The sequence below is a fragment of the Marinomonas sp. PE14-40 genome (genome assembly GCF_051623805.1).
Classification (GTDB): domain Bacteria; phylum Pseudomonadota; class Gammaproteobacteria; order Pseudomonadales; family Marinomonadaceae; genus Marinomonas.
The window spans coordinates 3630001-3712500 of the sequence record NZ_CP130700.1 but is presented as its reverse complement, the minus strand read 5'-3'; the positions used below and the strand labels follow the sequence as shown (position 1 = coordinate 3712500).

The following is an 82500-nucleotide window of genomic DNA, read 5'->3' as shown; positions in this document are numbered from 1 at the left end:
GTTCAATCTGAGCCATGATCAAACTCTTCAGTTTAAAATCATTGCTCACTCAAATCTTTACTGCTGACTTTAAAACTCGATCCGAACTAACGAATCAAACATAAAGCGTTCTAGTATCGACTCTCGTAAGACTTCAATTTTTTTGTAGTCATTCGAACATCAATCACCGTAGTAATTAACAACTCGAATAACCTGCTGAAGTCTCTAGCGAGTGCCCACACAAATTATCTGATTAACTATTTTAAAGAGCGTCTGACTTACTAAACATTTTCTAAATAAGAGTGAACGTTTGTAGTTAGCTACTTGGTAGCTTGTCGGTGTAAGCTTTGTTTGCTACCCCGTGTCAGTGGATGCGTATAATATACATCTCAGATTTTATGGCAAGCGCTTTTTGCTATTTTTATGAATTAATTCAAATAAATAGCAATTCGCTCATTTTCTGTTGCTTATTTAGTCAAGTCGACGATTCTTAGCTCTTTTGGGATAGAAAAAGAGACATTTTCTTCTTGGCCAGCCAATTCTTTTGGACTTTCACCACCTTCAGACTCTAAACGAGCAATAACTTCTTGCACCAACACTTCAGGGGCAGACGCACCAGCAGTAATACCAATACTGTCTATACCTTTTAACCACTCGCATTTAATTTCATCAGCATTATCGATTAGATACGCTGTTGCACCCATGCGTTCAGCTAATTCTTTTAAGCGATTAGAGTTAGAACTATTTACCGAACCTACTACCAATACTAATGAGGACTCTTCTGCCAACTTCTTAACCGCATCTTGACGATTTTGAGTCGCGTAACAGATATCGTCTTTTTTAGGCCCGCGTATTAAAGGAAAGTGTTCACGCAAAGAATCAATAACAATAGAAGCATCATCCATAGATAAAGTGGTTTGCGTAACAAAGGCCAACTTCTCTGGATTCTTAACTTTTAACTTGGCAACATCTTCAGGGCTTTCAACTAAGTAAATATGACCCCCTTGACTATAGTCATACTGCCCCATGGTACCTTCAACTTCAGGATGCCCATCATGACCAATAAGCACACACTCCATACCATCGCGAGAATAACGTACTACTTCTAAATGTACTTTAGTTACAAGCGGGCAAGTTGCATCAAATACTTTAAGGCCACGATTTCCTGCTTCAAGTCGTACCGCCTTAGAGACACCATGAGCACTAAAGATAACCAAATTATCGTCAGGCACTTGATCCAGCTCATCAACAAAAACTGCTCCGCGCGCCTTTAAGGACTCAACCACAAATTTGTTATGCACAACTTCATGGCGAACATAGATAGGCGCTTCGAATAAATCCAAGCAACGACTAACAATATCAATCGCGCGATCAACACCTGCGCAAAAACCTCTCGGGTTTGCTAATTGGATAGCAAAACTCATACAGACTCCGATACAGCTACGACTTTGACTCGGTAAGTTAACGTTCGCCCTGCTAGAGGATGATTAAAATCAACCGTCACCTCATCATCACCTATCAAAGCAATGACACCCGGCAATTCATTTTTACCAACATCAGAAAAAGACACTATCATGCCTTCTTCAAGATCCATATCGAACTGACTACGAGGCATAAGTTGAACATTATTCGGGTTATGCTGGCCAAAAGCTTTTTCTGGAGTCATCGCAAACTCACGCTCATCACCTTCTTTCAATCCAAGCAACACATCTTCAAACGCTTCCAGCAAACTACCATCACCAAATTTAAATTCAGCAGGCGCTTTATCAAAATTACTGTCAACTAACTGACCATCTTCTAATGCCAACTCAAAATGCATTGTGATCTGGCTTGTTTTTGAAATCATTATCATTTGCTCTTGTTCGTAAATTTTTTATTCAGATAGCCTTCTAGCAACATCACAATTACACCTAAAGTGATGGCCGAATCGGCAATATTAAAAGCGGGAAAGTACCAGGTTTGTTGCCAATGGAATTGTAGATAATCAACAACATGACCGTAGGCAAGTCGATCATAAAGGTTTCCTATCGCACCACCCAATATAAGAGTTAAGGATAAGGCCTCCCAGTAATTGGAAGAGGCAATTTTAACTAAGCGCCAACTAATTCCAATCACAACCACAACAGCAATAATAGAGAAGAACCATCGTTGCCATCCACCAGCATCTGCCAAGAAACTAAATGCAGCACCAGTATTGTATCTGAGAGTGATATCAAAAAAAGGCAAGACAGATATCTCTTGTCCATACCTTAAACTGGTATCAACCCATTGCTTAACCAGCCAATCTAAGCCAAAAATAATTAACGCCAGCGCCCACCAGCGCTGGAGTTGTTGCCATACAAAAGACTTAGTCATTAAGCGTAAAGGCGTTTTTCACCTTCTCCATCAGGCAAGTTACTGATACAACGATCACAAAGTTCTGGGTGAGCTTCACGTTGACCGACTTCTTCCCTGTGATGCCAACAGCGAACACACTTCGCTTTTTCACTTAGCTGCACACTTACTTTAAGACCTTCCATCTCAGACTCAACTGCATCATCGCCAGCTTGCGCCAAAGGTTTCACAGTAACGTTAGATGCAATAAGCACGAACCTTAGCTCGTCACCCAGCACATTCAAATTAGCCGTGAGGGCATCATCACAATAAAGTGTAATTTCAGCACTCAAGCTCGCCTTGATCTTACCTTCGCTACGAGCAGCTTCTAATACCTTATTAGTTGCTACTTTCGCTTCTGATATCTGTTTCCAGAACTCACGACCTTGCACTTCACTTCCATCTAGCTCTACTAAACCTTCATACCAAGTCTCTAGGAATACAGACTCAGCACGTTCACCAGGCATAGAACGCCAAATTTCATCAGCCGTAAAACTCAAGATTGGAGAGATCCAACGGGTAAAGGCTTCCATAACATGAAATAAAGCCGTTTGAGCTGAACGACGAGCAAGGCTGTCTTCTTGAGTCGTATACTGACGATCTTTAATAATATCCAAGTAGAAACTACCAAGATCTTCTGAACAGAAGTTTTGAATTTTCTGATTTACAGTATGGAACTGATATTCGTTATAAGCTTGATCAATCTCTTTTTGCAATTGCGCAGCGCGATCTACAACCCAACAATCCAAAGACAACATATCAGCAGGAGCAACCATATCAGTCACTGGATCAAAGCCATTCAGGTTCGCCATCATAAAGCGAGCCGTATTACGAATACGGCGATAAGAGTCAGCAACACGCTTAAGGATCTCATCAGACACTGTCATTTCAGTGGTGTAATCGGTTGCAGCAACCCAAAGACGGATAATGTCCGCACCTAGGCTATTCATCACCTTTTGAGGTGATAAAACATTACCTAAAGATTTAGACATCTTACGGCCATCACCATCAACAGTGAAACCATGTGTCAAAACTTGCTTATATGGTGCCACGCCACGAACAGCGATAGATGTCTTCAAAGAAGATTGGAACCAACCACGGTGCTGGTCAGAACCTTCTAAATAAAGATCAGCAGGAAAAGTTAGCTCGTCACGTTGATCAATCACTGAATAGTGAGTGACACCAGAATCAAACCAAACATCTAATGTGTCAGTAACCTTGCTGTATTTATCCGCATCGTCACCTAGCAGTTCCGCCGCATCTAAATCGAACCAAGCATCAATGCCTTCTTTTTCTATACGCTTAGCAACCTCTTCAACTAGTCGAGTTGTTTCAGGGTGAAGCTCTTGTGTATCTTTATTGATAAACAAGGTAATTGGCACACCCCAAGTACGCTGGCGAGAAACACACCAATCTGGACTATTTTTTAGCATACCTTCAATACGATTCTGACCCCAACTAGGCACCCAGCTTACGCCTTCTACCGCATCTAGCGCTTTATCCTGCAAACCTTCTTCGGTCATACTGATAAACCACTGCGGCGTTGCACGATAAATTAGCGGTGTTTTGGTACGCCAGCAATGTGGATAACTGTGGAAGATTTTATCTTGCTTAACTAATGCTTTATTTTCTTCTAGGGCCTCAAGGATAGCGGCATCAACTTTATAAACATGTTGTCCTGCAAAAGCACCCGCTGCATCAGTATATACACCACCATCATTAACTAGGTTAAGTGTACCTAAACCGTTAGCACGACCAACATTAAAGTCATCTACACCATGGTCAGGCGCTGTGTGCACTGCACCAGTACCCGCTTCAGTGGTCACATGATCACCTAAAATCACAGGCACCTGGCGACCAGCAAATGGATGCTGCATTAACGTGCCATTTAGCACATCACCTTTAGCACGACCAACGATACGATATTCTTCAACACCGTAACGACCCATTATGCCTTCAACCATGTCTTCAGCTAGGATAAGACGCTCTTTACCAGTGCCAAGGTCAAGCTCAACCAAAGCATAGTTAAATTCTGCATGTAGAGAAACGGCTTGGTTGGCAGGTAATGTCCAAGGTGTTGTTGTCCAGATAACTACAGATACCTGACCTTCACCTTCAACATCTGTAAATTTAGCCAATACAGCATCTTGATCAGCAACAACAAAACGAACATCAAGAGATAAGGATGTTTTGTCCTGATACTCAACTTCAGCTTCAGCCAATGCAGAGCCACCAACCACACTCCAATAAACTGGCTTAAAGCCTTTTACTAGATGGCCATTATCAGCAATCTTGCCAAGCGCTCTTACTATATTAGCTTCCGTCTCAAAATTCATGGTTAGATAAGGCTTATCCCAATCACCCATAACACCAAGACGAATAAAATCTTTCTTCTGTCCATTCACTTGCGTCAAAGCATATTCGCGACACTTAGCGCGGAACTCTTTATGAGTCACTTTAGTGCCAGCCTTACCTATCATTTGCTCAACTTTGTGCTCGATAGGCAAACCGTGGCAATCCCAGCCTGGGATATAAGGCGCATCAAAACCACTTACTGTTTTAGATTTAACAATAATATCTTTGAGGATTTTATTAACTGCGTGACCAATATGAATATCGCCATTCGCATATGGAGGACCATCATGCAAAATAAAAGATTTACGACCTTTACTGGTATCTCGAATTTTCTGATACAGGTCGATATCCTGCCAATGCTTAAGCATAGCTGGTTCACGTTTTGCCAAGTCTCCACGCATAGGGAAGTCAGTATTTGGCAAATTCAGAGTTGGTTTATAATCACTCATGGTTTTTCGATTTTTCCTCAAAGATCATCAGGGTGCTGATTATCAGGTTACTGATTTGCAAAGAAGTGCTGAGCGGCTTCTTTGTCACATTGAATTTGTTTAACTAGCTCATCTAAGCCAGACATTTTTCGCTCTTCTCGAATATAGTGGCAAAAATGCACCAATACATAATCATCGTATAAAGAGCCTTGATATTCGAATAAGTGCACTTCTAATATTGGTGTCACACCATTTACCGTAGGCCGACAACCTATATTGGCAACACCGTTATAAGCAACACCTTGTTTTACAAGCTGTACTGCATAAACCCCACTCATGGCAGGGCTCGCAATTTTCAAATGTACATTAGCCGTTGGAAAGCCGAGTGTACGACCTAACTTCTGACCATGAACAACACGCCCCGATAAAATGACAGGATGCCCCAATAAAGCTTCGGCTTTCACCATCTGCCCATGAGCCAAACTCTCTCTCACCAAAGAGCTACTAATTCGCTCACCTTCATCAGACAAGACCGAAGGTGTATTTTCAACAGCAAACTGATGTCGCTGACCGAATTCATTTAAATAACTAAAATCACCTTGGCGATCACAACCAAAACGGAAGTCATCACCTACAACCAAATGCTGCACTGCCAAGCCGTTCTGCAAAATAGTCTGACAGAATGCTTCAGCATCTAATTCTTGAATCTTTTTATTGAAAGGCATGCACAGAACGTAATCTATACCTTGCTCTTGCAAAAAACGTAATTTATCCCGTAAACGGCTAATCCTTCCCGGTGCTTTCATACCGGCAAAGTATTCTCTTGGTTGAGGCTCAAAAATCATAATGCAAGATGGCACTTGATACTTTTGTGCCAACTCTTTTACTCGTTTGAGAATCGCTTGATGCCCAAGATGTACCCCATCAAAATTACCAATGGTCAATACACACTGACGATGTTGTTGTCGGATATTATGAATACCCCGAATTAACTCCATATTGCCCCATCAAAGAGAAAGACGTTTCGCTGAAAAAATAACCGAGATTATATAGCAGTTAATTGAGAGACGATAGCCATGCCCCGAAATCCTATTAGTATATAGGGACTGTTAGGCCAAATTACTCAAAAATCATTAGAACTAAGCGATAGCAAAGGATTAGGCTTTTAGCATTCTCGGCCTAAAACCACCTAAAAACAGTCCAGCAAAATAAACCAACACACCAACAATAACCACTAACGCAATTCGCCATACTCGCTCCAAGTCAGGCAATTGAGTCCAATCAACTGCTAGAGCGTTGTGCCACAACAAAAGACCCGCCAAACAAGAAACGCCCAACAAAATAGCGAAACAAGGTTTAATCCAATCTGAGTTAAACTGATGCAGCGACCTTTTTCTCAAGCCGTGCCACAGAAGAAACGCGTTTAAAGCAGCAGACAGCGTTGTGGCCATAGCCAAACCAACATGCCCAAAAGGCCCAACCAAAATAAGGTTAAAAGCCATATTAGCCACCATAGCGATAATACCAATCTTCACCGGAGTTTTTGTATCTTGCCTTGCATAATAAGCTGGCGCCAGCACCTTAATGAGCATCATAAACACCAAGCCCACCGAGTAAGCCTGCAAACTCACTGCTGCCATAGAGACATCATGAACCGTTAGCGCACCACGATAGAAAATTGTCGCAATTAAAGGCTCAGCTAAAAGATAAAGCGCAAGCGAAGATGGCACAGCAATAAGTAGCACAGTCCTTAACCCCCAATCTAGAGTTGAGGTAAAGCGCTCAGATTCCTCACCAGCAAAACTGCGAGATAATGAAGGCAAAATAACTGTACTTATTGCAATCGCAAAAATCCCTAATGGCAACTCATATAAACGATCAGATAAATATAACCAAGTAATACTTCCGGTTTGTAAAAATGATGCCAGAATCGTGTCTAACAACAAGTTTATTTGACTAACAGACACACCAAACAGAGCGGGTAACATGAGCTTAAAAATACGCTTTACGCCCGGATGAGAGAACCCCAAACTAGGCATAGGTAATAAATTAAGTTTAGCCAGAAATGGCAACTGAAAAGCCAATTGCAAAGCACCCGCTGCAAACACACCCCAAGCAATCGCTGTTTCTTTCTGCAGCGCATCATTTGCAAAAAACACAGTCGCAATAATCAAAGACAAATTCAGGAAGATCGGGGTAATCGCCGGTATAGCATACTCATCATGACTGTTTAGTATCCCGCCTGCTAAAGCCGTTAAGGAAATAAACATGAGATATGGGAATGTAATAGTCAAAAGGTCAGACGCCAAGGCAAGCTGTTCCGTATTATCAGCAAAACCTGGAGCAAAGATATAAACAACCCAAGGCGAGAACGCCATAAACAAAGCACTCACCAACAACAAGACCAAGCCTAAAGAACCAGAGACAGCGGAAACTAACTCCCTCACAGCAGTTTGCCCTTGATTCACCTTATAGTCACTTAACACAGGAACAAAAGCCTGAGCGAAGGCACCTTCTGCAAATAAGCGGCGTAAAAAGTTTGGTATCTTAAAGGCGACATAAAAAGCGTCCGCACTTCCACTCGCCCCTAATACAAATGCAAGCGCCGCATCTCGAACCAAACCCAATACACGCGATAGCATAGTACAGATAGAAACAAGCACACCGGATCTGAGTAAAGATGGTCTTTTTTTAGCAACTTTTGATCCCGACTTATCTTCCAACTTTGGTGACTCCATACCCATCCAAAACATGATTTTTTTAAATTTCAGCAAGGATAACACCTCAACACCTAGGTGAATAAGCAAAAAGGGGGATGAAAACCGATAATTTTTACTCAATTAGGGGTTGTGGTAAGTGAAAAAACTGGTAAAATTTGCCGCGAGATTTTCAAGTATTACTTGACATTTATTCATCGAAACCGCAGAGTGCGGCTTCGTTTCATTTTAGAGAATTCAAAGGAGCCATAAAGTGGCAAATTCCGCCGGATCAAAAAAACGTGCACGCCAGGCTATCAAGCGTCGCGCTCACAATGGTGGCCTGCGCTCTATGGTGCGCACATACCTGAAAAAAGTAGATGCTGCTATTGAAGCAGGTAACCAAGCGGACGCTCAAGCAGCATTCGTTGCAGCAACGTCTCAAATGGACAAAGCTGCTGGTAAAGGTCTTTACCACAAAAACAAAGCGTCTCGTCATAAGAGCCGTTTAAGCGCGAAAATCAAAGCACTAGCTGCTTAATTGATTTTCAAGTCGCATTAAAAAAACCGGCATCAGCCGGTTTTTTTATGTCTAAAATATATTACTAAACCATATACTTTGGCACTAATACTAGCAACCAAACCGAACCCGCTAACACCAAGGCCAAAAACACAGCAGCAGAACCCATATCTTTCGCCCTACCAGAGAGTTCGTGATACTCATCCCCGACCCGATCAACAACAGCCTCCATCGCTGAATTGATCGTCTCAACGATAACCACAAGTCCCACAACAAAAATCAATAAAGCACGCTCAAGGCCAGTTTCACCGAAATACAAAGCCAAGGGCAAAGCAAGCAAGAACAAACAAACCTCTTGTCTAAAAGCCGCTTCGTACTGCCACTGAGCTTTCAACCCTTGGAACGAATAACCAGTCGCATCTATCACTCTCGCCAACCCAGTCTTACTCGGCTTCGCCATGCATATTCCCCATTTAATTTAAACAATAACCAAATCATCACGATGAATTAATTCAGGCTCACCTTCATAACCCAATACTTCACCTATTTTAGAAGATGGTTTTCCTAGTAATTTCAAAGACTCAGCAACAGAATAATTAACCAGACCTCGCGCGACTATTTCACCAGCCTCACTCACACAAACCACCATCTCACCACGAGTAAAATCGCCCGATGCGTCTTTCACCCCTACTGGCAACAAACTACTTCCACCCGACTTCAGCGCTTTAATCGCCCCTCTATCAAGTGTTAGTGTGCCACGCGCCTTAAGGTGCCCAGCTAACCACTGCTTGCGAGCAACAAGCCTCTCTTGCTCAGGCTGCAACCAAGTACCTAACAGTTCAGCCTGCATTAAGCGAGCAATCACATTTTGCTCTCGCCCTGAAGCAATCAAGGTATCAGCACCAGATCGTGCAGCTAAGCTTGCCGCTTTCACTTTCGTCAGCATACCGCCACTACCTAAAACACCAGCGCCACCACTGGCCATAGACTCCAGCCTTTCATCAGACGCTAAAGCATGTGAAATTAATGTCGCATCAGCATGGTCTCTTGGGTTTTTATCAAATAGACCCTGCTGGTCAGTCAATATAATTAAAAGATCCGCTTCAACCAGATTAGCCACCAAAGCACCCAAAGTGTCATTATCACCAAAGCGAATTTCATCCGTCACTACGGTATCGTTTTCATTAACAATAGGCACAGCCCCTAAGCTCAACAAAGTACGCAGTGCAGATCGAGCATTTAGGTAACGACGACGGTTAGACAAATCATCATGAGTAAGCAGTATCTGTGCTGTATGCAAGTCATGCTTTACAAAATGAGACTCATACACACCAACCAATTCCATTTGCCCCACCGCTGCAGACGCCTGCAACTCATTTACCTGAGTCGGCCTTTTGGTAAAACCTAAGCGTTTCATGCCAGCTGCGATAGAGCCAGATGAAACCAACACAACCTCTTTACCCATAGCGCGCAACTGAGCAATTTGCTCAACCCACTCACCTATTCGCTCAACATCTAACCCTTGCCCATCATTGGTTAATAAAGCACTACCAATTTTCACTACAATTCGCTGCGCCTGAGCAACTTTTTCTCTTGAAATATTCTGTGACATTCTCTTTTCGCCTTCCCCACCAAAGGACCAAAAAATAAGGCACCTTAACTAAAATCAAGATGCCTTATTTTCAAAACTTAATACCGAGCAAACACACCCTTAACGGACATATTCCACATCAACATCATAATCATCATCGTCGAAGTCATCATCGTCTTCTGCCGCTTCCTTAGCAGCATGCGCCTCGGCACGCTTAACCATACGGTATGAATTGATTCGTTCACGACCTTCTTCATCTATCTGCAAACGCATAGCTTCTTCAGCTTCACGCGCCTCTTCACTGTCTTCCAGTAACTGACGCATCTCATCCAGTTTGGTCATCAAGTCTAAACATAGAACTTGAGTACCTTCACCTGAAATTGCTGAAATACGATAAGTTTTACCTTCCCAGCCTAGCGCATCTATCACAGCTTGGCAGCGCTCTTCTAACTCTTCAGCTGGCACCATGTCGATTTTATTCAATACTAACCAACGCTCTCGCCCAGCCAGAACAGGGCTAAACTGATGCAACTCATTCACAGCAACCTGAGCAGCTTGAGCCGGAGTAACATCATCCCAAGGCGCCATATCAACCAAGTGCAACAAAATACGGTTACGCACTAGGTGCTTTAAGAAGCGAATACCTAAGCCAGCACCATCTGCAGCACCTTCAATAATGCCGGGAATATCTGCAATAACAAAACTTTGGTGCTGCTTTACTTTAACAACACCCAGGTTAGGCACGAGCGTTGTAAAAGGGTAATCCGCAACTTTCGGCTTTGCAGCTGATACAGAACGAATAAAAGTAGACTTACCCGCATTTGGCAAGCCTAGCAAACCCACATCCGCCAAAACTTTCATCTCAAGCTTCAGATTACGCTCTTCACCTTCCGTTCCTTTCGTTGTTTGGCGCGGCGCACGGTTAGTACTGGATTTAAAACGCACATTACCCAGACCTCTATGCCCACCCTGAACAACACAAAGAGTTTCACCATCATGAGTCAGGTCACCTAGGGTTTCACCTGTATCTTCGTCAATAATAGTCGTACCGACAGGCACTTTTAGTGTTAAGTCGGCGCCTTTAGCACCAGTACAGTCTTGACCCTTACCACCTTCACCAGTTTCAGCTTGATAGCGACGAGTATAACGATAGTCAATTAAGGTATTGAGCGCAGCATCTGCCTCTAAGATAACACTACCACCATCACCGCCGTCACCACCGTCAGGGCCACCTTTAGCAATAAATTTCTCACGCCAAAAGCTTAAACAACCGTTTCCACCTTTGCCCGCCCGCACATAAATACTGGCTTCATCAACGAATTTCACAGAATCACCTCTTAGGTGTGTATTACAATATCAGTGATGCAAACAAGCTCGCACCACTCAAAAAATCTATTATATAATTTTTCCAAAAAAAAAGCCCCGCCACAGCGGAGCTCTTTCTTACTCGGTCGAGTATTAAGCTGCTACTACAGAAACTGTACGACGCTTAAACTTACCTTTCACTTCGAACTTCACTTGACCTTCAGTCACAGCGAATAAAGTGTGATCTTTACCGATCTTAACACCTGCACCAGGGTGGAATTGAGTACCACGCTGACGAACAAGAATGTTACCTGGGATCACAACTTGACCACCGAAACGCTTAACACCTAATCGTTTCGACTCCGAGTCGCGACCGTTACGAGTACTACCACCCGCCTTTTTATGAGCCATAATCTACCCCTTAATTTTGAATTTGTGACGTATTAGCCAATCGCTGTGATTTTAACTTCAGTAAACCACTGACGGTGACCTTGACGCTTCATAGAGTGCTTACGACGACGGAATTTAAGAATCTTAACTTTGTCACCGCGGCCATGAGAAACAACTTCCGCTGCAACTTTTACGCCTTCAACAACTGGTGCGCCAACTTTAACGTCGTCGCCATTGCTAACTAGTAGTACTTCGTTGAAATCAACGCTACCACCAGCTTCAACTGCCAGTTTTTCAACCTTAAGGACTTGGCCTTCTTGAACACGGTATTGCTTACCGCCGGTTTTGATCACTGCAAACATGTATTTCTCCAATTAGATTTATCCGGCTACTGGATTTTATTTGACCTACTTCTAGTGGCCTAAATTTCAAAAAAGCTCATGAATTGAGACTCAAGAACTCACCAAAATTTAATCACCATATGATAGGGAGCAAAATGTGGATAAATCGGACGCAGGATTGTACAAAATCACACCAGTAAAAACAAGACATATAGACATTTATCACGCATATTTTGAGTTTTGGGTTGACCCTTTCCCCCTCCTTACCTAGCATGTGGCAATCTTGCGGTTTTCAGATCGAAAACTCGCTAGGAAAATAGCCAGCTTGGAAAAAATTTAATGTCGTCCAACTCTATACATGCGGTCGTTAATAACGAATTTAGTCTTGTTAATGACCACATTTTATCCCAGTTAAAAAGTGAAATTCCGCTCATCGAGCAAATTGGTTATTACATTATCAGCAATGGTGGCAAACGATTACGCCCATTATTAGTACTAATGGCTGCTCGTGCTTGTGGTAAACCTGATGACGCTAGCTATCAAGACAATATGGTCAAGATGGCAACCATCATAGAGTTTATCCACACTGCAACCTTGTTACACGATGATGTTGTCGATGAATCCGATATGCGCCGTGGCAAAAAAACGGCTAATGAAGAATGGGGCAACGCACCTAGCGTACTCGTTGGTGACTTCCTTTATTCTCGTGCATTTCAAATCATGGTTGAAGTTGGCAGTATGCAGTGTATGCAAATCCTTGCCGAGACAACCAACATCATTTCTGAAGGCGAAGTCCAGCAGTTAATAAACTGCGGAGATCCAAGCACATCAGAAGAGAACTACCTTAAAGTTATCCAATATAAGACAGCAAAATTGTTTGAAGGTGCTGCTTTGTGTGGTGCGATAGTGGCAGATGCCAATAAAGAGCAACAACAAGCTTTAGCCAACTATGGCACTTATGTTGGTACCGCTTTTCAGCTTATTGATGACGTGATGGATTACACTAGCACGGCAGAAGAGATGGGCAAGAATGTGGGTGATGACCTTGCAGAAGGCAAACCGACGCTTCCTCTGATCTATACCATGCGAACAGCACCAACTGACGCAGCAGATAGAGTTCGTAATGCAATTGAAACAGGTGGCCTAGAACAATTAGACGCTATCATTGCAGATGTTCAAGCGTGTGGTGCCATTGAATACACTGAGAAAGCAGCACAAGAGCAAGCACAACTTGCTATTGATGCATTAGCCCCTTTACAAGATTCACCTTATAAAGCGGCGCTTATTGACTTAGCCAAGGCATCGGTTAATCGCCGTAACTAGGGAACCTGCGATTAAGTGATTACCCAAAGAGCCAGCATTTAAACTGGCTCTTTTTTATGCTCGCTCAAAAATAAGTGTCAAACCTGCTCAATAAGTGTTTTCACTAGCGCAGCAATTTCATCAGGCCGCTCCAGCATAAAGCAGTGACCGCCATCCACCTCAAGCAAATTAATATTTCCATTCACTTTTGCCGCATGCGCATACGACTGTTTGAAAAAAGGCAGAGTATCTTTACCTGCAACAATGGTTGTCGGCACTTGCAACTCTGTCAGACTCTTCCATAAACGCTTAGGATAACTAGCAAAAATCGCAGACTCCATCCAAGGCGGGCAAATCAAACGGCTGCATCCAGCGGCATCTGTTTTCAAAGAGTTATCTAAGTAACAAGATAAGCTATCATCAGTCCAGCCTTTAAAGGTGCCTCGGCCAGTAAAATATTTACGTGCACTCTCTACACTAGGCCAACTTGCCTTGCGCCTTTTTGCTTGCTTAACCATAGGGACTTGCGTCATCAAACCTGAAAAACGCATCCCTCTAATTAACCAAAGCATTTTCGGCGGAAATAAAGCAGGATCAAGAATAATCAAACGATCAAAATAGCAAGGCGATTGTGCCGCCATCAACATAGTCAAACATCCGCCAAAGCTATGGGCAAAACCTATCTTTGGTTGATCCTTAGGCAAGTTCTGCTGCGCGGCTTGCAAACACCTTTCAGCCGTTTTATTCCAACCCATAAAACGTTTATCTGAATCACTTAGGCCGTGACCAGACGCATCTTGAGTAAATATAGGATATTCATTGGCTAGTGGCATAAGTAATTCGGCATAAGTTAAAGAAGCGAAACCATTACCATGCAAAAAGTGTAATATGGGGTTATTTCCACCACCTAAATGATCGCCTTCATCATTGTGGACTACCGAGGTTTTACCGCGCAGAGACATGTTCGCCTCTAACTTATACTCCCATTGCGCCAACCCAGCTTGCCACTCTCTGATTTTGGCTAATTTTGCACTTTCCATCTTCAACTCCAACATCAAAAATAAGCCTAACCAGTACGATTTAGTGTTTATTCATGAAAAAAACACCACAAAGTGAAATAACAATAACGAATGTAAGATAAAACATTTTTAACAAAAAAGTCATATCAAAATAAAACATACTCACTATAAAGATCACAAAATAGACACTAGTAAACCAAAAGCCACTTTTTAATTAGATGTTTTTTTAAGGAAATTGGTTTTTTTGCACTCAAACATTCATATTTTCGCCCTTAACCGATATAATTTGCCCGATTAAAAATTGATAACTGAACTACTGAAAAGCTTGTAGACACTTAGGTCAACCAGCTCAACGTAGCAATAGGAATATAATGACTACTCATTCATCGTTTGAGAAAGACGAACTTTTAAAGTGCGGCCATGGCGAAATGTTCGGCGCAGGTAATGCACAACTACCTGTTGGCAACATGTTAATGATCGACAGAATCACCAACATATCCGTCGATGGCGGTGAGTTTGGTAAAGGTGAAATCATTGCTGAGCTAGACATCAATCCTGATCTTTGGTTTTTCGATTGCCACTTCCCAGGTGATCCAGTAATGCCTGGTTGTCTAGGTCTTGATGCCATGTGGCAGCTAGTTGGCTTTTTCCTTGGATGGAAAGGCAATAAAGGTCGTGGTCGTGCTCTAGGTTCTGGTGAAGTTAAATTCACAGGTCAAATCCTACCTACAGCAAAAAAAGTCACTTTCCGCATTACTTTAAAACGTGTTATTGAGCGTAAACTAGTAATGGGAATCGCAGATGGAAGTGTTAGTGTTGATGGTCGAGAGATTTACACAGCAACTGATTTGCGTGTCGGTTTATTTACTTCAACTGACAATTTCTAAAGATTAAGAATAGAGAGGCACACCCTATGCGTCGCGTAGTTGTAACTGGTCTTGGTATCGTAAGCTGTCTTGGTAATGACAAAGAGAGCGTTCTAAACTCTTTGCTTGAAGGCAAATCTGGCATTCGTTTTGCGGATGATTACAAAGAAATGGGCTTCCGCAGTCACGTATGTGGCCGTATCGACCTAGATTCTGATGAAATGATCGACCGTAAAACACGTCGTTTCATGGGCCCTGCTGCCACTTATGCTTATGTATCTATGCAGCAAGCAATCACAGACTCAGGTCTAACAGAAGAACAAGTATCTAATGTTCGTACAGGTTTGATTGCTGGTTCTGGTGGTGCGTCCGCTGGCAACCTAGTTGATTCAGCAGACACATTACGCAATAAAGGCGTTAAGCGTGTTGGCCCTTACCGTGTTACTCAAACTATGGGTAGTACCGTATCTGCTTGCCTTGCAACACCATTTAAAATTAAAGGTGTTAACTACTCAATCACTTCTGCTTGTTCTACTAGTGCTCACTGTATTGGTAACGCTATGGAACTTATTCAGCTAGGCAAACAAGATGTTGTTTTTGCTGGCGGCGGTGAAGAAGAAAGCTGGACTCAAACCTGCATGTTTGATGCTATGGGTGCGTTATCTTCTAAATACAATGAAACACCAGAAAAAGCGTCTCGTGCTTACGATGCAAACCGTGACGGTTTCGTTATCGCAGGTGGTGGCGGCATGCTGGTTGTTGAAGAACTAGAACACGCTAAAGCTCGTGGTGCTAAAATCTACGGCGAGCTAGTAGGTTACGGTGCAACATCTGATGGTTACGACATGGTTGCTCCATCTGGTGAAGGCGCTGTACGTTGCATGCAAATGGCAATGAGCACAACTGAGGGTGATATTGATTACATCAACACTCACGGTACAAGTACTCCTGCCGGCGACATGAAAGAGCTTCAAGCTGTGAACGAAACTTTTGGTGGCGACATTCCAAAAATCAGTTCAACTAAGTCACTATCTGGCCACTCTCTAGGTGCAGCTGGTGTACACGAAGCAATTTACAGCTTACTAATGATGGAAAATGATTTCATCGTAGCGTCAGCAAACGTTGACGAGCTTGACGAAGCAGCAGGTGACATTCCAGTTGTTACTAAGCGCATCGACAATGCTAACCTTAAGCAAATCATGTCAAACAGCTTTGGTTTTGGTGGCACAAATGCCAGCCTAGTATTCAAGAAATACGAAGACTAATTCTGTAGTAGGCTTGACCTACGCAATAAAAAAGCCGCTTATGCGGCTTTTTTATTGCCCGAATTTTATCAAACCAAAATTCTAGATCAGCATAATTAGCAGATATAAAAAAAGGAGTGAACCGCTAAGCTCACTCCCTTTTTCTTTTCTTGACGACGATAGCTAAATAAACTTACTTTGTCGTTACCTTAGCCATGTTTTCTCGCATCCAGACTTCCATCTCTTCATGCATATCGCCAGTCTTTTTACCTTCTACTTCAATTGATTCACCTATGATGACATTGATAGTACCTGGCTGTTTTAACCACTTCTTACCCGGCCAAATCTCACCCGCATTATGCACTATAGGCAAGATAGGTTTGCCAGCTGACGTTGCTAGCATGGCAGCGCCCTTATTAAAGCTTTTCTCTTCACCAGCCTTAACTCGGGTCCCCTCAGGGAAGATAAGCACAGAGCGACCTCCTAAGAGACGCTCTTTACCTTGTTTCAAGATTTGTTTTAAGGCATTTGATTTTTGACTACGGTCGATAGCAATAGGCTGAACCATTCGCAGTCCCCAACCAAAAAATGGTACAGACAAAAGCTCTTTTTTGAGCACGGTAGAGAGCGGGGTCACTAACACTTGAAGAAAATAGGTTTCCCATTCACTTTGATGATTTGCAACAATCACATAAGAACGGCCTTTAACCAAGTTCTCACGCCCTTGAACATTCACCTTCACGCCACAAAATATACGAAAGGCGAAAAGCAAAATAGCATTGTGAACATTCAGGACCTTTTGTCTGTGTATACCTGGGAAGCACAGCGCAATGGGCGGAGCCACAACACCAGCAACCACAGTAGAGACAACATAGCTAATACCAAACAGCGTCGAGCCAACCCACGAACGAATGGATACACCTAAACTCATTCTTTGTAATACTCCTTACAGCAATCAGATCCTAACTCAGCAGCACCTATTATTAATGGTGGTTAATCTACCAGCTGATTTTTTTGAATCAATGGGTTTGCATACATTTGTAATAAAGTTTGCTTTAATTCTGGCGGACAATTTGCCATATAGTCTTCAAATTCTTGATCGTCTATCGATTCACCATTTAGCAAAGCAAGCGCGCTCTTGTTACTAGAGTGGATCTCATAGTTTGCTATTATTTGACGATCGATTTCAGCCACTAAATCATCCGGAGTTTCAAAGTCTTCGGTAATTTGATCACCAAAGGTAATCACTACCTTACCCTTCTTTCCAACAATACCATTCTTAATACTGTCTATATCTTCGAATTCAGACTTTTCATAATTACCGGTTTCTGCCTTCTCATGAAGCTCACCCGCTTTATCCAGGCCGCAAGGATCATATTCATAAGAAATAGATACAGGCACAATATTTAAAGATTTCATTGCCTCGGCAAAGCTCATCTTTTTCTTTTTGCACATGTAAAACATTTTAATGATGGCAGGATCTGTTTTATCCAAACCATCTTTAGCACGCCCTTCTTTTTGTGCTATCCATAAGTTACACAAATCACTTTCAACCGAGTGATTGATGTAACCAGAAAGTTGAGTAAAAGCCGCCATCATTTCACGCACACCATTTGCTGAGCGCTTGACGATGAAGCTTTTGTTTAAACGCATCAGGTCAGAAACAAAAGGTCGACGCAACAAGTTATCACCAATCGCAATACGCACTGTGCTTAGACCATTTAGATAAAGGCCATAATTCACAAATGCAGGGTCCATCGCTATGTCCCTGTGATTAGAAACAAACAAATGACCAACGTTTTTATCCAGCTTTTCAATGCCGCGATATTCAACCTCAGTCGTGGTTGTTTTAATCATTCTGTCCATGTATCCCTTCACAATGGATTGGAAGTCATGGACATTATGGATTTTTGCCATTTGCTTTTTAAGAGCAAGTTTGACAAAAAATGACAAAGGCCCTTTAAACATATCAGGCCAGTGCTTAAACCTAAAACCTATAATCGTATCGATAAAATCTTGTGTGTTAACTAAATTTGCCAGTACCTTAGCGACTTCATCGTCGTTATACGGGCGAATATCCTGAAACTGATCCATTAAGTTTTCCGCTAGTTGAAATGTTTATTAAAGAGTTTGAATGTCAAAATTTAACTCTTGTAAAACATCCTTGTTATTGGGTGAGCTAATGACAGCCACACTCTCGTTTTCTTTTATCAAATAAGTTTTCGCGACTTCTTTTAGCTGCGCTATGCTAACTTTCAGAATGTCTGACCTAAAGGCTTCTCTTTGCTCTTTGGTACGCTTATGCAGCGCTAAGAAATAATCACCTTGGGCTTCACCTGCTGGCGAGCCAGGTTTATCCATAGAACCAATCACACCTAGCACAGCTTCTTCTAACGCAAGGTCAGAGTGCTCTTCATTCAGCAACCACTCAATTGAAGCGTCAAAGTCATTCAGGGTCTCAACTAAACGAGGGTCTCTATAGCTATAGAATTTAAATGCACCTGAAGTAGGATCAAAACTTGCACCGCCACCATAAGCACCACCTTGCTCACGAATCACTCTATGTAAGAAGCCATTACGTAAGAAGCCACCCAATACAGTAAGAGGAGCGATGTGCGGATGTATACCTGACACAGTCGCAAAAGATTTGGCGCAGAAATTAACTTGTGAAGCCGTTAACCAAGCAACTTTTTGATTTTCGTCTACTGCAGGTAACGAGAAGTTTTGCTCACATTTTCCCGCATCAATACCTTGCCAATTTGCTTGAAGAGAGGTTAACAAATCAGTTTCATGCTGAGCTTCAGCCACCAGCAGCAACTGCTTTGAAGACGCTAATAATTTTGCATGAATCGCAGTAAATACATCCATCATAGCTTGGACATTTGCTTCATCATTCAATGAGTCATCTAGCGCTTTTAAGGCACGAATGCCAGTCATACCACCCCAAGCTTCTTGCTGCATGTTAAAACCGCTAGCACCACTTGAAGCCGCCATCATGGCAAAAGAATGACCTTGGCCCGTAATAGATTGTTCTCGGCGAGCACGACGCTGAGCAACAAGTTCGCGTAAGCGAGGCAGTTCATCAAAGCGAGGCGCTAAGAAAGTTTGTTTTAAGATATCACTCATATCTGAAAACTTATTAACCAATGCTTTACTTGATAGCACAAAGTAAGCTGCCACTTGCTGCTTATCATCCAATAGAGGACGAATAGAGTTTGAAGCGCCAATGCCGCCACACACTTGTGCTTGTGCTTCTTGTACAGCAAGGTAATTTTGTTCACCAGAACCGAGTTCTGCCAGGGCATAAGAGAAGAGCGGCAACAAGTCTCGTTCTTGCTCAGTCAATTCTGGTAGGTCTATAACCAATTGTTCGTAGACAAGACCATTTGTACCCTGTGGATAAAAAGTAACAGGGATATTGGCTGAGATCTTTTTACTTTCATAACTTGGCAATTCGGCTGGCACATCTTCTAAACCGACTTTTGGCAAGATGCTCATGTCATCTTCTTGAGATTGCCTTGCTTGAAGCGCCAAGCTCAAATCAATCACATCTTGTTTATCCTGCTCACTCAAAGACGCTTTGATTAAAGCAAGACGATCTAATTCAGCTTGATTACGACGCCCTTCTAATTCAGTATCTGGGCTTAACGTCAGGGTGACCCTATGCGCATTGCTTAACAATAGGTCTTTGATTAATTGACCAATATAACCTGGAGTTTGTATACGCTCACGCAATTCACGAATCACAGGCTCTACATCTAGCTGAGCAATAACGTCGCCTTCATGTACCGCGGTCGAAAGACCTGACAAGATGATTTGCAAACCATAAGGGTAGCTGTCTCCGCCAATTTCACGCTGATGCAATTCTAATTGATGTAACATGGCTTCAACCATCTCTTGAGCAACACCTTCTTCGGCTATTTGCTCAAGTGTCTCTAATACTAGTTTTTCAACCTTAGCATTATCTTCTTTACGTACACCTTCAAGGCCACACATAAAGCTCATTTCTTTATTACTATCTTCCAAACCACAAAGCGGAGAAGGCGCATTACCTAGATCCGTATTTTCTAAGGCACGGCGCAAAGGTGAAGCGCTGTTATCTAGCAAGACATTAGATAAAAGCTCAGCCTCATACTGTTGGCTTAAATCGGTACTTTCACCCAGCAACCAACCTACAACCACATGGCTAGCATCTTCCTTCGCTTCATCAGCGGCATAACCTTCTTCAACCCGAATCGGTGAGAAGTAGCGTTTAGCATTCTCCACGCTAACTTTTTGATCTAAACGTTCAAAACGAGATAGCACCTTATCTTCGAATTCAGCTTGTAATTCAGCGGCTGGTAGGTCACCAAACGTCATAAAGACAGCATTGGTAGGATGATAGTGAGTACGGTAAAAACTTAACAGATCATCATAAGACAGATCAGGAATATCAGTTGGCTCACCACCAGAGTTAAAGTGATAAGTATTATTTGGGAAAAGGTATTTTGTCAGAGTTTGCCAAAGCACTGAGTTAGTTGAGCTCATGGCACCCTTCATTTCGTTAAACACCACACCTTTAAACGTTAGGTCAGACTCAGGGTTTTCCATTTCCGCAAACTCAAGACGGTGTCCTTCTTGAGAGAAGTCCAGTTTATCTAGACGTGAGAAGAAGACAGCATCAAGATAAACATCAAGTAGGTTTTTAAAGTCTTTTTTGTTTTTGCTGGCAAAAGGATATGCCGTCCAATCAGATGAAGTAAACGCATTCATAAAGGTATTTAATGAACGACGAATCATCATGAAGAAAGGGTCACGAACAGGGAAACGTTCAGAACCACAAAGCGCGGTATGTTCTAGGATATGAGCCACACCACGAGAATCTGTTGGTACGGTTTTCAGGCCTACTAGAAAAACGTTTTCATCATTATCAGAGGCAATATGGAAATGCTTGGCACCGGTAACCTTGTGCTCAAATTCAATCACTTCAACATTTAATGCATCGATAAACTCTTTACGCACTTGGGTAAACGCTGGGTGATGCGCTGTATGTGTTGTCATTATCTACCTCTGAATTGAAAAAGACTAAATATGGTTGGCATGAATGTAAGTGCCACCATCTATATGAAAATTAAATCCGTTAACTTCTTGTGGTCTAAGCAAATTGCCAAGATTATAGCAAAAATGTCGTATTTACTGCACGAACAAAGACAGGCTTAGAATAAAACAGGTGAAATAACAGGAGAAATTACCAGATAACGACACTGATAAGTTAAGAATTAACGCTTTTGGTGTTGCTCCCAAGCTTCAAGACGAGCTTTTTCGCTTTTTTTAAAGAGTATATAAACCGCACCTAAGCCACCATGGTACTGTTGGGCCGTATGAAACGCCATGACATCATCCATTTCCTTAAGCCACTTATTAATATAACTCTTAATGGTTGCCTGATTATCAGGGGTGCGATCGCCCTTACCGTGAACTAAAATAGCCACTCGAATGTCATTACGCATGCAGTCGCCAACAAATTGATACACCAACTCTCGCGCTTGATTCACCGTTCTTCTATGTAAATCTAAACGGGACTCTATGCCATATTTACCCTGACGCAAACGCTTAAAAACCCCTTCTTGCACGCCATCTTTTTTGTAGGCAAGGACATCATTTATATCCACTTTTTCGACATAATCAGCAGATAAGTGATTGCTGTCTTTTTCAGGCGCTATCATGGCTGCTTTTTTGCGCTCGCTAAAGTCTACACTTGGCCCTTTTTTACCAAGATACACTTCGTCTTTTCGCATTTTTTTTATACCCGCAACTTCTTCCGCGAACAATGAAAAATCATCTTCTTCCACAACAACCTCAACCACTACCAAGATAACAATGAACTTTAATTTCAGTTCATTGCCGCTTTAAACACTGCCTTCTCAAACGCTTATATACAAGTATACAAGCCAGATAGAAGCGGAATTGTAGCGCTTTTTTAAAATTTACACGATGCATAAGCTCACCCAATTATTTTAAAACCTAACGGATTGATTAAGAAAGCAAAATTAAATAAGTCATCAAACAGCGCTTGACACCGGCAAGAGATAAAATATATTTTAAATATATTCTATAAATATAAATAAAATTGGTACTTACTATGAGCTATTGCCTCAACCTTCCGGCAGACTATAAATCCGACTTACCCTGCTTTGGTGACTATGATGTGGTTGTCACTGGAGCAGGCCCCGCAGGTATCGCATCAGCAGTCACTGCTGCTGAGCTAGACCTTAAAGTACTTATCATAGAGCGCTTGGGCTTTTGCGGCGGCGCAGCTGTCGCAGGCTTATCAGGCACTGTCTGTGGTTTATATAAATCCGTTGAGAACCCAAGTCAGGCGAAACCAGAGCAACTTGTATTTGGTTTTGCTGGACGCTTTTGTGATGCCTTATATGCCGCAGGCGGTTTAACTGAACCTCAAATTTACGGAAAAACCTGGGTTGCGACTCATGATTGCGCTAAATATAAAAAAGTCGCAACAGACATGCTACGCCAACCCAATATCACAGTGCTTTACCATACTCAGGTAGTCGATGTGATCGCTGCAGAAAACGCGGTCACTGGCCTAGCCCTCCACACCAAGTCTGGCTTTACCTCTGTTACAGCAAAACGCTTTATCGATGCCAGTGGCGATGCCGACCTAGTATTCAAGCTAGGCCAGAAGACTCGTAAAGGCCAAAACGGCATCATTCAGAATCCGACTATGATGTTTAAAGTCGGTAATGTGGATATGGAAACTTACCTAAACTATTGGGGTGAAAACACCATTTCACCGCCGAAAGTCGTTAGCATGTTAGAAGCTGAAGATGACCTATTACGCAAAAAAGTTTGGCTGTTCCCTACCGTTAATCCAGGCGAGCTACTCGTTAACGCGACCAAAATTACAGGTTTTGATAAACGTGCTTTAGATGTCACGAATCCGGTTGACCATACGGAAGCCGAGCAATTCTCAATTTATCAAGCTGAAGCTTTTTTCAATTTTATGAAGGAAAACGTGCCTGGCTGTGAAAACAGCTATTTTATTGATTACGCCACCGAAGTTGGTGTTCGCCAAACCCGTTCAATCGATGGCGTTAAGACCTTAACTAATAACGATGTTGTCTCAGGAACAAAATTCTCAGATGGCATGGTTAAAAGTGCTTGGCCGATTGAACTGCATTATGGCGACAAGCCAAGAACTGAATGGTTAGTGAATGACTACTATGAAGTTCCCTTTCATACCTTAGTGCCTAAAGAAGGCAAAAACCTCATTGTTGCGGGTCGCTGTTTAAGCAGTGAACACGAAGCACTAGCAAGCTGTCGTGTCACAGCTCAATGCTTTGAATATGGAAAAGCAGCAGCCCTAGCTGCACATATATCGATTAAGGAAACGCTTGATTTTCAAGCGATCGATGGTAACCGAATTGCCCAATTGATGCAGAAAGCTTAAAGCTTTTCATTCAAGTCAGGGTAACCATTAAATAATAACAATATGTTGGATAAAATATGAGCGTGTCTTCACAAAACCTCGGGGCATCAAACACCCGAAACCAAACAGCGAGCGTTGAAACAGATCGTAGAATGCAGGTCATTAGCTTGATGATCATTGCGGCGATGGCATTACCCATCATACTTTTCCCTGAGTCTGCAAAGACGACAATCAATGCGCTTTTTAAATGGATGACAAATAGCTTTGATTTTGCCTTTCTTGGTATCGGTCTTGGCGCGCTTATCTTCTTATTAACGCTAGCTTTCTCTCGTCATGGCAATATCAAACTAAGTGCTGATAAAAATGCAGAGGCGGAGTTTTCTAAAGGCGCATGGGGAGCCATGGTTTTCCTAGCGGGTATTGCATCTGGTTTATTGCTTTGGGGTGGCACCGAGTGGGGTTACCACTATGCTTGGACACCTTTTGGGATCGAAGCTAAAACGACTGAAATGTACACAGTGGCACAGGGTTACGGCATCTTCCATTGGGGTCCGACTGCATGGGCGCTTTATTGTGTGCCAACCATCGCTATTTCTTACATTTATTATGTGCGTCAAAAGCATATATATAAGGTAAGTGAGTCTTGTCGTGGAGCTTTAGGCGGTCTAGTTGACGGGCCACTTGGCACTATCATCAATTATACTTTTATCTTTGGCGTGCTAGGTGCAGCAGCAACATCTTTAGGCCTTGGAACACCTATGATAAGTAATGCACTAGCAGAAGTATTAGGTGTGAATGCAGGCATTTATATGGATATGTCTGTCATCCTTATCTGTACCGCAATTTTCTCTGTTAGTAGCGGTCTTGGGCTTTCTCAAGGTATTAAACGCCTCAGCACCTTCTCAACATTATTAACACTTGCCATTGTTGCTTATGTCTTTGTTGTCGGTCCGACAAAATTCATCCTAGGTTTAGGCATGGACTCTCTAGGATATATGGTTGAAAACTATATTAAGATGAGTACATGGACTGATAGCGTAGAGAAAAGCGGTTTCCCTCAAGCTTGGACTGTTTTCTATTGGGCTTGGTGGGTTGCCTACGCGCCATTTATGGGGATGTTTGTCACCCGCATTTCTCGTGGCCGTACTATCCGTGAAGTTATCTTTGGCATGCTAGTTTACGGTTCGGCTGGTTGTGCTATTTTCTACATAGTACTAGGTGGATATGGTATTAACCTACAAATGGAAGGCATATTACCTATGTCTGAATTGGTCAATACAAAAGGCGTTGCTGTTGCCATTATTGAACTCTTTAAAACCTTACCAGCGAGTGGCTTAGTCCTTATTGCTCTAGCGGCTTCTGGCATAGTACTACTTGCGACAACCTTTGACTCAGCTGCTTACGTGATGGCATGTGCAACAACAAAAGAGTTAGGCGAAGGTCAAGAACCAGAACGCTCTAATCGACTATTTTGGTGTTTCGCCATTGCAATTCTTCCACTTACTTTAATGTTCCTTGGCGGACTAAAAAGTATGCAAACAGCATCTGTTCTTGTCGGCCTACCTGTCATGGTGATCTTAGTACTTATGATGATCACCACCAGCAAATACATCAAAGAGGATAATGCTTAATATGTCTGTGCCTATTGTGAAAAAAGTTGAGCTTTTCGCAGTAGGCCCGAATGGAAAGAAGATCAGCTGGTCTTCTTTCCTTGGGCCTATGAGTGAAGCAATGATACTAACCCGCCTTACGTTTGATAATGGTCTAGAAGGTATTGCTGGTCTTACGACTTACACTGAGCATGAGTTCGACCAAACCGCATTTCATAGTGCGTCCTTGATGTCACCTTTTATTCTGGGTCGTCATCTAGATGAAATTCCTGAAATCCATCAAGATATGCAAGCTAAGTATGTACCACTCAAGCATATTTCCAGCTCCTTATTTGATATTGCATTACATGATGCAAAAGCCAAATCGTTAGGTTTGCCTATCTACAAGATGCTAGGGGCGGAGCAAGAAAAAATTCGCGCTTATGCATCAAGCCCTGTATTTGACACCATTGAAGCTTACTTAAATTATTGCAATGAAATGCTAGAGCAAGGTTTTAACGCAATTAAGATACATCCGCCTTGTGTCTACCAAACAGATAGAGCACTAGTAGAAGCCCTACAAGCTGAGTTTGGCAGTAGGCAAATTGGTTGGAGCCTTGATGTTGATGCCAATTACAGCCTAGAAGAAGCCATTAAAATGGGGCAACTGCTTGATGAATATGAGTGGGAGTTCTTCGAAGAACCCCTGCCTGATTCAGACTTTACAGGTTACCAGATGTTGGTTTCACGCCTTAATTTGGATGTTATCAGCGGCGGTAATAGCCTCCCTCACCCTTCACTGATTGAGTATGGTTTGAAACAAGGTTGCTGGGACAGAAGCCGTTTCGATGTCACCAGTATTGGCGGTTTTACTAGTGCCAATAAAGTGATGCAATTTACCAAAGCGCAAAACCGACTTGCTGAAGTACAGTCATGGGGTTACACCCTTACCCAAGCCGCTAACCTTCATATTATGCTAGCCCATGATAACTGCCATTATTTTGAACAAGCAGCGCCCTATGAGAAATACGAATTTGGGGCTAAGCAGGTATTTAGACCTGATGCAGACGGCTACATTCAAGCCCCAACAGCAGCAGGCTTAGGGGTTGAGTTAGATTGGGAGCAAATTGAGCCTTTTATCTATCAATCCAAAGTATTCGAGCTCTAGGTTAAACCCATGCTAAATCGTATCGAGAAAATTGACGTTTTTTGTCTACAGGACCCTCAAGCGGACTTTGTTCGCTTTGAGGGTAGTTACCAAAATGTTGTGGTTGTTGTTACCGCAGATAATGGCATGTACGGCATAGGTGAGAGTGACTCACCACCACAAATGATTAAAGCACTCATTGAAGCACCGAGTTATAACCATTTATCTCAAGGCCTAGCCTCATTGTTAATTGGTGAAACCTTAGATGACCCTAAACGTCTTTGGCAAAAAATGTATCAAGGGAGTTATTGGCATGGTCGTAACGGCGCGGTCATTCACGCCATCAGTGCACTTGATATTGCTATTTGGGATCTATTTTCCCAGATAAATAAAGCACCTTTACATCATTACTTTGGCGAACTTAAACATACAAAGTTACCTGCTTACGCCACCATTTACCCTTTAGCGGATACCGAAGACGGCATCAAAGCTCAAATCATGCCCTTGTTAGAAAGCGGTATGAAACGCATTAAAATTTGTGTTGAGCCTTGGTGGAGTGACTTTGATAAAACCCTATCCAACCTAAATTATCTAAGGCATCTAGTTGGCCGAAATATAGAGTTAATGCTGGATGTGGCACTAGAATTCGATTCGCTAGCACAATTAAAACCCTTTCTTAGCACCTTAGAGGCTTTGGATTTTAAATGGATAGAAGCACCATTTAATTTAGAAAATCTTGAAGATCATATTGCCTTAAAACAGCTTACTCATATTCCGATAGGCGTAGGCGATTTGGGCATGACAACCTGTAAAGAATTTCTACCCTACTTAAATGAAGAAGCATTTGATATTGCACAACCGGATATCACCCTATTTGGTGGAGTCAGTGAAGTTATCAAGCTAAGAGACTTAATTAGTAAACATAACAAACGCATAGTGCCACATGCCTATAATACTGACATTACAATTGCAGTGAATAGCCACTTTTTGTCGACCCAAATAAAACAGGAAGCACTTGAATATTCCACCAGCCCATCCCTATTACGCCAACGCCTCATCGAAAATCCTTATAGCATTGATCAGGATGGCATGGTTACAATAGAGGCAGAACAAGATGGCCTTGGCATTAAGCTGAACTGGGATATTATTCGATCATGCACAATCCGTTAGAGAAAAAAACGAAAGCAGAAGTTGCCGCTGAAAAGCTAGAAGAAGCAATTGTTGATTGCCTTATTGAACCGGGTTCTGTCATGACAGAAACCGAAATCAGTGAGTTTCTCAACTTAGGTCGCACACCAGTGCGTGAAGCCTTGATGAAACTAGCCAATGAAAACCTAGTGCGCTTATCCCGCGCAGGCGTGGTGATTCCTGAGCTTAATCCTATGACTATGCTCAAACTGCTGGAGCCAAGATCTCTAATTGAAAGTCTATGTATTGATAAAGCCATAGATAGAATGAACGAAGCTGACAAAAGAGAAGTTGAAAAAGTCATCGTGACCCTAAGCCAGCTTGATGCCGAAGACAGAAATAGCTTTATGGATGTCTTACGTCAAATGCATCATATCTTGGCCCAATCCTCTAAAAATGAATTTATTCTAGCCTCGATCAAAACCACCCAAGCACTCTCAAGACGCTTTTGGTGCTACTACGCCACAGCCAAAGACCAAGCCTACTGTACTGACCTTTACATCAGGCAGATGAACGCCTTGCTTATCTCTGATAAAGACACGGCCTTAAATGCATCGGCGGAATTAATTAGCTACCTACAGGACTTTACCAAAGCGCAGTTAGAAGCCTTCAAGTCCACTCATTAATTGATAGAACTTAGCCTACAGACTCAATCTCACCAAGATAATTCACGGAGAAGAATATGACCCAACAGCAAACCGCCGACGAGTTTCTCATCTGGCTAAAAGGGCAAATCCCTCTTATTAATCATATGGGCTTTGGTGATCTTGTTTATGATGGTCAGTCACTTCAAATGCCAGCTGCATTAGCACCTAATGTGAATGATAAAGGCACCGGCTTTGGTGGCTCACTTTCTACCGTGGCCACTCTATGTGGTTGGGGGTTAGTTACTCTCTACTTACGTGAACAAGGTCGAGATTGTGACGTCATGATCCGAGATAGCCAGATCAACTACCTCGCCCCTATCACAGATGATTTTTATGCCGAGACTTGCCTGCCAAACGAAACAGAGTTAACAACCTTTATGTCCTACCTCGATAACAAAGGCCGTGGCCGCCTCAATCTAGAAATCGAGGTCAAACAAGGTGATCAAGTTGCCATGACACTGAAAGGGGCTTACGTGGCTGTAGAGCGAAAACCTGATTAGCTGGACTCTACTTATCCCCTTTAAGCATTCGAAATACGTCAACCTGCTTACTAAATACCCAGGTACAAAAAAGCCCCGCTAATTTAGCGAGGCTTCTTCAAATCTAAATTCAGATAACACATTCCTTAGAATGACTTTCTAGAAAAACTCTCTAGAAAGGGATGTCATCATCAAAATCATCAAAGCTTGGAGCCGCTGGCTTAGGTGCTGGCGCAGCTGGGCGTTGTTGAGCCTGTTGCTGTGGCGCACGCTGTTGAGGCGCAGCTTGCTGTTGATTTTGCTGTGGAGCCGCTTGTTGTGGTTGCTGGCCCCAGCTACCAAAAGATTGCGGCTGAGCTTGTTGTTGCTGCGGCGCTTGCTGTTGGAAACCATTATTTTGAGGCTGTTGGTTTTGCTGCGGTGCTTGTTGTTGCGGTGCACGCTGTTGGAAACCATTATTTTGTTGAGGCGCTTGTTGCTGAGGTGCTTGCTGGAAGCCACCTTGGTTCCCCATATTGTTCATTGCTGGCGCTTGCTGCTGTTGACCACCAAAACCACCGTTTTGTGCATTGTTGTCAAAACCACCTTGGCCAGCTTGATCGCCACGACCATCTAGCAATTGCATTTCGTTAGCAATGATTTCTGTGGTGTAACGTTTAATGCCGTCTTTTTCCCACTCACGTGTACGAAGAGAACCTTCAACATACACTTTAGAACCTTTCTTGATGTAGTCACCGGCAATTTGACCTAGGCGGAAGTTACCACGGTCCATAAAAGAAACACGGTGCCACTCAGTACGCTCTTGCATTTGACCTGTTGTCTTGTCTCTCCAGCTTTCTGTTGTCGCTAGGCTGACATTTGCAACCGCGCCACCAGAAGGCATATAACGTACTTCTGCATCATTGCCCGCATTACCGATCAAGATGACTTTATTTATTCCACGTGCCATGACGTTCTCCAAGTTTTCCTATTCGTTTAGCGTTTTATGCACTTGCTGTTTGAAGCAAATGGACGCCAAATTCGTTTTTTCTAAATTCGTTTTCGGCCAAGGCCAATTATGTGCCCTAGTTTACACTGAAACAGTGGGTGCTAGCTGCAGTAATTTATCTTTATCTAAGAGTTTTTTATCAACCTTGAGATAAGCGGTTTTTTCGTCGCTAAAGATTTGCATATCTTCTACCCCATCCACATCAGATAAGTCATTGGCGAGCTTATCTATTTGAGCAAGGTCTAGATGCTGTAAGCTAAATGCAAGGCTGGTTAGGTGACGTGTTGGTGCTTGTCTCGTCGCAAGGAAGGTCCAAACAAACATAATCGCAGCCACAGTAATAAAGAGTGTTTGGCTAGAATAGTTTTGCAATATCCAGCCGCCACCAATACCGCCAACAAAAGCCCCTAAAAATTGGTGAGTTGAGAAAATGCCCATGGCTGTGCCTCGAAAGCCCACAGGGGAAACTTTACTGACTAAAGAAGGCAAGGTGGCTTCTAAGGTATTAAAACCAACAAAATAGAGCCAAAGGGTAATAGCAAACAAACTAACAGAAGAGCTAAAGCCCATCAATAAGGTACCAAATGCCAACATAAGAATGGCATAACTAACCACCTGCTTCATTTTACCTTTCGCTTCGGCCACTATCACCATAGGCAACATACCAACAAAGGCTAGCCCCATGACGACAAGATACAACCAGCTGTGATCTGCTAGTGCTAAATCAAACTTAGTTAGCAACAAGCTAGGGATACTCACAAAGAGAGCCGTTAGGCTGGCATGTAGTATAAAGATACTCATATTCATAAAGCGTAGAGGCTTATTAGCAAAGACTTGCGTGAGTGCTTGCAATGAGGGTGTCGTATCTCGCTTAAAGGTATGTTGTTTTACATTAGGGACAGCGAACAGGATTAACCCCATGCCAATCACAGAGAAAGCCAAAGACAAATAAAACAAACCAGCCAAACCTATCATGGAGAATAGCCAAGGGCCCATTACCAGTGACAACATAAAAGAAACACCAATACTAATACCGACAGTTGCCATAGCCTTAGTACGGTTTTGTTCACGGGTGACATCACTTAATAACGCCATTAGCGTGCTAGCAATCGCTCCAGCACCTTGAATTGCTCGCCCGACAATGAGACTGGTCATGCTATCGGCATTGGCACAGATTAAACTACCTAAAGCAAAAATCGTGAGACCGATTAAGATAATAGGCTTTCGCCCTATTTTGTCTGACATCATCCCCATAGGAATCTGTAACAAGGCTTGAGTTAATCCATATACCCCAATCGCGGCACCTATTAGTGCGGCATTAGCGCCGCTTAAGTCGTCCGCAGCAATGCTGATAATGGGCATAATAAGAAACAAGCCCAGCATTCTAAACAGGTATACGCTGGCCAGAGCCAGGACAGATCGACGCTCAAGTGCATCCATAAATAGGGAGACCAAACAAAATTAATGACAAAGGTTGGCAATTTTACAAAAAATACCGTTGAAGCTCCATTTGAACTACTGTAAAAATAGACAGTAATTTAAGATGAGTAGTAGATTAGTTGATAATATTCACTCTTTTACGACCTGTGTGATGCGCAAGCTCTGTTTTTAGCCTCACCCATCTCTCTAACATTCGCACTTTTGAGCATAATAGGCACAAGATTAATGGATACCATTACTATACGTGGGGCACGTACTCATAATCTCAAAAATATTGATTTAGATATTCCTCGCGACAAACTCGTTGTGATTACCGGCTTATCTGGTTCAGGTAAATCATCTCTGGCATTTGATACTTTATATGCTGAAGGGCAGCGTCGCTATGTAGAGTCTTTATCAACTTATGCGAGGCAATTCCTCTCTATGATGGAGAAACCCGATATTGATCATATCGAAGGGTTGTCCCCAGCCATTTCTATTGAGCAAAAGTCCACCTCTCATAACCCTCGCTCCACTGTGGGTACCATTACTGAGATCTATGACTATCTTCGCTTATTATTTGCTCGTGCAGGCCAACCGCGCTGTCCTGAACATGGTGAGCCATTAGAAGCTCAAACCATTTCTCAGATGGTTGATAAGGTTATCTCACTTCCAGAAGACAGCAAGATGATGCTGTTAGCACCGATTGTAAAAGATAGAAAAGGTGAGCACTTACACACTATTAGTGATTTACTATCAAAAGGCTTTATTCGTGCCCGTATTGATGGCCTAGTGGTAGATCTAGACGATGCTCCTGCCCTAGAAAAGAACAAGAAACACACGATCGAAGTTGTCATTGATAGATTTAAAGTGCGTCCAGATCTACAGCTGCGTTTAGCGGAATCTTTTGAGACATGCTTAGCTTTATCCGATGGTATCGCTATGGCAGTGAACATGGATGACGAAAAAGATGTGCATATCTTTTCTAGCAAATTCGCCTGCCCAGTTTGTGGATATAGTTTAACTGAGCTTGAACCAAGGCTCTTTTCTTTCAATAACCCTAATGGCGCCTGCGGTACTTGTGATGGTTTAGGAACTCACCAGTTGTTTGACCCTGAGCTCATCATAGTCGATGACTCTCTGACATTAGCTGAAGGGGCTATCCGTGGCTGGGGCCGAAGAAGTATCTTCTACTTCCAGCAACTTAACGCCTTAGCAGATCATTATGGTTTTGATATTGAGCTTGCTTATAAAGACATTCCAGACAAGTTTAAGAAACTGATTTTACAAGGCTCGGGTAAAGAGGAGATGTCATTTACATACATTAATGACAGAGGCGATAAGATCAGCCGCTCACATCCTTTTGAAGGGGTTCTACCAAACCTAAAACGCCGTTATCACGAAACTGAATCAGACAGTGTTCGACAAGATCTAACTCAATATATCAGTGTACAGGCTTGCCCTGATTGTAAGGGTACTCGCCTTAATAAGGCAGCACGTAATGTCTTTATTGAAGAGCAGACCCTCCCAGAAATTACGGTTATGCCTGTGGCAGCTTGCTTAGAGTATTTTGAGAACTTGCAGCTTGCCGGCGCAAAAGGCGAAATCGCGAGTAAGATTTTAAAAGAAATACGTGACAGGCTTACCTTCTTGGTTAACGTCGGTTTGGATTACCTTACTCTAGACCGTAAAGCGGACTCTCTGTCTGGGGGTGAAGCGCAAAGAATACGACTAGCAAGCCAAATCGGTGCGGGACTTGTTGGTGTCATGTACATCTTAGACGAACCCTCCATTGGATTACACCAAAGGGACAATGAACGCCTTATTGCCACCTTAACTCGCTTAAGAGATTTAGGTAATACTGTGATAGTGGTTGAACACGACGAAGATGCGATTAGAGTCGCTGACTTTGTGGTTGATATCGGTCCAGGTGCGGGTGTTCATGGTGGACAAGTCATCGCGCACGGTACACCACAAGATATCATGGACAATGAGAACTCTATTACAGGTAAGTATCTAAATGGTACTTTAGGAATAGATCTTCCTGCTATTCGTCTTCCCGCAAAAAACAATGAGTACCTTGAACTAACAGAAGCCAGCGGTAACAACTTGAGAAATGTTAACCTCAGGATACCAGCAGGCGTCATGACCTGTGTAACAGGTGTTTCTGGATCGGGCAAGTCAACTCTAATCAACAGCACCCTATATCCATTAGCGGCAACAGCGTTAAACGGTGCAACAACACTTAAAGCCTCTCCTTATGGAGAAGTGAAAGGTTTAGACCTATTTGATAAGTGTGTGGATATAGACCAGAGTCCTATTGGTAGAACACCAAGATCAAATCCTGCGACTTACACTGGCATCTTTACGCCAATGCGAGAACTATTCTCAGCCACGCAAGAAGCAAGGTCACGAGGCTATAAGCCAGGTCGCTTTAGTTTCAATGTGAAAGGCGGCCGTTGTGAAGCTTGCCAAGGTGATGGTGTTATTAAAGTAGAGATGCACTTCTTGCCAGATGTTTATGTGCCTTGTGATGTCTGTAAGGGTAAACGCTATAACCGTGAAACCTTAGAGATTAAATACAAGGATAAGAACATTCATGAATGTCTAGAAATGACAGTAGAAGATGCGAGAGGCTTCTTTGACGCTATTCCATCGATTGCTCGTAAACTTCAGACACTGATCGATGTGGGGCTAGGTTATATTCGCCTAGGACAAGCGGCAACCACGCTTTCTGGTGGTGAAGCTCAGAGGGTTAAGCTTTCTAAAGAGCTTTCTAAGCGAGATACAGGTAAGACCTTATACATCTTAGATGAGCCAACAACAGGCTTGCACTTTGAAGATATCAAACAGCTATTGAAGGTTCTGCATAGGCTGCGTGACCACGGCAATACCATAGTGGTTATCGAGCATAACTTAGATGTGATTAAAACGGCAGATTGGATTGTTGATCTCGGCCCAGAAGGCGGTAGCGGTGGTGGTTATATCATTGCAGAAGGAACACCAGAAGCGGTTGCTATGGAGAAAAAATCTCATACCGCTAGATTCTTGAAACCTTTGTTAAAGATGGACTAAAGAATCTAGGCAATTAAAAGGCCTCCTTCGGGAGGTTTTTTTATGCCTTAAGAAAAGAACATACACAAAAAGTGAAAATCTGAATTTAGAGGTTAGACAAAATTTAAAGCAAAAAAAACCGGACTAAAAAGTCCGGTTTTTCATGTTACATACTCGGCTTATTCAGCTGAGTCTGCCGCTTCGTCAGCAACTGGTCTGTCGACCAATTCAACGTAAGCCATTGGTGCATTGTCACCAGCGCGGAAACCACATTTTAGGATGCGGATGTATCCACCTGGACGAGCTTGGTAACGAGGACCAAGTTCGCCAAACAATTTACCTACAGCAGCTTTGTCACGTGTACGTGCAAAGGCTAAACGGCGGTTCGCAACGGAGTCAACTTTAGCCATTGTGATCAATGGTTCAGCAACTCGACGAAGTTCTTTGGCTTTCGGCAACGTAGTTTTAATAACTTCGTGCTCAAATAAAGAAGCAGCCATATTTTTGAACATCGCTTTACGATGCGAGCTAGTACGGTTTAAGTGACGACCACTCTTACGATGACGCATTTTAAATTCCTTACCGAACTACGGTGGTCAGGGAACAATGACCTAGCGAGCTAGTACCTTGCTGTCGTCTTTCAAACTAGCCGGTGGCCAATTTTCCAAACGCATTCCCAAAGACAAACCACGCTGTGCTAAAACATCTTTAATTTCAGTCAACGATTTTTTACCTAGGTTAGGCGTCTTAAGAAGCTCAACCTCGGTACGTTGAATCAAATCACCGATGTAATAAATGTTCTCTGCTTTCAAACAGTTAGCACTGCGAACGGTCAACTCAAGATCATCAACCGGGCGTAGTAATATTGGATCAATCTCATCTTCTTCTTCTTCAACAACTTGCTCGCTTTCGCTCTCAAGAGCAACAAACACAGCAATCTGTTGTTGTAAGATAGTAGCCGCGCGACGGATAGCTTCTTCCGGATCGATAGTACCGTTAGACTCGATGTCAATGACAAGCTTGTCTAGGTCAGTACGTTGCTCTACACGAGCATTATCGACGCTGTAAGAAACACGACGCACAGGGCTGAATGAGGCATCCAGTTGCAAGCGACCGATAGGACGAGTCTCATCATCACTTGCAATACGAGCATCAGCAGGCTCATAACCACAACCACGAGCGACTTTGATCTGCATATTAAGTTCTGCAGTATCATCTAAGTGCGCAATTACGTGATCAGGATTCGAGATCTCAGCATCTGCAACTAGCTGAATATCTCCAGCCGTTACAACACCAGGTCCCTTTTTACTTAAAGTAAGAGTTGCTTCATCTTGCCCGTGTAGAGCGATCGCAACTCCTTTAAGGTTAAGAAGAATTTCAATTACATCTTCTTTAACCCCTTCAATGGCGCTGTATTCATGCAATACACCGTCGATTTCTACTTCAACAATTGCACAACCAGGCATTGAAGATAAAAGAATACGGCGTAACGCATTACCTAAAGTATGTCCAAAACCACGTTCAAGCGGTTGAAGAGTAACTTTAGAGCGAGTTTTGCCTGCTTCTTGTACTTCAATGTTGCGTGGGGTTAACAATTCGCTCACTGAACGCTGCATAGATCCACCTATATCTAATCCTAATAGCCTGAACTTACTTAGAGTAAAGTTCGACGATTAGGTTCTCATTAATTTCAGCTGATAAATCGCTGCGCTCTGGAGCCGCTTTGAATACAGCTTCCAGTTTAGTCGCATCAGTTTCTACCCAATGAGTAGAAGTGCGATTTTTAGATAGCTCAATTGCATTTTGAATACGCAATTGCTTTTTAGCTTTTTCACGAACAGAAACAACATCACCAGCTTTAACTTGGTAAGATGCAATGTTTACTGTTGCGCCGTTAACTTGAATGCCTTTATGGGCAACAAGTTGACGAGATTCCGCACGTGTCGCACCGAAACCAGCGCGATATACTACGTTATCCAAGCGTGACTCAAGAAGTTGCAGAAGGTTTTCACCAGTTGCACCTTTACCACGAGCCGCATCTTTGTAGTAGTTACGGAATTGCTTTTCTAGTACGCCGTAAGTACGACGAACTTTTTGTTTCTCACGTAATTGTAAGCCGTAATCAGAAAGACGACCGCGACGTGCACCGTGCACACCAGGAACTGTCTCTGCTTTACATTTCGACTCAAGAGCGCGTGAACCGCTCTTCAATTGCAAGTCGGTACCTTCACGACGAGACAACTTACAAGTTGGACCTATATAACGAGCCATGTATCTGTCTCCTCAGTTAAACGCGACGTTTTTTCGGTGGACGGCAACCATTGTGTGGAATTGGCGTCACATCCGTAATGTTATTGATACGCAGACCTAATGCATTCAATGCACGAACTGCGGACTCACGACCAGGACCAGGGCCCTTGATCATAACATCAACGTTCTTCAGACCGAACTCTTGAGCAACAGCACCTGCACGTTCTGCAGCAACCTGTGCAGCGAACGGAGTACTCTTACGTGAACCGCGAAAACCAGAACCACCGGCAGTCGCCCAAGACAAAGCATTGCCTTGACGATCGGTGATAGTCACGATTGTATTGTTAAAAGACGCATGTACATGAGCAACACCGTCGACAACCGTCTTTTTGACTTTTTTCTTGGTATTGCGCGTAGCTGGCTTAGCCATATTGCACTTTCCTGTTTAATGCTCAGCTCTAATTACCTGTAACTAGAGCGAAACGCGTTAAGATTACTTACGAATTGGCTTACGAGGGCCTTTTCGTGTACGAGCGTTCGTTTTGGTACGTTGACCACGAACTGGTAAGCTGCGGCGGTGACGAATCCCGCGGTGGCAACCCATATCCATCAAACGTTTGATAGACATGCTTAGCTCACGGCGAAGGTCACCTTCTACAGTATACTTAGCAACTTCGCCACGTAATTGGTCAAGCACTTCATCGCTTAGAGATCCGATTTTAGCAGACTCTGCGACACCTGTTGACGCGCAAATTGCGCGAGAACGTGTGCGACCAATTCCGAAGATGTAAGTCAGAGAAATGACCGCATGTTTATTGTCAGGAATATTGACACCGGCTATACGAGCCATTCAACTTTACTCCGTTGTTAGGATGATAATTCATCACTTGCTTTCATAAGGGCGGCTGATTATGCCTAACTCTAGGCGAAAAATCAACCACCTTCCCATCATCGAGCGAACTCGACTCTAAATTAACCTTGACGCTGTTTGTGACGAGGCTCAGAGCAGATCACTCGAACTGAACCGTTACGACGAACGATTTTACAGTTACGACAGATTTTCTTTACAGATGCACGTACTTTCATGTTCAACTCCAACCTATGCTTAACGCATTAGGCCATTTGGACCATAACCAGTCAGATTAGACTTTTTCATTAATGACTCATATTGATGACTCATCAGATGACTTTGTATTTGTGTCATAAAATCCATAACTACTACTACTACGATCAGTAACGAAGTACCGCCGAAATAGAAAGGTACGTTCCAGAACACTACAAAGAACTGAGGCATCAGGGACACTAGCGTGATGTATAAAGCACCAAACAGTGTTAATCGAGTCATTACCCCATCAATATATCGAGCGGTATGATCGCCTGGACGAATACCCGGCAAAAACGCACCGGATTTCTTTAAATTATCTGCCACATCTTTAGGGTTGAACACCAATGCTGTGTAAAAGAAGCAAAAGAATACAATTGCTATAGCAAACAACAGCACATATAGAGGTTGCCCTGGTGCTAGAGCCAAAGACATACCTTGAAGCCATTCCATGCCTTCACCTTGACCAAACCATTGGCCAATCGAAGCAGGAAACAACAAGATACTTGAAGCAAATATAGGTGGGATAACACCCGCCATATTCACCTTCAATGGTAGATGACTCTTTTGTGCAGCAAATACTTTTTTGCCTTGCTGACGTTTAGCATAATTAACCGTTATGCGACGTTGACCACGTTCGATGAAAACAACGAATGCGATAGTCGCAATAGCCAAAATGCCGATCAACAATAAGGCAAGGATATTTATATCGCCTTGACGAGCCGATTCGAATGACATACCAAGAGCAGACGGTAATCCAGCAACGATACCTGCGAAGATAAGGATGGAAATACCATTACCTATACCTTTTTCAGTAACTTGCTCACCTAGCCACATAAGGAATACAGTACCGGCAACAAGAGTAATAACTGCAACAGCATAAAACTCTAAACCAGAACTAAATGATATCCCTTGGCTGGCTAGACCAACAGCCATACTGGCTGATTGGACTAACGCAAGAAGGACGGTACCGTAACGGGTATACTGAGTAATCTTACGACGCCCAGCTTCACCTTCCTTCTTAAGCTGCTCTAGCTGCGGGCTAACTACCGTTAACAACTGCATAATAATAGAAGCAGAAATATAGGGCAGAATACCAAGAGCAAAGATACTCATTCGTTCCAATGCCCCACCTGAGAATACGTTAAATAGACTCAGGATTGTGCCTTCATTTTGATCAAATAGTGCTGACAAACGATCTGGGTTAATACCCGGAACTGGTATATGAGCACCTATTCTGTATACAATAATTGCTAAGAATACGAAACGGATACGCGACCAAAGTTCGCTTAAACCGTTTTGCATTCCAGCTGGTAGTGAGCCACGCTTAGCCATCTATTCCTCGATTTTTCCGCCAGCTGCTTCGATAGCTGCACGAGCACCCTTAGTCACTTTAAGACCACGAACGGTAACAGCTTTGTCGATAGAGCCAGACAAGATTACACGTGCAGTTTTAATTTGATGACCAATGATGTCAGCGCCTTTCAAAGAAGCTAAATCTACAACTTCAGCATTAACTGCTGCTAGTTCATTCAAACGAATTTCAGCAACAAATTTAGCTTGACGTGAAGTGAAGCCAAATTTCGGTAGACGTTTCTGTAAAGGCATTTGACCACCTTCAAAACCAGGACGTACTGAACCGCCAGAACGAGACTTAAGACCTTTATGGCCACGTCCGCCTGTTTTGCCTAAGCCGCTACCCATACCACGTCCGCGACGTTTGGCAGTAGGCTTGCTACCTTCGGCAGGTCGAATAGTATTCAAGAACATTTTATTCTCCTACCACTTTAACCATGTAATAAACTTTATTGACCATGCCACGTACAGCTGGAGTATCTTCCAGTACACGACGCTGACCAACTTTACGTAAACCCAAGCCATTAACGCTTGCACGATGTTTCGGAAGACGACCGATCGGGCTACGGGTTAATTCTACTGTGATGGTATTTTTAGCCATTTCACATTACCCCAATATTTGATCGACAGTCATGCCGCGTTTCGCTGCAATCTGTTCAGGAGAGTTCATATCTTGCAAACCTTTGATGGTTGCACGAACAACGTTTACTGGATTTGTAGAGCCGTAGCACTTAGCCAATACGTTGTGTACACCAGCGATTTCAAGAACCGCACGCATCGCACCACCGGCAATTACGCCAGTACCTTGAGATGCAGGTTGCATGTAAACTTTAGATGCGCCATGTACAGCTTTAACAGGATACTGAAGAGTATCACCGTTCAACTGAACAGAAACCATGTTACGACGAGCTTGCTCCATCGCTTTCTGGATTGCTTGAGGCACTTCACGCGCTTTACCGCGACCAAAGCCTACTTTACCATTTCCATCACCAACCACTGTTAAAGCTGTGAAAGAGAAGATACGACCACCCTTAACAACTTTTGCAACACGGTTGACTTGTACTAGCTTCTCTTGGAGGTCGCTAGTTTGTTGATCATTAACTGCCATTTGCTACCCCTTAGAACTCTAGACCGGCTTCACGGGCTGCGTCAGCTAAAGCTTGAACGCGACCATGGTATTTGAAACCAGAGCGATCGAAAGCGACCGCAGTGACACCTGCTTCTTTTGCACGTTCAGCAATCAAAGCACCGACTTTAGCAGCCGCATCCTTGTTACCAGTTGCAGAAGAGCGAAGGCTTTCGTCCAAGGTAGATGCGCTAGCTAGCACCTGGCTACCAGAAGCCGAAATAACTTGAGCATACATGTGACGCGGTGTGCGATGAACAGAAAGACGATTCGCACCCAACTCACGAATATGCAAACGTGCGCGTTGTGCGCGACGAATTCGAGATTGTTTTTTAGTGTTCATGATGTCTACCTATTTCTTCTTAGCTTCTTTGCGACGAACATGCTCATCAGCGTAACGAACACCCTTACCTTTATAAGGCTCAGGAGGACGGAAACCGCGGATTTCTGCAGCCACTTGGCCTACAGCTTGCTTGTCGACGCCTGAGATTACAACTTCAGTCTGTCCGTTAACAACAGCACTGATACCTTCTGGTAGGTCATATTCTACAGGGTGAGAGAAACCAAGAGTTAAGTTAAGTACAGTACCTTTAACGGCAGCACGGTAACCAACACCTTGAAGCAATAATTTTTTCTCGAAACCTTGGCTAACACCAACAACCATGTTGTTGACCAAAGAACGAGTAGTACCTGCTAGAGCACGGCTTTGCTTTGCACCATCACGAGGGGCAAAAGTAATAACCTGATCATTAACAGATAGTTCAACGCTTTGATGCGCATTCAACTCTAAAGAACCTTTACCACCTTTAACAACAAGGTTTTGGCCTTTAAGAGTTACATCTACACCAGCAGGAAGCGTCACGGGACTTTTAGCAACACGAGACATACTAACTCCTAGAATACAGTGCAGATTACTTCGCCACCGATGCCTGCAGCACGTGCAGCACGATCGGTCATCACACCTTTAGAGGTAGAGATGATAGCAACGCCAAGACCAGCTTCTACTTTTGGTAGATCAACTGATGACTTGTATTGACGAAGACTTGGGCGAGAAGCGCGTTTAATTTCTTCGATTACCGGCTTACCTTCGAAATACTTAAGTTCGATAGTAAGAGTCGGTTTTGTTTCTTCAGTCACAGCGAAGTCGGTTACATAACCTTCTTCACGTAGAACAGAAGCAACAGATACCTTCATTTTTGATGAAGGCATGCTGACAGATGTCTTAGACGCCATCTGTGCATTACGAATACGTGTAAACATATCCGCAAGTGTATCTTGCATACTCATTGAAGAGCTCCTAATTAAAAACCATTGTGCAGCAAATAGAGCTCGCGCATAGTACACAGCAGCAGACAGAATGTCCAGAACTAATCCGGACACCCCACCCACTGCCGTGTATTATGATCGTGATCTACTTGCTTACCAACTAGCTTTCTTCAAGCCTGGTACATCACCGCGCATAGCTGCTTCACGTAGTTTGATTCTTGACAAACCAAATTTACGATAAACACCATGTGGACGACCCGTTACTTGGCAACGGTTACGCTGGCGAGAAGAAGATGAATCACGTGGAAGTGCTTGCAATTTAAGCGTCGCTTCCCACTTTTCATCATCCGATGCATTCACATCGCTAATTATTGCTTTTAGTGCTGCACGCTTTTCAGCGAACTTAGCTACTAATTTAGTGCGTTTTGCTTCGCGTTGAATCATTGAGATCTTTGCCATGATTCCTACCTCTTATTTCTTGAAAGGGAAACTAAAGGCTGCTAACAAAGCACGACCTTCCGCATCGGTACTAGCAGTCGTTGTGATGGTAATGTCCATACCACGTACACGGTCTACTTTATCGTAATCGATTTCCGGGAAGATAATTTGCTCTTTAACACCCATGCTGTAGTTACCACGACCGTCGAAAGACTTAGGATTAAGTCCACGGAAGTCACGGATACGTGGAATAGCTACGTCAACCAAACGGTCGAAGAAGTCCCACATGCGCTCACCACGTAGCGTAACTTTACAACCGATCGGATAACCGTCACGGATTTTAAAGCCTGCTACTGATTTACGAGCCTTAGTCACTACAACTTTTTGGCCACTAAGTGCTTCAAGGTCATTTACCGCATTTTCAAGAAGTTTCTTGTCTGCGATAGCTTCACCAACACCCATATTTAATGTAATTTTCGTGATTTTAGGCACTTCCATTACATTTTTGTAGCTAAACTCTTCAGTTAGAGCTGCTACAACTTGATCTTTATAAACTTGCTTAAGTCTCGCCATGGCTATAATTCTCGCTCTTAGGCGTCGATCGCTTCACTGTTAGATTTAAAGATACGTACCTTAGTACCATCTTCATTCACTTTAAAGCCGACGCGATCCGCTTTACCAGTAGCACCATTAAAGATAGCTACGTTAGAAACCTGGATAGGTGCTTCTTTCTCGACGATACCACCAGTTGACCCTTTCATAGGGTTTGGCTTCTCGTGCTTCTTCATCATGTTGATGCCAGAAACAAGAACTCGGTTTTCGTCTACAATTTTAACAACTTTACCGCGCTTACCTTTATCTTTACCGGCAATCACAATAACTTCGTCGTTACTTTTGATCTTACGCATTTATGGTCCCCTCTCTCTTACAGCACTTCAGGTGCAAGAGAAATAATTTTCATAAATTGCTCTGAACGCAATTCACGGGTAACAGGGCCAAAGATACGTGTACCGATCGGTTGGCCAGCTGCATTCAGTAGGACCGCTGAGTTTACATCAAAACGGATTACGGAACCATCTGGACGACGAACACCTTTCTTAGTTCTAACAACTACTGCGTTAAGAACTTGCCCTTTTTTAACACGACCACGAGGGATCGCTTCTTTAACAGTGACCTTAATGATGTCACCGATACCAGCGTAACGACGGTGTGAGCCACCCAGCACTTTAATACACTGGACACGCTTCGCGCCGCTATTATCTGCAATATCAAGCATCGATTCTGTTTGAATCATTTTGCTCTCCAATAATAATTAGATAACAAGTCTCACGATGGGGCAGCTTAGATAGCTGCCGCTTTGTTAACAACTTGAACCAGGTTCCAAGTCTTAGACTTAGAATAAGGACGTGTTTCCACAACCTTTACTGTGTCGCCAATGCGACATTCGTTGTTCTCATCATGAGCGTGTAATTTAGTAGAACGACGAATAAACTTGCCGTATAGAGCGTGCTTTTCAGTACGTTCTACTAGTACTGTGATGGTTTTATCCATCTTGTCGCTTACTACTTTACCAGTAGCTGTGCGAGCTTGAGTTTCTGCATTTGCCATTAGTTACCTGCCTTATCATTTAGCACGGTTTTAACACGTGCGATATTGCGGCGAACTTGAGGAAGCAAATGAGTTTGCGTTAGCTGGCCAGTAGCCTTTTGCATACGCAACGTGAATTGCTCTTTTAGCAGTTCAATCAAGCTTTCCTGTAGCTCAGCTACAGACTTTTCTTGTAAATCTTTTGCTTTCATCTACATCACCGTACGCGTCACGAAAGTTGTGGCCAGAGGAAGCTTAGCGGCTGCTAGTGCGAAAGCTTCGCGAGCTAGCTGCTCTGAAACACCCTCAACTTCATAAAGCATTTTACCAGGTTGAATCTGTGCAACCCAGTATTCTACGTTACCCTTACCTTTACCCTGACGAACCTCTAGAGGCTTCTGAGTAATCGGCTTATCAGGGAAAACACGAATCCAGATTTTACCACCACGTTTGATGTGACGAGTCATTGCACGACGCGCCGCTTCAATTTGACGAGCCGTAATACGACCACGTGCTGTGGATTTCAAACCAAATTCACCAAAGCTGACTTGGTTACCGCGTAATGCAAGACCACGGTTACGGCCTTTTTGCATTTTACGGAACTTAGTACGTTTCGGCTGCAACATATGCTACCCCCTACTTAGACTTCTTCTTTTGTGCGCCTTTATTAGCTCGCACTTGCTCAATACCGCCCAAGATTTCGCCTTTGAAGATCCACGTCTTAACGCCAATGATGCCGTAAGTTGTGTTTGCTTCATAAGTAGCGTAGTCAATGTCAGCGCGTAGAGTGTGTAATGGTACACGACCTTCGCGGTACCATTCTGCGCGTGCAATCTCTGCACCACCCAGACGACCACTTACCTGAACCTTGATACCTTTTGCGCCTGCGCGCATTGCGTTTTGTACTGCACGTTTCATAGCACGGCGGAACATTACGCGACGCTCTAGTTGACCAGCAATATTCTGAGCAACAAGTTTAGCGTCTAATTCAGGCTTACGAATTTCTTCGATGTTGATGTGCACTGGCACACCCATCATGTCAGAAACTGCGTTACGTAGCTTCTCTACATCTTCACCTTTCTTACCAATCACGATGCCTGGACGGGCTGTGTGGATAGTGATGCGTGCAGATTGAGCAGGACGTTGAATCTCGATACGAGAAACAGAAGCCTGAACTAATTTACCTTCTAAGTACTTACGTACCTGAAGATCGTTTAATAGCAACTTAGAGTAGTTTTGATTATTCGCATACCAAGTAGAAGTATGGTCTTTAACTATCCCTAGGCGTATTCCAGTTGGATGAACCTTCTGACCCATTGGGTTTCTCCTAATTAGTCAGCGACTTTCACTGTAATATGACAACCGCGCTTCAAGATGCGATCCGCACGGCCTTTGGCACGTGGCATGATACGCTTATACGTTGTAGCTTCGTCAACGTATACAGTTGAAACACGTAGGTCATCTATATCAGCACCTTCGTTATGTTCAGCATTTGCAACAGCTGATTCTAGTACTTTTTTAACTAGTACTGCTGCTTTTTTAGGGCTGAACGCCAAGATGTCAAGCGCCTCGCTAACAGATTTGCCGCGGATTTGATCTGCAACCAAACGGGCCTTCTGCGCTGAGAGGCGAGCACCTTTTAATGAGGCTTTTACTTCACTCATATTTATTACCCCTTATTACCGTTTGGCTTTCTTGTCCACGACGTGACCGCGATATGTGCGGGTCGGAGCGAACTCACCCAATTTATGACCTACCATGTCTTCAGTTACAAGAACTGGGACGTGTTGGCGACCATTATGGACAGCGATAGTCAACCCTACAAATTCAGGGAAGACAGTAGAACGGCGAGACCAAGTTTTGATTGGACGTCGATCATTCTTTTCTACCGCAGCCTCTACCTTTTTCAACAAATGAAGGTCGATGAAAGGACCTTTTTTTAGTGAACGTGGCACAGTCGTTTCCTCTTATTACTTAGTACGACGACGTACAATAAGTTTATCGGTACGCTTATTACTGCGTGTCTTGTAACCTTTGGTTGGCATACCCCAAGGACTAACTGGGTGGCGACCACCTGAGCTACGACCTTCACCACCACCATGTGGGTGATCTACCGGGTTCATCGCCGCACCGCGAACGGTTGGACGAATACCACGCCAGCGACTAGCACCAGCTTTACCTAGCACGCGTAAGCTATGCTCGGAATTGGATACTTCACCAAGAGTTGCACGACACTCAGTCAATACTTTACGCATTTCACCTGAACGTAGGCGAAGAGTAACGTAACGACCTTCACGAGCAACAAGCTGAGCAGAAGCACCAGCAGAACGCGCTACTTGAGCACCTTTACCTGGCTTAAGCTCAATGCAATGCACAACACTACCAACAGGAATATTTTGCAATGGCAAATTATTACCTGGTTTGATAGGTGCATCAGCACCGTTAGAAACAGTGGTTCCTGCTACCATGCCTTTAGAAGCAATGATATAACGACGTTCACCGTCAGCATATAAAACCAATGCTATGTTTGCAGAACGGTTTGGATCATATTCCAAACGTTCAACTACCGCTGGGATACCATCTTTGTTACGACGGAAATCAACCATACGGTAATGCTGCTTATGACCACCACCTACGTGACGCGTAGTGATGCGACCATTGTTGTTACGACCACCAGATTTGCTCTTCTTAGAAAGAAGTGGTGCATATGGTGCGCCTTTGTGTAGGTTTTCACCTACAACTTTAACAACGTGACGACGGCCTGCAGACGTTGGCTTACATTTTACAACAGCCATTGACCTATCTCCCCTTATTCAGCTAAGAAATCAATTTCTTGGCCTTCAGTCAAACGTACGTACGCTTTTTTAACGTCGTTACGCTTACCAAGACCACGAGCAGTACGCTTAGTCTTACCTTTTTGGTTCAAGGTACGAACAGTGTCTACTTTGACTTCAAATAGAGCTTCGATTGCTTGTTTAATTTCAGTTTTTGTCGCATCACCAACTACACGAAAAACATACTGACCATTGCCTTCAGCAACGATAGTAGCTTTTTCAGAGATGTGTGGTCCTAACAAAACCTTATAAATACGTTCGCCGATCATGCTAATGCCTCCTCAACTTGCTTAAGAGCACCAACAGTCACCAACACTTTGTCGTAAGCAATCAAGCTAACTGGATCGATAGACGCCGCATCGCGTACATCAACATTTGGAATGTTACGTGCTGCTAGGAAAAGATTCTCATCTAATTCTGCAGAAACGATTAAAGCATTCTCAATATTCAATTCAGCCATTTTAGCTTTGAAAAGCTTAGTTTTTGGAGCTTCCAAACTAAGTTCTTCAACTACAACAAGACGGTCTTGACGTACTAGCTCAGACCAGATGGTGCGCATTGCTGCACGATACATCTTCTTGTTCACTTTCTGTGAATGGTCTTGTGGACGAGCAGCGAAAGTTACGCCACCGCTACGCCAGATAGGACTACGAATAGTACCAGCACGAGCGCGACCAGAACCCTTCTGTTTCCATGGCTTGCGACCACCACCGGCAACATCAGAGCGAGTTTTTTGAGCACGTGTACCTTGACGAGCACCAGCCAAGTAAGCAGTAACTACTTGGTGAACTAGGGCTTCGTTGTATTCACGAGCAAAGGTAACTTCTGAAACTTCTAAAGTTCCTTCAGTTCCTGTTAGATTCAAGTTCATTGTCTACCCCTTCTAGCGAGCTTTAACAGCTGGTTGAAGAATAACATCACCATTAGTCGCGCCAGGAACTGCTCCTTTCACGATGATTAGGTTACGTTCTAAATCAACGCGAACCACTTCTAGTGATTGAGTAGTTACTTGAGCTGCGCCCATGTGACCCGCCATTTTTTTGCCTTTCCAAACACGACCAGGTGTTTGACATTGACCAATGGAACCAGGTGCACGGTGAGACAATGAGTTACCATGGGTTGCATCTTGCATACTAAAGTTATGACGTTTGATTGCACCCTGGAAGCCTTTACCTTTTGATTGACCAATAACGTCAACAGTGGCAATAGACTCGAAATCAGCAACAGTCAGTTCATCACCAACATTGATTTCTTTTTCGTCACCAGAAAGACGGAACTCCCATAAACCACGACCAGCTTCAACTTTCGCTTTTGCAAAGTGACCTGCAGCTGCTTTATTGACGCGACTCGCACGGCGAGAACCAACAGTTACTTGAACAGCTGTATAGCCATCAGTATCTGCAGTTTTTACCTGAGTTACGCGGTTCGGTTCTACTTCGATGACGGTTACTGGCACGGATACACCATCTTCATTGAAGATACGTGTCATTCCGGCTTTGCGTCCGACTAATTGAATAGCCATTTTATACCTCGTTTGCCAGTTGTGTAAGGGGCTATCACCCGCTACGGCTGATCATTCCAGATCATTCCACTAATGTGCATAAGCCGATTGATACCAATCGGTTCTCGCACCCCAATCTTTAAGAATTAACCTAAAGAAATTTGTACTTCCACGCCTGCCGCAAGATCTAGCTTCATTAGAGCATCAACAGTTTTTTCTGTTGGCTCAACGATGTCTAGAACACGTTTGTGAGTACGGATTTCATATTGATCACGTGCATCTTTGTTTACGTGAGGAGAAATCAGTACTGTATAACGTTCTTTGCGAGTAGGAAGTGGAATAGGTCCACGTACTTGCGCACCTGTACGTTTCGCTGTTTCCACAATCTCTTGTGTTGAAGCATCAATCAGACGATGATCAAACGCTTTCAAACGAATACGAATTTTTTGGCTTTGCATTTCCAACTCCAAATACAGTTTTTTGTGACGCTTTAGCCTTAATAGCTAAACTGCCTTCCTCTTTTGAGGACGGCGAATCTTATCGATTTGCAAACTGGTTGTCAAGTAACCAATTTAACAATTCATTTAACGCATATTTCTATTTCACATAAAAAAGGGCCACCCTTTCGGGCAGCCCTTTGAAACCATTAATATTTTACTATTTAACTAGTAAATTATTTGATGATTTTAGCAACAACACCAGCACCAACTGTACGACCACCTTCACGGATCGCGAAACGTAGACCTTCGTCCATCGCGATTGGGTGAATTAGGGAAACAGTCATCTGAACGTTATCACCAGGCATTACCATTTCAACGCCTTCAGGTAGCTCACAAGCACCAGTTACGTCAGTTGTACGGAAGTAGAACTGTGGACGGTAACCTTTGAAGAATGGAGTATGACGACCACCTTCATCTTTAGAAAGTACGTATACTTCTGCTGTGAAGTCAGTGTGAGGATTGATAGAACCAGGCTTAGCCAATACTTGACCACGCTCAACATCTTCACGCTTAGTACCACGTAGAAGTGCACCAATGTTCTCACCAGCACGACCTTCGTCAAGAAGCTTACGGAACATTTCAACACCAGTACACGTAGTAGTTGTTGTCTCTTTAACACCAACGATCTCTACAGAATCACCAACGTTAACGATACCACGCTCAACACGACCAGTTACAACAGTACCACGACCCTGGATAGAGAATACGTCCTCGATAGGCATGATGAATGCACCATCGATAGCACGCTCTGGCTCAGGAATGTAAGTATCTAGAGTTTCAACTAGTTTTCTTACTGCAGTTGTACCCATTTCGTTGTCGTCTTGACCGTTCAAAGCCATTAGAGCAGAACCAGGGATGATTGGAGTGTCGTCGCCAGGGAATTCGTATTCAGAAAGAAGATCACGAAGTTCCATGTCAACCAACTCTAGCATTTCAGCGTATTCTTCAGAATCCGCACCGCCACAGTCTTCAGCTAGTAGGTCAGCTTTGTTTAGGAAAACAACGATGTAAGGTACACCTACTTGACGAGAAAGTAGGATGTGCTCACGTGTTTGAGGCATAGGGCCGTCAGTTGCACCACATACCAAGATAGCACCGTCCATTTGAGCAGCACCAGTGATCATGTTTTTAACATAATCGGCGTGTCCTGGGCAGTCTACGTGTGCGTAGTGACGGATTGTTGAATCATACTCAACGTGTGAAGTCGCGATTGTGATACCACGCTCACGCTCTTCAGGAGCGTTATCGATACCAGCGAAGTCAACTGCTTCACCACCGAAAACTTCTGCACATACACGAGTAAGTGCAGCAGTTAGAGTTGTTTTACCGTGGTCAACGTGACCGATTGTGCCAACGTTTACGTGTGGCTTATTACGTTCAAACTTAGCTTTTGCCATGATACATACACCTTATAAGATCTGTAGGTAGATGATTAATATTCTTTATTGATGATCGCATCTGCCACACTTGACGGCGCTTCAGCGTACTTCTCAAATTCCATTGCATAACTTGCACGACCTTGCGACAAGCTACGTACATCGGTAGCATAACCGAACATCTCACCCAAGGGCACTTCTGCTCGAATTACTTTACCAGACGGAATGTCATCCATCCCTAACACCACACCACGACGACGATTCAGGTCACCCATCACATCACCCATGCAGTTTTCAGGAGTAACAACTTCCACCTTCATAACAGGCTCTAAAAGACAAGCATCGGCCTCAACCGCGCCCTTCCTTAGCCCCTGAGATGCGGCTATGTGAAAAGACATATCACTTGAGTCAACATCGTGGAATGAACCACCGACCAACACAACCTTTAGCCCCAAAATTGGGAAGCCGCCGATTACGCCGTTCTTCATTTGCTCAGATACACCCTTCTCTACCGCTGGGATGAATTCCTTAGGGATTTCACCACCAACAATCTCGTTGACAAATTCCAACCCTTCTTCAACAGTCGGGATAAGTTTCATTACAACGTGACCGTATTGTCCTTTTCCGTTAAATTCACGGATGAACTTTTGGTCAATTTCAACTTCTTTACGAAGCTTCTCACGATACGAGACTTGAGGGTTACCAATGTTCGCCTCAACCTTGAACTCACGCTTCATACGCTCAACAAGGATATCTAAATGCAACTCACCCATACCGGATATAATGATTTGACCCGTCTCTTCATGCACTTCCACACGAAACGAAGGATCTTCTTGCGCTAACTTAGCCAACGCAACATTCATTTTATCCTGATCAGCTTGTGACCTAGGCTCTACCGCAACTGAAATGACCGGTTCAGGAAAGTCCATACGCTCCAATACAATCGCCTTATCTGGGTCACACAAGGTGTCACCAGTTGTAATATACTTAAGACCAATTATTGCAGCAATGTCACCCGCCCGAACTTCTTTAATCTCTTCTCGATTATTCGAGTGCATTTGAACCATACGACCAATGCGCTCACGCTTCCCTTTAACGGAATTATAAACAGCATCGCCAGATTTCAACACACCAGAGTAAACGCGAACGAAGGTTAACGTACCTACGAATGGGTCAGTCGCAATCTTAAAAGCAAGTGCGGCAAAAGGAGCCTTATCATCTGCTTTTCGATCATCTGACGTTTCACCATCCTCTAGCGCCCCTTCAATAGCCTTCACCTCTAATGGTGATGGCAGATATTCAACTACTGCATCAAGTACAGCTTGAACACCCTTATTTTTGAAGGCTGAGCCACAAGTCACTAAAACGATTTCGCTTGCCAGCGTTCTAGCACGCAAACCCACTTTAATGTCTTCGATAGATAACTCACCTTCTTCAAGGTACTTATCCATCAGCTCTTCATTTGCTTCAGCCGCAGCTTCAACAAGCTTTTCACGCCACTCTTCTGCAGTATCAAGCAAGTCAGCAGGAATCTCTTCATAATTGAAGGTCATACCCTGATCAGCTTCATTCCACATAACAGCTTTCATCAATATTAAATCGATAACGCCTTTAAAGTCGTCCTCAGTTCCAATATTGATATTAATAGGCACAGCATTTGCTCCAAGACGCTCTTCAAGTTGCTCAACTACATTAAAGTAATTGGCACCAACTCGGTCCATCTTATTCACAAACACCAATCGCGGAACTTCATATTTATTGGCTTGACGCCATACAGTTTCAGTTTGAGGCTGAACTCCAGAAGACCCGCAAAGCACGACAACCGCACCATCCAACACTCGCAAAGAACGCTCAACCTCTATTGTGAAGTCTACGTGCCCAGGCGTATCAATAATATTGACTCTGTGCTGATCAAACTGCTTACTCATCCCACCCCAAAAACAGGTAGTGGCAGCAGATGTTATGGTAATACCGCGCTCTTGTTCTTGCTCCATCCAGTCCATAGTGGCAGCGCCATCATGAACCTCACCAATTTTGTGGGATAGACCAGTATAGAAAAGAACACGCTCAGTTGTCGTCGTTTTACCAGCGTCAACGTGTGCACAAATACCAATATTGCGATAGCGATTGATAGGTGTTGTACGTGCCACGATTTACTCTCCGAATTTTTAGAAACGGTAATGCGAGAACGCTTTGTTAGCTTCTGCCATGCGGTGAACGTCTTCACGTTTCTTAACAGCAGAACCTTTGTTTTCAGCAGCATCTAAAATTTCGCCAGCTAGACGAAGTGCCATTGATTTTTCCCCACGCTTACGTGAAGACTCAACCAACCAACGCATAGATAGAGCTGCACGACGTGCAGGACGTACCTCAACAGGTACTTGGTAGGTAGCACCACCAACACGGCGAGACTTAACCTCAACCATAGGCTGGATAGATTCCAGTGCTTTTTCGAAGATAGCCATTGGCTCTTCTGTTTTTGCGCGAGTTGCAACAGTTTCTAGTGCATTGTAAACAATGCTCTCTGCTACAGACTTCTTGCCACTAACCATTACATGGTTAATAAATTTAGCAAGAAGTTGGCTTCCATGTTTAGGATCTGGAAGTACTTCACGCTTTGCGACGACGCGTCTTCTTGGCATGTCTATATCCTTCTTCAGGTTAGTCCGAGACAAAAATTTGTGCTCGGCCTTACTGTATTAAAAATTTTGTCTAATCGTGCTTCTAAATAAGTTATTAACTTACTTAGGACGCTTAGTACCGTACTTAGAACGGCCTTGCTTACGATTTTGTACGCCTGAAGTATCAAGACTACCGCGAACTGTGTGGTAACGAACACCTGGCAAATCTTTTACACGACCGCCACGGATCAACACAACACTGTGCTCTTGTAGGTTATGACCTTCACCACCAATGTAGGAAGTTACTTCAAAGCCGTTAGTCAAGCGAACACGACATACTTTACGCAAAGCCGAGTTAGGCTTTTTAGGTGTAGTAGTATATACGCGTGTGCAGACACCGCGGCGTTGCGGACAAGCTTGTAACGCAGGTACGTCACTCTTTGCCACTTTACGTTTACGTGGTTTACGAACCAACTGGTTAATGGTTGCCATTAAACAAGCTCCACTGAATCCAACATTAAAAGGCGGAAATCGCCAATATTTAGGATGCGCAAGTTTAGTTTGCGCTTATAAAACAGTCAATAGGGAGGCGACTAAAAAATCGCCTCCCTACCCAATTTGCATCGAATTTTAGTCTTTTAGTGCCGCACTTAGTGCTTCTTCTACATCAGAAGCGCTAATTGTTGCTGAACCTTCTTTCTCTGCGCGCGCAAGTTCTTTCTTATTCTTGCGCTCACTGTGGTAAGCCAAACCTGTTCCAGCTGGAATCAGACGACCTACTACAACGTTCTCTTTCAAGCCACGCAAATGGTCTTTCTTACCTGTTACCGCACCTTCAGTTAACACGCGAGTTGTTTCCTGGAAGGATGCTGCAGAGATAAATGACTCAGTTGCCAAAGAGGCTTTAGTGATACCAAGCAATACACGCTCGTATTTAGCAATGAATTTCTGTTCAGCTTCCGCTTCTTCATTTGCTTCAAGTACTTGCGTTAATTCAACCTGATCACCTTGAATCAAGTTAGTATCACCTGATTCAGAAATATCTACCTTACGCAGCATTTGACGAACGATAACCTCAATGTGCTTATCGTTGATCACAACACCCTGTAGACGGTAAACCTCCTGGATCTCACTAGTGATGTACTCAGCTAATGCTGCTACACCTTTCAAGCGCAAGATATCATGAGGATTCAATGGACCATCGGCAATAATCTCACCACGCTCCACTTCTTCACCATCAAAGATGTTGATTTGACGCCACTTAGGAATCAAAGTCTCAATTGGATCAGATCCATCTTGAGCATTGATTACCAAACGAATCTTACCTTTAGTCTCTTTACCAAAGCTAACCACACCAGAAGCTTCAGCCATAACAGCTGGATCTTTAGGACGACGCGCTTCAAACAAGTCAGCAACACGAGGTAGACCACCGGTAATATCCTTGTTACCAATTGTTTCTTGAGGAATACGTGCAAGTACCTCACCAGACTTAATGCTGGCACCATGATCAAGACTCAAAAGAGCTTTCTCTGGAAGCATGTATTGCACTGGAGAATCGGTACCTGGAACAAGTACTGGCTCACCCTTCTCATCGACCACAGCAATCATAGGACGTAAGTCTTTACCCGCTGCAGGACGATCTTTAATCTCAAGAATTTCAATCGTAGTCAAACCAGTCATTTCGTCAGATTGACGACGGATAGTTTGACCTTCTTCCATACCACTGAATTCAAGACGGCCTTCCATCTCAGAGACAATTGGGTGTGTGTGTGGATCCCAGTTAGCAATAACTTGGCCCGCTGACACTTCTTCGCCGTCTTTAACAGTCAACAAAGCACCATATGGAAGTTTATAACGTTCTTTCTCACGACCAGCCTCATCAGCGATTGCCAATTCAGATGAACGCGAAACAATAACTAAGTTACCGTCAAAACGTGTGATCGCTTTCATTTTATGGAAACGAACGGTACCCGCACTCTTAACTTGTACACTATCAACAGCTGACGCACGAGACGCCGCACCACCGATGTGGAAAGTACGCATTGTTAGCTGAGTACCGGGCTCACCGATAGACTGAGCAGCAACAACACCGATTGCTTCACCAATGTTAACCAAATGACCACGACCTAGATCACGACCGTAACAAGTACTACATACACCATGCTTAACATCACAGGTGATAACAGAACGTACTAGCATCTCGTCTACACCAGCAGATTCAATTGTGCGCACGTGGTGCTCATCAATCAAAGTACCGCCAGGTAATACAACATTACCTTTACTATCCATTACATCAGTAGCAGCTACACGACCCAGTACACGTTGACCTAGTGGGATTACTACATCACCACCCTCAATCATTGCACTAGCAATCAAACCGCGCTCAGAACCACAATCTACATCTGTTACTACAAGGTCTTGCGCTACATCTACAAGACGACGAGTTAGATAACCAGAGTTAGCTGTTTTCAAAGCGGTATCGGCCAAACCTTTACGCGCACCGTGAGTCGAGGTGAAGTACTGTAGTACTGACAAACCTTCACGGAAGTTAGCTGTAATAGGTGTTTCGATGATGGAACCATCTGGTTTCGCCATCAGACCACGCATACCACCAAGCTGACGCATCTGAGCAACACTACCACGGGCACCGGAGTCGGCCATCATATAAACAGAGTTAAATGATTGCTGCTCAACAGTTTCACCTGCTTTGTTAGTAGTATGCTCTTTTGCCAAGTTTTTCATCATGGCATCAGTTACTTTCTCGTTGGTACGAGACCACAAGTCGATAACTTTATTGTATTTCTCGCCTTGAGTTACAAGACCATCAGCGTACTGATATTCGATCTCTTTAACTTCAGACTCAGCTTGTTCAATGATTTCTGCTTTTTCTGGCGGGATAACAAAGTCATCTACACCAACAGAAGAACCTGATGCTGTTGCATACTGGAAACCGGTATACATCAATTGGTCAGCAAAGATACAGCTCTCTTTCAAGCCGACTTTACGGTAACACTCATTAATCAGGTTAGAGATCGCCTTCTTCTTCATTGTTTGGTTAACAACAGAGAATGGTAGGCCATCAGGTACAATATCAAACAATAAAGCACGACCAACAGTTGTATCAGCAATAAAGGTTGAAGCAACCTTGTCACCTTCAATTGTTGTATCTACTTGATTGATACGAACCTTAACTTTGGCATGCAAAGCAACTTGCTTAGCACCATATGCACGATGAACCTCTTTAATGTCAGAGAACATCATACCTTCACCTTGCGCGTTAATTTTGTCACGCGTCATATAGTAAAGACCTAATACAACGTCCTGAGAAGGAACGATGATAGGCTCACCATTTGCTGGAGAAAGGATGTTGTTAGTCGACATCATAAGCGCACGCGCTTCCAACTGAGCTTCAATAGTCAGTGGAACGTGTACCGCCATTTGGTCACCATCAAAGTCAGCGTTATATGCCGCACACACAAGTGGGTGCAACTGAATCGCTTTACCTTCGATTAGCATAGGCTCAAATGCCTGGATACCTAAACGGTGAAGAGTAGGCGCACGGTTAAGCATAACCGGGTGCTCGCGGATTACTTCATCTAGGATATCCCAAACTTCTGGTGTTTCACGCTCAACCATTTTCTTCGCCGCTTTGATGGTTGTAGCCATACCGCGAAGCTCTAATTTAGAGAAAATAAATGGTTTGAATAACTCAAGCGCCATCTTCTTAGGAAGACCACACTGATGTAAGCGTAAAGATGGACCTACTGTGATTACAGAACGACCAGAATAATCTACACGTTTACCCAACAAGTTCTGACGGAAACGACCTTGTTTACCCTTGATCATATCAGCAAGAGATTTCAGAGGACGCTTGTTAGAACCAGTAATTGCACGACCACGACGACCATTATCCAATAGCGCATCAACAGATTCTTGCAACATACGTTTTTCGTTACGTACGATGATATCTGGCGCAGCCAATTCCAATAGACGTTTTAGACGGTTATTACGGTTGATAACGCGGCGATACAAGTCATTCAAATCAGACGTCGCAAAACGACCACCTTCAAGTGGCACTAGAGGACGTAGATCCGGCGGAAGTACTGGAAGCACTTCAAGCACCATCCACTCTGGGTTATTACCAGAATGATAGAAAGCTTCTACCAACTTAAGACGCTTAGATAGCTTCTTGATACGTGTTTCAGAGTTAGTTGCATTTAGCTCTTCACGCATTGTCTGTATTTCAACAGGCATATCAAGATCGCGTAATAGCATTTGGATCGCTTCAGCACCCATGCGGGCATCAAATTCATCACCAAACTCTTCTAGCGCTTCAAAATATTGCTCATCATTAAGCAACTGGCCTTTATCAAGCGTTGTCATACCCGGATCAATCACGATGAAAGATTCAAAGTACAATACGCGCTCAATGTCACGTAACGTCATATCTAAGATAAGACCTATACGAGAAGGCAAAGATTTTAGGAACCAGATGTGAGCAACAGGTGAAGCTAGCTCAATGTGTCCCATGCGCTCACGACGCACTTTAGACAAAGCAACTTCAACACCACATTTTTCACAAATAACACCACGGTGTTTCAAACGCTTATATTTGCCACACAAGCACTCATAGTCCTTAATAGGACCAAAGATTTTTGCACAGAACAAACCATCGCGTTCAGGTTTAAAGGTACGATAGTTGATGGTTTCTGGTTTTTTAACTTCACCAAAAGACCATGAACGAATCATATCTGGCGACGCTAGACCGATACGAATTGTATCGAACTCGTCTGATTGTCCTTGTGATTTTAGAAGACCTAATAAGTCTTTCATAGAAAATCGCCCCGTACGTAAGGCTGGGAGAATCACTCTCCCAGCAGGTCAAATATAATTCGTGCTTAATCTACTTCAAGTTCAATATCGATACCAAGAGAGCGAATCTCTTTGACCAATACATTGAAGGATTCAGGCATACCTGGTTCCATTCTGTGATCGCCGTCTACGATGTTTTTATACATCTTAGTACGACCATTCACATCATCAGATTTCACGGTTAGCATTTCTTGCAATGTATATGCAGCACCATAAGCTTCAAGTGCCCACACCTCCATCTCACCGAAACGCTGACCACCGAATTGAGCTTTACCACCCAACGGTTGCTGTGTAACCAGACTGTATGAACCAGTAGAACGCGCGTGCATCTTATCATCAACCAAGTGGTTCAATTTAAGCATGTACATGTAACCAACAGTTACTGGACGCTCAAAAGATTCACCGGTACGACCGTTGAACAATTTGATTTGTCCGCTCTCATTGATACCAGCAAGACGTAACATACGCTTAATCTCTGACTCTTTAGCACCATCAAAGGCACCAGAAGCCATAGGAATACCACCTTTCAGATTACCCGCTAGCTCCATGATGTCATCATCAGAGAAGCTATCAAGATCTTCTGAACGAGCACACTTCGCACCATCACCTTCATGACCGTTATAAACTTCATCAAGGAAGGTACGTAGTTCAGCAACATGCTCCGCTTTCTCGCGCTCAACTTCTAGCATTTCATTGATCTTACGACCAAGACCTTTAGAAGCTGCACCCAAGTGAGTCTCAAGTACTTGACCTACGTTCATTCGCGAAGGTACACCCAATGGGTTTAGTACGATATCAACTGGGTCACCATTTTCGTCATACGGCATATCTTCAACAGGCATGATCTTAGAGATTACACCCTTGTTACCGTGACGGCCGGCCATTTTATCACCAGGCTGGATGCGACGCTTGATCGCTACATAAACTTTAACAATCTTAAGTACGCCAGGCGCAAGATCATCACCGCTTTGTAGTTTACGTTTCTTATCTTCGAACTTCGCATCTAACTCTTTACGACGCTCAACTAGAGCCGCTTGCGCTTTCTCTAATTGCTCACTCGCTACTTCGTCGATAACGCGAATCTTGAACCACTCAGAGTGCTCAAGCGCTTCTAGATAATCAGCAGAGATAATTGAGTTCTTAGCTAGCCCAGGACCGCCTTCTACAGCTTGTCCCACTAGCGCTTCAGCCAAACGCTCAAAAGTTGCTTGCTCAACAATGCGGAACTCTTCATTCAAGTCTTTACGAACTTGATCTAACTGAGATTTCTCGATTGATTTAGCACGCTCATCTTTATCAATACCATCACGTGTAAATACTTGTACGTCGATAACTGTACCGCGCGTACCTGTTTTAACACGTTGAGATGTATCTTTAACATCAGATGCTTTTTCACCGAAGATAGCACGCAATAGCTTCTCTTCTGGCGTTAGCTGGGTTTCACCTTTAGGAGTTACTTTACCAACTAGAATGTCGCCTGGCTCAACTTCAGCACCGATATATACGATACCTGATTGATCAAGCTTAGATAGTGCACCTTCACCAACATTCGGGATATCCGCTGTGATTTCTTCTGGCCCAAGCTTAGTATCTCGAGCAACACAAGTCAGTTCCTGAATATGGATAGACGTGAAACGATCTTCTTCAACAACGCGCTCAGATACTAGGATCGAGTCCTCGAAGTTGAAACCGTTCCAAGGCATGAAAGCGATACGCATGTTTTGGCCAAGCGCCAATTCACCCATATCAACAGAAGGACCATCAGCCATGATGTCGCCAGAAGCAACACTCTCACCTTTCATTACCAAGGTACGCTGATTAATACAGGTGTTTTGGTTAGAACGTACATATTTAGTTAGGTTATAAATATCTACACCAGCTTCACCTGCAAGTGTCTCTTCTGAGTTTACACGAACCACAATGCGGCTAGCGTCAACTGCTTCGATCACACCACCACGTCGTGCAACAATACATACACCAGAGTCTTTAGCTACATTACGCTCCATGCCTGTACCAACAACTGGCTTATCAGCCTTAAGCGTTGGAACCGCCTGACGTTGCATGTTCGAACCCATCAAAGCTCGGTTAGCATCATCGTGCTCTAGGAAAGGAATCAATGAAGCAGCAACAGAAACGACCTGACGTGGTGACACGTCCATTAGGTTCACTTTCTCTTTCTGGATCAATGTTGTTTCATGCATGTGACGAACCTGAACCAGCTCATCAGTTAAACGACCTTCGCCATCTACTTTTACAGACGCTTGAGCAATTACGTACTTAGCTTCATCGATAGCAGATACATAGACAGTCTCATCTGTCATCTTACCATCAACAACCTTACGGTATGGCGTTTCTAAGAAACCATAGCTATTTGTACGCGCGTAAGTAGAAAGAGAGTTGATCAAACCAATGTTTGGTCCCTCTGGCGTTTCGATAGGACATACACGACCATAGTGAGTCGCATGTACATCTCGTACCTCAAAACCAGCACGTTCACGAGTAAGACCACCGGGGCCTAATGCAGAAACACGACGCTTGTGAGTAATTTCAGACAATGGATTGTTTTGGTCCATGAACTGAGATAACTGACTAGAGCCGAAGAATTCTTTGATTGCAGCAGCAACAGGTTTCGCGTTTAGCAAGTCTTGTGGCATTAGGCCATCAGCTTCTGCCATAGACAGACGCTCTTTCACTGCACGCTCAACTCGCACCAAACCAACACGGAATTGGTTTTCTGCCATTTCACCAACAGAACGAATACGACGGTTACCTAGGTGATCGATGTCATCAACCATGCCATTACCGTTACGGATATCAAGCAAGGTCTTAAGAACAGCGACGATATCATCGTTGTCCAAGATGCCCGCACCAGTATCTTCATCACGGCCTAGACGGCGGTTGAATTTCATACGACCAACACCAGATAGATCATAGCGATCTTCTGTGAAGAATAAGCCTTGGAATAGACCTTCAGCAGATTCTTTAGTTGGTGGCTCACCAGGACGCATCATACGGTAGATTTCTACCAATGCTTCTAGTGGGTTGTTTGTTGGGTCGATACGTAAAGTATCAGAAATGAACGGACCGTGATCCAAATCATTTGTATATAGCGTTTCGATTTCTTTAATGCCAGCCGCTACTAATGCTTCCAACAATTCAACTGTCAATTCAGTGTTTGCTTCAGAAATCAATGCACCCGTTGCAGAGTCCACTAGATTAGTCGCTGTCACTTTACCTAGCATATACTCTAGCGGAACGCTCAAGCGCTCAACGCCTGCTTTATCCATAGCTCGGATATGCTTAGCAGTAACACGACGACCTTCTTCAACAATAACCTTACCTTCAGTATCGGTAATGTTAAACATTGCAGTTTCGCCACGCAGACGATTTGCAATCAACTCCATCTCAAAGCCATCACGACCAAGATAGAATTTCGTTGTTTCAAAGAAAGTTTCTAAAATTTGCTCAGTGTTATAACCCAAAGCACGTAGTAAAATTGTTACTGGCAATTTACGACGGCGGTCAATACGTACGAATACGCAATCTTTTGGATCAAACTCGAAATCCAACCAAGAACCACGGTATGGAATTACACGGGCAGAATGAAGCAATTTACCTGAAGAGTGTGTTTTACCGCGATCGTGATCGAAGAAAACACCAGGTGAACGATGCAACTGAGATACGATTACACGCTCAGTTCCATTAATAACAAAAGTACCATTTTCTGTCATGAGCGGAATCTCGCCCATGTAGACTTCTTGCTCGCGAATATCTTTGATGGCTTTATTAGACGACTCTTTATCATAAATAATAAGTCGTACGCGCACTCTCAAAGGAGCGGCATAAGTCACACCACGAAGTTGACATTCTTTAACATCAAAAACTGGCTTACCTAAACGGTAATCAACATATTCTAGCGCTGCATTGCCGGAAAAGCTGACCATTGGAAAGACAGATTTAAAGGCCCCATGCAGACCTAAGTCCCCACGCTCTGCAAGAGGTTTCCCTTCCTGCAAGAAATTACGATAGGATTCAAGCTGAATTGCCAGCAAGTATGGCACATCCAAAACGGGCGGCAGTTTACCGAAATCCTTACGGATACGTTTTCTCTCAGTGTATGAGTAAGCCATCAGCATTCCCCAGCTTGTGCACATTGACGCAAAAGGCCCTCAATCAGGCCTTACCGAAATAAGAGACATTCTCTTATTTTAAAAATTCAAAATTTATTCAGGTGTAAACCTAAAAAGGCCGGTGACATAAAGTCACCAGCCATTCCGACTAAAAGTCGAAGTGCGAAAATACAAGTAGCATTACTTGATTTCGACAGAAGCACCAGCTTCTTCAAGAGCAGTTTTAAGAGCTTCAGCATCTTCTTTAGATACAGCTTCTTTAACTGTTGCAGGAGCACCATCAACCATGCCTTTAGCTTCTTTCAAGCCAAGACCAGTAGCTGCACGTACTGCTTTGATTACGTTTACTTTCTTATCGCCAACAGCAGTAAGAACAACGTCAAATTCAGTTTGTTCTTCAGCAGCCGCACCAGCATCGCCAGCAGGACCAGCAGCTACAGCAGCAGCTGCAGATACACCGAATTTTTCTTCCATTGCTGAAATTAATTCAACAACATCCATTACAGACATTTCTGCTACTGCATTGATGATATCTTCTTTAGATAGAGCCATGACTCAGATTCCTAGCATTTTTTAACAATATTGCCCGTAGGCAATTAAACAAAATAAATTCAAAAAGCGCGTGTAAATTACGCTGCTTCTTGCTCTTTCTGATCGCGAACTGCTGCAAGTGTACGTACGAATTTGCTAGTTGCACCTTGAATAACACTCATCAAGCGTGAAATTGCTTCATCGTATGTAGGCAGAGTCGCCAAACGATCAATGTCGCCAGCTGGGATCAACTCACCGTTGAACGCCAACGCTTTAACTTCTAGTTGATCATTTTCTTTTGCAAATTTCTTAAGCAGACGAGCTGCAGCACCTGGGTGCTCGTTAGAAAATGCAATCAGAGTAGGACCAACAAAGCTATCTTGCAAGCATTCGAAGTCTGAACCTTCAACAGCGCGCTTAGCTAGAGTGTTACGTACTACACGTACATAAACACCAGCTTCACGAGCTTCTTTGCGCAATGCAGTCATCGCACCCACGGTTACACCGCGAGAGTCAGCAACAACCGCAGACAACGCAACTTTGGCAGCTTCGTTTACTTCGGCAACAATGGCTTTTTTGTCTTCTAGACCTAATGCCACTGGTTTTCTCCTGGATTGACAGGGATATAAACATCCCCAATTTTACCAATTCTCCAACTAAATGTTGGAGTACTCACTGGTGAGCTGGATCCAGTTAATCTGAATCGGGACCACACCATCTGCGCAGGACAAACATTTCACAATGTTTAATTAAACCTTTCGATTCCTACGGTCTTTGACGGCCTCTGAATTATATTAAATATAAAACACAGAGACCCCAAAGTTTGATTTAGAAGCTCAAAGAGCCTAAATCAAGTACCAAACCAGGTCCCATTGTAGAGGACAAGGTTACTTTCTTCATGTAGACACCTTTAGCAGAAGCAGGCTTAGCGCGACGCAAGTCACCCAATAGCGCTTCAAGGTTGCCTTTAACAGCATCAGCAGTAAAGTCGATAGAACCAACACCTGCATGAATGATACCGTTTTTGTCTGTGCGGTAACGTGCTTGACCAGATTTAGCGTTCTTAACAGCCGTTGCAACATCAGGAGTTACAGTACCCACTTTCGGGTTAGGCATAAGACCACGTGGACCAAGAATCTGACCCAACTGACCAACAACACGCATAGCGTCTGGAGATGCGATTACAACATCAAAATCCAACTCGCCTTCTTTAACTTTTGCAGCTAGGTCATCAAAACCTACAACATCAGCACCAGCAGCTAGAGCAGCTTCAGCATTTGCGCCTTGAGCGAAAACAGCAACACGCACGTCTTTACCAGTACCGTTTGGTAGCACAGTAGCACCACGAACAGCTTGGTCAGATTTACGTGGGTCAACACCCAAGTTTACAGATACGTCTACAGATTCTTTAAACTTAACAGTAGAAAGCTCAGATAAAAGCGCTACCGCTTCTTCAACAGAGTACTGCTTAGTAGATTCAACTTTTTCAGCGATCAAACGAGCGCGTTTAGTTAGCTTAGCCATTAGTTAACACCTTCTACATCAAGACCCATAGCGCGTGCGCTACCAGCGATAGTACGAACTGCCGCATCCATATCAGCTGCAGTCAAATCTTCTGCTTTAGCTGTAGCAATCTCTTCAAGCTGCGCACGTGTAACAGTACCAACTTTCTGAGTATTTGGACGTGGAGAACCGCTCTTAAGGCCAGCTGCTTTCTTAAGAAGCACTGAAGCAGGAGTAGATTTAGTTTCGAAAGTGAAACTACGATCACTGTAAACAGTGATGATTACAGGTGTTGGAAGACCCGCTTCAACACCTTGAGTTTTGGCATTGAACGCTTTACAGAATTCCATGATGTTCACACCATGTTGACCTAGAGCAGGACCAACTGGCGGACTTGGATTCGCTTGACCCGCTTTAACTTGTAGCTTGATATAAGCTTCGACTTTCTTAGCCATTTTTTAACTCCGTTTGGGTCACAGCCCTAAGGCTACCCGGTTATAAATATCAGGACTTTTCGACCTGACTAAATTCCAAATCAACAGGTGTTGAGCGTCCGAAGATAAGCACAGCAACCTTGATTCGGCTTTTATCATAGTCCGCTTCTTCAACAACACCGTTAAAGTCAGCAAATGGACCATCAATAACTCGCACAACCTCACCCACTTCAAACAATGTCTTAGGACGAGGATTATCAGCACGATCACTAACACGCTGCAATATCGCGTCAGCTTCTCTTTCTGTAATTGGAGAAGGCTTATCAGCTGTGCCGCCAATAAAACCTAGCACGCGACTAGTACCTTTCACCAAGTGCCAAGAGTCGTCATTCATATCCATTTGAACTAAAACATAGCCAGGATAGAACTTTCTTTCGCTCTTGCGCTTTTTACCATCTCGAATCTCAACCACTTCTTCGGTTGGGACCAAGACTTCACCAAAATAGTCTTCCATGCCCATGATCTGAACTCGTTCTGTAAGCGAACGCATCACGTGCTTTTCATACCCTGAGTACGCATGTACTACATACCAATGTTTCGCCACGAACAACTCCTAACCTATTACCGCAGAGACAATCCAGCCAAGAAGCGAATCAACTCCCCACAGCACAAGAGACATAAAAATTACAACTGCCAACACGATCAAAGTTGTTTGAACTGTTTCTTGTCTTGTTGGCCATACAACACGGCGAATTTCTGTCTTTGCTTCACGAGCTAACACAGAGAACGCCTTACCTTTAACCGTTTGCAAACCTATAAAACCAGCTAATCCAGCTAAAACCAAAATAGCTATCAGCCTATACAGCAACGATTCTTCAGAAAAATAGTTATTACCGACCACAGCAACAGTGACCAGCAGCACAACAGCAACCCACTTAAAAACATCAGCGCGAGGTGCTTGAGCTTCAGTACTTGAACTCATATTTCAGGTGATCCCTAGCAAAGAATTAGGATGTGAAATTGGCAGGCCAGGAGGGATTCGAACCCCCGACATTCGGTTTTGGAGACCGACGCTCTACCAGCTGAACTACTGGCCTACATTCACATGGGCGGTGGATGATACCGACTTACAAAGTAATTCGCAAGTGGTTTTGCCCAAAAAACAGACAATAAAAAAGGCGTATCGCCACCCTATTTATTTTTTGAAGTAACACTGGAGCTCATGAGCAGATTTGAACTGCCGACCTCACCCTTACCAAGGGTGTGCTCTACCAACTGAGCTACATGAGCAATTGGAGCGAGTAGCGGGAATCGAACCCGCATCATCAGCTTGGAAGGCTGAGGTTCTACCATTGTACCATACTCGCAAATTGGTGGAGGGAGGTGGATTCGAACCACCGAAACTTTCGTGGCAGATTTACAGTCTGCTCCCTTTGGCCACTCGGGAACCCCTCCACTACTGCAACTAACTCTTGCAATAACCCCAAAAGGTGCGAGCCATTATATGAATAGAAAATGCAATTGCAACACCTAACAAGGATTTTTTTCTAACTTTATCATCATCTTGCCGAAATTTATTTGGCTAATGAACTTCTTCCACTCAGATTCATTAATACCCTGACTAATTTCTATCACTGAAAGCGGCACTTTTCTTAAATGCGGAAACACCCTGACATCAAAACCAGACAAATCACTAATTCGAAGACGCTCTTTTTCCGCTGTTAAGGCAACAGAATACAAACCTAATGAAATACGGTTTTTCATCTCTCCTCGATTAATAATAAAACTATCTACACTGCGAACTTTAAGGGCCCTTACTATTCTATTTGCTTGCTCACGCGTATCGGGCGCACTGATATACAACCAAAATTTCTGTCTCTGCCCTTCCATCTTAGACTCGACATATTGCCAACCTAAAGCATCAATTTGAGGCAAAAAAGCACGCTTATCTTGTTCTTTTTCAAATTCTATATGAGGGCAAAACATTTGATCTGCATCAATCGAGCTTAACTGCTCAAATGCTTCCGTAATTTCTCTTAGCTCTTCCTCTACCGCTTTAAATTCAATTTCTTTTACTGTTGGTTCAGGCTTTTTTACCACCTTTGGCACTTCACTTAGCGTGAGTATTTTTTGACTCACAGGTGGTGCATAAACAGGCTCAGCGGCGGCCTCTTTGTTCACAGCAACCAAATTAAACCAACCAAAAACACCAAGATTGCTAATCACTAGCAATAAAAACAACCACTTCATGCTTGGCTCACCCATTCATCGCCTAATTTTTTCGCCCCTAAAAGCACTAAATTAGGCTCAAACAGCCCTTTAATACCGAGTGCTTTCATAATCTTCTCACCATTTCCCCCTGTGAATACACAGCGGCTCTTTTTATTCTGACCATACACTCTCTCGACTAGAGCTAATGTCATTTCCCAACAACCTAGATGTACTGCCAAGCCAGTATTGTTAATAATGCCTTGATAGTCTTGTAAATCATCCTCATTAAAGCGAATTTTTCCCGTATTCGCCACCAGCATGCTTTCCATCATGGCCTGCCCAGGCACAATATAACCACCTTGATACTGTCCCGTTGCGGGGACAAACTCTATTTTTAACGCCGTTCCCGCGTCAATGATTAAGGTGTCTTGCATGCGATCATAGGCTGCTAGCACGGTTAACCATCGGTCAACACCTAATCGTAGTACGTCATCATACGAATTCGTTACACCACATGAAAAAGGTTCGCTTTTAAGCTCATGACAAGGAACACCAACAAACTGATTAGCAATAAAATCTCGCAATAAAGTTTCTTGCTCTGGACTTCTAACACTCGCGAAGTAAATATGATCAGGCTGGTAAGCTAATATGTCTTTTCCTGCCTCATCGATTGACTCAGCAGGGCACAACTGAATATCTCGTCCAATTCGCAATAAATCATCACCATCAAATGCAGCCCACTTTACACAAGTGTTCCCCGCATCAACCACAAGCACCTTATTGTTTGCGGACACTAACTTCACCTCCGTGTAAGGCCTTTACGATACCATCCTGTTCAAATAACAAAGCCCCTTTTGCATCAATCCCACGGGCAACACCTAACTCTTCAAGTTTACCACTGGTCATTTTTACAGGCTGATTCTTTAACACATCTTGCTGCATCCACTCAGTTAAATAAGCCGCTAAACCATCTCCCTGCTCAAAGGTTTTACAGACAATTTCAAGCTCGCTTACTAAATCCGCTAAGATTTGATTGCGACTCACTTTATGACTAGTTTGCTGCATCACATCTGTCCATGGCTGATCAACCTCTGTCATATCCTGTTCGGACATGGAAACATTTAACCCCACTCCAATAATGACGTCACATATGTCTTGATCGGCTACCATTTCCAATAATATGCCACAGATTTTTCGGCCTTCAACTTGAACATCATTTGGCCATTTCAAACCCACTGACTCAACACCATGCTTTTTTAGCACTCGCGCAACAACAGCACCCACAGCAAGACTTAGCCCTTCGACCACTGAAATACCGTTATCAAAGCGCCAGCCAAATGACATCATGATGTTTTTTGCTACGCCACCTTGCCACTGACGTCCACGACGCCCCTTTCCTTGATTCTGTATCTCAGTCGCAACTGCTACAGGCAACTCAGCACCTGAGGCGATGTGTTTTTTGACATCATCGTTAGTGGATTTGGTTTCAAAGCAGACCTTAATAGGCACATCAAGCCCCACCCCATCTAATTGAGCCTGATCTAAAAGCTCAATTTCATGCGGTAAACGGTAGCCTCGCCCTTTCACGGAATGTAGCTTTATACCTAAAGTCTCAAGTTTTTTTAGTTTCTTCCATATGGCTGCTCTAGTCACACCCAGAGCTTCACCCAACTCTTCACCTGAATGAAACTGACTATCTGCTAACAAGAGCAATAGATCACGCATGCTTTTCTCCAAACCTTTATGAACCCAGACGACTAGCCAATCAGTACTAGCAACTGCTAACGAAGCGAAATTTTATCGTATTTTCATGATTGGGTGTTGATGAATTGTGCTATTTGGTCAATCAAACGATTAAAGTCAGGATTCCAACTTAAGCGCCCACCATAGGGACTTTTTTCATTCAAAAGTTCGCCCTTTTCACCTAACCAATTCATGTTATCTTGCTTGCAGCTTTCTAATGCTTCGTCTTGATACCAAGAGCACACTCGATACTGTCCATTTTTGCCATAGTAGGGGTCATTAGGATCAATGTGCGCAGACATATGAGAAAGCCCTGTAATTCTTAAGTCTTCATTGTAAGCGTTAAATTCTTGCACTCTAGCATCATCGAAATCGACAGCCTGATTTGAGTAAAGCCACACTTTCGAGTGTGCATTCACCATGGTTCGCTTAAAGTAATCCAAGGTAACATGGCTATCTACAGTAGAGTCTTCTGCCGACATAACGACAAAAGTTGGCAATTTCATACTTTGCTCATCTAACCCTTCCCTTACTTCAGCAGCAAGTTCATAAGCTTGGGCGATAGCAGGTACAGGAATAGACGCGTACTTAGCATAATCGTCACTTTCCTTATGATCCAACCAAGTCAAGACCGGTGCAAGATAAGGCGACAACCAATCAATACTCGAATTAATTTTTAACAAAGGCGAAAATAGAATAAGTCCTTTCACCTTATCATTGTCTTGTTTGGCATAATCTAGCGCTAATGCACCACCCGTAGAAAAGCCAGCAAGATATAGGCTCTCTGTTTGAGCGGCAAAGTTTTCTATCGCCACTTTGGTAACTTGCCGCCATTCATCACGTTCAACATCAATCAAATCTTCAGCTTTAGTGCCATGACCAGGTAGCAGTACAGCCTGCACCCATAAGCATTGTTTAGCTAGCGCTTCCCCCATAGAACGTAAAGAGTATGGGGAATCGGATAAGCCATGTAACAAAAGCACGCCCGTATCTTGCCTTTCGCAACTCTCTGCGGGCTTAATTTCAAATGGCATTACTGCTGCTTTTTCAACTGCCTTATTGCCTGCGTCTAACCACTTTTTGTGATTAGACAAAAACGTATCTGCAGTCACTAAATAATCAGAAAAGGCCTGACTAGGTAAAGGTTCAACTGACTTAGCAGTCGTTACCTGTGAAAAACCTGAAACGCTTAACAGCATACCTAACACAAGCTGCTTTCTGACTTTAAAGAAGTGTTTCATTTACTCGCCTTTATAACTTTGATGTTAAAACAAGCAGCTAGTTAACCACCTGTTAAATTAATGTATTACTTCGCTGAACCTGCATCAGTTTTAATAAAACTCACAACCTTAGCCACCAGCTGATCGAAATTAGGGTTCCAACTTAAACGTGCTCCATACTCGCTTTTACTTGCAAGCAGCATCCCTTTTTCACCAGACCAACCTTGCTTATCTTTTTTACACTCAGCCAAATCCTTGCCCTTATACCACTGACATACACGGTATTCACCATTTTGCCCGTAATAAGGATCTTCAGGGTCCATGTGCACCGACATATGAGAAAAACCAGTAATTTTTAAACTCTCATTATAACTATTAAATTCAGTGATACGTTTATCTGGAAAATCGACCTTCTCATTGGCGTACAACCAAAGTTCTGAAGCTGGATTACGCATTTTCTGATTAAAGAGGTTCAATGTTGTCTCGCTGCTTACCGTATTATCCTCTGCTGACATAGCAACAAAAACAGGAATATCTAATGGTTTCTTTATTAGCCCTCTACGAACTTCTGTCGCTAGGTGAAATACTTGCGCCATTGCCGGTACCGGAATCGATGCATACTTAGCATAATCATCTGGCTTTTTGTAATCTAACCAAGTCACAAAAGGCGCTAATATAGGAGTCAGCCAATCAGCATTGGTATTAATTTTTAGCAGGGGAGAAAACAACACCAAACCAGACAAAGGCACCTCAGGGCGACTCATATAGTCAACAGCAAGCGTACCTCCTGTCGAGTAGCCAGCAACATATAGAGAGTCAGTTTGCTGAGAGAAATTATAAATCGATGCACTAACCGCTTCACGCCATTCTCGGCGATGGAGATCAATAAGGTCTTCCGCTCTAGTTCCATGACCAGGCAATAACACAGCTCTAACCCACAGACATTCTTCAGCTAAGGCTTTACCCATTGATTTCAAAGAATAAGTTGAATCAGACAAACCATGTAACAACAAAACACCCTTACCATTTGCTTCACATCCAGAGTGCGGTTTTATTTCAAATGGCATGACAGCGTCTTTCTCTACCTGTTTGTTAACGCTTACCAACCACTCTTTGTTTTGCTCCAAAAACAAACCTGTCTCAATAAGATATTCAGAAAATGCTTGGTCTTTTTGAGGGATAGGCCATTGCGACTGTGCATTTGCAAAACTAGAAATAACAACACCAAATAGACCTGCAACAAGTCCAGCGTGCTTAATAAACCTCAACATACCCTTCATTATTTAATCCCTGCTGTGCTCTCATTGAATTAAGCTAACTCCTTAACCTAATAAGAAGATTGTAAATCTAGCCTTAATCCTATCAAATATAAGCTTATCTAAACCTATTTATTTGAAACTCCATAATTCATACAAGCTCAGCCTCACATTATGCTAAACACCCTCAATCACAAGTTAATAGATAGATTGCATTTCCCCCTTGCTAAGAAGTTTTACCAAGCTTATTACCCGGCAGGCAAAGCCAACAAAGCAGACCCTATTTGGGCGCTTACTGAGGGTTATCAGATTCGTGTTTGTTTACGCTTAAAACAGTTCGAAGATTGTCAGCTTTTAACCGCCATGGTCACTCACCCTGACTTTCGTAAACAAGGCCTTGGACAAAGACTATTGACGGCATTAAATAGTGATAGCACCCAGCCCCTATCAACAAAGCCCTGCTATTGTTTTGCGTTTACTCATTTAGAGAGTTTCTACCAGAAAGCCGGCTTTACCAGCATCTCTGCTGATGAGCTTCCAACGCGTTTAAAAGCTAGATTCACAGCTTACACCCAATCAGGCAAAGCGCTTATTCCGATGAGGCATATCCCTTCTCTTACAATCACAACTTAAAACTTAATCTTCTTATTTTTCTTAATTCACTTAAACCTCTTAATTTAGATACTACTTACTTGCATCCTAACGCCCATTCTTTTTAACTCATTCCATTAAGTAGATACTAATGGAGCCCTTTACATGTCCATCTCATTACCAAGTAACTCCCCACTATTAAAGACAAGCTTTACCTTTGGCGTTGCCACAGCCGCCTTTCAAATTGAAGGAGCCAATCAACTCGATGGCAGAATTGAATCTATCTGGGATAGGTTTTGCGCGACACCCGGCAAAGTATTGAATGGTGATGACGGTACCATAGCTTGTGATCATTATCACAAATGGCAAGAAGACATAGACCTAATCAAATCCTTGGGTGTAGATGCCTATAGACTGTCTATCGCTTGGCCACGATTAATGGATGAAGAAGGTAACGCTAATCCAAAAGGCATTGCCTTTTATCGCAATTTATTAGAGCGGCTAAAAGCTAACGAGATTAAAACCTTTGTCACGCTGTACCATTGGGATTTACCTCAGCATTTAGAAGAAAAAGGCGGCTGGCTTAACCGGGAGACAGCATACAAATTTAAAGAATATACCCAACTTGCTGCTGAAGAGCTTGGGCAATGGGTTGATGTTTGGACGACCTTTAATGAACCTTGGTGCACAAGCATTCTCGGTTATGGAGAAGGTATCCATGCACCAGGTTTAAAAGATGACGTTAAAGCAAGACAAGCTGGCCACCATGTTTTACTCGCCCATGGTTTAGCTATGCCTATTCTTAAGAGAATTTGCCCAAATGCCCAAGCGGGTATTGTGTTGAATATGAGCAAAGCTTTCCCAGCTGATAGTGAGGCTAGTAGTAAGATGGCAAGCCTATATGCTGAAGCCTTGGATAACCATTTCTTTATTGAGCCTCTACTAAAGGGCCAATACCCAGACATTATCAAAGCCCTATCACCTGAGTTAATTCCTCAGATTAAAGAAGGCGACATGGCTATTATTAAGCAACCTATCGACTATCTGGGATTAAACTATTACACCTGCAATCATGCAAAGTGGCATTCAGAGCTAAAACGCCAGACAATCTTAAAATCGGCAACCGAGGTCGAATATACTCACATAGGTTGGGAGATTAACCCTGAATCCTTAACCCAACTGTTGCTCGAGTTACACCAGCAATATACCCTCCCCCCTATTTATATTACGGAAAATGGCGCCGCCTGTGATGACAAACTGATAGAGGGTGAAGTTCACGATGAACAACGCGTACGTTATTTAAATACTCACCTTAATGCGATTCACAATGCCATCACAGCAGGCGTCGATATTCAGGGTTACTTTGCTTGGAGTTTGATGGATAACTTTGAATGGGCTGAAGGTTACAGCAAACGTTTTGGCCTAGTATATGTAGACTATGAAACACAGAAGAGAAGTCTGAAAGCGAGTGCAAAAGCTTACTCAAATCTCCTCTTGTCACGCTAAATAGTTAACCTTATTTAGCAAAACAATTTAAAAAAATGTGCAAAAAACAATCAAGTTAAGGCTCTTTATTGTAAAGGTGCCTTTTTTGATAGGACATATCCTCAACTATTAGCTAGCCTTTTTTGAAGCCAAACGGCCTAAAACTCGATTTCTATTAGGGAGTGATGCAATGCAAGTTTCAGATTTATCGCCAAAAACTCACCCAAGTAAAGACTATAGGTTAGCTCCGGATCAGATCCCTCAAGAGGCATTTGATTGGTATGATGAATATGCTCATGGTGATATTGATAGACGTACATTTCTAAATCGATTAGGTGCACTTGGCGTGGCAGGGCTAAGTTTAGGCGTCATTGCCAGCGCTCTGACACCAAACTATGCATTAGCAGAGCAGGTCTCCTTTAATGACCCAGACATAACAGCCAGCTATCTCACTTTCGCCTCTCCAGATGGCTATAAAGAAGGAAAAGGCTATCTTGTCACCCCTAAAAACGTATCAGTCTCAGCTCCTGCGGTACTCGTCATTCATGAAAACCGTGGCCTTAATCCTTACATTAAAGATGTAGCAAGACGCCTAGCCAAAGCAGGTTTTGTTGCTTTTGCGCCTGACGCACTGCACCCCCTTGGAGGTTACCCGGGTAACGATGACGAAGGTCGCAGCATGCAGAAGAGTCTGGATAGAAGCAAGATAGAAGCCGACTTTATGGCGGCAGCTAAAATGCTAAAAGCTCACCCTGCAAGCTCTGGCAAACTTGGTGTGGTTGGATTCTGCTTTGGCGGATATGCTAGCAACATGTTAGCGGCACGTTTGCCTAATGTAATTGATGCGGCCGTTCCTTTCTATGGGACACCGCCAAAAGAGATTTATATTAAGGATATAAAAGCGCCCATCATGCTGCAATTTGCTCAGCTTGATAAACGCGTCAATGCGACTTGGCCTGCTTATGAAAAAGCACTGAAAGCTAATAAGGTAGATTACCAAGCTTTTATCTACGAAAAGGCAAACCATGGTTTTCATAACGACTCTACTGGACGTTATGTAGAAGCTCAGGCAGAACTGGCTTGGTCTCGCTCACTCGACTTCTTTAAGAAGCACCTCTCCTAAAACTGAGACATTAGAGCATTGGCGAAAAACTCCACTGGTGCTCTAAACTCGTTTTAATGACACTTAATTTTCTTAAAAGAAGCCCTATCGTAAAGCCATTATTAAAAAGTCATTACCAGATCTAGACCATTAAGCTTGGGGACCAGATACCAGGATACGTTTTCCTTTTCTATATCAGAAAAGTGTGTCTGATAAGACTGCCATTGCTGGGTCGCTTTTGTTGGCTGAGTCCAAATAGCTAGCTCACCCATACCGATTCCTAATGCTGCAGAACCCAAAGCATCATCACTATCACCCCAAGTGGCTATCGCTGCGGCTGCAATTAAGTTAACCCCAATGGTTGTCGCATGGGTTTGCCATTGGTATCTTTCGTCACTTCTTAAGGCTGTCGCACTTAACTGAGTTTCGTACTCTTTCAGCTTAACTAACTTGAGCGCACGCTGCTCTTCTACTGTGTCATTCACAAATCCGCTCATATCGGGCTCAGCTAGCAAAGGGACAGGCTCTAACAGCATTTTAGCCAAGGCTGCTGAGGACTTTAAACCAGATACCCATGCCAGCACTTCTTCATCATGATCCTCTTCATCCAGCGCTGTTGAGAAATTACTAATGGCGCTAACCGAATAAAGACCACTCCAGCCATATTGCCAATATGCATAAGGGCTCGAAACATCATTTATTCTTTGCTCTAGGTAACTTAATCTTTCATCAATTTCAGCATCACTCATTAATGCATGGTCTGATGCAAACAAGTTACCTGAAATCAAAACACTAACTCCAGTGCTCATTAGCCAGATCTTTTTTATTCGATTTAGTCTCATTTGGCCTTCCTCTTTATTTTTATAATCATGAATAGGTCAAAAAAGAAGCTATCACATTATTATTAAAACAAATATCTCTATACAAAATCATTACATATGGTAATTTTATTGGTTAATTATTTTTACCGTTTTTAGGCAAAAAATATCAATTGTTCCTCACCCTTAAGCCTATTAATCTGATTTGATCACCCAATCACTCGCTTAATTATGGAAGTCATCCTTATGCAGCAAATAGATCAAATTTACATAGACGGAGTTTGGCGTAAAACACAGAGCACATCCCTTTACTCACTCATCAATCCAGCTACTCAAGACGTCATAGCCCAAGTAACTATGGCATCGTCAAAAGACGTAGAAGATGCAGTAGCAGCGGCACACAAAGCATTCACTGCTTGGTCAAATACCAGCGCTCAAACCAGAGCAAACTATATGAATGCCATCGCTGATGAGATGCAGGCTCGCTATCAAGACTTAATTGAAGCTCACGTACTTTCTATGGGCTGCCCGGCTCACCTAGTTGGTACCTACCATCTAGATTGCGCTATCGATGCCATGCGTTACTATGCAAAACTTGCTTTCAACATGGATAAGGAAACCACTAGAGAAGGCGTCTTACTTACCCAAAAGGCCATAGGTGTCTGCGCGCTTATCAACCCTTGGAATTACCCTTTGCATCAGCTTGTAGGAAAGCTCGCTCCGGCCTTAGCAGCAGGTTGTACCCTGATTGAGAAACCAGCCGAGCAAACTCCGCTAACAGATATCATCATGGCGGAGATCATGCACAAAGTTGGTCTACCTGCAGGCGTTTTTAATCTAATCTTTGGTCATGGCCATGAAGTAGGCCCACTACTAGCAGAACATCCAAAAGTTAATATGATGTCTTTCACTGGCTCCACAAGAGCAGGTATAGAAGTCGCTAAGAGCGCAGCCTCAAGTGTTAAGCGAGTATGCCAGGAGCTTGGAGGCAAGTCGGCTTTTATCATCACCCAAGATGCTGATATCGACGCGGCTGTTCGTTATGGTGTAGAGGATGTCATGGCAAATACAGGTCAGACCTGTAATGCACTCACCCGAATGTTAGTACCCAAAAGCCAATACCAAAAAGCGATAGGCGTTGCTAAACAAGTCGCGCTAGAACAAACCGTCGGCGACCCTAGATTGGCAGAAACCAGCATGGGGCCACTTGCCTCAGCAAAACAGCATCAAGTAGTAAAAGACTATATTCAATTAGGCTTAGAAGAAGGTGCCAGTTTATTAACGGGAGGGGCTGAGTTACCTGAGCACCTAGACAAGGGCTATTACATAAAGCCCACCATCTTCACTCAAGTCACACCAGAAATGCGCATCGCACAAGAAGAGATTTTTGGTCCTGTCCTTTGTATCCTAACTTATGAAGAGATAGAAGAGGCCATAACAATCGCCAATGACAGCCAATACGGCTTATCTTCTGCGGTTTATGCCAAGGATCCAGAATCAGCCTTAACTATTGCCAAGCGACTAGAAGCAGGACAATGCTATATCCAAGGTAGCTACTTCTCTATGCATGCTCCTTTTGGTGGTGTGAAACAATCTGGCAATGGCCGTGAATGGGGAGAAGAAGCACTAGAGGAGTATGTTGAAACTCAGGCCATCATCTACCCTAGCTAATACAAGCGAAGAATCAGTGCCTTCAAGGAAGTAACGCAGGAACCCAAAAGGCTTAGTGAGCAAGAATCACTAAGCCTTTTTTCTTGAGCTGCAATTTAGTAATACTTTATTTGATAGCCCTTAGTTTAATAATCCATTCTTAGAGGAATCTGCACCTCATAACCTCTTTCTTCTTTTTCATCATCCTTCATTTGAGCGGGAAAACCTTGTCCCAATACTTTCACATCACAGGCTTCTTCTAAACGGCGAATGATATTTGGCGAGAACTCCCTGTCACCATAACGGGACTGGCCATCCTTAAAGATATCCACCACAAGAGGCGCTAGCTCTAACGGTAAACCATGACGTTTCGCCACCTGATCAAATAAACCGACATCCTTGGTGACTAAATCCATCGTAAAACTGATATCACGACTACCATTTAAAATGACTTGAGATTCGGTTTCATGCACAAAGGAATTACCAGAAGAAGCCTTGATCGCTTCGTAAGTCACGTTCATATCTAAGCCCATCACCTTAGATGCCGTTAAGGCTTCAGACAGCGCAATCAGATGCACACTACATAAGTAATTCGTCACTACTTTAAGCTTTGATGCACTACCCAATGGGCCTGTGTGAATAATACGACGCCCCATAGTAGTTAAAATAGGTAATACTCGATCAAACGCGACTCGCTCACACCCAGCGAAGATAGAAATATTTCCTGTTCCTGCTCTATGGCAGCCACCTGAAACAGGGCAGTCAACCGCCACTCCACCTCGCGCTTCTACCTCATCAGCAATGCGCCTGACTTCGGCCTCATCTGTGGTACTCATTTCTAACCAGATAACGCCTGCTTTCATCCCCGCTATGACACCATCATCTGCTTCCATCACTTGGGCACAAATAGCAGGTGAAGGTAAACAGGTAATAATCACATCACATGCTTGAGCAAGCGCCTTTGCCGACACTGCTGTCTTTGCACCTTTACCCGCAAAACTTGCCATTAAGCCTTCGTCAATGTCTCTCACCATGAGATCCATACCGTTTCGCAGTAAACTCCCTGCTAGTTGACCACCTACATTGCCCAAGCCTACAAAACCTACCTGCATAAGAACCTCCAAACATTTGATTAGAAAAGCTTTCTCGCAAAAAAATAGTCAGATAAACGACCTAATTCACAGCGATAGAATCAGAGTACCTGCCAAACGAGAAATGAAAAATTGATCTTTTTTTGACACTTCGGTAAAAAAAATCTTCCAATCATTTAGAGGAATAGATAACGTGCTTAAAAAAGCATTTGTGATAACTAATTAGAGTAATGAACAAATCAATATAGAGGTGAAAGTGAAAGAGCAACCAAATGAATCTGCTTTTGAACAAATCGACTTACGTAAGCTTCCCCCTCTTAAAGCATTAAAAGGCTTTGAAGCCACTGCTCGCCTAGCAAGTGTTAGAGGTGCGGCTGAAGAGCTAAACCTCACGCACCCAGCCATAAGCCATCAGATACAAACCTTGGAAGACAGCCTAGCCTGTAAGCTCTTTATACGGGAAGGAAGGACTATTCGCCTTACTGAAGCAGGCAAGCATTATTATCAGTTTGTTCGCCAAGCATTAACTATCCTCATAGCAGGGACAGAAGAAGTTAGAGATAACACCAGCCAACCCGCCCTTAGGGTTCAGACCTATGTGACAACATCGATTCGCTGGCTAGCACCACGCCTAAACAAGTTCCGTCAGCAACATCCAGATATCGCACTACAAGTCAGTACCTATAGTGCGGACTGGCGTTTCGATGAAAAACACGCAGACATTGCCATTATCTATAAAACCCACCCTCTACCAAACCACCTATACTGGCAACCCTTTTTCCAATCAAAAATCTTCCCGGTTTGCAGCCCTGAATTCTTAACAACACTGCCTAGCCAGATAGAACCCCATGACCTAAAAAATTATCCTTTGATTTCAGTCTATACCGAAAACAAATACTGGAGTTGGCAGAACTGGTTTGAATCAGCAGGCATTGATCATAAGCCTGACGACAAGACTCAAACAAGCTTAAACTGTATGGATGTGGACACCTTGGCAGCGGCTCTAGAAATGGCCATCATTGGAGAAGGTATCGCCCTCGTTAATGGGCCTTTTGCCGATAAAGATCTTGCTAGTGGCCATTTAGTTATTCCGGTTGATCATACAGCGAAGGGGCTTGGCGAATGGGGCATTGTTTGCCATAAAAACCTAGAAGATGATAAACGTATCAAGACTTTTATTACTTGGCTTTTAGACGAACAATAATCTCTTAAGGTATTCCTTACTTAGGATGGACACCATAATAACCAGTACAAAACTGAATTAAATTAAAGAGAGTTTCATTATGAAATCTTGGTTAGCTACATTAACATCTGCATTGTTTTTCTCCTCTGTACTGTCTATTTCTCTTTATTCCCACAGTCTACAGGCAGCCTCAACGCAAGCCACTTCAATAAAGACAAAAACACTTTATCAAGACACGCTATTAAAAGCAGATCTTGTGAGCGAATTAGATGGTGTTATCTGGGGGCTTGCGCTGATTAATGATACAGAGGCGGTACTTACCTTAAGAAAAGGCCAAGCCTTTCACCTAGATTTAATCACTGGCAAACAAACTAAGTTATCTGGCTTGCCTAAAATTGCCACCCGTGGCCAAGGCGGTTTGCTAGATGTTGCAGCTTCCCCAGAATATGACGAATCTGGCTGGCTCTATTTCACCTATAGTAAACCTATGACTCAAGGTGCCACAGTGACCTTAGGCAGAGCCAAGCTTAGTGGCTCACAATTAATCAATTGGGAAGATATTTTCATTACCCAGTCAGCCTCCTCTTCTGGCCAACACTTTGGCTCTCGTATTACCTTCGATAATCAAGGTTATCTTTACTTTGGTATCGGTGATCGAGGCGAAAGACCCAATGGACAGAACCTTCAAAACCATGCGGGGTCGATTCTAAGATTACATCCAGATGGTCGTATACCTAAGGACAACCCATTTGTTGAGAAAGCCAATGCTCAAGATGCCATTTGGAGCTATGGCCATAGAAACCCTCAAGGCCTATTTTTCGACAAAGTTACCAATACGCTTTGGTCTAACGAACATGGCCCACGAGGTGGAGATGAGATAAATAAGATCAAACGCGGCGCTAATTATGGTTGGCCTATTGTTTCCCATGGTAAAGAATACTGGGGGCCAATTAGCGTTGGCGATGGCACAGAAAAAGAAGGTATCGAAAATCCATTAAAAGTCTTTATCCCCTCGATTGCCCCAAGCGCCTTACACATATACCAAGGGCAATTATTTGAAGGCTGGCAAGGTAACCACATATCCCTAGCATTGGCTAAAAAGCACTTAAACCTAGTAACCTTCAACAACCAAGGCGAACCAACAGAAAGCCGCTATCTAGGTGAACTAGATGAAAGGTTTCGCTCTATTGCAGAAGACTCAAAGGGATATTTATACCTAGGGACAGATTCAGGTAAGTTGATTAGATTGTCTAGTTCTGAGAGGTAGATGGCTTTGGCGCGATAGGTTTAGTTAATCTGAACTTAACGCCTCAAACAGCAACGCGTGTTAGCGCGTCTAGTTACTAAATACCGTTACTGGCATCACTGTCTGACATTGTTAAGAATTTAGATAACTCAATGTGATGTTGGAGTCTACAAAGAGGAAGTCCCACACTAGCGTCGGCGATACTTCTGTATTTAAGTTCGGAAGTGGAATGGGATCAATCAACGACTCTGTGATTATCAAGAAATGCTAATAATGGGTATAGATAGGTTTAGAGGTTGAAGCCATCTTGATAACGACCCCTTTGATCCCTTAGCAGCTCCAAGCTACCATCGGCGATACTTTATCGTCTCTACCTTTGCCTAGTTTATTTTAGGCAAAAAAAAGCCTGATCATAAGATCAGGCTTTTTATAATTTAATCTTGATAACGACCTACTCTCACATGGGAACTCCCACACTACCATCGGCGATGCGACTTTTCACTTCTGAGTTCGGGATGGGATCAGGTGGTTCAGACGCTCTGTGATTATCAAGAAATTCTGTTTGTCAGAACAAGCTCTGTTTGTGGCTTATTCATTGACGAATTTGCTTATGCTTTAACAATACTTTTTGAATAGTCTTCTCTTCATTAGAGAAGTTAACGATAACCAAGCCTCAAACCAGCTTGCGATGTTTTACCATCTTTTTAAATCGTAATATAACGCTAAACCATTTTGGCGTTATATGGTCAAGCCTCACGAGCAATTAGTACAGGTTAGCTCAATGCCTCACAGCACTTACACACCCTGCCTATCAACGTCGTAGTCTTCAACGGCTCTTTAGGGAACTTAAAGTTCCAGTGAGATCTCATCTTGAGGGAGGCTTCCCGCTTAGATGCTTTCAGCGGTTATCCCGTCCGAACGTAGCTACCCGGCAATGCCACTGGCGTGACAACCGGAACACCAGAGGTTCGTCCACTCCGGTCCTCTCGTACTAGGAGCAGCTCCTCTCAAATCTCAAACGTCCACGGCAGATAGGGACCGAACTGTCTCACGACGTTCTAAACCCAGCTCGCGTACCACTTTAAATGGCGAACAGCCATACCCTTGGGACCGGCTTCAGCCCCAGGATGTGATGAGCCGACATCGAGGTGCCAAACACCGCCGTCGATGTGAACTCTTGGGCGGTATCAGCCTGTTATCCCCGGAGTACCTTTTATCCGTTGAGCGATGGCCCTTCCATACAGAACCACCGGATCACTAAGACCTACTTTCGTACCTGCTCGACGTGTCTGTCTCGCAGTTAAGCGCGCTTTTGCCTTTACACTCTTCGCATGATTTCCGACCATGCTGAGCACACCTTCGTGCTCCTCCGTTACTCTTTGGGAGGAGACCGCCCCAGTCAAACTACCCACCACACAGTGTCCTCGATCCCGATTAGGGACCTGAGTTAGAACCTCAAACATACCAGGGTGGTATTTCAAGAGTGGCTCCACCAAAACTAGCGTCTTGGTTTCAAAGCCTCCCACCTATCCTACACAAGTAGGTTCAAAGTTCACTGTGAAGCTATAGTAAAGGTTCACGGGGTCTTTCCGTCTAGCCGCGGATACACAGCATCTTCACTGCGATTTCAATTTCACTGAGTCTCTGGTGGAGACAGTGTGGCCATCGTTACGCCATTCGTGCAGGTCGGAACTTACCCGACAAGGAATTTCGCTACCTTAGGACCGTTATAGTTACGGCCGCCGTTTACTTGGGCTTCGATCAAGAGCTTCGCCGAAGCTAACCCCATCAATTAACCTTCAAGCACCGGGCAGGCGTCACACCCTATACGTCCACTTTCGTGTTTGCAGAGTGCTGTGTTTTTAATAAACAGTCGCAGCCACCTGGTATCTTCGACCAATCTCAGCTTAAGCAGCAAGTGCCATCACCAAAATCGGCGTACCTTCTCCCGAAGTTACGGTACCATTTTGCCTAGTTCCTTCACCAGAGTTCTCTCAAGCGCCTTGGTATTCTCTACCTGACCACCTGTGTCGGTTTGGGGTACGGTTCCCATATATCTGAAGCTTAGAAGTTTTTCCTGGAAGCATGGCATCAACCACTTCACCCAAAAGAGGGCTCGTCATCAGTTCTCGGCCTTAAAGGCAACCCGGATTTACCTAAGTCACCAGCCTACCGCCTTAAACACAGACAACCATCGCTGTGCTGGCCTAGCCTTCTCCGTCTCTCCATCGCAATATATGCAAGTACAGGAATATTAACCTGTTTCCCATCGACTACGCATTTCTGCCTCGCCTTAGGGGCCGACTCACCCTGCCCTGATTAACATGGGACAGGAAACCTTGGTCTTCCGGCGGGGGAGTTTTTCACTCCCCTTATCGTTACTCATGTCAACATTCGCACTTCTGATACCTCCAGCCTGCCTTACAGCTTGACCTTCAACGGCTTACAGAACGCTCCTCTACCATGCCTAGTAAACTAAGCATCCGTAGCTTCGGTGTACAGTTTAGCCCCGTTATATCTTCCGCGCAGGCCGACTCGACTAGTGAGCTATTACGCTTTCTTTAAAGGATGGCTGCTTCTAAGCCAACCTCCTAGCTGTCTAAGCCTTCCCACATCGTTTCCCACTTAACTGTAACTTTGGGACCTTAGCTGACGGTCTGGGTTGTTTCCCTTTCCACGACGGACGTTAGCACCCGCCGTGTGTCTCCCGTAATTGCACTCATTGGTATTCGGAGTTTGCATGGGGTTGGTAAGTCGGGATGACCCCCTAGCCCAAACAGTGCTCTACCCCCAATGGTGAGATACGAGGCGCTACCTAAATAGCTTTCGAGGAGAACCAGCTATCTCCGAGCTTGATTAGCCTTTCACTCCTATCCACAAGTCATCCCCGCATTTTTCAACATACGTGGGTTCGGTCCTCCAGTTAGTGTTACCCAACCTTCAACCTGCCCATGGATAGATCGCCCGGTTTCGGGTCTATTCCCAGCAACTATACGCCCTATTAAGACTCGGTTTCCCTACGGCTCCTCTATGCGATTAACCTTGCTACTGAAAATAAGTCGTTGACCCATTATACAAAAGGTACGCAGTCACGGAACAAGTCCGCTCCCACTGCTTGTACGTACACG

Annotated in this window: 82 protein-coding genes, 4 tRNA genes and 3 rRNA genes (2 of these 89 cut by a window edge); 17 read left to right on the top strand and 72 right to left on the bottom strand. The window is 43.5% G+C overall.

Annotated elements, in window-relative coordinates; translation table 11 throughout:
• The 7 genes from Q0A08_RS17225 to murJ all read right to left on the bottom strand — a co-directional run.
• Nucleotides 1–34 (bottom strand): 16S ribosomal RNA (locus Q0A08_RS17225) (it extends 1505 nt beyond the left edge of the window).
• Between the two features lie 412 nt (nt 35–446).
• Entirely contained in the window at nt 447–1403 is a 957-nt protein-coding gene (gene ispH, locus Q0A08_RS17220) for a 4-hydroxy-3-methylbut-2-enyl diphosphate reductase (RefSeq protein WP_438462710.1), read from the bottom strand.
• A complete protein-coding gene (gene fkpB / locus Q0A08_RS17215) occupies nt 1400–1831 on the bottom strand; it encodes an FKBP-type peptidyl-prolyl cis-trans isomerase (protein WP_438462709.1) in 432 nt (143 codons plus the stop codon). The genes ispH and fkpB overlap by 4 nt, the downstream gene beginning before the upstream one ends.
• A complete protein-coding gene (lspA, locus tag Q0A08_RS17210) occupies nt 1828–2334 on the bottom strand; it encodes a signal peptidase II (protein WP_438462708.1) in 507 nt (168 codons plus the stop codon). Before lspA ends, fkpB begins: the two co-directional genes overlap by 4 nt.
• A complete protein-coding gene (gene ileS / locus Q0A08_RS17205) occupies nt 2334–5156 on the bottom strand; it encodes an isoleucine--tRNA ligase (protein WP_438462707.1) in 2823 nt (940 codons plus the stop codon). The genes lspA and ileS overlap by 1 nt, the downstream gene beginning before the upstream one ends.
• Before the next feature lie 47 nt (nt 5157–5203).
• Complete coding sequence (gene ribF / locus Q0A08_RS17200) at nt 5204–6133, bottom strand: bifunctional riboflavin kinase/FAD synthetase (protein WP_063339866.1); 930 nt, start codon at nt 6131–6133, stop codon at nt 5204–5206.
• A 159-nt stretch (nt 6134–6292) separates the two neighbouring features.
• Entirely contained in the window at nt 6293–7873 is a 1581-nt protein-coding gene (gene murJ / locus Q0A08_RS17195; protein WP_438467660.1) for a murein biosynthesis integral membrane protein MurJ, read from the bottom strand.
• Nucleotides 7874–8105: 232 nt separating this feature from the next.
• On the opposite strand from murJ, the gene rpsT reads away from it, so the two are divergent.
• Entirely contained in the window at nt 8106–8372 is a 267-nt protein-coding gene (gene rpsT / locus Q0A08_RS17190) for a 30S ribosomal protein S20 (RefSeq protein ID WP_009836308.1), read from the top strand.
• A gap of 64 nt (nt 8373–8436) precedes the next feature.
• Here the strand turns inward: rpsT and Q0A08_RS17185 are convergent, their stop codons facing one another.
• From Q0A08_RS17185 to rplU, 5 genes are all read right to left on the bottom strand, one after another.
• Nucleotides 8437–8811 (bottom strand): diacylglycerol kinase, encoded by a 375-nt coding sequence (locus Q0A08_RS17185; RefSeq protein ID WP_438462706.1) that lies wholly within the window; start codon nt 8809–8811, stop codon nt 8437–8439.
• Between the two features lie 18 nt (nt 8812–8829).
• Entirely contained in the window at nt 8830–9963 is a 1134-nt protein-coding gene (proB, locus tag Q0A08_RS17180; RefSeq protein WP_438462705.1) for a glutamate 5-kinase, read from the bottom strand.
• 99 nt (nt 9964–10062) lie between these two features.
• Nucleotides 10063–11268 (bottom strand): Obg family GTPase CgtA, encoded by a 1206-nt coding sequence (gene cgtA / locus Q0A08_RS17175; protein ID WP_438462704.1) that lies wholly within the window; start codon nt 11266–11268, stop codon nt 10063–10065.
• A 132-nt stretch (nt 11269–11400) separates the two neighbouring features.
• Complete coding sequence (gene rpmA / locus Q0A08_RS17170) at nt 11401–11658, bottom strand: 50S ribosomal protein L27 (protein ID WP_009836263.1); 258 nt, start codon at nt 11656–11658, stop codon at nt 11401–11403.
• Nucleotides 11659–11690: 32 nt separating this feature from the next.
• Nucleotides 11691–11999 carry a 50S ribosomal protein L21 gene (gene rplU, locus Q0A08_RS17165; protein WP_046019596.1) on the bottom strand — a complete coding sequence of 103 codons (309 nt, stop codon included), beginning with the start codon at nt 11997–11999 and terminating at the stop codon, nt 11691–11693.
• Between the two features lie 318 nt (nt 12000–12317).
• On the opposite strand from rplU, the gene Q0A08_RS17160 reads away from it, so the two are divergent.
• The gene (locus Q0A08_RS17160) at nt 12318–13301 is read left to right on the top strand and encodes a polyprenyl synthetase family protein (RefSeq protein WP_438462703.1); all 984 of its coding nucleotides are present in this window, start codon (nt 12318–12320) and stop codon (nt 13299–13301) included.
• A 77-nt stretch (nt 13302–13378) separates the two neighbouring features.
• Here Q0A08_RS17160 and Q0A08_RS17155 read toward each other — a convergent pair whose 3' ends face one another.
• Nucleotides 13379–14320, bottom strand: coding sequence for an alpha/beta fold hydrolase (locus Q0A08_RS17155; protein ID WP_438462702.1), 942 nt, complete (start codon nt 14318–14320; stop codon nt 13379–13381).
• Between the two features lie 350 nt (nt 14321–14670).
• Between Q0A08_RS17155 and fabA the strand changes: the two genes are divergently transcribed.
• Both fabA and fabB read left to right on the top strand, forming a co-directional pair.
• Nucleotides 14671–15186 (top strand): 3-hydroxyacyl-[acyl-carrier-protein] dehydratase FabA, encoded by a 516-nt coding sequence (fabA, locus tag Q0A08_RS17150; protein WP_438462701.1) that lies wholly within the window; start codon nt 14671–14673, stop codon nt 15184–15186.
• Between the two features lie 26 nt (nt 15187–15212).
• Nucleotides 15213–16430, top strand: a complete 1218-nt coding sequence (fabB, locus tag Q0A08_RS17145) for a beta-ketoacyl-ACP synthase I (protein ID WP_438462700.1) — start codon at nt 15213–15215, stop codon at nt 16428–16430.
• Between the two features lie 172 nt (nt 16431–16602).
• Here fabB and Q0A08_RS17140 read toward each other — a convergent pair whose 3' ends face one another.
• From Q0A08_RS17140 to smrA, 4 genes are all read right to left on the bottom strand, one after another.
• Nucleotides 16603–17340 carry a lysophospholipid acyltransferase family protein gene (locus Q0A08_RS17140; RefSeq protein ID WP_438462699.1) on the bottom strand — a complete coding sequence of 246 codons (738 nt, stop codon included), beginning with the start codon at nt 17338–17340 and terminating at the stop codon, nt 16603–16605.
• Nucleotides 17341–17402: 62 nt separating this feature from the next.
• Complete coding sequence (locus Q0A08_RS17135) at nt 17403–18503, bottom strand: 1-acyl-sn-glycerol-3-phosphate acyltransferase (RefSeq protein ID WP_438462698.1); 1101 nt, start codon at nt 18501–18503, stop codon at nt 17403–17405.
• A 27-nt stretch (nt 18504–18530) separates the two neighbouring features.
• A complete protein-coding gene (locus Q0A08_RS17130; RefSeq protein WP_438462697.1) occupies nt 18531–21449 on the bottom strand; it encodes an insulinase family protein in 2919 nt (972 codons plus the stop codon).
• 218 nt (nt 21450–21667) lie between these two features.
• Complete coding sequence (gene smrA, locus Q0A08_RS17125) at nt 21668–22240, bottom strand: DNA endonuclease SmrA (RefSeq protein WP_438462696.1); 573 nt, start codon at nt 22238–22240, stop codon at nt 21668–21670.
• Nucleotides 22241–22530: 290 nt separating this feature from the next.
• Between smrA and Q0A08_RS17120 the strand changes: the two genes are divergently transcribed.
• Genes Q0A08_RS17120 through Q0A08_RS17095 form a run of 6 tightly spaced genes read left to right on the top strand, consistent with a single transcriptional unit; the run spans nt 22531 to nt 28909 of the window.
• Nucleotides 22531–23859, top strand: coding sequence for an FAD-dependent oxidoreductase (locus Q0A08_RS17120; protein WP_438462695.1), 1329 nt, complete (start codon nt 22531–22533; stop codon nt 23857–23859).
• A gap of 56 nt (nt 23860–23915) precedes the next feature.
• On the top strand, nt 23916–25469 hold the full coding sequence (locus Q0A08_RS17115) for a BCCT family transporter (RefSeq protein WP_438462694.1): 1554 nt from the start codon (nt 23916–23918) through the stop codon (nt 25467–25469).
• A 1-nt stretch (nt 25470) separates the two neighbouring features.
• A complete protein-coding gene (locus Q0A08_RS17110; protein WP_438462693.1) occupies nt 25471–26595 on the top strand; it encodes a mandelate racemase/muconate lactonizing enzyme family protein in 1125 nt (374 codons plus the stop codon).
• Between the two features lie 9 nt (nt 26596–26604).
• On the top strand, nt 26605–27744 hold the full coding sequence (locus Q0A08_RS17105) for a mandelate racemase/muconate lactonizing enzyme family protein (RefSeq protein ID WP_438462692.1): 1140 nt from the start codon (nt 26605–26607) through the stop codon (nt 27742–27744).
• Nucleotides 27729–28388, top strand: coding sequence for a GntR family transcriptional regulator (locus Q0A08_RS17100; protein WP_438462691.1), 660 nt, complete (start codon nt 27729–27731; stop codon nt 28386–28388). The genes Q0A08_RS17105 and Q0A08_RS17100 overlap by 16 nt, the downstream gene beginning before the upstream one ends.
• A gap of 56 nt (nt 28389–28444) precedes the next feature.
• On the top strand, nt 28445–28909 hold the full coding sequence (locus tag Q0A08_RS17095; protein ID WP_438462690.1) for a YiiD C-terminal domain-containing protein: 465 nt from the start codon (nt 28445–28447) through the stop codon (nt 28907–28909).
• Nucleotides 28910–29060: 151 nt separating this feature from the next.
• On the opposite strand, the gene ssb is transcribed toward Q0A08_RS17095, so the two are convergent.
• A complete protein-coding gene (ssb, locus tag Q0A08_RS17090) occupies nt 29061–29837 on the bottom strand; it encodes a single-stranded DNA-binding protein (RefSeq protein ID WP_046019609.1) in 777 nt (258 codons plus the stop codon).
• A 120-nt stretch (nt 29838–29957) separates the two neighbouring features.
• Nucleotides 29958–31316: an MFS transporter gene (locus Q0A08_RS17085; RefSeq protein ID WP_438462689.1), complete on the bottom strand. Its 1359-nt coding sequence runs from the start codon at nt 31314–31316 to the stop codon at nt 29958–29960.
• Nucleotides 31317–31541: 225 nt separating this feature from the next.
• Here Q0A08_RS17085 and uvrA point away from each other — a divergent pair, with 225 nt between their 5' ends.
• The gene (gene uvrA / locus Q0A08_RS17080; protein ID WP_438462688.1) at nt 31542–34370 is read left to right on the top strand and encodes an excinuclease ABC subunit UvrA; all 2829 of its coding nucleotides are present in this window, start codon (nt 31542–31544) and stop codon (nt 34368–34370) included.
• A 158-nt stretch (nt 34371–34528) separates the two neighbouring features.
• Here the strand turns inward: uvrA and rplQ are convergent, their stop codons facing one another.
• From rplQ to Q0A08_RS16835, 49 genes are all read right to left on the bottom strand, one after another.
• Complete coding sequence (gene rplQ, locus Q0A08_RS17075) at nt 34529–34918, bottom strand: 50S ribosomal protein L17 (protein WP_009836287.1); 390 nt, start codon at nt 34916–34918, stop codon at nt 34529–34531.
• Nucleotides 34919–34960: 42 nt separating this feature from the next.
• The gene (locus Q0A08_RS17070) at nt 34961–35965 is read right to left on the bottom strand and encodes a DNA-directed RNA polymerase subunit alpha (RefSeq protein WP_009836288.1); all 1005 of its coding nucleotides are present in this window, start codon (nt 35963–35965) and stop codon (nt 34961–34963) included.
• Nucleotides 35966–35999: 34 nt separating this feature from the next.
• The gene (rpsD, locus tag Q0A08_RS17065; protein ID WP_438462687.1) at nt 36000–36620 is read right to left on the bottom strand and encodes a 30S ribosomal protein S4; all 621 of its coding nucleotides are present in this window, start codon (nt 36618–36620) and stop codon (nt 36000–36002) included.
• A 16-nt stretch (nt 36621–36636) separates the two neighbouring features.
• On the bottom strand, nt 36637–37029 hold the full coding sequence (rpsK, locus tag Q0A08_RS17060) for a 30S ribosomal protein S11 (protein ID WP_009836290.1): 393 nt from the start codon (nt 37027–37029) through the stop codon (nt 36637–36639).
• 63 nt (nt 37030–37092) lie between these two features.
• Nucleotides 37093–37449, bottom strand: a complete 357-nt coding sequence (rpsM, locus tag Q0A08_RS17055) for a 30S ribosomal protein S13 (RefSeq protein WP_009836291.1) — start codon at nt 37447–37449, stop codon at nt 37093–37095.
• Between the two features lie 122 nt (nt 37450–37571).
• Nucleotides 37572–37685 (bottom strand): 50S ribosomal protein L36, encoded by a 114-nt coding sequence (gene rpmJ, locus Q0A08_RS17050; protein ID WP_055462823.1) that lies wholly within the window; start codon nt 37683–37685, stop codon nt 37572–37574.
• Nucleotides 37686–37704: 19 nt separating this feature from the next.
• Nucleotides 37705–39036, bottom strand: coding sequence for a preprotein translocase subunit SecY (gene secY / locus Q0A08_RS17045; protein ID WP_438462686.1), 1332 nt, complete (start codon nt 39034–39036; stop codon nt 37705–37707).
• Nucleotides 39037–39471: a 50S ribosomal protein L15 gene (gene rplO / locus Q0A08_RS17040; RefSeq protein ID WP_046019613.1), complete on the bottom strand. Its 435-nt coding sequence runs from the start codon at nt 39469–39471 to the stop codon at nt 39037–39039.
• A gap of 1 nt (nt 39472) precedes the next feature.
• Entirely contained in the window at nt 39473–39658 is a 186-nt protein-coding gene (rpmD, locus tag Q0A08_RS17035; RefSeq protein ID WP_438462685.1) for a 50S ribosomal protein L30, read from the bottom strand.
• A 6-nt stretch (nt 39659–39664) separates the two neighbouring features.
• Nucleotides 39665–40165: a 30S ribosomal protein S5 gene (rpsE, locus tag Q0A08_RS17030; RefSeq protein WP_438462684.1), complete on the bottom strand. Its 501-nt coding sequence runs from the start codon at nt 40163–40165 to the stop codon at nt 39665–39667.
• Between the two features lie 10 nt (nt 40166–40175).
• Nucleotides 40176–40526 carry a 50S ribosomal protein L18 gene (gene rplR / locus Q0A08_RS17025; protein WP_046019616.1) on the bottom strand — a complete coding sequence of 117 codons (351 nt, stop codon included), beginning with the start codon at nt 40524–40526 and terminating at the stop codon, nt 40176–40178.
• 9 nt (nt 40527–40535) lie between these two features.
• Nucleotides 40536–41069, bottom strand: a complete 534-nt coding sequence (gene rplF, locus Q0A08_RS17020; RefSeq protein ID WP_438462683.1) for a 50S ribosomal protein L6 — start codon at nt 41067–41069, stop codon at nt 40536–40538.
• Nucleotides 41070–41077: 8 nt separating this feature from the next.
• Complete coding sequence (gene rpsH / locus Q0A08_RS17015) at nt 41078–41470, bottom strand: 30S ribosomal protein S8 (protein WP_036180589.1); 393 nt, start codon at nt 41468–41470, stop codon at nt 41078–41080.
• Between the two features lie 132 nt (nt 41471–41602).
• The gene (gene rpsN / locus Q0A08_RS17010) at nt 41603–41908 is read right to left on the bottom strand and encodes a 30S ribosomal protein S14 (RefSeq protein ID WP_009834612.1); all 306 of its coding nucleotides are present in this window, start codon (nt 41906–41908) and stop codon (nt 41603–41605) included.
• 12 nt (nt 41909–41920) lie between these two features.
• Nucleotides 41921–42460: a 50S ribosomal protein L5 gene (gene rplE, locus Q0A08_RS17005; RefSeq protein WP_438462682.1), complete on the bottom strand. Its 540-nt coding sequence runs from the start codon at nt 42458–42460 to the stop codon at nt 41921–41923.
• Between the two features lie 17 nt (nt 42461–42477).
• Nucleotides 42478–42795, bottom strand: coding sequence for a 50S ribosomal protein L24 (gene rplX, locus Q0A08_RS17000; protein ID WP_009834614.1), 318 nt, complete (start codon nt 42793–42795; stop codon nt 42478–42480).
• Between the two features lie 17 nt (nt 42796–42812).
• Complete coding sequence (gene rplN / locus Q0A08_RS16995) at nt 42813–43181, bottom strand: 50S ribosomal protein L14 (RefSeq protein WP_438467658.1); 369 nt, start codon at nt 43179–43181, stop codon at nt 42813–42815.
• A gap of 47 nt (nt 43182–43228) precedes the next feature.
• The gene (rpsQ, locus tag Q0A08_RS16990; RefSeq protein WP_009834616.1) at nt 43229–43495 is read right to left on the bottom strand and encodes a 30S ribosomal protein S17; all 267 of its coding nucleotides are present in this window, start codon (nt 43493–43495) and stop codon (nt 43229–43231) included.
• A complete protein-coding gene (gene rpmC, locus Q0A08_RS16985; RefSeq protein ID WP_009834617.1) occupies nt 43495–43686 on the bottom strand; it encodes a 50S ribosomal protein L29 in 192 nt (63 codons plus the stop codon). The genes rpsQ and rpmC overlap by 1 nt, the downstream gene beginning before the upstream one ends.
• Entirely contained in the window at nt 43687–44100 is a 414-nt protein-coding gene (gene rplP / locus Q0A08_RS16980; protein ID WP_009834618.1) for a 50S ribosomal protein L16, read from the bottom strand.
• Nucleotides 44101–44110: 10 nt separating this feature from the next.
• Nucleotides 44111–44791, bottom strand: coding sequence for a 30S ribosomal protein S3 (gene rpsC / locus Q0A08_RS16975; RefSeq protein ID WP_009834619.1), 681 nt, complete (start codon nt 44789–44791; stop codon nt 44111–44113).
• A gap of 14 nt (nt 44792–44805) precedes the next feature.
• Nucleotides 44806–45138, bottom strand: a complete 333-nt coding sequence (rplV, locus tag Q0A08_RS16970) for a 50S ribosomal protein L22 (protein WP_009834620.1) — start codon at nt 45136–45138, stop codon at nt 44806–44808.
• Nucleotides 45139–45153: 15 nt separating this feature from the next.
• The gene (gene rpsS / locus Q0A08_RS16965) at nt 45154–45429 is read right to left on the bottom strand and encodes a 30S ribosomal protein S19 (protein ID WP_009834621.1); all 276 of its coding nucleotides are present in this window, start codon (nt 45427–45429) and stop codon (nt 45154–45156) included.
• A gap of 15 nt (nt 45430–45444) precedes the next feature.
• The gene (gene rplB, locus Q0A08_RS16960) at nt 45445–46269 is read right to left on the bottom strand and encodes a 50S ribosomal protein L2 (RefSeq protein WP_438462681.1); all 825 of its coding nucleotides are present in this window, start codon (nt 46267–46269) and stop codon (nt 45445–45447) included.
• 14 nt (nt 46270–46283) lie between these two features.
• Nucleotides 46284–46577 (bottom strand): 50S ribosomal protein L23, encoded by a 294-nt coding sequence (gene rplW, locus Q0A08_RS16955; protein WP_009834623.1) that lies wholly within the window; start codon nt 46575–46577, stop codon nt 46284–46286.
• Nucleotides 46574–47179 (bottom strand): 50S ribosomal protein L4, encoded by a 606-nt coding sequence (rplD, locus tag Q0A08_RS16950; RefSeq protein ID WP_009834624.1) that lies wholly within the window; start codon nt 47177–47179, stop codon nt 46574–46576. Before rplD ends, rplW begins: the two co-directional genes overlap by 4 nt.
• A gap of 12 nt (nt 47180–47191) precedes the next feature.
• Nucleotides 47192–47830, bottom strand: a complete 639-nt coding sequence (gene rplC, locus Q0A08_RS16945; RefSeq protein WP_009834625.1) for a 50S ribosomal protein L3 — start codon at nt 47828–47830, stop codon at nt 47192–47194.
• Between the two features lie 125 nt (nt 47831–47955).
• A complete protein-coding gene (gene rpsJ, locus Q0A08_RS16940) occupies nt 47956–48267 on the bottom strand; it encodes a 30S ribosomal protein S10 (protein WP_009834626.1) in 312 nt (103 codons plus the stop codon).
• 215 nt (nt 48268–48482) lie between these two features.
• Nucleotides 48483–49706 carry an elongation factor Tu gene (gene tuf / locus Q0A08_RS16935; RefSeq protein WP_438462680.1) on the bottom strand — a complete coding sequence of 408 codons (1224 nt, stop codon included), beginning with the start codon at nt 49704–49706 and terminating at the stop codon, nt 48483–48485.
• Nucleotides 49707–49741: 35 nt separating this feature from the next.
• Nucleotides 49742–51835, bottom strand: a complete 2094-nt coding sequence (fusA, locus tag Q0A08_RS16930) for an elongation factor G (RefSeq protein WP_438462679.1) — start codon at nt 51833–51835, stop codon at nt 49742–49744.
• A gap of 18 nt (nt 51836–51853) precedes the next feature.
• Nucleotides 51854–52327: a 30S ribosomal protein S7 gene (gene rpsG / locus Q0A08_RS16925; RefSeq protein WP_046019623.1), complete on the bottom strand. Its 474-nt coding sequence runs from the start codon at nt 52325–52327 to the stop codon at nt 51854–51856.
• A 99-nt stretch (nt 52328–52426) separates the two neighbouring features.
• Entirely contained in the window at nt 52427–52798 is a 372-nt protein-coding gene (rpsL, locus tag Q0A08_RS16920; protein WP_009834607.1) for a 30S ribosomal protein S12, read from the bottom strand.
• A 138-nt stretch (nt 52799–52936) separates the two neighbouring features.
• Complete coding sequence (rpoC, locus tag Q0A08_RS16915) at nt 52937–57139, bottom strand: DNA-directed RNA polymerase subunit beta' (RefSeq protein WP_438462678.1); 4203 nt, start codon at nt 57137–57139, stop codon at nt 52937–52939.
• 65 nt (nt 57140–57204) lie between these two features.
• Nucleotides 57205–61308 carry a DNA-directed RNA polymerase subunit beta gene (gene rpoB, locus Q0A08_RS16910; RefSeq protein WP_438462677.1) on the bottom strand — a complete coding sequence of 1368 codons (4104 nt, stop codon included), beginning with the start codon at nt 61306–61308 and terminating at the stop codon, nt 57205–57207.
• Nucleotides 61309–61488: 180 nt separating this feature from the next.
• Entirely contained in the window at nt 61489–61860 is a 372-nt protein-coding gene (rplL, locus tag Q0A08_RS16905) for a 50S ribosomal protein L7/L12 (RefSeq protein WP_009834603.1), read from the bottom strand.
• Between the two features lie 77 nt (nt 61861–61937).
• Nucleotides 61938–62438: a 50S ribosomal protein L10 gene (gene rplJ / locus Q0A08_RS16900; protein ID WP_438462676.1), complete on the bottom strand. Its 501-nt coding sequence runs from the start codon at nt 62436–62438 to the stop codon at nt 61938–61940.
• A gap of 229 nt (nt 62439–62667) precedes the next feature.
• Entirely contained in the window at nt 62668–63363 is a 696-nt protein-coding gene (gene rplA, locus Q0A08_RS16895) for a 50S ribosomal protein L1 (protein WP_009834601.1), read from the bottom strand.
• A complete protein-coding gene (rplK, locus tag Q0A08_RS16890; protein WP_009834600.1) occupies nt 63363–63797 on the bottom strand; it encodes a 50S ribosomal protein L11 in 435 nt (144 codons plus the stop codon). The genes rplA and rplK overlap by 1 nt, the downstream gene beginning before the upstream one ends.
• 49 nt (nt 63798–63846) lie before the next feature.
• On the bottom strand, nt 63847–64380 hold the full coding sequence (gene nusG, locus Q0A08_RS16885; protein WP_438462675.1) for a transcription termination/antitermination protein NusG: 534 nt from the start codon (nt 64378–64380) through the stop codon (nt 63847–63849).
• Between the two features lie 9 nt (nt 64381–64389).
• A complete protein-coding gene (secE, locus tag Q0A08_RS16880) occupies nt 64390–64758 on the bottom strand; it encodes a preprotein translocase subunit SecE (RefSeq protein ID WP_046019628.1) in 369 nt (122 codons plus the stop codon).
• 39 nt (nt 64759–64797) lie between these two features.
• Nucleotides 64798–64873, bottom strand: a tRNA-Trp gene (locus Q0A08_RS16875).
• Between the two features lie 117 nt (nt 64874–64990).
• Nucleotides 64991–65066, bottom strand: a tRNA-Thr gene (locus tag Q0A08_RS16870).
• Between the two features lie 3 nt (nt 65067–65069).
• A tRNA-Gly gene (locus Q0A08_RS16865) sits at nt 65070–65143 on the bottom strand.
• Nucleotides 65144–65147: 4 nt separating this feature from the next.
• Nucleotides 65148–65231: transfer RNA gene (locus Q0A08_RS16860), tRNA-Tyr, on the bottom strand.
• Nucleotides 65232–65306: 75 nt separating this feature from the next.
• Nucleotides 65307–66041, bottom strand: a complete 735-nt coding sequence (locus tag Q0A08_RS16855; RefSeq protein ID WP_438462674.1) for an SPOR domain-containing protein — start codon at nt 66039–66041, stop codon at nt 65307–65309.
• A complete protein-coding gene (locus tag Q0A08_RS16850; protein ID WP_438462673.1) occupies nt 66023–66781 on the bottom strand; it encodes a type III pantothenate kinase in 759 nt (252 codons plus the stop codon). Before Q0A08_RS16850 ends, Q0A08_RS16855 begins: the two co-directional genes overlap by 19 nt.
• Nucleotides 66765–67712 (bottom strand): biotin--[acetyl-CoA-carboxylase] ligase, encoded by a 948-nt coding sequence (locus tag Q0A08_RS16845; RefSeq protein ID WP_438462672.1) that lies wholly within the window; start codon nt 67710–67712, stop codon nt 66765–66767. Before Q0A08_RS16845 ends, Q0A08_RS16850 begins: the two co-directional genes overlap by 17 nt.
• Before the next feature lie 83 nt (nt 67713–67795).
• Nucleotides 67796–68971 carry an alpha/beta hydrolase gene (locus Q0A08_RS16840; protein WP_438462671.1) on the bottom strand — a complete coding sequence of 392 codons (1176 nt, stop codon included), beginning with the start codon at nt 68969–68971 and terminating at the stop codon, nt 67796–67798.
• A gap of 65 nt (nt 68972–69036) precedes the next feature.
• Nucleotides 69037–70230 carry an alpha/beta hydrolase gene (locus tag Q0A08_RS16835; RefSeq protein WP_438462670.1) on the bottom strand — a complete coding sequence of 398 codons (1194 nt, stop codon included), beginning with the start codon at nt 70228–70230 and terminating at the stop codon, nt 69037–69039.
• 150 nt (nt 70231–70380) lie between these two features.
• On the opposite strand from Q0A08_RS16835, the gene Q0A08_RS16830 reads away from it, so the two are divergent.
• The 3 genes from Q0A08_RS16830 to Q0A08_RS16820 all read left to right on the top strand — a co-directional run bounded on the left by Q0A08_RS16830 (nt 70381) and on the right by Q0A08_RS16820 (nt 73405).
• The gene (locus Q0A08_RS16830) at nt 70381–70839 is read left to right on the top strand and encodes a GNAT family N-acetyltransferase (RefSeq protein ID WP_438462669.1); all 459 of its coding nucleotides are present in this window, start codon (nt 70381–70383) and stop codon (nt 70837–70839) included.
• Between the two features lie 123 nt (nt 70840–70962).
• Nucleotides 70963–72303 carry a GH1 family beta-glucosidase gene (locus Q0A08_RS16825; RefSeq protein WP_438462668.1) on the top strand — a complete coding sequence of 447 codons (1341 nt, stop codon included), beginning with the start codon at nt 70963–70965 and terminating at the stop codon, nt 72301–72303.
• Nucleotides 72304–72472: 169 nt separating this feature from the next.
• The gene (locus Q0A08_RS16820; protein WP_438462667.1) at nt 72473–73405 is read left to right on the top strand and encodes a dienelactone hydrolase family protein; all 933 of its coding nucleotides are present in this window, start codon (nt 72473–72475) and stop codon (nt 73403–73405) included.
• A gap of 101 nt (nt 73406–73506) precedes the next feature.
• Here Q0A08_RS16820 and Q0A08_RS16815 read toward each other — a convergent pair whose 3' ends face one another.
• Nucleotides 73507–74193 carry a hypothetical protein gene (locus Q0A08_RS16815; protein WP_438462666.1) on the bottom strand — a complete coding sequence of 229 codons (687 nt, stop codon included), beginning with the start codon at nt 74191–74193 and terminating at the stop codon, nt 73507–73509.
• A 255-nt stretch (nt 74194–74448) separates the two neighbouring features.
• On the opposite strand from Q0A08_RS16815, the gene Q0A08_RS16810 reads away from it, so the two are divergent.
• On the top strand, nt 74449–75873 hold the full coding sequence (locus Q0A08_RS16810) for an aldehyde dehydrogenase family protein (protein WP_438462665.1): 1425 nt from the start codon (nt 74449–74451) through the stop codon (nt 75871–75873).
• 125 nt (nt 75874–75998) lie between these two features.
• Here the strand turns inward: Q0A08_RS16810 and Q0A08_RS16805 are convergent, their stop codons facing one another.
• Nucleotides 75999–76964, bottom strand: coding sequence for an NAD(P)-dependent oxidoreductase (locus tag Q0A08_RS16805; protein WP_438462664.1), 966 nt, complete (start codon nt 76962–76964; stop codon nt 75999–76001).
• Between the two features lie 235 nt (nt 76965–77199).
• On the opposite strand from Q0A08_RS16805, the gene Q0A08_RS16800 reads away from it, so the two are divergent.
• Together Q0A08_RS16800 and Q0A08_RS16795 are read left to right on the top strand one after the other, a co-directional pair.
• Nucleotides 77200–78147 carry a LysR substrate-binding domain-containing protein gene (locus Q0A08_RS16800; protein ID WP_438462663.1) on the top strand — a complete coding sequence of 316 codons (948 nt, stop codon included), beginning with the start codon at nt 77200–77202 and terminating at the stop codon, nt 78145–78147.
• A 79-nt stretch (nt 78148–78226) separates the two neighbouring features.
• Complete coding sequence (locus Q0A08_RS16795) at nt 78227–79393, top strand: PQQ-dependent sugar dehydrogenase (protein WP_438462662.1); 1167 nt, start codon at nt 78227–78229, stop codon at nt 79391–79393.
• Between the two features lie 417 nt (nt 79394–79810).
• Here the strand turns inward: Q0A08_RS16795 and rrf are convergent.
• A 5S ribosomal RNA gene (rrf, locus tag Q0A08_RS16790) occupies nt 79811–79925 on the bottom strand.
• Nucleotides 79926–80114: 189 nt separating this feature from the next.
• A 23S ribosomal RNA gene (locus tag Q0A08_RS16785) occupies nt 80115–82500 on the bottom strand (it continues 503 nt past the right edge of the window).

Bases quoted from the DNA above. Each gene is read 5' to 3' on its own strand.
- rpsN (WP_009834612.1), bottom strand. From the start codon at position 41,908: ATGGCAAAGATCTCAATGATTCAACGCGAAGCAAAACGCACTAAATTA.
- rpoB (WP_438462677.1), bottom strand. From the start codon at position 61,308: ATGGCTTACTCATACACTGAGAGAAAACGTATCCGTAAGGATTTCGGT.
- Q0A08_RS17085 (WP_438462689.1), bottom strand. From the start codon at position 31,316: ATGGATGCACTTGAGCGTCGATCTGTCCTGGCTCTGGCCAGCGTATAC.
- Q0A08_RS17070 (WP_009836288.1), bottom strand. From the start codon at position 35,965: ATGCAGCGTTCAGTGAGCGAATTGTTAACCCCACGCAACATTGAAGTA.
- rplA (WP_009834601.1), bottom strand. From the start codon at position 63,363: ATGGCTAAGCTAACTAAACGCGCTCGTTTGATCGCTGAAAAAGTTGAA.
- Q0A08_RS16830 (WP_438462669.1), top strand. From the start codon at position 70,381: ATGCTAAACACCCTCAATCACAAGTTAATAGATAGATTGCATTTCCCC.
- Q0A08_RS17120 (WP_438462695.1), top strand. From the start codon at position 22,531: ATGAGCTATTGCCTCAACCTTCCGGCAGACTATAAATCCGACTTACCC.
- ileS (WP_438462707.1), bottom strand. From the start codon at position 5,156: ATGAGTGATTATAAACCAACTCTGAATTTGCCAAATACTGACTTCCCT.
- Q0A08_RS17135 (WP_438462698.1), bottom strand. From the start codon at position 18,503: ATGGATCAGTTTCAGGATATTCGCCCGTATAACGACGATGAAGTCGCT.
- lspA (WP_438462708.1), bottom strand. From the start codon at position 2,334: ATGACTAAGTCTTTTGTATGGCAACAACTCCAGCGCTGGTGGGCGCTG.
- rpoC (WP_438462678.1), bottom strand. From the start codon at position 57,139: ATGAAAGACTTATTAGGTCTTCTAAAATCACAAGGACAATCAGACGAG.
- Q0A08_RS17185 (WP_438462706.1), bottom strand. From the start codon at position 8,811: ATGGCGAAGCCGAGTAAGACTGGGTTGGCGAGAGTGATAGATGCGACT.
- Q0A08_RS16795 (WP_438462662.1), top strand. From the start codon at position 78,227: ATGAAATCTTGGTTAGCTACATTAACATCTGCATTGTTTTTCTCCTCT.
- rplB (WP_438462681.1), bottom strand. From the start codon at position 46,269: ATGGCTGTTGTAAAATGTAAGCCAACGTCTGCAGGCCGTCGTCACGTT.
- proB (WP_438462705.1), bottom strand. From the start codon at position 9,963: ATGTCACAGAATATTTCAAGAGAAAAAGTTGCTCAGGCGCAGCGAATT.
- Q0A08_RS17105 (WP_438462692.1), top strand. From the start codon at position 26,605: ATGCTAAATCGTATCGAGAAAATTGACGTTTTTTGTCTACAGGACCCT.
- rpsL (WP_009834607.1), bottom strand. From the start codon at position 52,798: ATGGCAACCATTAACCAGTTGGTTCGTAAACCACGTAAACGTAAAGTG.
- rplP (WP_009834618.1), bottom strand. From the start codon at position 44,100: ATGTTGCAGCCGAAACGTACTAAGTTCCGTAAAATGCAAAAAGGCCGT.
- rplW (WP_009834623.1), bottom strand. From the start codon at position 46,577: ATGATCGGCGAACGTATTTATAAGGTTTTGTTAGGACCACACATCTCT.
- rpsQ (WP_009834616.1), bottom strand. From the start codon at position 43,495: ATGGCAAATGCAGAAACTCAAGCTCGCACAGCTACTGGTAAAGTAGTA.
- rpmJ (WP_055462823.1), bottom strand. From the start codon at position 37,685: ATGAAAGTACGTGCATCTGTAAAGAAAATCTGTCGTAACTGTAAAATC.
- Q0A08_RS16845 (WP_438462672.1), bottom strand. From the start codon at position 67,712: ATGCGTGATCTATTGCTCTTGTTAGCAGATAGTCAGTTTCATTCAGGT.
- ribF (WP_063339866.1), bottom strand. From the start codon at position 6,133: ATGGAGTTAATTCGGGGTATTCATAATATCCGACAACAACATCGTCAG.
- rpmC (WP_009834617.1), bottom strand. From the start codon at position 43,686: ATGAAAGCAAAAGATTTACAAGAAAAGTCTGTAGCTGAGCTACAGGAA.
- Q0A08_RS16815 (WP_438462666.1), bottom strand. From the start codon at position 74,193: ATGAGCACTGGAGTTAGTGTTTTGATTTCAGGTAACTTGTTTGCATCA.
- Q0A08_RS16855 (WP_438462674.1), bottom strand. From the start codon at position 66,041: ATGGGTGAGCCAAGCATGAAGTGGTTGTTTTTATTGCTAGTGATTAGC.
- Q0A08_RS17160 (WP_438462703.1), top strand. From the start codon at position 12,318: ATGTCGTCCAACTCTATACATGCGGTCGTTAATAACGAATTTAGTCTT.
- fabB (WP_438462700.1), top strand. From the start codon at position 15,213: ATGCGTCGCGTAGTTGTAACTGGTCTTGGTATCGTAAGCTGTCTTGGT.
- secE (WP_046019628.1), bottom strand. From the start codon at position 64,758: ATGAGTTCAAGTACTGAAGCTCAAGCACCTCGCGCTGATGTTTTTAAG.
- rpmD (WP_438462685.1), bottom strand. From the start codon at position 39,658: ATGGCTAAAAATACCATCACAGTAGAATTAACCCGTAGCCCGATCGGT.
- rplD (WP_009834624.1), bottom strand. From the start codon at position 47,179: ATGAACTTGAATCTAACAGGAACTGAAGGAACTTTAGAAGTTTCAGAA.
- rplO (WP_046019613.1), bottom strand. From the start codon at position 39,471: ATGTTCTTGAATACTATTCGACCTGCCGAAGGTAGCAAGCCTACTGCC.
- ssb (WP_046019609.1), bottom strand. From the start codon at position 29,837: ATGGCACGTGGAATAAATAAAGTCATCTTGATCGGTAATGCGGGCAAT.
- Q0A08_RS17110 (WP_438462693.1), top strand. From the start codon at position 25,471: ATGTCTGTGCCTATTGTGAAAAAAGTTGAGCTTTTCGCAGTAGGCCCG.
- Q0A08_RS17115 (WP_438462694.1), top strand. From the start codon at position 23,916: ATGAGCGTGTCTTCACAAAACCTCGGGGCATCAAACACCCGAAACCAA.
- Q0A08_RS17095 (WP_438462690.1), top strand. From the start codon at position 28,445: ATGACCCAACAGCAAACCGCCGACGAGTTTCTCATCTGGCTAAAAGGG.
- Q0A08_RS17140 (WP_438462699.1), bottom strand. From the start codon at position 17,340: ATGAGTTTAGGTGTATCCATTCGTTCGTGGGTTGGCTCGACGCTGTTT.
- Q0A08_RS16820 (WP_438462667.1), top strand. From the start codon at position 72,473: ATGCAAGTTTCAGATTTATCGCCAAAAACTCACCCAAGTAAAGACTAT.
- Q0A08_RS17100 (WP_438462691.1), top strand. From the start codon at position 27,729: ATGCACAATCCGTTAGAGAAAAAAACGAAAGCAGAAGTTGCCGCTGAA.
- rplQ (WP_009836287.1), bottom strand. From the start codon at position 34,918: ATGCGTCATCGTAAGAGTGGTCGTCACTTAAACCGTACTAGCTCGCAT.
- Q0A08_RS16840 (WP_438462671.1), bottom strand. From the start codon at position 68,971: ATGAAACACTTCTTTAAAGTCAGAAAGCAGCTTGTGTTAGGTATGCTG.
- rplC (WP_009834625.1), bottom strand. From the start codon at position 47,830: ATGGCTATTCAATTAGTCGGACGCAAAGCCGGAATGACACGTATCTTC.
- tuf (WP_438462680.1), bottom strand. From the start codon at position 49,706: ATGGCAAAAGCTAAGTTTGAACGTAATAAGCCACACGTAAACGTTGGC.
- rpsE (WP_438462684.1), bottom strand. From the start codon at position 40,165: ATGGCAGTTAATGATCAACAAACTAGCGACCTCCAAGAGAAGCTAGTA.
- rpsC (WP_009834619.1), bottom strand. From the start codon at position 44,791: ATGGGTCAGAAGGTTCATCCAACTGGAATACGCCTAGGGATAGTTAAA.
- Q0A08_RS16825 (WP_438462668.1), top strand. From the start codon at position 70,963: ATGTCCATCTCATTACCAAGTAACTCCCCACTATTAAAGACAAGCTTT.
- secY (WP_438462686.1), bottom strand. From the start codon at position 39,036: ATGGCTAAGCGTGGCTCACTACCAGCTGGAATGCAAAACGGTTTAAGC.
- Q0A08_RS16810 (WP_438462665.1), top strand. From the start codon at position 74,449: ATGCAGCAAATAGATCAAATTTACATAGACGGAGTTTGGCGTAAAACA.
- rplU (WP_046019596.1), bottom strand. From the start codon at position 11,999: ATGTTTGCAGTGATCAAAACCGGCGGTAAGCAATACCGTGTTCAAGAA.
- rplX (WP_009834614.1), bottom strand. From the start codon at position 42,795: ATGCGTAAGATCAAAAGTAACGACGAAGTTATTGTGATTGCCGGTAAA.
- rplK (WP_009834600.1), bottom strand. From the start codon at position 63,797: ATGGCTAAGAAAGTCGAAGCTTATATCAAGCTACAAGTTAAAGCGGGT.
- uvrA (WP_438462688.1), top strand. From the start codon at position 31,542: ATGGATACCATTACTATACGTGGGGCACGTACTCATAATCTCAAAAAT.
- Q0A08_RS16805 (WP_438462664.1), bottom strand. From the start codon at position 76,964: ATGCAGGTAGGTTTTGTAGGCTTGGGCAATGTAGGTGGTCAACTAGCA.
- rplN (WP_438467658.1), bottom strand. From the start codon at position 43,181: ATGATTCAAACAGAATCGATGCTTGATATTGCAGATAATAGCGGCGCG.
- Q0A08_RS17130 (WP_438462697.1), bottom strand. From the start codon at position 21,449: ATGACAACACATACAGCGCATCACCCAGCGTTTACCCAAGTGCGTAAA.
- Q0A08_RS16835 (WP_438462670.1), bottom strand. From the start codon at position 70,230: ATGAAGGGTATGTTGAGGTTTATTAAGCACGCTGGACTTGTTGCAGGT.
- ispH (WP_438462710.1), bottom strand. From the start codon at position 1,403: ATGAGTTTTGCTATCCAATTAGCAAACCCGAGAGGTTTTTGCGCAGGT.
- rpsD (WP_438462687.1), bottom strand. From the start codon at position 36,620: ATGGCTCGTTATATAGGTCCAACTTGTAAGTTGTCTCGTCGTGAAGGT.
- rpsH (WP_036180589.1), bottom strand. From the start codon at position 41,470: ATGAGTATGCAAGATACACTTGCGGATATGTTTACACGTATTCGTAAT.
- rpsG (WP_046019623.1), bottom strand. From the start codon at position 52,327: ATGCCAAGAAGACGCGTCGTCGCAAAGCGTGAAGTACTTCCAGATCCT.
- rplL (WP_009834603.1), bottom strand. From the start codon at position 61,860: ATGGCTCTATCTAAAGAAGATATCATCAATGCAGTAGCAGAAATGTCT.
- rpsJ (WP_009834626.1), bottom strand. From the start codon at position 48,267: ATGCAAAGCCAAAAAATTCGTATTCGTTTGAAAGCGTTTGATCATCGT.
- rplV (WP_009834620.1), bottom strand. From the start codon at position 45,138: ATGAGTGAAGTAAAAGCCTCATTAAAAGGTGCTCGCCTCTCAGCGCAG.
- fkpB (WP_438462709.1), bottom strand. From the start codon at position 1,831: ATGATAATGATTTCAAAAACAAGCCAGATCACAATGCATTTTGAGTTG.
- murJ (WP_438467660.1), bottom strand. From the start codon at position 7,873: ATGGAGTCACCAAAGTTGGAAGATAAGTCGGGATCAAAAGTTGCTAAA.
- rpmA (WP_009836263.1), bottom strand. From the start codon at position 11,658: ATGGCTCATAAAAAGGCGGGTGGTAGTACTCGTAACGGTCGCGACTCG.
- rplE (WP_438462682.1), bottom strand. From the start codon at position 42,460: ATGGCGAGACTTAAGCAAGTTTATAAAGATCAAGTTGTAGCAGCTCTA.
- rplF (WP_438462683.1), bottom strand. From the start codon at position 41,069: ATGTCTCGTGTTGCTAAAAGTCCCGTGACGCTTCCTGCTGGTGTAGAT.
- rpsK (WP_009836290.1), bottom strand. From the start codon at position 37,029: ATGGCTAAGCCAGCTACGCGCAATACCAAGAAAAAAGTCAAAAAGACG.
- rpsM (WP_009836291.1), bottom strand. From the start codon at position 37,449: ATGGCTCGTATAGCCGGTGTCAATATTCCTGACAATAAACATGCGGTC.
- fabA (WP_438462701.1), top strand. From the start codon at position 14,671: ATGACTACTCATTCATCGTTTGAGAAAGACGAACTTTTAAAGTGCGGC.
- Q0A08_RS17155 (WP_438462702.1), bottom strand. From the start codon at position 14,320: ATGGAAAGTGCAAAATTAGCCAAAATCAGAGAGTGGCAAGCTGGGTTG.
- rplR (WP_046019616.1), bottom strand. From the start codon at position 40,526: ATGAACACTAAAAAACAATCTCGAATTCGTCGCGCACAACGCGCACGT.